Annotated in this window: 124 protein-coding genes and 1 pseudogene (2 of these 125 running past the window's edge); 89 read left to right on the top strand and 36 right to left on the bottom strand. The window is 42.2% G+C overall.

Going from position 1 to position 115,343, the window contains the following annotated elements; genetic code table 11:
- The 8 genes from C6344_RS13005 to C6344_RS12970 form a co-directional block, all read left to right on the top strand.
- Positions 1-725 carry the 3' portion of an N-acetylneuraminate synthase family protein gene (locus tag C6344_RS13005; protein ID WP_060597531.1) on the top strand. 400 nt of this gene lie to the left of the window's left edge, so the window shows 725 of its 1,125 coding nt (coding positions 401-1,125); its start codon lies beyond the left edge, outside the window; it ends in the stop codon at positions 723-725.
- Positions 715-1,455: a cytidylyltransferase domain-containing protein gene (locus C6344_RS13000; protein ID WP_034660381.1), complete on the top strand. Its 741-nt coding sequence runs from the start codon at positions 715-717 to the stop codon at positions 1,453-1,455. Before C6344_RS13005 ends, C6344_RS13000 begins: the two co-directional genes overlap by 11 nt.
- The gene (locus C6344_RS12995; protein ID WP_106061413.1) at positions 1,452-2,480 is read left to right on the top strand and encodes a PseG/SpsG family protein; all 1,029 of its coding nucleotides are present in this window, start codon (positions 1,452-1,454) and stop codon (positions 2,478-2,480) included. Before C6344_RS13000 ends, C6344_RS12995 begins: the two co-directional genes overlap by 4 nt.
- 2 nt (positions 2,481-2,482) lie before the next feature.
- Positions 2,483-3,223 carry a sugar phosphate nucleotidyltransferase gene (locus C6344_RS12990; RefSeq protein ID WP_106072987.1) on the top strand — a complete coding sequence of 247 codons (741 nt, stop codon included), beginning with the start codon at positions 2,483-2,485 and terminating at the stop codon, positions 3,221-3,223.
- Complete coding sequence (gene rfbB / locus C6344_RS12985) at positions 3,220-4,185, top strand: dTDP-glucose 4,6-dehydratase (protein ID WP_106061415.1); 966 nt, start codon at positions 3,220-3,222, stop codon at positions 4,183-4,185. The genes C6344_RS12990 and rfbB overlap by 4 nt, the downstream gene beginning before the upstream one ends.
- A gap of 3 nt (positions 4,186-4,188) precedes the next feature.
- The gene (rfbD, locus tag C6344_RS12980; RefSeq protein WP_060597528.1) at positions 4,189-5,043 is read left to right on the top strand and encodes a dTDP-4-dehydrorhamnose reductase; all 855 of its coding nucleotides are present in this window, start codon (positions 4,189-4,191) and stop codon (positions 5,041-5,043) included.
- Entirely contained in the window at positions 5,036-5,491 is a 456-nt protein-coding gene (locus C6344_RS12975) for a dTDP-4-dehydrorhamnose 3,5-epimerase family protein (RefSeq protein WP_106072986.1), read from the top strand. The genes rfbD and C6344_RS12975 overlap by 8 nt, the downstream gene beginning before the upstream one ends.
- A gap of 103 nt (positions 5,492-5,594) precedes the next feature.
- Positions 5,595-6,386, top strand: a complete 792-nt coding sequence (locus C6344_RS12970) for an SDR family oxidoreductase (RefSeq protein ID WP_275718509.1) — start codon at positions 5,595-5,597, stop codon at positions 6,384-6,386.
- 13 nt (positions 6,387-6,399) lie between these two features.
- Here the strand turns inward: C6344_RS12970 and C6344_RS12965 are convergent, their stop codons facing one another.
- The 6 genes from C6344_RS12965 to C6344_RS12940 form a co-directional block, all read right to left on the bottom strand.
- Positions 6,400-7,593 (bottom strand): aminotransferase class I/II-fold pyridoxal phosphate-dependent enzyme, encoded by a 1,194-nt coding sequence (locus tag C6344_RS12965; RefSeq protein ID WP_189313027.1) that lies wholly within the window; start codon positions 7,591-7,593, stop codon positions 6,400-6,402.
- 17 nt (positions 7,594-7,610) lie between these two features.
- Complete coding sequence (bacD, locus tag C6344_RS12960; RefSeq protein ID WP_106072984.1) at positions 7,611-9,032, bottom strand: alanine--anticapsin ligase; 1,422 nt, start codon at positions 9,030-9,032, stop codon at positions 7,611-7,613.
- Between the two features lie 15 nt (positions 9,033-9,047).
- Entirely contained in the window at positions 9,048-9,809 is a 762-nt protein-coding gene (locus tag C6344_RS12955) for an SDR family NAD(P)-dependent oxidoreductase (protein ID WP_106038957.1), read from the bottom strand.
- Complete coding sequence (gene bacB / locus C6344_RS12950; protein ID WP_106038958.1) at positions 9,806-10,513, bottom strand: 3-((4R)-4-hydroxycyclohexa-1,5-dien-1-yl)-2-oxopropanoate isomerase; 708 nt, start codon at positions 10,511-10,513, stop codon at positions 9,806-9,808. The genes C6344_RS12955 and bacB overlap by 4 nt, the downstream gene beginning before the upstream one ends.
- 1 nt (position 10,514) lies before the next feature.
- Positions 10,515-11,117 carry a type 2 periplasmic-binding domain-containing protein gene (locus C6344_RS12945; RefSeq protein WP_060597521.1) on the bottom strand — a complete coding sequence of 201 codons (603 nt, stop codon included), beginning with the start codon at positions 11,115-11,117 and terminating at the stop codon, positions 10,515-10,517.
- Between the two features lie 149 nt (positions 11,118-11,266).
- On the bottom strand, positions 11,267-12,499 hold the full coding sequence (locus C6344_RS12940) for an MFS transporter (RefSeq protein ID WP_106072983.1): 1,233 nt from the start codon (positions 12,497-12,499) through the stop codon (positions 11,267-11,269).
- 145 nt (positions 12,500-12,644) lie between these two features.
- On the opposite strand from C6344_RS12940, the gene C6344_RS12935 reads away from it, so the two are divergent.
- Positions 12,645-13,124 carry an Lrp/AsnC family transcriptional regulator gene (locus tag C6344_RS12935; protein WP_041816025.1) on the top strand — a complete coding sequence of 160 codons (480 nt, stop codon included), beginning with the start codon at positions 12,645-12,647 and terminating at the stop codon, positions 13,122-13,124.
- 13 nt (positions 13,125-13,137) lie between these two features.
- Here the strand turns inward: C6344_RS12935 and C6344_RS12930 are convergent, their stop codons facing one another.
- Positions 13,138-14,298 (bottom strand): MFS transporter, encoded by a 1,161-nt coding sequence (locus tag C6344_RS12930; RefSeq protein WP_106030629.1) that lies wholly within the window; start codon positions 14,296-14,298, stop codon positions 13,138-13,140.
- A 67-nt stretch (positions 14,299-14,365) separates the two neighbouring features.
- Positions 14,366-15,136, bottom strand: coding sequence for a hydrogen peroxide-dependent heme synthase (hemQ, locus tag C6344_RS12925; RefSeq protein WP_034660358.1), 771 nt, complete (start codon positions 15,134-15,136; stop codon positions 14,366-14,368).
- A gap of 240 nt (positions 15,137-15,376) precedes the next feature.
- Between hemQ and pta the strand changes: the two genes are divergently transcribed.
- From pta to C6344_RS12875, 9 genes are all read left to right on the top strand, one after another.
- A complete protein-coding gene (gene pta, locus C6344_RS12920; protein WP_034660357.1) occupies positions 15,377-16,348 on the top strand; it encodes a phosphate acetyltransferase in 972 nt (323 codons plus the stop codon).
- A 186-nt stretch (positions 16,349-16,534) separates the two neighbouring features.
- A complete protein-coding gene (locus tag C6344_RS12915) occupies positions 16,535-16,945 on the top strand; it encodes a YwqH-like family protein (protein WP_106030628.1) in 411 nt (136 codons plus the stop codon).
- Positions 16,938-17,216 carry a YwqI/YxiC family protein gene (locus tag C6344_RS12910; RefSeq protein WP_106030627.1) on the top strand — a complete coding sequence of 93 codons (279 nt, stop codon included), beginning with the start codon at positions 16,938-16,940 and terminating at the stop codon, positions 17,214-17,216. The genes C6344_RS12915 and C6344_RS12910 overlap by 8 nt, the downstream gene beginning before the upstream one ends.
- A gap of 11 nt (positions 17,217-17,227) precedes the next feature.
- Entirely contained in the window at positions 17,228-18,763 is a 1,536-nt protein-coding gene (locus C6344_RS12905; protein ID WP_106072982.1) for a T7SS effector LXG polymorphic toxin, read from the top strand.
- Between the two features lie 11 nt (positions 18,764-18,774).
- Entirely contained in the window at positions 18,775-19,170 is a 396-nt protein-coding gene (locus C6344_RS12900) for a CDI toxin immunity protein (protein ID WP_106072981.1), read from the top strand.
- Positions 19,171-19,513: 343 nt separating this feature from the next.
- Complete coding sequence (locus C6344_RS12895) at positions 19,514-19,876, top strand: hypothetical protein (RefSeq protein WP_106071476.1); 363 nt, start codon at positions 19,514-19,516, stop codon at positions 19,874-19,876.
- Positions 19,877-19,915: 39 nt separating this feature from the next.
- Positions 19,916-20,311 carry an SMI1/KNR4 family protein gene (locus C6344_RS12890; RefSeq protein WP_106071334.1) on the top strand — a complete coding sequence of 132 codons (396 nt, stop codon included), beginning with the start codon at positions 19,916-19,918 and terminating at the stop codon, positions 20,309-20,311.
- Positions 20,312-20,585: 274 nt separating this feature from the next.
- The gene (gene lipL / locus C6344_RS12880; RefSeq protein ID WP_106072980.1) at positions 20,586-21,431 is read left to right on the top strand and encodes an octanoyl-[GcvH]:protein N-octanoyltransferase; all 846 of its coding nucleotides are present in this window, start codon (positions 20,586-20,588) and stop codon (positions 21,429-21,431) included.
- A 19-nt stretch (positions 21,432-21,450) separates the two neighbouring features.
- On the top strand, positions 21,451-21,684 hold the full coding sequence (locus tag C6344_RS12875; RefSeq protein ID WP_034660341.1) for a DUF5970 family protein: 234 nt from the start codon (positions 21,451-21,453) through the stop codon (positions 21,682-21,684).
- A 33-nt stretch (positions 21,685-21,717) separates the two neighbouring features.
- Here the strand turns inward: C6344_RS12875 and C6344_RS12870 are convergent, their stop codons facing one another.
- Complete coding sequence (locus C6344_RS12870) at positions 21,718-22,518, bottom strand: RsfA family transcriptional regulator (protein ID WP_034660339.1); 801 nt, start codon at positions 22,516-22,518, stop codon at positions 21,718-21,720.
- A gap of 238 nt (positions 22,519-22,756) precedes the next feature.
- Between C6344_RS12870 and C6344_RS12865 the strand changes: the two genes are divergently transcribed.
- The 4 genes from C6344_RS12865 (at position 22,757) to C6344_RS12850 (ending at position 26,017) form a co-directional block, all read left to right on the top strand.
- Positions 22,757-22,978 (top strand): YuzB family protein, encoded by a 222-nt coding sequence (locus tag C6344_RS12865; protein ID WP_003215259.1) that lies wholly within the window; start codon positions 22,757-22,759, stop codon positions 22,976-22,978.
- A gap of 170 nt (positions 22,979-23,148) precedes the next feature.
- Positions 23,149-24,450, top strand: a complete 1,302-nt coding sequence (locus C6344_RS12860; RefSeq protein WP_007497716.1) for an HD domain-containing protein — start codon at positions 23,149-23,151, stop codon at positions 24,448-24,450.
- 30 nt (positions 24,451-24,480) lie between these two features.
- Complete coding sequence (locus C6344_RS12855; protein ID WP_012011603.1) at positions 24,481-24,981, top strand: YwgA family protein; 501 nt, start codon at positions 24,481-24,483, stop codon at positions 24,979-24,981.
- 223 nt (positions 24,982-25,204) lie between these two features.
- The gene (locus tag C6344_RS12850; RefSeq protein WP_106072979.1) at positions 25,205-26,017 is read left to right on the top strand and encodes a zinc-dependent metalloprotease; all 813 of its coding nucleotides are present in this window, start codon (positions 25,205-25,207) and stop codon (positions 26,015-26,017) included.
- Positions 26,018-26,067: 50 nt separating this feature from the next.
- Here C6344_RS12850 and C6344_RS12845 read toward each other — a convergent pair whose 3' ends face one another.
- Positions 26,068-26,253: a 2-hydroxymuconate tautomerase gene (locus C6344_RS12845; protein ID WP_012011601.1), complete on the bottom strand. Its 186-nt coding sequence runs from the start codon at positions 26,251-26,253 to the stop codon at positions 26,068-26,070.
- Between the two features lie 114 nt (positions 26,254-26,367).
- Here C6344_RS12845 and C6344_RS12840 point away from each other — a divergent pair, with 114 nt between their 5' ends.
- The gene (locus C6344_RS12840; protein WP_223250429.1) at positions 26,368-27,024 is read left to right on the top strand and encodes a site-2 protease family protein; all 657 of its coding nucleotides are present in this window, start codon (positions 26,368-26,370) and stop codon (positions 27,022-27,024) included.
- Positions 27,025-27,036: 12 nt separating this feature from the next.
- A complete protein-coding gene (locus C6344_RS12835) occupies positions 27,037-27,555 on the top strand; it encodes a YwhD family protein (protein WP_060597510.1) in 519 nt (172 codons plus the stop codon).
- A gap of 125 nt (positions 27,556-27,680) precedes the next feature.
- On the opposite strand, the gene C6344_RS12830 is transcribed toward C6344_RS12835, so the two are convergent.
- Positions 27,681-29,750 (bottom strand): transglycosylase domain-containing protein, encoded by a 2,070-nt coding sequence (locus C6344_RS12830; RefSeq protein WP_060597509.1) that lies wholly within the window; start codon positions 29,748-29,750, stop codon positions 27,681-27,683.
- Positions 29,751-29,974: 224 nt separating this feature from the next.
- On the opposite strand from C6344_RS12830, the gene speE reads away from it, so the two are divergent.
- Positions 29,975-30,805 carry a spermidine synthase gene (speE, locus tag C6344_RS12825; protein ID WP_012011597.1) on the top strand — a complete coding sequence of 277 codons (831 nt, stop codon included), beginning with the start codon at positions 29,975-29,977 and terminating at the stop codon, positions 30,803-30,805.
- Between the two features lie 69 nt (positions 30,806-30,874).
- On the top strand, positions 30,875-31,747 hold the full coding sequence (speB, locus tag C6344_RS12820; RefSeq protein WP_106071336.1) for an agmatinase: 873 nt from the start codon (positions 30,875-30,877) through the stop codon (positions 31,745-31,747).
- 47 nt (positions 31,748-31,794) lie between these two features.
- Here the strand turns inward: speB and C6344_RS12815 are convergent, their stop codons facing one another.
- Positions 31,795-32,709 (bottom strand): hypothetical protein, encoded by a 915-nt coding sequence (locus C6344_RS12815; protein ID WP_060597507.1) that lies wholly within the window; start codon positions 32,707-32,709, stop codon positions 31,795-31,797.
- Positions 32,710-32,790: 81 nt separating this feature from the next.
- Here C6344_RS12815 and C6344_RS12810 point away from each other — a divergent pair, with 81 nt between their 5' ends.
- From C6344_RS12810 to argS, 3 genes are all read left to right on the top strand, one after another.
- Positions 32,791-33,138 (top strand): hypothetical protein, encoded by a 348-nt coding sequence (locus C6344_RS12810; RefSeq protein ID WP_060597506.1) that lies wholly within the window; start codon positions 32,791-32,793, stop codon positions 33,136-33,138.
- A gap of 135 nt (positions 33,139-33,273) precedes the next feature.
- Complete coding sequence (locus C6344_RS12805; protein ID WP_003215400.1) at positions 33,274-33,696, top strand: YwiB family protein; 423 nt, start codon at positions 33,274-33,276, stop codon at positions 33,694-33,696.
- Positions 33,693-35,366 (top strand): arginine--tRNA ligase, encoded by a 1,674-nt coding sequence (gene argS, locus C6344_RS12800; RefSeq protein ID WP_060597505.1) that lies wholly within the window; start codon positions 33,693-33,695, stop codon positions 35,364-35,366. The genes C6344_RS12805 and argS overlap by 4 nt, the downstream gene beginning before the upstream one ends.
- Positions 35,367-35,658: 292 nt before the next feature.
- Here the strand turns inward: argS and C6344_RS12790 are convergent, their stop codons facing one another.
- Positions 35,659-36,630 carry a S66 family peptidase gene (locus C6344_RS12790; RefSeq protein WP_106072977.1) on the bottom strand — a complete coding sequence of 324 codons (972 nt, stop codon included), beginning with the start codon at positions 36,628-36,630 and terminating at the stop codon, positions 35,659-35,661.
- Between the two features lie 157 nt (positions 36,631-36,787).
- On the opposite strand from C6344_RS12790, the gene cls (C6344_RS12785) reads away from it, so the two are divergent.
- The 3 genes from cls (C6344_RS12785) (at position 36,788) to C6344_RS12775 (ending at position 41,386) form a co-directional block, all read left to right on the top strand.
- Positions 36,788-38,290 carry a cardiolipin synthase gene (cls, locus tag C6344_RS12785; protein WP_223254328.1) on the top strand — a complete coding sequence of 501 codons (1,503 nt, stop codon included), beginning with the start codon at positions 36,788-36,790 and terminating at the stop codon, positions 38,288-38,290.
- A gap of 105 nt (positions 38,291-38,395) precedes the next feature.
- The gene (locus tag C6344_RS12780; protein ID WP_060597738.1) at positions 38,396-40,111 is read left to right on the top strand and encodes an ABC transporter ATP-binding protein; all 1,716 of its coding nucleotides are present in this window, start codon (positions 38,396-38,398) and stop codon (positions 40,109-40,111) included.
- A 276-nt stretch (positions 40,112-40,387) separates the two neighbouring features.
- Positions 40,388-41,386, top strand: coding sequence for a S66 family peptidase (locus C6344_RS12775; protein WP_060597503.1), 999 nt, complete (start codon positions 40,388-40,390; stop codon positions 41,384-41,386).
- Positions 41,387-41,415: 29 nt separating this feature from the next.
- Here the strand turns inward: C6344_RS12775 and C6344_RS12770 are convergent, their stop codons facing one another.
- The 3 genes from C6344_RS12770 to cls (C6344_RS12760) form a co-directional block, all read right to left on the bottom strand.
- Positions 41,416-41,670, bottom strand: a complete 255-nt coding sequence (locus C6344_RS12770) for a general stress protein (protein WP_095285673.1) — start codon at positions 41,668-41,670, stop codon at positions 41,416-41,418.
- A gap of 73 nt (positions 41,671-41,743) precedes the next feature.
- Positions 41,744-42,706 (bottom strand): UV DNA damage repair endonuclease UvsE, encoded by a 963-nt coding sequence (gene uvsE, locus C6344_RS12765; protein ID WP_106048092.1) that lies wholly within the window; start codon positions 42,704-42,706, stop codon positions 41,744-41,746.
- 12 nt (positions 42,707-42,718) lie between these two features.
- Positions 42,719-43,915, bottom strand: coding sequence for a cardiolipin synthase (cls, locus tag C6344_RS12760; RefSeq protein ID WP_106072976.1), 1,197 nt, complete (start codon positions 43,913-43,915; stop codon positions 42,719-42,721).
- 143 nt (positions 43,916-44,058) lie between these two features.
- On the opposite strand from cls (C6344_RS12760), the gene C6344_RS12755 reads away from it, so the two are divergent.
- The 8 genes from C6344_RS12755 to pyrG all read left to right on the top strand — a co-directional run bounded on the left by C6344_RS12755 (position 44,059) and on the right by pyrG (position 53,583).
- Positions 44,059-46,170, top strand: a complete 2,112-nt coding sequence (locus tag C6344_RS12755) for a (Fe-S)-binding protein (protein WP_106072975.1) — start codon at positions 44,059-44,061, stop codon at positions 46,168-46,170.
- A 102-nt stretch (positions 46,171-46,272) separates the two neighbouring features.
- Positions 46,273-47,448, top strand: a complete 1,176-nt coding sequence (locus C6344_RS12750; protein ID WP_106072974.1) for an acetyl-CoA C-acetyltransferase — start codon at positions 46,273-46,275, stop codon at positions 47,446-47,448.
- A gap of 19 nt (positions 47,449-47,467) precedes the next feature.
- Positions 47,468-48,331: a 3-hydroxybutyryl-CoA dehydrogenase gene (locus C6344_RS12745; protein WP_106036441.1), complete on the top strand. Its 864-nt coding sequence runs from the start codon at positions 47,468-47,470 to the stop codon at positions 48,329-48,331.
- An 11-nt stretch (positions 48,332-48,342) separates the two neighbouring features.
- The gene (locus C6344_RS12740; RefSeq protein WP_060597496.1) at positions 48,343-49,455 is read left to right on the top strand and encodes an acyl-CoA dehydrogenase family protein; all 1,113 of its coding nucleotides are present in this window, start codon (positions 48,343-48,345) and stop codon (positions 49,453-49,455) included.
- A 16-nt stretch (positions 49,456-49,471) separates the two neighbouring features.
- Positions 49,472-50,614, top strand: coding sequence for an acyl-CoA dehydrogenase (locus C6344_RS12735; RefSeq protein WP_034660310.1), 1,143 nt, complete (start codon positions 49,472-49,474; stop codon positions 50,612-50,614).
- 145 nt (positions 50,615-50,759) lie between these two features.
- Positions 50,760-50,957, top strand: coding sequence for a hypothetical protein (locus C6344_RS12730; protein ID WP_034660309.1), 198 nt, complete (start codon positions 50,760-50,762; stop codon positions 50,955-50,957).
- A 237-nt stretch (positions 50,958-51,194) separates the two neighbouring features.
- Entirely contained in the window at positions 51,195-51,737 is a 543-nt protein-coding gene (gene rpoE / locus C6344_RS12725) for a DNA-directed RNA polymerase subunit delta (protein WP_034660308.1), read from the top strand.
- 238 nt (positions 51,738-51,975) lie between these two features.
- Positions 51,976-53,583, top strand: a complete 1,608-nt coding sequence (gene pyrG / locus C6344_RS12720; protein WP_003215143.1) for a glutamine hydrolyzing CTP synthase — start codon at positions 51,976-51,978, stop codon at positions 53,581-53,583.
- A gap of 40 nt (positions 53,584-53,623) precedes the next feature.
- Here the strand turns inward: pyrG and C6344_RS12715 are convergent, their stop codons facing one another.
- Positions 53,624-54,154: a DUF2529 domain-containing protein gene (locus C6344_RS12715; protein ID WP_106038971.1), complete on the bottom strand. Its 531-nt coding sequence runs from the start codon at positions 54,152-54,154 to the stop codon at positions 53,624-53,626.
- Between the two features lie 180 nt (positions 54,155-54,334).
- Here C6344_RS12715 and C6344_RS12710 point away from each other — a divergent pair, with 180 nt between their 5' ends.
- The 10 genes from C6344_RS12710 (at position 54,335) to C6344_RS12665 (ending at position 64,728) form a co-directional block, all read left to right on the top strand.
- The gene (locus C6344_RS12710) at positions 54,335-54,709 is read left to right on the top strand and encodes a response regulator (protein ID WP_003214681.1); all 375 of its coding nucleotides are present in this window, start codon (positions 54,335-54,337) and stop codon (positions 54,707-54,709) included.
- A gap of 178 nt (positions 54,710-54,887) precedes the next feature.
- The gene (locus tag C6344_RS12705; protein WP_034660304.1) at positions 54,888-55,745 is read left to right on the top strand and encodes a class II fructose-bisphosphate aldolase; all 858 of its coding nucleotides are present in this window, start codon (positions 54,888-54,890) and stop codon (positions 55,743-55,745) included.
- 112 nt (positions 55,746-55,857) lie between these two features.
- A complete protein-coding gene (fsa, locus tag C6344_RS12700; RefSeq protein WP_034660303.1) occupies positions 55,858-56,496 on the top strand; it encodes a fructose-6-phosphate aldolase in 639 nt (212 codons plus the stop codon).
- A 247-nt stretch (positions 56,497-56,743) separates the two neighbouring features.
- Positions 56,744-58,033: a UDP-N-acetylglucosamine 1-carboxyvinyltransferase gene (locus C6344_RS12695; RefSeq protein ID WP_034660302.1), complete on the top strand. Its 1,290-nt coding sequence runs from the start codon at positions 56,744-56,746 to the stop codon at positions 58,031-58,033.
- A gap of 32 nt (positions 58,034-58,065) precedes the next feature.
- Positions 58,066-59,031, top strand: a complete 966-nt coding sequence (gene glpX / locus C6344_RS12690) for a class II fructose-bisphosphatase (protein WP_012011567.1) — start codon at positions 58,066-58,068, stop codon at positions 59,029-59,031.
- A 364-nt stretch (positions 59,032-59,395) separates the two neighbouring features.
- The gene (rho, locus tag C6344_RS12685) at positions 59,396-60,679 is read left to right on the top strand and encodes a transcription termination factor Rho (RefSeq protein WP_003215202.1); all 1,284 of its coding nucleotides are present in this window, start codon (positions 59,396-59,398) and stop codon (positions 60,677-60,679) included.
- A 130-nt stretch (positions 60,680-60,809) separates the two neighbouring features.
- Positions 60,810-61,010, top strand: a complete 201-nt coding sequence (rpmE, locus tag C6344_RS12680) for a 50S ribosomal protein L31 (protein ID WP_003215407.1) — start codon at positions 60,810-60,812, stop codon at positions 61,008-61,010.
- Positions 61,011-61,097: 87 nt separating this feature from the next.
- Entirely contained in the window at positions 61,098-61,700 is a 603-nt protein-coding gene (locus tag C6344_RS12675; protein WP_003214626.1) for a thymidine kinase, read from the top strand.
- Positions 61,701-61,979: 279 nt separating this feature from the next.
- Positions 61,980-63,680, top strand: a complete 1,701-nt coding sequence (gene malS, locus C6344_RS12670) for an oxaloacetate-decarboxylating malate dehydrogenase (protein ID WP_066031615.1) — start codon at positions 61,980-61,982, stop codon at positions 63,678-63,680.
- Positions 63,681-63,771: 91 nt separating this feature from the next.
- Entirely contained in the window at positions 63,772-64,728 is a 957-nt protein-coding gene (locus C6344_RS12665; RefSeq protein ID WP_106072973.1) for an AEC family transporter, read from the top strand.
- A gap of 34 nt (positions 64,729-64,762) precedes the next feature.
- On the opposite strand, the gene racA is transcribed toward C6344_RS12665, so the two are convergent.
- Positions 64,763-65,311 carry a chromosome-anchoring protein RacA gene (racA, locus tag C6344_RS12660; RefSeq protein ID WP_106072972.1) on the bottom strand — a complete coding sequence of 183 codons (549 nt, stop codon included), beginning with the start codon at positions 65,309-65,311 and terminating at the stop codon, positions 64,763-64,765.
- A 210-nt stretch (positions 65,312-65,521) separates the two neighbouring features.
- Between racA and prfA the strand changes: the two genes are divergently transcribed.
- The 21 genes from prfA to C6344_RS12555 all read left to right on the top strand — a co-directional run bounded on the left by prfA (position 65,522) and on the right by C6344_RS12555 (position 82,475).
- Positions 65,522-66,589: a peptide chain release factor 1 gene (gene prfA / locus C6344_RS12655; protein WP_034660298.1), complete on the top strand. Its 1,068-nt coding sequence runs from the start codon at positions 65,522-65,524 to the stop codon at positions 66,587-66,589.
- Positions 66,579-67,463: a peptide chain release factor N(5)-glutamine methyltransferase gene (gene prmC, locus C6344_RS12650; protein ID WP_060597490.1), complete on the top strand. Its 885-nt coding sequence runs from the start codon at positions 66,579-66,581 to the stop codon at positions 67,461-67,463. Before prfA ends, prmC begins: the two co-directional genes overlap by 11 nt.
- 142 nt (positions 67,464-67,605) lie before the next feature.
- Positions 67,606-68,085 (top strand): hypothetical protein, encoded by a 480-nt coding sequence (locus C6344_RS12645; protein ID WP_106061450.1) that lies wholly within the window; start codon positions 67,606-67,608, stop codon positions 68,083-68,085.
- A 118-nt stretch (positions 68,086-68,203) separates the two neighbouring features.
- A complete protein-coding gene (gene spoIIR, locus C6344_RS12640; protein WP_034660295.1) occupies positions 68,204-68,860 on the top strand; it encodes a stage II sporulation protein R in 657 nt (218 codons plus the stop codon).
- A gap of 63 nt (positions 68,861-68,923) precedes the next feature.
- The gene (locus C6344_RS12635; protein WP_106061452.1) at positions 68,924-69,367 is read left to right on the top strand and encodes a GNAT family N-acetyltransferase; all 444 of its coding nucleotides are present in this window, start codon (positions 68,924-68,926) and stop codon (positions 69,365-69,367) included.
- Between the two features lie 161 nt (positions 69,368-69,528).
- Positions 69,529-70,581: an L-threonylcarbamoyladenylate synthase gene (locus tag C6344_RS12630; RefSeq protein ID WP_081311467.1), complete on the top strand. Its 1,053-nt coding sequence runs from the start codon at positions 69,529-69,531 to the stop codon at positions 70,579-70,581.
- Between the two features lie 60 nt (positions 70,582-70,641).
- The gene (locus C6344_RS12625) at positions 70,642-71,196 is read left to right on the top strand and encodes a manganese efflux pump MntP (protein ID WP_034660292.1); all 555 of its coding nucleotides are present in this window, start codon (positions 70,642-70,644) and stop codon (positions 71,194-71,196) included.
- 63 nt (positions 71,197-71,259) lie between these two features.
- On the top strand, positions 71,260-71,718 hold the full coding sequence (locus C6344_RS12620) for a low molecular weight protein arginine phosphatase (RefSeq protein ID WP_060597488.1): 459 nt from the start codon (positions 71,260-71,262) through the stop codon (positions 71,716-71,718).
- Positions 71,719-71,858: 140 nt separating this feature from the next.
- Complete coding sequence (rpiB, locus tag C6344_RS12615) at positions 71,859-72,308, top strand: ribose 5-phosphate isomerase B (protein WP_003214714.1); 450 nt, start codon at positions 71,859-71,861, stop codon at positions 72,306-72,308.
- 12 nt (positions 72,309-72,320) lie between these two features.
- Positions 72,321-72,860, top strand: a complete 540-nt coding sequence (locus tag C6344_RS12610; protein ID WP_058013477.1) for a TIGR01440 family protein — start codon at positions 72,321-72,323, stop codon at positions 72,858-72,860.
- 177 nt (positions 72,861-73,037) lie between these two features.
- Complete coding sequence (gene glyA / locus C6344_RS12605) at positions 73,038-74,285, top strand: serine hydroxymethyltransferase (RefSeq protein WP_034660289.1); 1,248 nt, start codon at positions 73,038-73,040, stop codon at positions 74,283-74,285.
- A gap of 147 nt (positions 74,286-74,432) precedes the next feature.
- Positions 74,433-75,062, top strand: a complete 630-nt coding sequence (gene upp, locus C6344_RS12600) for a uracil phosphoribosyltransferase (RefSeq protein WP_003214553.1) — start codon at positions 74,433-74,435, stop codon at positions 75,060-75,062.
- A gap of 496 nt (positions 75,063-75,558) precedes the next feature.
- Positions 75,559-75,942, top strand: a complete 384-nt coding sequence (locus C6344_RS12595) for an ATP synthase subunit I (RefSeq protein ID WP_024423731.1) — start codon at positions 75,559-75,561, stop codon at positions 75,940-75,942.
- A gap of 7 nt (positions 75,943-75,949) precedes the next feature.
- Entirely contained in the window at positions 75,950-76,684 is a 735-nt protein-coding gene (gene atpB, locus C6344_RS12590; protein ID WP_003215198.1) for a F0F1 ATP synthase subunit A, read from the top strand.
- A 48-nt stretch (positions 76,685-76,732) separates the two neighbouring features.
- Positions 76,733-76,945 carry a F0F1 ATP synthase subunit C gene (gene atpE, locus C6344_RS12585; RefSeq protein WP_003214968.1) on the top strand — a complete coding sequence of 71 codons (213 nt, stop codon included), beginning with the start codon at positions 76,733-76,735 and terminating at the stop codon, positions 76,943-76,945.
- Between the two features lie 120 nt (positions 76,946-77,065).
- The gene (gene atpF / locus C6344_RS12580) at positions 77,066-77,587 is read left to right on the top strand and encodes a F0F1 ATP synthase subunit B (protein ID WP_034660288.1); all 522 of its coding nucleotides are present in this window, start codon (positions 77,066-77,068) and stop codon (positions 77,585-77,587) included.
- On the top strand, positions 77,584-78,129 hold the full coding sequence (locus C6344_RS12575; protein WP_034660287.1) for a F0F1 ATP synthase subunit delta: 546 nt from the start codon (positions 77,584-77,586) through the stop codon (positions 78,127-78,129). The genes atpF and C6344_RS12575 overlap by 4 nt, the downstream gene beginning before the upstream one ends.
- 16 nt (positions 78,130-78,145) lie before the next feature.
- Complete coding sequence (atpA, locus tag C6344_RS12570; protein WP_034660286.1) at positions 78,146-79,654, top strand: F0F1 ATP synthase subunit alpha; 1,509 nt, start codon at positions 78,146-78,148, stop codon at positions 79,652-79,654.
- An 88-nt stretch (positions 79,655-79,742) separates the two neighbouring features.
- Positions 79,743-80,609 (top strand): F0F1 ATP synthase subunit gamma, encoded by an 867-nt coding sequence (locus C6344_RS12565; protein WP_034660284.1) that lies wholly within the window; start codon positions 79,743-79,745, stop codon positions 80,607-80,609.
- A gap of 24 nt (positions 80,610-80,633) precedes the next feature.
- Complete coding sequence (gene atpD / locus C6344_RS12560; protein ID WP_034660283.1) at positions 80,634-82,055, top strand: F0F1 ATP synthase subunit beta; 1,422 nt, start codon at positions 80,634-80,636, stop codon at positions 82,053-82,055.
- 24 nt (positions 82,056-82,079) lie between these two features.
- Positions 82,080-82,475, top strand: coding sequence for a F0F1 ATP synthase subunit epsilon (locus C6344_RS12555; protein WP_034660282.1), 396 nt, complete (start codon positions 82,080-82,082; stop codon positions 82,473-82,475).
- A gap of 41 nt (positions 82,476-82,516) precedes the next feature.
- Here the strand turns inward: C6344_RS12555 and C6344_RS12550 are convergent, their stop codons facing one another.
- Positions 82,517-83,023, bottom strand: coding sequence for a hypothetical protein (locus C6344_RS12550; RefSeq protein WP_374955720.1), 507 nt, complete (start codon positions 83,021-83,023; stop codon positions 82,517-82,519).
- Positions 83,024-83,160: 137 nt separating this feature from the next.
- Between C6344_RS12550 and C6344_RS12545 the strand changes: the two genes are divergently transcribed.
- The 6 genes from C6344_RS12545 to C6344_RS12520 all read left to right on the top strand — a co-directional run bounded on the left by C6344_RS12545 (position 83,161) and on the right by C6344_RS12520 (position 88,653).
- Positions 83,161-83,391, top strand: a complete 231-nt coding sequence (locus tag C6344_RS12545) for a DUF1146 family protein (RefSeq protein ID WP_034660280.1) — start codon at positions 83,161-83,163, stop codon at positions 83,389-83,391.
- Positions 83,392-83,519: 128 nt separating this feature from the next.
- Complete coding sequence (locus C6344_RS12540; RefSeq protein ID WP_066031618.1) at positions 83,520-84,254, top strand: YwmB family TATA-box binding protein; 735 nt, start codon at positions 83,520-83,522, stop codon at positions 84,252-84,254.
- A gap of 32 nt (positions 84,255-84,286) precedes the next feature.
- Complete coding sequence (gene murA, locus C6344_RS12535) at positions 84,287-85,594, top strand: UDP-N-acetylglucosamine 1-carboxyvinyltransferase (RefSeq protein WP_034660278.1); 1,308 nt, start codon at positions 84,287-84,289, stop codon at positions 85,592-85,594.
- Between the two features lie 254 nt (positions 85,595-85,848).
- Positions 85,849-86,874 carry a stage II sporulation protein D gene (gene spoIID / locus C6344_RS12530; protein ID WP_034660277.1) on the top strand — a complete coding sequence of 342 codons (1,026 nt, stop codon included), beginning with the start codon at positions 85,849-85,851 and terminating at the stop codon, positions 86,872-86,874.
- A 323-nt stretch (positions 86,875-87,197) separates the two neighbouring features.
- Positions 87,198-87,896: a VWA domain-containing protein gene (locus C6344_RS12525; RefSeq protein WP_080869567.1), complete on the top strand. Its 699-nt coding sequence runs from the start codon at positions 87,198-87,200 to the stop codon at positions 87,894-87,896.
- A gap of 82 nt (positions 87,897-87,978) precedes the next feature.
- Positions 87,979-88,653 (top strand): VWA domain-containing protein, encoded by a 675-nt coding sequence (locus tag C6344_RS12520; RefSeq protein ID WP_066031619.1) that lies wholly within the window; start codon positions 87,979-87,981, stop codon positions 88,651-88,653.
- A gap of 52 nt (positions 88,654-88,705) precedes the next feature.
- Here the strand turns inward: C6344_RS12520 and C6344_RS12515 are convergent, their stop codons facing one another.
- Both C6344_RS12515 and C6344_RS12510 read right to left on the bottom strand, forming a co-directional pair.
- On the bottom strand, positions 88,706-91,054 hold the full coding sequence (locus tag C6344_RS12515; protein WP_066031620.1) for an FdhF/YdeP family oxidoreductase: 2,349 nt from the start codon (positions 91,052-91,054) through the stop codon (positions 88,706-88,708).
- 82 nt (positions 91,055-91,136) lie between these two features.
- On the bottom strand, positions 91,137-92,402 hold the full coding sequence (locus tag C6344_RS12510) for an L-lactate MFS transporter (protein ID WP_060597484.1): 1,266 nt from the start codon (positions 92,400-92,402) through the stop codon (positions 91,137-91,139).
- 134 nt (positions 92,403-92,536) lie between these two features.
- On the opposite strand from C6344_RS12510, the gene fdhD reads away from it, so the two are divergent.
- Positions 92,537-93,325 carry a formate dehydrogenase accessory sulfurtransferase FdhD gene (gene fdhD, locus C6344_RS12505; protein WP_060597483.1) on the top strand — a complete coding sequence of 263 codons (789 nt, stop codon included), beginning with the start codon at positions 92,537-92,539 and terminating at the stop codon, positions 93,323-93,325.
- A 10-nt stretch (positions 93,326-93,335) separates the two neighbouring features.
- Positions 93,336-94,343: a GTP 3',8-cyclase MoaA gene (gene moaA / locus C6344_RS12500; RefSeq protein WP_066031621.1), complete on the top strand. Its 1,008-nt coding sequence runs from the start codon at positions 93,336-93,338 to the stop codon at positions 94,341-94,343.
- A 252-nt stretch (positions 94,344-94,595) separates the two neighbouring features.
- On the opposite strand, the gene rpsN is transcribed toward moaA, so the two are convergent.
- The 4 genes and pseudogenes from rpsN to C6344_RS12480 form a co-directional block, all read right to left on the bottom strand.
- Positions 94,596-94,865 carry a 30S ribosomal protein S14 gene (rpsN, locus tag C6344_RS12495; RefSeq protein WP_025093900.1) on the bottom strand — a complete coding sequence of 90 codons (270 nt, stop codon included), beginning with the start codon at positions 94,863-94,865 and terminating at the stop codon, positions 94,596-94,598.
- A gap of 16 nt (positions 94,866-94,881) precedes the next feature.
- Positions 94,882-96,078 (bottom strand): GTP-binding protein, encoded by a 1,197-nt coding sequence (locus tag C6344_RS12490; RefSeq protein ID WP_060597482.1) that lies wholly within the window; start codon positions 96,076-96,078, stop codon positions 94,882-94,884.
- A gap of 81 nt (positions 96,079-96,159) precedes the next feature.
- A pseudogene (rpmG, locus tag C6344_RS12485) lies at positions 96,160-96,304 on the bottom strand (50S ribosomal protein L33).
- Positions 96,305-96,447: 143 nt separating this feature from the next.
- A complete protein-coding gene (locus tag C6344_RS12480; RefSeq protein ID WP_034660265.1) occupies positions 96,448-96,870 on the bottom strand; it encodes a DUF5362 family protein in 423 nt (140 codons plus the stop codon).
- A gap of 527 nt (positions 96,871-97,397) precedes the next feature.
- On the opposite strand from C6344_RS12480, the gene C6344_RS12470 reads away from it, so the two are divergent.
- A complete protein-coding gene (locus C6344_RS12470; RefSeq protein WP_066031622.1) occupies positions 97,398-97,802 on the top strand; it encodes a hypothetical protein in 405 nt (134 codons plus the stop codon).
- Between the two features lie 45 nt (positions 97,803-97,847).
- On the opposite strand, the gene C6344_RS12465 is transcribed toward C6344_RS12470, so the two are convergent.
- Positions 97,848-98,357 carry a thioredoxin domain-containing protein gene (locus tag C6344_RS12465; RefSeq protein ID WP_066031623.1) on the bottom strand — a complete coding sequence of 170 codons (510 nt, stop codon included), beginning with the start codon at positions 98,355-98,357 and terminating at the stop codon, positions 97,848-97,850.
- Between the two features lie 97 nt (positions 98,358-98,454).
- Between C6344_RS12465 and C6344_RS12460 the strand changes: the two genes are divergently transcribed.
- Genes C6344_RS12460 through C6344_RS12450 form a run of 3 tightly spaced genes read left to right on the top strand, consistent with a single transcriptional unit; the run spans position 98,455 to position 101,337 of the window.
- Positions 98,455-100,254 (top strand): ABC transporter ATP-binding protein, encoded by a 1,800-nt coding sequence (locus tag C6344_RS12460; RefSeq protein WP_066031624.1) that lies wholly within the window; start codon positions 98,455-98,457, stop codon positions 100,252-100,254.
- Position 100,255: 1 nt separating this feature from the next.
- Positions 100,256-100,810 (top strand): MauE/DoxX family redox-associated membrane protein, encoded by a 555-nt coding sequence (locus tag C6344_RS12455; protein ID WP_060597478.1) that lies wholly within the window; start codon positions 100,256-100,258, stop codon positions 100,808-100,810.
- Positions 100,807-101,337, top strand: a complete 531-nt coding sequence (locus C6344_RS12450; protein ID WP_060597477.1) for a TlpA family protein disulfide reductase — start codon at positions 100,807-100,809, stop codon at positions 101,335-101,337. The genes C6344_RS12455 and C6344_RS12450 overlap by 4 nt, the downstream gene beginning before the upstream one ends.
- A gap of 32 nt (positions 101,338-101,369) precedes the next feature.
- On the opposite strand, the gene C6344_RS12445 is transcribed toward C6344_RS12450, so the two are convergent.
- Positions 101,370-101,879 (bottom strand): GNAT family N-acetyltransferase, encoded by a 510-nt coding sequence (locus C6344_RS12445; protein WP_060597476.1) that lies wholly within the window; start codon positions 101,877-101,879, stop codon positions 101,370-101,372.
- Between the two features lie 116 nt (positions 101,880-101,995).
- Between C6344_RS12445 and spoIIQ the strand changes: the two genes are divergently transcribed.
- Positions 101,996-102,892, top strand: a complete 897-nt coding sequence (gene spoIIQ / locus C6344_RS12440) for a stage II sporulation protein SpoIIQ (protein WP_060597475.1) — start codon at positions 101,996-101,998, stop codon at positions 102,890-102,892.
- Positions 102,893-102,973: 81 nt separating this feature from the next.
- On the opposite strand, the gene C6344_RS12435 is transcribed toward spoIIQ, so the two are convergent.
- From C6344_RS12435 to C6344_RS12410, 5 genes are all read right to left on the bottom strand, one after another.
- Positions 102,974-103,321 carry a P-II family nitrogen regulator gene (locus C6344_RS12435; protein ID WP_034660252.1) on the bottom strand — a complete coding sequence of 116 codons (348 nt, stop codon included), beginning with the start codon at positions 103,319-103,321 and terminating at the stop codon, positions 102,974-102,976.
- Positions 103,322-103,339: 18 nt separating this feature from the next.
- Positions 103,340-104,548 (bottom strand): ammonium transporter, encoded by a 1,209-nt coding sequence (locus tag C6344_RS12430; protein WP_066031626.1) that lies wholly within the window; start codon positions 104,546-104,548, stop codon positions 103,340-103,342.
- Between the two features lie 193 nt (positions 104,549-104,741).
- The gene (locus C6344_RS12420) at positions 104,742-105,482 is read right to left on the bottom strand and encodes an amino acid ABC transporter ATP-binding protein (protein WP_066031627.1); all 741 of its coding nucleotides are present in this window, start codon (positions 105,480-105,482) and stop codon (positions 104,742-104,744) included.
- Positions 105,483-105,492: 10 nt separating this feature from the next.
- On the bottom strand, positions 105,493-106,170 hold the full coding sequence (locus tag C6344_RS12415) for an amino acid ABC transporter permease (RefSeq protein ID WP_078061638.1): 678 nt from the start codon (positions 106,168-106,170) through the stop codon (positions 105,493-105,495).
- Positions 106,171-106,210: 40 nt separating this feature from the next.
- A complete protein-coding gene (locus tag C6344_RS12410; RefSeq protein WP_066031628.1) occupies positions 106,211-107,098 on the bottom strand; it encodes a transporter substrate-binding domain-containing protein in 888 nt (295 codons plus the stop codon).
- Positions 107,099-107,275: 177 nt separating this feature from the next.
- Between C6344_RS12410 and C6344_RS12405 the strand changes: the two genes are divergently transcribed.
- Entirely contained in the window at positions 107,276-108,664 is a 1,389-nt protein-coding gene (locus C6344_RS12405) for an MFS transporter (RefSeq protein WP_034660246.1), read from the top strand.
- Positions 108,665-108,701: 37 nt separating this feature from the next.
- Here C6344_RS12405 and C6344_RS12400 read toward each other — a convergent pair whose 3' ends face one another.
- The 3 genes from C6344_RS12400 to C6344_RS12390 all read right to left on the bottom strand — a co-directional run bounded on the left by C6344_RS12400 (position 108,702) and on the right by C6344_RS12390 (position 111,022).
- Positions 108,702-109,301, bottom strand: a complete 600-nt coding sequence (locus tag C6344_RS12400; RefSeq protein ID WP_034660243.1) for an undecaprenyl-diphosphatase — start codon at positions 109,299-109,301, stop codon at positions 108,702-108,704.
- A gap of 104 nt (positions 109,302-109,405) precedes the next feature.
- Positions 109,406-110,593: an MFS transporter gene (locus tag C6344_RS12395; protein WP_060597471.1), complete on the bottom strand. Its 1,188-nt coding sequence runs from the start codon at positions 110,591-110,593 to the stop codon at positions 109,406-109,408.
- Positions 110,594-110,608: 15 nt separating this feature from the next.
- Positions 110,609-111,022 (bottom strand): MarR family winged helix-turn-helix transcriptional regulator, encoded by a 414-nt coding sequence (locus tag C6344_RS12390; RefSeq protein WP_060597470.1) that lies wholly within the window; start codon positions 111,020-111,022, stop codon positions 110,609-110,611.
- 339 nt (positions 111,023-111,361) lie between these two features.
- On the opposite strand from C6344_RS12390, the gene spoIIID reads away from it, so the two are divergent.
- The 4 genes from spoIIID to C6344_RS12370 all read left to right on the top strand — a co-directional run bounded on the left by spoIIID (position 111,362) and on the right by C6344_RS12370 (position 114,639).
- Positions 111,362-111,640: a sporulation transcriptional regulator SpoIIID gene (gene spoIIID, locus C6344_RS12385; RefSeq protein WP_008343327.1), complete on the top strand. Its 279-nt coding sequence runs from the start codon at positions 111,362-111,364 to the stop codon at positions 111,638-111,640.
- A 184-nt stretch (positions 111,641-111,824) separates the two neighbouring features.
- Positions 111,825-112,826 (top strand): cell shape-determining protein Mbl, encoded by a 1,002-nt coding sequence (mbl, locus tag C6344_RS12380; protein WP_012011515.1) that lies wholly within the window; start codon positions 111,825-111,827, stop codon positions 112,824-112,826.
- A gap of 124 nt (positions 112,827-112,950) precedes the next feature.
- A complete protein-coding gene (locus C6344_RS12375) occupies positions 112,951-113,790 on the top strand; it encodes a flagellar hook-basal body protein (protein WP_003215293.1) in 840 nt (279 codons plus the stop codon).
- 30 nt (positions 113,791-113,820) lie between these two features.
- A complete protein-coding gene (locus C6344_RS12370) occupies positions 113,821-114,639 on the top strand; it encodes a flagellar hook-basal body protein (RefSeq protein ID WP_003215031.1) in 819 nt (272 codons plus the stop codon).
- A gap of 14 nt (positions 114,640-114,653) precedes the next feature.
- On the opposite strand, the gene C6344_RS12365 is transcribed toward C6344_RS12370, so the two are convergent.
- Positions 114,654-115,343, bottom strand: partial view of a tetratricopeptide repeat protein gene (locus C6344_RS12365; protein ID WP_060597469.1) — the 3' portion only. Its footprint extends 366 nt past the window's final position; the window shows 690 of its 1,056 coding nt (coding positions 367-1,056); the start codon falls outside the window, past its right edge; its stop codon occupies positions 114,654-114,656.

Genomic DNA, 115,343 nt, shown 5'->3' with positions numbered 1-115,343 from the left:
ATCATTTGCCTCTTTTGCGTCACACGGCTTCTTTTCAAAAGCCCATCATTTTTTCAACAGCCGGAGCCACTATTGCAGATGTTCATGAAGCATATGAGGCAATTACAAGCGAGCAAAACCATCAAGTCGCTATTATGCATTGCGTAGCAAAGTATCCAGCACCTAGAGCTTACACGAATCTACGTGTGCTTCAAACTTTAGCCTCGGCTTTTCCTGAGGCAGTCATTGGCTTTTCTGATCATAGTGAGCATCCAACTGAAGCCCCTGTTGCCGCTGTGAAGCTTGGGGCAGCCATGATTGAAAAACATTTCACGGTAGATAAGACGCTGCCTGGGGCCGATCATTCCTTTGCACTTGATCCAGAGGAATTAAAGGAAATGGTTCAGCATATTCGAGCGGCGGAAAAGGACCGAAATCAATCAGAAGAAGACGCTCATCCTCTGTCAGAGGAGATTCTTGGCAGTTCTTATAAAACGACAACAGCCATTGAAGGGCAGATTCGTAAATTTGCGTATCGAGGGATTTTTACAACAAAAGGTATTGCAAAGGGCGAGACTTTGACAGCACAAAACCTAGCCGTATTACGTCCAGGACAAAAAAGCCAAGGTCTGCATCCGCGGTACATGGAGATTTTACTTGGCGCCAAGGCTGTGAGAGACATCCCAGCCCATACAGGCGTTTCGTGGAAAGATGTGCTCATGCAGGAGTCCGAGCATGATCAATGATGTGCTCTTTGTCATACAAGCTAGAATGGGCTCAACAAGACTGCCAAAAAAGGTGATGAAACCGATCGGCGGTATGGCACTGATCGATTTCATTGTTGAACGGGTAAAGCAATCAGATCATTACAATCACAAAACCCAGAACCTCATGATTGCCACAACAGTCGAGGCAGAGGATGATCTGTTGGCTCAATATTGTTTATCAAAGGGCTATAAGGTATTTCGCGGTAGTGAGATAGATGTACTGCAGCGATTTGCGCAGATTGTCCGTCATTTTGAACCGCAAACCATTGTCCGTTTAACGGGAGATAATCCATTTATAGATCCAGCGCTTTTGTCGAAAATGGTTGAAGAACATAGACAGAAGAAGGCTGATTACACGTATACGACTGGAACGCCACTCGGTATTTCCGGGGAAATGATCGACGCATCAATTTTACGTGAAATCGACAATTTTCCCCTTACGCAGCCGGAGCGTGAGCATGTGACGCTGTATATCCGAAAGCATCCTGAGCGATTTCAACTGCAATTATTCACACCGCCCAAAGAACTCGCATATCCTGCTTATCGATTCACGATTGATACAGAAGAAGATTATGTATTTGCCACCCGTTTACTTGAGAAAGCTGGTGGATCTATTGCTGTGCCTACGGCTGAGCTTATCTCCATTTGTGAACAAGATCCTGATATTGTTCGGTTGAATCAATTTGTGAGACAGAAGGATGCTGAATGAATAAAAAAATCATGATTGTTGTGTACGGTGGTTTTTTAAGAGGGATGGGGCATGTCGCCAGAATGAGACGGCTGGCAAAAGAATTGTTTCAAGAAGGAAACGACTTATATTTCTATACAAATGAACAGATTTGTGTAGAAATGCTCTCGCATCCAGCTTGGCACGTTCATTTAGTGCAGGAACCAAACGTATTCCTTCAAATGGAGCAGGACATAAAAGAGCTGAATCCTGATCTTCTGCTGATTGATGTGCTTGATTGTGACCTCCAGTTTCTTCGATCGATCAAAGCGTCCTCCGCCTCTGCAAGGCTGGTCTTATTTGAAGAAGAAAGAGCAGAAGCCTGCCAGCTTGCTGATGCTGTCGTGAACGGCATTTATGGTGGTCTGGACGAAAAGCGTCTGCAAGTAAATGGAACGGACTATTTTTATGGAACACCTTATTTATTGTTAGATCACGAGATCAGCAGATTAAAAGACACATATGAGGTTCGAAAAGAATGCAAAAAGGTGGTTATCAGCCTTGGAGGCAGTGATCCAGGCGGATTGTTATCAAAGGCTGTATCAGCACTCTTCGAAGCTGGCCATTTACACATTCTAGCGGTTACAGGAAAAGCCTCTCGCATCGAAGAACAAATCGAGGCTGCGCATATTCAATTCATTCGCCATACGGATCAATTACCTGCCCGTCTTGCAGAAGCCGATCTGGCGATTGTTGCTGGCGGGATGACGTTATATGAGGCAGTTTGTATCGGGGTGCCCAGCATTGTCCTTTCGCAAGTAGACCACCAAGCAGTGACAGCCACTCGTTTTGCACAAAAGGGAGCCTGCCACCATCTTGGATTAGGTGACCTTGTGGATGAAAAGGATATATGGCGTGCTGCTCGAAGACTATCCGCCAGTTACTTTCTCCGCAGGAGCATTCATCTCAATGGACGGTCACTCATTGATGGAAAAGGAACCGAACGAGTGAAAGACATTCTTATACACCTCATGAATCATCACCAAAAAGAACATAAGGATGTGTAGATGTGAAGGGAGTTATTTTAGCAGGAGGAAAGGGATCACGACTGGCACCTTTAACGAAGATTTTCAATAAACATTTATTGCCGGTTGGTCCATATCCAATGATTTATTGGTCTTTGTTCAAACTGAAAGAAGCAGGGATTTTAGATGTGATGGTCATATCACAAGAAGAACAAATCCCGCTGTTTCAAAAGCTACTTGAAGGCGATCAGGAATTCGGGATGAACATTGTCTATCAGGTACAGCCTGAAGCTTCTGGAATTTCGGACGGTTTATCCTATGCAAAGCCCTTTGTAGAAGAGGAGAAATTTGTGCTGATGCTAGGTGATAATGTATTTGAGGATTCGCTAAGCCCTTTTGTTGAAGCCTTTCAGCAGCAAGAAAGCGGAGCGAAGGTTCTGTTGAAAGAAGTGGCAGATCCAAAGCGGTTTGGCATTGCAGAAATTGATGCCGCTCACCACCGGATATTATCAATTGAGGAAAAACCGGAGCATCCGCGTTCATCTTACTGCGTCACAGGCATCTATTTTTATGATCAAGAAGTCTTTCAATATATAGAGAAAATCTCGCCGTCAGATCGAGGCGAATTAGAGATTACAGATGTAAACAATCTCTATATCTCAAATAGCCAGCTGACCTATGATATGTTAAAAGGGTGGTGGATTGATGCAGGAACACATGAATCTCTCCACCAAGCATCTACGAAAATGTTTGAAACGATGAAGAAAAAAGAGGGATACGAATGACGAAGTCTTATTTAATTACAGGCGGAGCGGGATTTATTGGACTAAATTTTGTGAAGCTGCTGCTTCAGGAAACCGATGTCCGGCTCACTGTTTTTGACAAGTTAACATATGCCAGTCATCCAGAGGAGATGGATGAATTATTAAAGCTGTCTCATTTTCGTTTTATTCAAGGGGATATCACCCTTCAGCATGAGTTGGATCAAGCATTTGATGAAGTCTATGATGCCATCATTCATTTTGCAGCGGAATCCCATGTTGATCGCAGTATTGAATCGGCTGAGCCCTTTATTCAAACCAATGTGCTCGGCACCTATCGTATGCTGGAGGCAGTCTTAAAAGGAAAGGCGAAAAAACTCATTCATATTTCAACAGACGAAGTATATGGAGATTTGGAGCTGGATGATCCTGCTTTCACAGAACTAACACCACTTTCACCGAATAATCCTTATTCAGCAAGCAAGGCGAGTTCAGACCTGCTTGTGAAATCTTATATCCACACTCACCAATTACCCGCGATGATCACACGATGCAGCAACAACTACGGACCGTATCAGCATGAAGAAAAATTAATACCGACTATTATTAGGAAAGCGATCAATGGTGAAAACATCCCGATTTATGGAGACGGCCAGCAGATTCGCGATTGGCTGTATGTAGAGGATCATGCGAGAGCTGTAAAGCAGGTCCTTGAAAGCGGAACAGCTGGGCAGGTGTACAATATTGGCGGCGGCAACGAGAAAACGAATCTCGATTTGACCAAGACCATTCTGACGCAGCTCGGGATCAGTCATGACCGTATTGCGTTTGTTCAAGATCGAAAAGGGCATGACAGACGGTATGCCATTGATGCCAGTAAGCTAAAACGGGAGCTCGGCTGGACGCAGGAGACGTCATTTGAAGCAGGTATTGAAAAAACGATCAATTGGTATTGTGCCAAATTTGATCAGAGCGAAGAAGGGTGACGGATGAAAGTTTTAATCACCGGTGCAGGCGGGCAACTAGGGAAAGAATTGAGCAGACAGCTCAAGGAAAAAGATATCACCGTCATTGCCTTAACGAGGAGTATGCTCAATATCGCAGACCAGCAAGCAGTCAGACACGCAATGAGACACTTTCAGCCTGATATTGTTGTCAGTGCAGCAGCATATACATCTGTTGATCAATGTGAAACAGAAACGGAAAAGGCGTATCTTGTCAATGGCATTGGCGCCTATTATACAGCGCTGGAGGCAAAGAACGTGGGGGCTGATGTGTTACATGTCAGTACAGATTATGTATTTGACGGGCAAGCAGACAGCCCTTACCAAGTCGATGCACAAGCAGATCCTCAAACCATTTATGGAAAAAGTAAAAAGCTTGGTGAGGAATTGATTCATCTCGTGTCAGACGAAGTGAAAATCATCCGTACATCGTGGCTATACGGACATGAGGGACATAACTTTGTGAATACCATTCTTAGGCTCGCAGAAACAAAGGATCATTTGCGCATCGTGAACGATCAAGTAGGATCACCTACTTATACAAAGGATGTCGCAGAGGCAATCATTCATTTGTTTGATCAGAAGGCAGGGATTTACCATGTCAGTAACCGAGACAGCTGTTCCTGGTTTGACTTTGCGTCAGAAATTGTCGCAAAAAGCGGCCTGTCTACGACCATTGAGCCAATTTCCACGGAAGAGTACGGCTTCCAAACGCCTCGTCCAGCCTATTCTGTGTTAGACCTTCAAGCGATTGAAGCCACAGGCTGGCAACCAAGACATTGGAAGGATGCACTTCACGAATATTTGCAGAAAGAAGGGAGATGGCATCAGCATGATTGATGGTGTACAAACGAAAAGACTCATGAAACATTGTGATGATCGCGGCTTTTTTGCAGAGCTCATTCGAGATGATGAGCCGATGCTGAAACGCTTTGGGCAGGCATCGTGGTCGAAAAGCTTTCCAGGAGTGATTAAAGCCTTTCATTATCATGAAAAGCAAGACGACGTTTGGTTTTTCCCAGCAGGTCATGCCCAAGTCGTTTTATACGATTTACGTGAGGATTCTCCTACAAAGGGTCAAACCGACGTGTATTATATGGGGGAAGACAATCCAATGCTGCTCCTCATCCCAAAGGGTGTCGCACATGGATACCGAGTACTAGGCGAGACGCCGCTGCAAATTGTCTATTTCACGACAGAATCTTATGACCCGAAAAACCCAGATGAAAAGAGAATCGCTTGGAATGACGAGACGATCGGATTTGATTGGGAAACGACATTTAAATAAAGAACAGAGGCCTTTCGCAGGAGAAAGGTCTTTTTTTGTTGAAATACATTCTATATGTGTCATTTTATGTATTTTTACTAAGTTGAGTAGAAAAGGGATGTGGATGAGTTTGTCTAAAAGAATTGCATTTGTCACAGGGGCAAGTACAGGGATTGGAAAGGCAATCGCCATAAAGCTTGCCGCCCAGGACCATGTAAAGGTCATCATCAATTCTAGAAATCAATCCTCACTAGAAGATGCGCAGCAGCACATTGGGCGTATGGCAGAAACAAAAGAGCCGGTGTCTCTTTTCTGTGGCGATATGTCGCATGAAGGAGTGCGGGCTGAGGCCTTTGCGGCAATAGAAAAAGAGTTTGGCAGACTGGATGTGTTGATTAATAACATTCCAGGAGGGAAGCCAGATACTTTTGATTCATGTGAAAGCGAGCAGATGCTGGCAGCATTTTCTCAGAAAGCCATTGCGTACATTGATACGATGAAACGTGCGGCAGCGATGATGAAAAGACATGAATACGGCCGGATCATTCAAATTGTCGGGAACCTCTGGAAGGAACCTGGTGACCAAATGTTTACGAACAGTATGATGAATGCAGCGATTATCAATGCTAGTAAAAATGCAGCCACACAGCTTGCGCCTTCAGGGATCACAGTGAATTGTTTAAACCCAGGATTTATTGCTACAGATCGGTATGAACAATTTATCGGAAACATGATGCGTCAACAGGGATTATCACGGGAAGAAGCTGTACAGGCTGTTGCGTCAGGAATCCCGATGCAAAGAGTAGGTTCAGCGAGTGAAATGGCTTCATTGGCCGCTTTTATCGCATCAGAGGAAGCCTCCTATGTCACAGGACAGCAAATATCCGTCGATGGTGGTTCAATGAAAAGTATATAACATGAAAAACCCGCTATATGCGGGTTTTTTGATGAAAGCGAATCGGCAGTATATGGAGCCGATCGATAAAAAGGGCAAGCTGTTCAATTGGCGCCACCATTGAGATGCGGACATGACGTCTTCCATGTGCTCCAAATACACCCCCAGGCGTCACGACGACATCTGCATGCTCGAGTAAATAGTCGGCAAAAGCATGAGAATCCTCGAAATCATCAGGGATCGAAGCCCATAAATAAAAGGCGCCGGCTGGACGTTCAATGGTCCAGCCAAGCTGCTTCTCCGCTTGACGGATGAAGAAATTCATTCGTTCAAGGTAGACTTCTTTCAAGGATTGAATATGACAGTCATCACTTTGTAAGGCAATGGTGGCGGCTTGTTGAAATCCGCCATACATACTGACAAACACATGATCTTGGAAGGCGTTTATGGCATGAATGATGTCCTCATTCCCTACAGCAAAAGCGACTCTCCATCCTGCCATATTGAATGTTTTGGATAAAGAATATAATTCCACGCCTACTTTTTTTCCAAGAGGTGCTTTTAGAAAGCTTACTGGTTTTTGCTCATAATGAAATGAACCATAGGCAAAATCATGAATCACATGCAGACCGTGAGCTGAGGCAAATTCCGCAGCCTCTTCAAAAAATGCTTCACTTGCCACAGCACCTGTAGGGTTATTCGGATAATTTAAGAAAAGAACCTTTGCCTTTTTTAACACGTCTGGATCAATTGACGGGAAATTCGGCAAATAGCCATTTTCCTCTTCCAGTCGGATGCAGTATGGCTTTGCGTCCGCCATCAAGATGCCTGAATGATATTCTGGGTATCCAGGATCGGGGACGAGGGCAATGTCCCCTGGATCAAGCAGGCACTGACTTATCACATAAAGGCCTGTTTTCCCTCCATTGAAAAGGGCAATCTCCTTCTGCGGGTCAACCTCAATGCCGAATTCCTTTCTGTAGAAATCTGCAATGGCTTGCTTGAAAAAGTCAAAGCCTCTAAAAGGAGCATATTGCTGAAATTGCAAAGTGCCTGCTGCCTCTTGAAGGGCACTCACAATATGGGCAGGAGTAGGAAGATCGGGATTTCCCTGACCAAGGTTCACAATGTTCGCTCCGTTTTGTGTTTTATGTGCAATTTTCTCAAATACGGTTCCAAATTTTTGTTCTGGCAGCCGTTCAATCATGTTAGATGGTAAGATCTTCACCACGTTACCCTCTCTTTCTATCCCTTCACTAGTTCATCCATTAACTGAATGGTTGCCTGCTTCTGAATGTTACGGATGGATGCGGCAACATCCTGAGAAGACGACCCTTTTAATTCAAGAGACACGATGCCATTAAATGCTTCGAATAAAGATAGATCCACAAAGGTTCCTTTAGGTGGGACGGATTCACTGATGATGACAGTATCTCCAACTAAAGTGTCCTGCGGAATATGAACATGATCAATGGTGATATGTGTGACCTCAGGCGGAATGTGTCCGCTCTCTTTGAAATGCTGAGGGTATAAATGACAGTCTGCTAAATAATGCGTATGTCCAGAAAGCAGTTCTTTTGGCAAATCAGCCTTTTTTCCATCGACTAATACATCAATCAACAGCTTGGCCATATCTACCCCAAAGACCTTTTTGATATTCGGAATCATATTCCAGCCAGCAAATCTAGCTGCTGATTCGATTAATCCGGTTTCTCGATTTTTCATGAGCTTGATCTCTGTATGAGTGGCACAGTTTTCAAGACCTAGCCCTTCATTTGCCTTCTTTGCTGCCTCAATGATGAGTTGCTGGGCTTCATTGTCTAGGATCGACGGAGTAATATGAGCCGTTTCTGTAAAACCGATTTGAGGGGTCTTATCATGAATGACAAAAGGGATATATTCACCCTCAACGACTAACCCTTCAACACTGACATAATCAGCGTAGCCGTCCTCTTGATACCAATCCTCGTAAGCACCCTCTAAGTATGTTTCAGCGACAAACGGAGCTTCATACGTCACAGCGTTTGGAACGGGAATGGTTTGCAAATAGGATTGTACGTTTAAAAAGAGATCATCACTGCCGGCTCGGTCATGAAAAAGGGTCACGCCAATGGAGCTTGCTAAGTATGTAGGCTTTAAAATAAGCGGTGTCCCGATATGTTCAATGGCTTGCTGGAAATCAGCTAAAGTAGTGACAGGCTGAGTTTTTACTGCTTTGACCCCAGCCGCGTTGAATGCAGCCCTCATTTGACTTTTATCACGCGCTAATTCAGCTGCCTTTACCCCAGCGCCGCGCAGTCCAAGACGCTCAGCTGCTTTTGCCATTGGTGCAATGAATAATTCATTATTGGTGGTGATCGCATCCGCTTTGAAAAAGGAAGCCACACGAACTAGGTCGTCCACCACCTCTTCCTCGGATTTCAGATAATCGTCATGTGCCCAGTAAATAGAATTTGGGTGTTCAAAAGAAGGGTTTGTGTCAAAATAATCTCGATCTTTGATGACGGCAATGGAGTATTTTTCGATTAGCTCAGCGTGTCCCTTTGTAATAGCAAAGGGTCTCGGGATATAAGAAACGATATGATACGATGCAGCCACGCTTTCGTAAAACATATGGGGCGGGCATCCTCCCAGATCAGCAATGACAAGTACGGTTTTTTTACTCAATGAAAGCACTCCTTTTTATCTAGCGGTGTAACCGCCATCTGCTGTGACAACACTTCCAGTCATATAACTGGATAGATCAGAGGCGAGAAACAGCATGACGCCCGCAATTTCTTCGGGTTTTCCGAGACGAAGTAATGGGTTCACCTTTGCTTTTTCTTTTTTGACAACCTCAAGACTTTCTGAATGATTGTCTAAAAAGGATTTTTCATTTAATGGCGTATCAATAATGCCCGGGGCGATACAGTTCACCCTGATTTGATGGGCGGCATAGTCGACCGCCATGGATTTGGTTAGCTGGATGACACCGCCCTTTGTTGCGTTATATGCAGGGATGTCAGGCCAGCCGACAAGACCCCCGACAGATCCTGTATTGATAATACTTCCGCTTTTCTTTTCAAGCATATGCGGCAATGCATGCTTACTCATAAGAAATACACCCGTCAGGTTGACCTGTAAAATGTGGTTCCAATCCTCCAGCGTCATCTCGTGAACGGGGGAGACAATTTCGATGCCTGCATTGTTAATCAAAACATCAATTGTTCCAAAACGGTTCAGCACGAACTGAACGGTTTTTTGACAGTCAGACTCATTCGTAATATCTGTTTTGAAAAACGCAAGATGCTCGTGCGGCAATGATTCGACGAGTTGTTTGCCGCTCTGTTCATTGATGTCAGCCACTGCTACTTTTGCTCCATGCTTAAGGAAAAGCTTGACTGCGGCAAGCCCAATCCCTGATGCACCTCCTGTAATCAGGACGACTTTTCCGTCGAGGTTCATTTCTTCACCTTAGACGCTTTTGGCTTCAACCGATTATAGCGGGGAGGGAAGAAGAGATTAATAGACTTTGATGCTTCCGGCTTTGGATTTATCGCACCATGATCTTCCTTTGGATCACAGAAATAAGTGGTGCCAAATGCCATTTTCTCTGTAAAGCCTTCAATGGTCATATCATAACCTCCGCTGATGCAAATGCCGATTTGTTCATTGCGGTGTTTATGAAAAGGCATTTCACCGCCATTTCCAGGAATGTTGGCAATCATGAGCTCCATCCAATCCTCAACAAAAAAGGTGACTTCCATGCCAGGGAGTAAATCCCGTGTTTTGAAAATATCTAAGAAATAAGTAGGAGGAGCCGTATATTCCTCGCCATCTTTTAATCTCTTAATATCAATGGCGATCGCTTCCTCATCTGTCAGGTTAGATGCGCCGTGAGGGACAAAAGGTGGTGCGATATAGGCTGATTCTAAAGGGGTGAGCAATTGGGTCGATGGGCCGACCGTCATTTGAAGCTCGCCTTTTAATACGATGCCGATTTGTGCTTCGGGATGCTCGTGAGGTTCTATGATCGTGTGAGGAGGGACGTATGAAATTAACACTTCCGTATCACCTCTGACCGTGGAATATTGTGTGACACCATTCTCCCATTCTACTTTTTTGGCTTGAGGAAAATATCGTTCTTGCGTCTTTTGTTCAGTTTGCATATTATATCTCTCCTTTTCCGAATATGGACCAGCTCATTGGGATGCTTTTAAACGTTCGAATGAAGGTGAGGCCGTATGTGGCTCTGGCTACCTCATTAGTTAAAGCGAAATCAAATTCGCCGTCTCTTACTTTTTTTGCGGCAGTACTTGTCGAATTGACTAGCTCAAATTCAGCATTTTGGTGAATGAAATATTGAATCAAATTGACAGGTGCAGGGTGAGAGACAATTTTTAAATGGTGGAGCATTTGTTCTTGAAATGGGAAATCTGGTCTGACAGCCAAACCATACATGGGTGTGTCACATCTGAAAATTTGTAAAAGCTGCAGGTCAGGTCTCATGTAGAAGTGTTTGATTCCTTCGTATGCGTGTGGAACGAGAGTGTATTGGAGTGCGTTAGAGAGAGTATGTTCAATGCAAGTTTCGAACGTGTCGTAAAGGGATAGTTTCGTATGAGTGCCGAGTGTAGTGGTGGAATGAGAGATGAAATGTTTTGCTGCATATTCACTGCTTGTCCCCTCAGGGCCTAGTGTATTGACTGTAAACATCTTAGGTGAAACGATGGGCTCTTCTTTGAAATGAAAAACATCATTCTTTAAGATCATGTTTACCATCCAATCTTTTTCAAATTTTTACTAGATTATAAAAAATAAAATTGGCAATTGTCAACAAAATTTATAAAAAATGTATTTTATGATGATATTAAAAATTGATCTAAAAAACTGCACATACCGAGATGTGCAGTGAAATGAGCTTACGTTTCAAATGTGTTTTTATGTTTCTGCTGTAAGGTTCGTTCACGTTTATAGCTGGCGAAGCTAATAAGAAAACCAACAAGCGTAACGAGTGCACATACAAGCCCTACCGTATGATAGCCGAAATGGACATAGACAGGTCCCATAAGTGCGGAACCAAGCATAACGGCAAGGTTGGACGCAAGACTGTAAAAAGCCATCACTTTGCCTCGGTGGGTTTGGGAGCAGTCACTTAGAACAGTGCTCAAAAGCGTGACGGATAAACTTTGCATGGCACCCCAAATAAATAGGGCAAAAATCAGCAATGTCCATGAGAAAGGAGCATAAGGAAGTAAGGCGAGAACGAGCGTAATGCCGCCCAGCACAAAGAAAAGAGAACGAGTTTTGCCAAACCAGTCTGCTAATTTCCCTGTAAATACACTCATGGAAAAACCGACGCCGTAAGCCATGATCAGAAGTCCTGCCGTCGATTGCCCTCCAGAAAACAAACTTTGCAAATACGCTCCTAAAAACGAGTACATGCCATAAAATCCAAGCATATTACAAAATGTCACGGTCAAATAGGCGGGGACACGATCAATTTTCAAAGCGCCCCATATAGAGCCAGCTTTCTCCCTAGCTTGAGGTGCTCCTGTATTCGCTGTGGCGGTTTGTTTACGAGATTCAAGGATGACGAGCAGCAGGACAATGAGACTCATGATGGCGAAAATCCAAAAGGTCCATCGCCAGTTTAAACTCTGCCCGATGAAGGCGCCAATTGGTACACCAAGGACAAGAGAAAGAGACCAGCTCGACACAATGAGCCCCATCACTTTGCCTCGATATTCGTAAGGAACCCGGTCGCCTACAAGAGCATAGGCTGTTGGCACAAATACACCGGTCGCCAGCCCAGAAATGGCACGGCCGGCAAAAAACACTGCCAAATTCGGGGCAGCCGCACACATCACGGTTCCAATCAAAAAGAAAGAAAGCCCGATGATCAAACACAGTTCCCTTGAATACCGGTCCCCTAAAGGAACCAGCAGCGGGGCTCCAACCAGCACAGCTAACCCATAAATGCTGATGGAAAGGGCGAGAATATCAAGAGAGTGCTGAAAGGAGTTTGATAAATCAGGCAGCAGTGGTGAAATCACCAGTTCTTCCGATCCCGCCGCAAAGACACCAAGTGTGAGCGCGATGGCAAGTGTGATGGGAAACGTTTTAGAAGCCTTGCTGTCTAAAGATTCTTTCATCAGGTGATCCCTCCATACTTGCTTTTTCATTCAATTCCGTTAAAATAAATTCTACCATTATTTAGTTTTATTTTACATTTCGAATCATAAGTATTATCATAAAATACTTTTCAAATGGAACGACTTTCGGATAGGAGAGGTACGAATGAAAATCACCGATGTTGATGTGCATATTTTAAATGAATTGAAAGAAGATGCCCGCTTGTCTATGAGGGAATTGTCCAAACGAGTCAATTTATCCGCACCTGCGGTAGCAGAAAGAGTACGTAAATTAGAGGATGCAGGAATTATTGAAGGGTATTCGGTTCAGGTTAACTATAAAAAATTAGGGCTTATGATTGACTGCCTGCTGGAAGTCACAGTGCTAAACGGGGAGTATCAACGTTTTGTGGCTTTTATGAATCAGCACCCACGCGCTTTTTTTGCTTATCGAGTGGCAGGACAGTCATGCTTTTTCATTAAGCTGTCAGTCGCTTCTCTTGAAGAAATTGAAGCCTTTATTCAGGCAGTGTCTGGGTTTACAAAAACCGTATCTCATATCGTCTTATCCGAGCACTCCTTTTCCCATCCAGTTCAGGAACGTGTGAAACAAATAGAAGAGCCAGAAATGACCGTGATGAAATAAAAAAGGACCTGACTCAGGTCCTTTTTGTTCGTCTATCTGACTGATAGCTCATAATCGTAATGATGAGCCCAATGAAGGTTACAGCTGCAGCAAATAACGGAACAAGCTGTAAATGTGTCAGTTCGATGGCGAGACCGCCAAGCGCTGCACCGCCAGCATTCCCAATATTAAAGGCAGAATGACTAAGCGTCGATGCGAGTGTCGGTGCTTCATGTGCCATGTTCATCGTGCGGTATTGCAAGGTAGGAACAAGAATAAATGAAATGATTCCCCAAACAAAAATGGTCAGCACAGCAGGTACTTTGAATTCGGAAGTGATTGTAAACAATAACAGGACAGCCATCAGCAGGATCAGTGTCACCATAATACTCGGCATCAGCTTCCAATCGGCAAGCTTTCCGCCAACTAAATTCCCGATGGTCACCCCAAGCCCGAAGAGAACAAGGATGAGCGTCACCCCATTTTCCTGAAAACCAGTCACTTGCAGCAGGATCGGGCTGATATACGTAAAGGCGGTAAACACACCTGCAAAACCAAAGATCGTCATTGCAAAAGAAACGAGTACCTGTGGCTTTTTCAAAACAGACACTTCATTTCGAATATCCAGTACTTCTTCCTTCGATTGATTGGGTACTAAGCTGATGATACCGATTAAGGAAATGAGCCCAATGACGGCAATAACAAGAAACGACATACGCCAGCCGAATTGATTTCCGATGAAGGTACCAAACGGCACACCCAGTACATTGGCGACCGTCAGTCCTGTAAACATGAAGCTGATCGCACTTGCACTTTTCTCCTTAGGCACAAGCCGCGCAGCCATTATGGCTCCGACGCCAAAGAAGGTTCCATGAGCAAATGACGTCAAAATACGTGCGGCCATTAATAGACCGTAAGTGGTCGATACAGCGGCAACAGCATTTCCCGCCACGAACAGGATCATTAATAGAATGAGAAGACGTTTCCTCGACATTTTCCCAGTTGATAATGTTAAAATAGGTCCGCCAACTGCGACACCAAGTGCATATCCAGTAATCAGCTGCCCTGAAGCAGAAATAGATACATGGAGATCATTTGCGACGTTTGGCAAAAGTCCCATAATGACAAATTCAGTCATGCCAATCGAAAACGCACCGAGCGTTAAAGCAAAAATAGCGATGGGGAAGTTTTTCATGATGTGATCACCTTTCTAAAAAAATACATAAAAAGGCTTCGGAAAGATCCGAAGCCTTAAGAGTTTATCATACATGAAAATAAGACGCCAGCTGCTCGTTTGCTAATCGGTTTCCGACAAAGAAGGAACCAAATTCGCCGTAGCGTGCACTGACTTCATCAAAGCGCATTTCATAAACCAATTTTTTAAATTGAAGCACATCGTCAGCGAAAAGAGTGACGCCCCACTCATAATCATCAAAACCGACGGAGCCTGTAATGATCTGTTTTACTTTCCCAGCATAACTGCGGCCAATTAAGCCGTGGCTTCTCATGAGTGATTTACGCTCATCCATAGAGAGCATGTACCAGTTGTCATTGCCAGAACGTCTTTTATCCATTGGATAGAAGCACACGTATTGAGAAGAAGGGAGCTCAGGGTATAGACGCGCACGTACATGCGGGTTCTCATAAGGATCTCCGCCATCTCCGCCTCCAGCTAAGTAGTTGCTGAGTTCCACAACTGAAACGTACGAATAAGCTGGGATCGTAAACTCTGCTAGTCGTGTCTTGTTGAATTCAAGTTCAATTTCACCCAGTTCTTCCATGGTTGGACGCAAAATCATGAGCATAATATCTGCTTTTTGGCCGACAATACTATAGATTGTTTGGCTTCCCGCCTTATCGTGCTCAGCTGTTTTCCATTTTTCTAATAGACCTGTGAATTCATGAAGAATCGCTTGGCGCTCATCACTTGTCAGCAGCTTCCAAGCTGTCCAGTCAAAGGTTCTAAAATCATGCAGTGCATACCAGCCGTCCAGTGTTTGAGCTGCTTCATTGGTTGTATGTTGTTCGCTCATTTATTTCACTCCTATTTACAGTTTTCCATCTGTTCCAACTATAACATAGTTTGTCCAAATGAAGATGTGATCAAAACTTGAACGACGAAAACAACTTTTATGGAAATTGGTTAAATTAGTTTGAAAAATAAGAATTTAATTTGTAAGCGCTATAATGTAAGTTGGTAGTTTGAATTTATGTAGAAGAAGAGTATGCTTAAAAGAGAACGCTTTTTTTGTAAAATCAAGGAGGGTATATAAGTGGCAGATATTTTTTCAACAGTTCAGGAAAAGGTTGCAGGTAAAGGAGTAAAGATCGTTTTTCCTGAGGGAATGGACGAACGCATTCTAACAGCCGTTCAAAAACTAGCAGATGGCAAAGTATTGCAGCCAATTGTTGTAGGTAAAAAACAAGAAGTTGAAGCAAAAGCAAAAGAATTAGGTCTTACACTTGATGGTGTTGATGTGTATGATCCTCATACATATGAAGGTTTTGAAGAGCTTGTACAAGCTTTCGTAGAAAGACGTAAAGGCAAAGCAACAGAAGAGCAGGCAAGAAAAGCATTACTAGATGAAAACTACTTCGGTACAATGCTTGTATATAAAGGTCTTGCAGACGGACTTGTGAGCGGTGCAGCACACTCAACTGCTGACACAGTGCGCCCAGCACTTCAAATCATTAAAACAAAAGAAGGCGTAAAGAAAACATCTGGCGTCTTCATCATGGCTCGCGGCGAAGAGCAATATGTGTTTGCTGATTGTGCAATCAACATTGCACCAGACAGCCAAGATCTAGCTGAAATTGCGATCGAAAGTGCAAACACAGCCAAAATGTTCGACATCGAACCACGTGTGGCAATGCTTAGCTTCTCTACAAAAGGCTCAGCAAAATCAGACGAAACAGAAAAAGTATCTGAAGCAGTTCGCATTGCAAAAGAAAAGGCACCTGAGCTTGTACTTGATGGAGAATTCCAATTCGATGCAGCTTTCGTTCCTTCAGTAGCAGCGAAAAAAGCGCCAGATTCCGTCATCAAAGGCGATGCGAGCGTATTTGTTTTCCCTAGCCTAGAAGCTGGAAACATCGGCTACAAAATTGCACAGCGCTTAGGTAACTTTGAAGCTGTAGGTCCAATCTTACAAGGCTTAAACCAGCCAGTAAACGATCTTTCAAGAGGCTGTAATGCCGAAGACGTTTACAACCTTGCGCTCATCACAGCAGCTCAAGCACGATAATAGTAACGATCAAAAAAGCTAGTTTCGTTTTCACACGAAGCTAGCTTTTTTTGCGCGTGTGAAATAGGTATAAAAACCCAATACCTACGATTCATTTTTCGTTGAATTCGTTTTCAATCATATGCCTCTTGTGCTAGGAAATGGTAACATAACGGAGGACTATTTGAGGAATAGAGGTGTTTGACGATGTCTGGAGCTATCATCGGTTATACAACAGCCTTGTATTCGTTAAAGGCAGACATATCCATAAAAAAAGAACAAATCATAGAACTCAACATGTGTCGAAAAGAAATAAAAGAAGCAAAATCGGCTCTGGCAGATGCTAACAAGAAAATCACTCATCCTGATCTGACATCACATACATGGTTTGGCCGTCTTGCAGATACGTTTGATGACATTCGAGACGAGATGGCATCTGCCAGTCAAGAGATAAAAGGTGTACAGCTGACCAATTTAGTGAATCGAATTGATGAGAAAATCAGTGACCTAAAATCGGAGATCCATTCGTTAGAACATGAGATCCATTCCGTTGAAAGAAAAATAGAGAAAGAAAAGCAGAAACAATTGGAAGAAAAAAGAGGGAAGTCACATGAGTAGAGAAATCAAAATAGATGCCAGTGAAATCAATCGAGTTTTACAACAGGCCAAACAATCAGGCGCTCAAATGAATGCAAAACTTCCAACAACCATCAAAGGGAGAAACCAGCTCCTGGCAGCAGACACATTAGAAAAAATCAACCAACAGTTGAACGAATTAAGTACATCCTACATAGGCATTCTTCAGAAACAGCTTGTACAAACAGAACAAGCGGTGAACACCATGATTGAAACGGACAAGGCGCTTGCCTCCAGCAGTAAAAGAAAATAAAGGAGAACGCAATGAAAACCCTTGACGCCTTTGCGCTAATAAACGGAATTGACCAAACGCTGAATATATTAAAGCAGCAATCACAACAAATCAGCTCTTTAGAAAAACAAATTCATCATATCATTTCACTCGATGGTGCACTAAAGGGAGAGGCGGGACAAGCCATCCGCACCTTTTATACAGAATGTCATATTCCCTTCCTGCAATTCTTTCAGATCGTCATTGAGGAATACAGCACTGCGCTGAAAAACACAAAACAGGCGCTTCATGCTCTTGAATCAAATCAGCACGGCTTGATCTCACAATCATTTATTGAACACGAACTAGATCAAGGACTAAAAAAAGCAGAGCGCACGATATCCGAGATTGTAACAGATGTAAACCATGCCATCGGTAGCATTAGTCATATTGTTCATTTGCCAAATGTAGACGAATCAGCTTTTCAGCAAAACTATCAAAAGGCATGGCTCGAGACCTCAAGAACCATTGGTCTGCTTCATGCATTTGACAGAGAGCAGACAAGCGCTTTACAAGAAACAAAAAGCGCCCTTCAAACAATGAAGCAATACATCAACACGTTAAGCACCATGTTCACCGGCCCAAAAATCGACATCACCACCTATCAAAAAGGGTCTATTTTCAAAAATGGAAAAGAAGAAAAAATAAGCAGCACCATCAGTGGATTGAATGACAAAATAGATAACCCGAAAGACAATCCAATGACGCTCATGCTGAAGAAACTGAGTGAGAAAGAACGGGCGAATGTGGAGACGGTTGTCCACGAAAAGCCGTCTAGTAAAATCAATCAAACGACCGTGACCTTAAATGGAAAAGTATATCATATAAATGAGTACAAAAAGATCAACTTCGAAAATGCCAAAACGGTTGAGGTCATGCGAGACGGAATGCTGTATCGGTTACGAATATCTGAAAAGAACAAAGTAACAATTGAGAGCGTTAAACCGATGTCAGATGTAAAAACAGGCGATCAACCCCAAAACATCTTAAATACAGCGGTTGAATTTACAGGAATAAACGACGCCATTCGAGCGATTACAGGAAGAGATCCTGTAACAGGTGATAAAGTCGCGGATATGGATCGTTTGGTATCAGGGGTGTACATGGTTCCAAGCACCAACATTGTTAAAGTGGGGAAATATGTTTTTAAGATTATTAAAGGGGAGAAAGTAGCTAAGAGGGTTGAGAAGACAGCAAAGGGTATTGGAAAAGGAGAACAATTATTAGATAAAGTTAAAACATATGAACAAGCTAGAAATAAAACAGTAGACATAGTTGGAGACCTAGGACCCAATTCACAACCATATACAGGTACGCTTAAGTCGAGTGCTGGATATGGTAAAGTTGTTGGGAGACAGTCCGCTGACGGAAAAGTAAGATGGAGATTAGATTATGACCCTAAAAAGGGACCACATATAAATATTGAAGATTTTCGTAATGGTAAAGGGGCGAATGCCCGAAAGATTGCTATTCCATTTGAGGGTAATGAAAACACTTTTAAATCTTTATTAAAACATTTGAATAGATAAGGAGATTTTAGATGAGTTTATTAGATGAGTGTATTGAGGCACTAGGTGAGGATGTACATATTTTATATGAAGATAATAGAGAGCAAATATTAAATGATTTTGAAAATTCTTTTCCATTTACTGATTGGGGGCAAATTGAATGGAAGAAAATATCTTCTTATGAGCAAGTGAATACATTCGATGAAATACGATCCTTTTTAAATCAAAAACTGAATGAGTACAGTGATATTGTTTATGTAATTTGGGATGAAGGGACATTGCCAATTATTCAATCTGCTTTAGATAAAGTATTTGAAGCTATAGATGATGTTACAGCTGTCAGTTTTGATACGTGGATTTTTTCCCCATCTTCTGGATATGTTATTGAAATCTTTCATGATGGTGAAGTAAAAGTAGGATTAAAATAGCATTGATGAACCCTCAAAAAGAATTAATTTGATTCTCTTTGAGGGTTTTTAAATGTTTATTATTGTTAGTAAAAAAGATATTCTTTCTTTTTCTACTTTATTTGATGCAATGTTAAATAATCTTTGATGTAAGCTTGTGCTTTTTTGAAATGTTTCTGTGACAGTCATTCTAAGTTTGAATACTAAATCTGGTTTTGCTTTTTTCTTTGCTAATCAATCCGACCCACAGCCAATCATCACTATTTGACTTACTAAAAGCATTTTAACTTACTCTGTGCTGAAAAACTTTCTGAAAAGCACCAAGTTTAGGGATAAAAACAAAGAAGTAAAAAAGGGTGATTGTATTGAAAATAAAAAAATAAACTGGATTTCACAAGAAGCCTCAGAAGCTGAAGTGATCGTAATAGATGGCGAACTGGAAATAATGTGTTTTGCTCAACCATTAAATTACCTTGAAGAAAATGAACTATTAGAGCCTATTTATTGTTTAGATGTGTCAGACCTAGTGAAAGCTGAATTGTCAGAGTTTAGAATTGAAAAATTAGATGATAATTTTAGCTATAGTTTCTTAGGACAATTAATTGATAAGCGTGATGAAAAAGTGAGAGTAGGCGGACTTTTATTAGAATTGGATTACAATATACCAGGAGATATAAATGAAGGCGATTTTATAAGTTTTAATTGCCAACGATTAGATATTTATTAGTAGAAGGTGAAGTCTTAAAAGTATAGGAGGCTCTCAAACATGATCAATTTCTCTCAAAACCCAAATAGTCACATAAACGAACCAGCAACTGACAAACACATCAAAGAGGCAGAATTCCAACTCAACATGATTTTGCCTCATGCCTATAAAGCCTTACTGAAACATACCAATGGGTTATCCATTGGTGGTGAGCTGCTTCTATACGGGACTGAGGACATTGTCGAACGCAATGCAACGTGGGAAGTCCATCATTATGCATACGGCTTTGTGGCGATTGGCGACGATGGCGGCGGGCAAGTATTTCTCATGCAGCAGGCTGAAGAAGAGAAAAAAGTATGGATCGTCGATGCTGGTATAATGGACCCTCAGCATGCGGAGATGATGACCGAAAACTTGATGAAATGGGTAAGTGATGGCTGTATCATAGAAACATGATCCATAAAGGAGATGATCGATTTGCCTTGGAACACATTGATCGCTGCCGGCCTCATGGTTGGGGTACCTTTCATTTTGTTCGCCACTGTTTATTTCATCATGAAAACCAAGAACAAGAAATCCAAATCATCCAACTGAAACGCTCTGTGACGCCCAATGTCATAGAGCTTTTTTGAAATGAACAAATGCCATGTCCCTCATTTTCCCTCCATTCATCCCATGTTCCTTCCATGTTATAATAAACACAGTTTATGAACGAGAGGATATGCAGGACATGAAAAATGAACCTATTGAGTTACTGACACAGCCGAAATGGCGAATCATAGATCAATCGAGCCTCGGTCTTTATGTGGACCCGAAGCAATCCTTTGCGATGGATGATACGCTTTGTGCGTCGGTTGGGAAGGGTCTCTCACCAGCGACAGCGCGTTCTTGGGTACATCACAATACGATTGTGCTTGGGATTCAGGATACAAGACTTCCATTTCTGCAAGATGGCGTGAAACTGCTTGAGGAAGAGGGCTATCGCGTCATTGTACGCAATTCAGGCGGCCTTGCTGTGGTGCTGGATGAAGGTGTCTTGAATGTGTCATTAATCTTTGCAGAACAAAAGAAGGGCATTGATATTGACCGCGGGTATGATGCGATGGTGGAATTGGTCCGCCGGATGCTGTCGATGTATGAAGTGGACATTGAAGCCTATGAAATTGTCGGCTCTTATTGTCCGGGCAGTTATGATCTAAGCATCAATGGAAAGAAATTTGCAGGCATTTCTCAGCGTAGATTACGCGGTGGAGTCGCTGTGCAAATTTATTTGTGTGCAGATGGAAGCGGGCGGGAACGTGCCGACTTGATCCGCCGTTTTTATGACGCCGCCTTAAAAGACAAACGAGAAGAAGTGAAGGCCGTGTTTCCTGATATACAGCCTGATACGATGGCGTCTTTATCAGAATTAATCGGTGAACCTATCGATTGTACGCTTCTTATGCGTCTTTTGCTAGAAGAGCTTCAAAAGCTCAGTGATCAGCTGACAGCGTCAGGACTGAACGCAGAAGAACAGCTGGAATTTGAGAAAAACATGACGCGGATGATTGAGCGGAATGAAAAGGTGTTTTCGTAAAAAGAAAGGAAGGGTTCTGGTGAAATCCAAAAACGGCGGTTACCTCTATTTACTATGGCTTCCTGTCATCATGGGAGCCGGCTACGGCATTTCGCTTTTGGTGCCGTTTCTTCAGCCTGTACTGACACTTGGCATCGCAGGTCTTTATCTTTTTATATTTGGTGATTTTCAGGTGAGACAAGTCAGGTATATTTTTATGTTCGTCTTTTTAATTAATGTCCTTTTTAGTGTGATGTTATTTTTGGGTATTTAAAAAGTGCTTCCCGCAGATGGGGAGCACTTTTGGTTATTCTGCCATTTTTTCGAGGTTGCCGTTCCGGTCCATTTTAAAGGTTGGAGCGGCAGTGTCGTCCTCTTCAAACAAAACTAGTTTTCTTGCACGGTTCATGATTTTGACAAGTGTTTCATAATCTTCTTGAATGGTGAGCTGATCCTTTTCAAGCTTTTTCACTTCCGCTTCTAGCTGTGTGACTTTATGTGAAAGTTCGTTGTTTTCTCGTTTTAACCGGCTGTTTTCCATGCGTAAGGCAGATGATTGCTGGCCATCGCCTTCATAGCGGCGCAAGAAATCAATGACATCTTCGATGGTTAAATCCTGTTGCTGCCTAAAAGGATTGGCTTCTGGCTTTTTCTCTACGACATGAGAAGCTTGTGACAATAAATGTGATAAACTAGCTAACTCTTCATTGTAGCTTTGATCCACAAACTGAAGCTGCTCGGCTGTTTCAGATGCTGGTGCAAACGTTTCTTCCTGCGCTGGTTCCAGCTCCTGTGAGAATTCCTCTTGCGTGACTGTTTCTTCTACTTGCGGCTGATAAAGTAATCGTTTCTTTGCAGGCTGGCCATTGCCAAGTGCACGCATCCGTTGTTTTCGCTGTTTTTTGGCAAGAGCTAACGCTTTTTCATATTGATGCCTCACAACAGCATTCCATCTAAAACCGCATGCCGCTGAGGTACGGTTCAGCTTGTCTCCTACTTCTTCAAACGCATTCAGCTGTGTACTGCCCTCTCTGACGTGACGTAAGACGGTTTCTGCCAAGAGGAGATCATCTTCCTCTGACCAAGCATCTTGTCTTTGTTTTGACATGTTTAAACCCCCATATGATTTGATGGTATTAGATTAGCCAAGTTCAAGAAAGTTTATACAAGTTTGCTAAAAGGATAGTGGAAAATACTAGCTTTTATGTAAGCACGTATCGGCGGTTACAATGCGTCTTGCAAGTCCAGCCGCTTCGATGTACAATGTTGGGTGGTATATTATGACTCTTGGTTTTCCAACTGTTTCATATAGAATGAAGTTCATCATTGAAAGGAAGCGTAAGACCATGGCTAATGAGTTTCGCGTATGTGACGATTGTGATGCGACGAACCTAAAGACGTTGCTGCCTCGACTCAAATCGGTTGACCCTGATGCAAAAATTGAGATTGGCTGTCAATCCTATTGTGGTCCAGGACGAAAAAAGGCTTTTGCGTTTGTAAACAATCGCCCATTATCCGCACCAACAGAAGATGAGTTACTCGAAAAGGTTCAAAAAAAAGTTAAATAAATGTCACTGAATGTGTTCAGTCGACCTAAAAAGAGGTCCGTCCCTGTCAGGTCGGGCTTTTTACGTCCGTGCAATCTTTGAGAACACATTCACCAGCAAATTCAAGGATGTTTTCGGGGAAAGTTACCCGATATAATAGAAACACGTCTTAAAAAAAGAGGGACGAAACGATGGCGTATCCAAAAGGGAAATTATCTGAGGAAAAGGTATTTAAAGATCCTGTGCACCGTTATGTTCACGTACGGGACGCATTAATATGGGATTTAATAGGAACAAGAGAATTTCAGCGCCTGCGACGAATTAAACAGCTAGGAACCACTTACTTGACGTTTCATGGTGCAGAACACAGCCGTTTCAATCATTCACTCGGTGTATACGAGATTGTGAGACGGATTGTGGATGATGTATTCAAAGGTCGGCCGGAATGGGATGAGGGAGAACGCGAGCTTGTACTGAGTGCAGCCTTGCTTCATGACCTCGGACATGGTCCATTTTCTCATTCCTTTGAAAAGGTCTTCCACTTAGACCATGAATCGTTTACAAGAGATATTATTTTAGGGCAAACCGAAGTCAATGAAGTGCTTCGCCGGGTTAGTGATGATTTCCCGAAGCATGTGGCAGAAGTGATTGCCAAAACGTATCAAAACAAACAGGTGGTCAGTTTGATCTCAAGTCAAATTGATGCCGACCGTATGGACTATTTGCAGCGTGATGCCTACTATACAGGCGTCAGCTACGGCCATTTTGATATGGAACGTATTTTGCGCGTGATGCGTCCGAGAGAAGATCAGATTGTGATGAAGCAGAGCGGGATGCATGCGGTCGAGGATTATATTATGAGCCGCTATCAAATGTACTGGCAAGTTTATTTCCACCCAGTGACACGCAGTGCGGAAGTCATTTTAACGAAAATTCTCCATCGTGCAAAAGAGCTGCATGAAACGGGCTATATTTTCACACATGCCCCTGTTCATTTTTATTCGATCTTTGAGGGGAATGTCACCACAGAGGACTATATTAAGCTGGATGAATCCATTGTCTTATTTTATTTTCAGGCGTGGGAAGACGAAGAAGATCACGTGCTGGCTGATTTGTGCCGCCGTTTTATGAACCGCCGATTGTTCCAATATACAGAGTTTAATCCGAATGAAGAAATGACGAAATATTTCAAGCTGACCGCCTTGTTCAAGGAGGCAGGCATTGATCCTGACTATTATTTAGTCGTCGACTCTTCCTCTGACTTGCCCTACGACTTCTACAGACCAGGGGAGGAAGAAGAGAGACTGCCGATCCACCTTTTGACGCAAAGTGGTCATATTAAAGAGCTGTCGAGACAGTCAGATATTGTTGACGCCATTTCCGGTAAACGAAGAACCGATCATAAACTTTATTTCCCGATGGACTTAATTGTAGATATGTCGGAAAAAGCTGAAGAAAAGAAGGCGATCATGAAGCTGCTTGGATTGGGATAAGGAAGTACTGAAAAAGGAGATGTCGGGAATTTGTTGAAAGAGCATGCAAAGTTGATGAAGGTATTCTCTGAATCAGGGGAAATCGTTGGACGGAAGAAGCTGCAAAAGATGATTTACATAGCAAAAAAGCTAGATTTGCCTTTTTACGAGAAATACGATTTTCATTTTTATGGCCCCTATTCAGAGGAGTTGACGCTCAGAATTGAAGAGCTGTGCAACCTTGGATTCTTGGACGAAATGAAGGAAAAAAAGGGCGGATACTATCAATATCGCTATTCGCTGACGGACAATGGGAAAGAGTTTCTCGATCAGTGTGAAGTGGACATGCCTGACCTCAAAGTACTGACGCAGCAGATGAACGAGCAGTCGTCTCGTTTCCTAGAGCTCGTCTCCACAATTTTATACTTTGATGACCTGCCAGAAGATGAGGTAAAGGAAAAGGTCTTCACCATTAAAAGCAAGCAGCGCTATACGGACGAAGAATTTGAGGATGCGCTTGCTTATATTGATCAATTGAAGGAATTGAACTAGTTTCGCAAAAGCCCAGCATTTAGGGCTTTTTTTGTTTTGTAAGACCCAGACCAAAAGCGCTATTTTTCGATGAAATGTGTGCTGAAATATCCGAAAAATTAGTGAATATGACGTATTTCGACTTTTTTCTGTGTATCTAATTCCCTGTTTTTGACTGAATAGAAGGAAAATGGTGAATTTTCAGTGAATATATAACCTTGTAAAAATCAAAGGAGGGATAGGAATGAAAAGGCGTTCAGTCTTTTTGTCATTTTTATTGGTAGGTAGTTTGTTACCGGGAGTAAGTTCAGCTTCGGCACCAGTCGCGAGTGCTGGTCATGGGCATGATCATGGTCATGCGCCGTTCGAAACACATATTAGTGAGGGGTTGCCAAAGGCAAACGATTTTAAAGATTTGACGAAAGCACCTCCAATTGAACGAGATGTGAAAACAAAGGTATTAGATGAGTCTGGTAAGCAGGTAGGCTCTAGAACCTTTAAGGCGAATACAGGAGATTCTATTTCAACAAAGGCAAGTACAGGCAGTCAGAAAGTAACGGTCTATGCTGTAGCAGATGCGCAGTATCGTGCGAAATATAGTGACTGGCAGACGCGGATTGTCAGCATTATTGAGCAAGCGGACGTCACCTTTAACCGTGACCATGATGTAGACTTTGTCGTACAAGCAGTAGGATCTTGGACATCTTCTGGATCAAATGCAGAGCAAATCTTGTCAAACCTTCAGCGCAGCTTTGATGGCAGAGGATACGATTTTGTCACAGGATTTACAGCAAATCCAAACTTTGATGCGGGCGGAATCGCATATGTATACAATAGTGCACCGAGCGGAAGTGCATTTGCCGTCAACCTTGATCAAGGAACAGCGAATACAGCAAAAGCGGCTACGCATGAATACGGTCATAACTTTGGCTTACCGCATGACCCTCAAGGCAGCGGCATTGTCTGCTTAATGAATTATGATTATTCCTACACAGTCGATTTCTTTGATGCGGCTCATAAAAATCAAGTGAACCGTAACAAAGCGTGGTACAGATAAAATAAGAGACAAAAGGACAAACACCCTATGTGCTTGTCCTTTTTTTATGCTTACAGGTCGCTGATTCGTTTTCCTGCTACGGCATAGTGTTCTTTTTTCATTTCTTCAATAATGACAGAGACTTTTTCTGCACCTGCGCCTGTTGTTTCAACAACAGCATCAGTGACTTTCTCTACAAGAGCTCTTTTCTGCTCGTCTGTTCTTCCTTCTAGCATTTGAACGGTGACAATCGGCAATGCGAAAACCTCCTTTTTCCTTTTCGTGCTACGCTTCCCTTTAGTTTAAGGGACTTCTTATAGTATACTGAATGAAGTAAATCATTGTATAGAAAGAAAGAGGGATTCATGCCTTTGGACCAATTTCTTGTGTATCCATTAGAACTTATTCCATATGTCGCCATTACGCTTGTTGTTGCATTTACGATGCACGAGCTGGCGCATGCATATGTTGCGTATCGTTTCGGAGACCCGACAGCTAAGAACCAAGGGAGACTCACATTAAATCCACTGAAGCATCTTGATGTATTTGGGACGATTTTGATCTTTGTGGCCGGGTTTGGCTGGGCGAGACCTGTGCCGGTGAATCGTTATCATTTTAAAAACCCGCGCTTAGCAGGAATCTGCGTCTCGATTGCTGGCCCTTTAAGTAACTTGGTGTTGGCGTTTCTAGGCTTTTTCGTGTACGTGCTTCTTCAGAAATTTGGCGGGGAGTCGCTCATGCGCTTTGAGCCGGGAGTCGATAATTTCTTCTTAATCTTTATTAACTTGAACGTCATTTTGTTCCTATTTAACTTATTGCCACTTCCGCCGCTGGATGGGTATCGTATTATTGAGGACGTCGTCAGCCCTGGTATCCGGGCGAAAATGACGCAATTTGAACAATATGGGATCATCATTTTTCTCATATTCGTGATCACGCCGCTAGGACAGTTTGTTTTTGGTCCATTGATCGGAATGCGGGATCAAATCATATACTGGTTTAATCTTATTTTGAAGCCGCTGCTTTAGGAGGTCTAATGAATGGAAGGTAAAAAAAAGAAACCAATTGGTTTTAACATCATTAAAAAAACAGATGCAACCGACGGACACGGAGGCTTTGGAGCGGGCGCGCTCAGCCTTGATAACATTTCGCCAGTGATCATTGACGTAGAGGAAAAGGAAGCGGTCATTGATATTGGTGCAATGCATGCGAGAAGTGCCGTGGAAAAAGGGATTAAATTCTTGAAAAGCAAAGAAGAGGTACCGAACGGAAAGCCGTATTGGCTCGTATGGGTAACCATTGACCGCAGAGAAGAAGGCCCTTATTATGCGGGTGTCACGGCTTGCGAAATGACCGTCGACCGTTCAATCCGCCGCGGGTATAAGTCGCTTCCAGAGCATGTGAATTTAATGGATAAATCAATGAAGCGAAAAATCGTCGTCAGTCATATGGATGATGTCTCGAAAAAGGTGCTGGCTGATTTCTTGAAGAGTCATAATGAAGCACTATGGGAAGCATCCACAGATGAATTAAAAGAAGGATTGTCTGTCTCTGAATAATTGTGAAATTTTTGTGAAGAATGGTGAATTGCTACCAATTCCAGCTGGTTTTTGAGTAAACTGGTGTTAAAGCTAGGACATGGAGAATCCCGAGATGCAAATCTCGGGGTTTTTCATGTCTTTTTTTAACGTTTCAGCCACTTTTCCCACCATTTCTTTGGCCTTTGATCTTGAACCGGATCTTCCTCAAAAGATTTATCCTCCGCACCGTAGCAAACACCTGTCGGCTCCGTTCCTTCTATAAAATAGGTGAATACCTTTGATTCACACCCTGGACCCGCAAGATCGCCGGTTTTTGGATTGATATACACACCTTTTACACCGTCTGGCGGCATGAAGGAGGACGCTGGCTGCTTCGAGAGGGCTGATTCCATAAAGGATGCCCATATCTTTTTTGCATAGGCTGTTTCTTCGACCGAGTCAATGGTACGCCCTTTATCATAGCCCGTCCACACACCTGTGACGAGCTGGGGAGAGAAGCCGATCATCCAGCTGTCCGCTCCTGTCGTTCCTGATTTCCCTCCGTATGTTCGTGTGAGATCCTTCATAATGGTGCGGCCAGTGACACTCGTATAGCCGTTTAACTGATCATTGAACATTCCTGACATCATATCGGTGGTAACAAATGCTGCCTTTTCATCTAGGACTTGCTCTCGTTTTTGTTTTTCTTCAAAAAGCACGTTGCCTTTTGCATCCGTTACTTTTGTAATAAAGGTGGGTTTGACTCGTTTTCCGCCATTGACAAGCATTGCGTAAGCATTGGTCATTTCAATTGGTTTGACAGGGGACGTGCCTAGGGCAAGTGATGGCACTTGATCTAGTTTTTCGTTGATGCCAAATGTTTTGCCAGCACGTACAAGCTGCTCCATTCCTAAAAATAGATGGGTTTTCACGGCATAAATATTATCAGACAGCGCCAAGGCCTGAAGCATGGTAATGCCATCATTGGCGTAATAGCCATGATAATTGCTTGGTGAATAAGCAGCACCGCTTCCTTGATCATCGAGCTCAAAAACCGTTTCTTCACTGCGCATGACGGTTGCTGGTGTAAACCCATTTTGCAAGGCAATGTAATAGAGAAGAGGTTTCATTGTTGAACCGGGCTGTCTTTTCGCTTGTGTCACTCGGTTGAATGGACTTTTCTCATAATCTCTTCCCCCTATGAGGGCGAGTACATGACCTGTTTGGGGATGGATAGCAGTAAAACCGATTTGGATATCTGATTTCGAATAGATTGTGCTTTTTAACGTCTTCTCTGCAATTTTCTGTAACTCTGGATTTAAAGTCGTTTGGATATGAAGGCCATAGGTTTCGATCTGCTCCTCAGTTAACCCCAAGCTTTGTTTCAACTCACGAATTACATCATCATAAAAATACGGGGCTTGCTTTGCTTGCAGCTGCTTATGCTGCAAAGGGCGATAGGACAGTTTTTCTTTCGCGGCTTCAGCGGCTGCCTTTTTCGTAATCATGCCGTCCTCTTGCATGTGCCTCAAAATCATATTCTTTCTTGCACCGGCTTTCTCTTCATTCACATAAGGCGAATAGAGAGAAGGGCCCTTTGGGATACCGGCAAGTAAGGCAGATTCGGCGAGGGTCAAATTCTTCGCTTTTTTCCCGAAATACAGACGGGACGCCGCTTCCACGCCATACGCTCCGTGACCATAATAAATGGTGTTCAAGTATCCTTCTAAAATCTCATCTTTTGTATAGTTTTGCTCTAAGCGGATCGTGTAAAAGGCTTCATTCCACTTCCGCTTCCACGTTTTATCATGATCTAAATACAGGTTTCGTGCATATTGCTGGGTGATCGTGCTGGCTCCTTGTACCTTAGCCATGGCACGAATATCAGCCACCGCAGCACCTGCCATCCGTTTCACATCAAAGCCATGATGCTCATAAAAAGTTTTATCCTCAACAGCTACAGCTGCCTGCCTGATATGAGGGGACATGTCCTTTAATGGCACCCAATATCTCTTTTCTCCAAAGCTGGATTCTCCAAGCTTTGAACCATCGGCTGCATAAATGGTCGTGGATTGGGGAACTTGAACAGAAGGGGCACCTTGCCATTTGGCAAGTAAAAGAATCGTCAAAAAGACAGTGCCTGCAAATAGAAAAGCGAGCAAGCCGATAAAAAAACAGGCTCGAATCGTTTTCACGGTCATGCGGATTTTTTTATTACTCATGATTGTGTCCATGCAAAGCCCCCATTTTGACGGTTTTTTATCAGTATGGAACAAAGAAAACCGTTTTAAACAAATGATTGCAAGAGCGTGCATTAAAATTGAAGAGAACTCATGCGGTTCTTTACAATTTGATATGAATCCACTATACTTTTTTCTTGGACAATCGATATAGTCATAGCCGATAAAGGCGCTAACAATAGATGTTTGTTTATTATTGGATGAGAGGAAGATGGACAATGAGCGAACTTTGGTATACAGAGAAGCAAACGAAGAATTTTGGTATTACATTGAAGGTGAACAAAACCCTTCACACAGAACAAACAGATTTTCAGCATTTAGAAATGGTGGAAACAGAAGAGTTTGGCAATATGCTGTTTTTAGACGGTATGGTGATGACATCTGAGAAAGATGAGTTTGTATACCATGAAATGGTGGCACATGTTCCTCTTTTCACTCATCCAAACCCGGAAAATGTTCTTGTCGTAGGCGGAGGAGACGGCGGTGTCATTCGTGAAATCCTGAAGCATCCAAGTGTGAAAAAAGCGACACTTGTTGATATTGATGGCAAAGTCATCGAATACTCGAAGAAATTCCTTCCTTCGATTGCTGGGAAACTAGACGATCCTCGTGTAGATGTTAAAGTCGGAGACGGCTTTATGCACATTGCTGAAGCTGACAATGAGTATGATGTCATCATGGTGGACTCAACTGAACCAGTTGGACCAGCTGTGAACCTGTTCTCTAAAGGATTTTACGCAGGAATTTCAAAAGCACTCAAAGAAGACGGTATTTTCGTGGCACAAACGGACAACCCTTGGTTCACACCTGAGCTAATTACAAATGTACAGCGCGATGTGAAAGAGATTTTCCCAATCACGAAGCTTTACACAGCGAATATTCCAACGTATCCAAGTGGTCTTTGGACATTTACCATCGGTTCAAAAAAATATGATCCACTTGCTGTAGAAGACAGCCGTTTCTTTGATATTGAGACTAAATATTACACAAAAGAATTGCACAAAGCGGCATTCGTTCTGCCGAAATTTGTGAGTGACTTAATCAAATAAATCAAGCGAAGTGGAAATGCGCAAATGACAGTTTGCGCATTTTTTGAAGCGTAAAAGGAGGAATCTTGCATGAGATTCGACGAGGCTTATTCAGGAAAAGTGTTTATTGGAAGTCATCCGACATGGGAAGATGCAAAAGTCATTTTATACGGTATGCCGATGGATTGGACCGTCAGTTATAGACCGGGCTCACGTTTTGGCCCAAACCGTATTCGTGAAGTTTCGATTGGATTAGAGGAATACAGCCCTTATTTAGATCGTGAACTGCACGAGGTACCATTCTTTGATGCCGGTGACATTCCGCTTCCTTTTGGAAATGCACAGAAAAGCTTAGACTTAATTGAAGAGTATGTCGACAGCATTTTAGAAAAAGGGAAGTTTCCATTAGGAATGGGCGGTGAGCATCTTGTGTCTTGGCCGGTTTTCCGTGCGATGCATAAGAAATACCCTGATTTGGCGATTATTCATATGGATGCACATACGGATCTTCGTGAGGAATATGAGGGTGAGCCTCTGTCTCATTCAACACCGATTCGTAAAGTAGCAGGACTTATTGGACCTGAGAATGTGTTCTCTTTCGGGATTCGTTCTGGGATGAAGGAAGAATTTGAATGGGCAAAAGAAGCGGGCATGCACATTTCTAAATTTGAAGTGCTGGAGCCATTGATGCAAGTATTGCCAAAGCTGAAGGGGCGTCCAGTTTATGTGACGATCGACATTGATGTATTAGACCCGGCTCATGCACCTGGTACAGGCACGGTGGATGCTGGCGGTATTACATCGAAAGAGCTGCTAGCATCTATTCATGCCATTGCAGGATCTGAGGTTCAAGTAGTCGGTGCAGATCTTGTAGAGGTAGCACCTGTATATGATCATTCCGACCAAACAGCGAATACAGCGAGCAAGCTTTTACGCGAAATGCTGCTTGGATTTGTGAAATAAAAAAACCTGTCCAATTTCTAATTGGACAGGTTTTTCAAAAGTAATATCTACCAATTTATACAAACGGCTAGGCCGCCAACACCTGTAATTTCGGCAGCAAGTCCTTTAAAAGCTTCGCCGCCAATTTTCAACTTTTCCTCCCATGATGTAGCACCAGCTAATAGTTTTGCAGTCTCTTTTATTCCACCTAATTCTTTTACGTATTTTTTTACTTTTATAATTTTAGCTGCAGCAAACAAGTTAGAACCTATAAACCAAGCTATTGCTGCTGAACACGCAGCGATCTTAGACCAATCTGGATCAGCAATAATTGGGAAAGCAGTTTTGCTATTAAAATCTACAACTTGTATTAGTGTATTTCCATCAGTTTTATAATAAGTAGGGACATCTTGATTATTGGCATCCTTTGCCCAAGCTGGACTAAATATAGAAGTGATCATATTTTCTTTGTTAACTACATAAACTTCTCCTGTGTCGAATTCACTACCCAAATACTCCGCTGCAGTTACCAATTTACTACCCCTAGGCAAATTCATTTTAAATCGATATTCTTTAGGAGCTTTTTGATCATTAATCTGTATTAAACTCTTTAGACCGTCATTTGTCGGTTGAACAGCGTAAATTACATTTTCCTTATCATTATTATTATAAACTACAGTTCCATTTGGAGAAATTACACCTTTTTTGATATTTTCGGAAGGCAAAGATATATTAGTTGAGACATCAAGTTGAATAGGTGAATTAGGATCTTTTGGCACTTCATATCCTTTTGTAGTATTTCCATACTTGTAAGTATTATTACTTTTGATTGATTTCAATATCCCGTTTATTCCTGTAATATTTTCTATATCACTAGCGGGGTTCATTTCTTCCTTTGCATGCGTTATTTTAGGGTTAATAATCGTTCCAATTAGAGCTAACGTGATTAGAATAGGGATTGATGAGTACAATTTTCTTTTCATAAAAACTCCTCTTTCTTAAATTAGTATATTCCATATATAATATTTAACATAAATTCTATTATAAGTAAATGGAGGAATAAAATGTTATCTTCTATATTCATGGTGTTACTCGCTTTATGTGTTTTAGCGGCAGGTTTTATTACACTGAAAAAAGAGTTGGCAACTGATCCACCAGTTTTTGCTTCTAAAAAGGAAGGAAAGGAGGAGTTAGTTGGTTTGTTTCAGGATCGAGGTTTTTTCTATCTTACGGCCATTGCGTTATTTATGCAGGTGGTATTTAAAAAGGGACAAATCGTTCCATTTGATTTTTTTCAAGTGTTTTTGGCGAGTTCGGGAATACAAGCTCTTTTTTATTTAATTAAAAGAAAAGATTTGGGGTTAAAGGCAGTACTTGTTGTGTTAGTCAGTTTTATCTTCCTATTTTTCTAAAGAGCAGTTTATCTGCTCTTTTTTTATGTTAGAAAAAGTTTAATCGCAGTGAAGAAGAGAAATGATGGTATGATAGGCGATCATGAATATGGTATACTATTTTAGTTAAACGGGTCTTAGCAAAGGAAGTGCAAAATGACACAAAACCAAATTTCAATTCATGTCAAGTCAGTGATGAAACCAGAGACGGAGCCGGCTGAAACGATCGAATTCCGCACGACTGGAACGTATCAAGAGAAGAATGACAAAACGTATCTCACTTACCATGAAGAACATGAAATGGGTCAAGTAAAAACCGTTGTGAAAATGAGTGAAAAAGAAATTTTTGTCATGAGATCAGGTGCCATTCAAATGAAGCAGCGCTTTCTCATCGGAGAAACGACCGTCACACATTACACGATGCCCTTCGGTACACTACAGCTTGATGTACACACACATGGCATTGATCTAGATGTGGACAAGGGACTGCTGCACATTACGTACGATATGCTGACAGGGGAAGATCAAAAGCATTTACATACATTATCGATTTCGTATAAGGAGGATTTACGTTCATGAATATCGCAGAACAGGTCAAAGATGCGTTAAAAGAAGAAATCATTGCGGCAGTCGTCAAAGCAGGACTTGCTGATGAAAGCCAGGTACCAGATGTCCTTTTAGAAGTGCCGAAAGACAAAACTCACGGTGATTACTCCACCAACATGGCGATGCAGCTTGCCCGCATTGCGAAAAAAGCACCTCGCCAAATCGCAGAGGACATTGTCAATGCGTTTGATAAAGGGAAAGCTTCTATTGAAAAACTGGATATCGCAGGTCCAGGGTTCATTAACTTTTATATGAACAATCAGTATTTAACAAAGCTCATCCCAGCTGTCCTTGAAGCAAAAGAGGCATATGGTGAAACGAATACAGGCGGCGGCCAAAAGGTGCAAGTCGAATTCGTCTCAGCCAACCCAACAGGTGACCTTCACCTTGGACATGCCCGCGGAGCAGCTGTAGGTGATTCCCTTTGCAACATCCTTGATAAAGCAGGGTTCGATGTGAGCCGTGAATACTATATCAACGATGCAGGGAATCAGATCAATAATCTCGCTTTATCTGTAGAAGTACGTTACTTTGAGGCACTCGGTCTTGAAAAAGAGATGCCTGAAGACGGCTACAGAGGAGAAGACATCAAAGGCATCGGACAAAAGCTGGCGGATGAATTTGGTGACCGTTTCGTGCATGAGCCAGAAGAAGAGCGGATGAAGTTCTTCCGTGAATACGGATTAAAATACGAATTAGAGAAATTGCGTGTAGACCTTGAGAATTTCCGTGTCCCATTTGATGTATGGTATTCAGAAACCTCTTTATATGAAAACGGAAAAATCGAACCAGCGCTGGAAACCCTTCGCGCTAAAGGCTATGTCTTTGAAGAAGACGGTGCAACGTGGCTGCGTTCAACTGATTTTGGCGATGACAAGGACCGCGTGCTTATTAAAAAGGACGGCAGCTTCACTTACTTGCTTCCAGATATCGCATATCATAAAGACAAATTAGACAGAGGCTTTGATCAGCTCATTAACATTTGGGGAGCGGACCATCACGGCTATATCCCTCGAATGAAAGCGGCGATTCAAGCTCTTGGATATCCCGCTGGCAAGCTTGAAGTAGAAATCATTCAGCTCGTTCACCTATACAAAAACGGTGAAAAGATGAAGATGAGTAAGCGTACAGGAAAAGCCGTCACCATGCGTGACCTGATTGAAGAAGTAGGCTTAGATGCCACTCGTTATTTCTTTGCGATGAGAAGTGCGGCGACACACATGGACTTTGACCTAGACTTAGCCATCTCTACGTCTAACGAAAACCCTGTGTACTACGCACAATATGCACATGCGAGAATTTGCAGCATGCTGCGTCAAGGTGAAGAAAAAGGCTACGAGCCGAACCTTGAAAAAGCAGATTTCTCTCACATTCAATCGGAAAAAGAATACGATCTTCTCAAAATCATTGGCAGCTTCCCAGAAGTTGTAGCAGAAGCAGCTGAAAAGCGCATTCCGCACCGCGTGACGAACTATATTTATGACCTTGCATCAGCCCTTCACAGCTTCTACAATGCCGAGAAGGTTATTGATGTAGAAAACGAAACAAAAACAACAGCACGTCTTTCACTTATGAAAGCTACACAAATTACGCTTGCTAATGCATTAAAACTAATTGGTGTATCGGCACCGGAAAAGATGTAATACAAAAAAGCCCCGCTCTACTATAGGAGTGGGGCTTTTTGATGTTCAACACCCGCTATCTTCTAAGGACAGCAGGTGTTGAACATTACCCAAGCGTATTAATAATGTTAGAAATAGAATCAAATAATTGGCTAAGTACATCAGAAAACATGTTGTTGCCTCCTCTCTTTTCTTTTTACATCTACTTAACGAAGGGGGAAAAGGGTTGGATCACTTTTTTCTAAAAAAATTTTATAAAAGATCGTGGCATAGAAAAAAGCACCGTTTATTTGGGTGCTTTTTTGGCTCTGTTTTATGATAGAATGCGCAGCTGCACGGCTCCATCTTTACACGCTAGCTTCACGTCTCCACCAATCGGTAAGGTGAAAACCGGCTGCGTATGTCCAATATCGACATCGTAAATCACTGGAATGTGTTTGAGCATTGGGTGCTTATCTAGAATGAATCTTAAATGTTCCTCTGTCATCTCGGATTTCTTCTGAAAGCGTCCGATGATCAGTCCTTTGATTGATTCTGCATGCTGCAAGAGGGATGTGAGGTCTCTGGCGAACATTTCAGGGAAAACCAACTCATCATCCTCCACAAATAAGATGGCATCCTTGATATGAGGTATAAACGACGTCCCTTGCAGTAAGTTCAGTGTACAAAGGTTTCCGCCAAACAAGGTGCCTTCAGCTGTTCCTTCCTGATACATTTTCCATTTCGTCGGATGAAACTGCCTGTTCGCTTGATCGAGATACAACGCGTCATCACTCCATTTTGTCGAAGGGATCACATCAAATGGCTCACCGCCGTTCATCAAGCAGGCCTGAAACATAGCGGACTGCTCCTCTTGCCCCTGCTCCATTTGGAAGCTGGAGAAATGAGGGCCAGAGTATGTCACCATATCACATTTGGCAGTAATAGCGCTTGCGAGTGCGGTAATATCACTGTAGCCGCAAAGGACTTTAGGGTGCTGACGAATCAAGTCGTAATCAATATAAGGCAAGAGTTCATTGCAATTGAAGCCTCCAACGGCTGTCAAAATACCGTCGACTTCATCATCTGTGAACGCCTCATGGAGATCAGACAAGCGGTGTTCAATAGATGAAGAGGAATGAAGATCACATTCAAACGCGTGTTGTCCAAAAGAGACGGTGAAGCCTAACATCTCTAAACGCTTTTTTGCTTGAGCGATTCCTTCTTCTGATAAAATGCTGGCACTTCGGCTTGGGGCAATGACACGAAGATGACTACCTTTTTTTAAAGGAGAGGGTGTATGCATAAACAAATCTTCCTTTCCATCACATATTTCTCCATTATATCGGATCAAATGGTCCAAGTCTGTAAAAGCTAGGAGAAAGGCATAGGCCGTGCGTTTCATACAAGCTGTGCAAAGGGTATGGAAGAGAAAAAGACAGAAACGAATGAGGGCGGAGAATGTGAAAAAGAGGAGACTGGAATTTTTATTTTTATATTTTATGATATTCGGGGCATATGTGGTGTATTGGTGGCCGGTGCCAGCGTGGAGCATTCAGCTGTACGCGGCAGTTTATATCGCCATTATTTTATTTAGTATCATCTCACTCATGCTAGAGAACCGTACATCACAGCACACGTTGTTATGGATGTATGTGCTGATCTTTTTCCCGATCATTGGCTATATGTTTTATTTGTTCTCAGGACAGCTCTATGTGAAAGGTCATTTATTCAAATCAAAGAGAATGTACAACCGTGAAAAGTTACGCAGAATATCTGAGCTTGAGAGCAAGCCGGATGAATCGCGTCTAACCGAAAATCAGCGAACTTTTTTTCATTACACAGAAAAAGCAACAGGCATGCATGTGAACACAAATAGTGATATGGACATTTTAAAGAATGGGGAGGAGACTTTTCCCCGTATTTTTGAAGAATTAAAAAAGGCAAAATCGTTCATCCATATAGAATACTACATGTTCAAATCAGATTTCCTCGGGCACCGGATGATGGAGATTCTGATAGAAAAAGTGAAAGAAGGGGTAGAGGTTCGCTTCATCTATGATGCGGCTGGCAGCATTCGCTTCTCCCGAAAAGATATTAAACGCTTGAAGCAGGAAGGAGTAAAAGTCGCTCCTTTTCTGCCTTTAAAATATGGTTTTTTTAATCAAAAATTCAATTTCCGAAATCACCGCAAAATCGTGATAATTGATGGGAAGACAGGGTTTGTCGGTGGGTTAAATGTCGGAAAAGAATATGTCGGACGTGATGAAAATATCGGTTTTTGGCGTGATACGCATACCATGTTAAAGGGTGAGGCTGTTCAAACCCTTCACTCTGTTTTTATGCTCGACTGGGAGTATGTATCAGATGAAGTATTAATTGAGGATCCGAAGTATCATACGCCGCACTCTGTGACGGGAGAGGATGTCATTCAGGTTGTACCGACTGGACCCGATATGAAAGAAAGTATGAGTGATTTATATGATGCACTCATCTCAAATGCGAAACAATTTGTCTGGATTGCAACACCTTATTTTGTCCCAAATGAATCCCTTCGTACAGCATTAAAAATTGCTGCTACAAGAGGGGTGGATGTCCGGGTGATGGTTCCGGAGATCAATGACGGCTTTCTCACACAATACGCCACACGATCCTATTTTTCTGAGCTTCTAAAAGAAGGTATCAAGGTGTATCACTATCAAAAGGGCTTCATGCATCAAAAAGTGATGATCGCAGATGGAGAACTTGCCTCTGTCGGCACCGCAAATGTGGATATGAGAAGCTTTCAGCTCAATTTTGAGGTCAATGTCTTTACAGCCGCGAAAAAGCCAATTGAGCAACTGATGGCCCACTATGAGGAAGATATGAAAGAATGTGAGCAAATGGGACCTGTTCATTTTTATAAAAGAGGGTTAAAAGAGCGATTGAAGGAATCATTTGCCCGGTTGTTTTCTGGCGTGTTATGAGGATTTCAAGTCAAAGAAATCATTTCCTGATCTAGTATTTTAAAGAGGATTCCTCTATAATTGAAAATGATTATCAATTATAGAGGAAATGAGGTTCTTTTACATATGCTAAAACGCTTTTTCGCCTATTACAGGCCCTATCGAGGTCTGTTCTTTTTAGATTTCTTTTGCGCTGTCGCCGTTGGATTGATGGAACTGGGTTTCCCGCTTATCGTGAACTACTTCATTGATACATTATTGCCAACAGGGAACTGGGCGGTCATTGGCTGGACCGCACTTGCGCTGTTTGTCATTTATGCACTCAGCTCGGTTATGCAATTTATTGTGTCGTACTGGGGGCATATGCTTGGAATTAATATTGAAACAGATATGAGGAAGAAGCTGTTTGATCACTTTCAGCGCCTATCCTTTAAATTCTTTGATAACAACAAAACGGGTAAGCTCATGTCACGGATGACAAACGACCTCATGTACATTGGAGAAGTGGCGCATCACGGTCCTGAAGATTTGTTTATAGCGATTATGACAATTCTTGGTGCCTTTGCTGTCATGCTGATGATTAACTGGCAGCTGGCTATTTTAACCTTCCTGATCATGCCTGTCATCATCTGGCTTGCCCTTCATTTTAATAAGAAAATGACGCATGCGATTACACAGCTGAACAATGACATTGGAGACTTTCATGCAAGGGTTGAAAACAATATCGGCGGCATTCGTCTTGTTCAAGCCTTTGCCAATGAACATTTTGAGAAAAAACGTTTTGCTGAAAACAACAACCGGTTTCGGAAGGCGAAGCTTCTTTCTTATAAAATTATGTCGGTCAATGGATCGATCAGTTACATTCTCACACGTCTTGTGACACTGTTTGTCCTTCTCGCAGGTACATGGTTTGTCCTGCAAGGTCAATTAACGGCAGGTGGCTTTATCGCGTTTGTTCTGATCACAAATGTTTTATTTAGACCGATTGATAAAATCAACACGGTCATTGAAATGTATCCGAAAGGCATTGCGGGCTTTAAAAGCTATGTCGATTTGCTAGAAACAGAGCCGGATGTGAAGGATACAGAGGGAGCACGTGATGTATACGGACTGAAAGGTGAAATTGAATATCGAAACGTGACATTTGGCTACGATGAGCACAGCCATGTGCTAAAGGATATCGATTTAAAGATCAAACAAGGAGAAACGGTTGCGTTTGTCGGGCCTTCAGGAGCGGGGAAATCAACCATTTGCAGTCTGCTGCCTCGTTTTTATGATGTGGATGAAGGGGACATCACGATTGATGGTGTAAGCACAAAGTCGATGACATTGTCTTCTTTAAGGCAGCAGATCGGTATTGTGCAGCAGGATGTCTTTTTATTCTCGGGCACCATTCGTGAAAACATTGCGTACGGCAACCTAGAAGCCAGTGATGCAGAGATTTGGGAGGCTGTAAGAAGTGCGCATTTAGAGGAACTCGTTCAGCGTTTCCCAGAAGGGTTAAATACCGTGATAGGTGAGCGCGGCGTCAAACTGTCAGGCGGTCAAAAGCAGCGTCTGTCGATTGCGCGGATGTTCCTGAAAAACCCGTCCATTCTCATTCTAGATGAAGCCACATCAGCACTTGATACAGAAACAGAAAAAGCCATACAGGATGCACTGAGCGAACTAGCTGTCGGACGGACAACACTCGTCATAGCCCACCGCCTTGCGACAATTAAACACGCCGACCGTATCATCGTCGTGACAGAGGAAGGCATTCAAGAACAAGGCCGCCACCAAGACTTAATCCAAATGGGCGGCGTATACAGCAGACTGCACGAAGCGCAGTTTGGTCATTAAGAAGAAAGAGAAAGCCCTTTTGATAAAGGGCTTTCAGCGTGTAGATAAACCCTCGCATTCGTTGTCAGTCCTGCGCTCTGGTGCTCACGAATGTTCAATTCGCTCCGCTCCAGTGCTCGTCCTTCCTAGACTGCAAAGGTTTTCTATCACGCTGAAAAAAGATAAAGGACTAAAATAAAGATCATTATAGCCCTTTGTCAAAAATCTGAAAGCCCTTTTGATAAGGGGCTTTTTTTGTTAGGATAGAAAAAACTCGTGTAGGAAGGATCTGATGGAATGAAGGGGCTTCGGCGATTACAAAAGGGAGATAAGATCGGTATTTTTTCACCTTCAAGTCCTGCATCAGCGACCTCGCCTCTTAGGTATCAGCGGGCGAAGAAGTGGCTTGAGCAAAAAGGATTCATTGTGGTACCAGGATCATTAACAGGGAAAGAGGATCACTACCGTTCAGGTACAATTCAAGAACGAGCCGATGAGCTGAATGAGCTAATGGCTAGAGAGGACTTGGCGTGCGTTATGTCAATGATTGGCGGGACAAATTCAAATAGTTTGCTGCCTTATCTTGATTTTGAGCTGCTGAATCAACATCCGAAAATCATGATCGGTTATTCAGATGCGACAGCGATTCTTTTAGCAGCCTACGAAAAAACGGGACTGCCTGTATTCTACGGACCGGCGCTTGTCCCATCTTTTGGAGAGTTTGAACCGTTCGTCGCTTATACATATCAGTCGTTCGAAGACATCCTGATGCAGCCTCAAACCATTCCTTATCAGGTCAAAAAACCACCTTTTTGGACGGATGAACGAATCAATTGGGAAGAAAAGACGCGTGATAAAAAGCAGCGTCCAAACGATTGGCTGTGCGTCATAGAGGGACAGGCAGAAGGTAGATTGATTGGCGGGAATCTGAATGCCATGTACGGTATATGGGGAAGTGAGTTCATGCCAGCCATTCAAAACGGAGACGTCCTCCTTATTGAAGATTGCATGAAAACCGCTTCGGTTGTAGAAAAAAACTTCTCTTTATTGAAAGTAAATGGAGTGTTTGAGCGGGTATCAGGTATTCTTTTGGGAAAACATGAGCTGTTTGATGATGAGGGAACGGGAAAAGAACCTTACGAGATTTTACTTGAGGTGCTTGGAGAGACAAAGAGACCGCTCATCGCAGATTTTGACTGTGCCCATACACACCCGATGCTTACGATGCCAATCGGGGCACAAGTGAAAATGGATGCAGCTTCAAAACAAGTTTGGTTGGCAAAAGAGTGGATATAACAAAAGAGCGGCCTGAGGGCTGCTCTTTTTTATGAAACCTGCTCTTTTTCAAATGGCTGCAAGAGATCTTGCGCTTTTTTTCCCTCTACGACAATTAAGTAATCAGACTCTAAATGAGTGAGCCTGAAGGTTTCAAGCTCTACGATGTTCTTGATGTTGCACATTGTTTTTTTAGAATACACATATAGACGATGTTGAGCCTGGTGGCATTTTTGATAAAGAGAAATAAGCTTATGTAAATTCAATGCTTTCGCAGCGATTTGGATTGAATAGATTTGAGACATCTTCATATCCTCCTGTTAATTACTTTCTCACAATAGCTTTGTTACCCCTGTTTGCACAGGGATAAACCGTTCTCTATGATTTCCACTCAAAGGTTCCTCCGCCCGTTCGCTTATTGCCTCTTATCGCAGACAGCTCTTCGACAAGTCGGAGCAGTGCCTGATCCTTTAACTTCGCCTCAATCATAAAATCTACATCACGCCCATACGGTTTTAATGCATGAAAAAGCGGTAAGACAAAGGACATATCTACACCATCTGCATGACTGCGTATGGCTTTTTCTGATTTAGGTGAGGATAAATGGATTTTAGGCGGAATGCCAGTGCTCGTCCAAGTGTCGAACATTCTTGGCAGAATGTCTTCAAGCGCGGCATCGTCATCTTTATTGGCCACGTGATGATGGTAATCAAAAACAAATGGAATACCTTGCTTTTCACATACACCAAGGGTTTCTAACGACGTATACGTTTTGTCATCATTCTCAAGCGTCATTCTCGCCTTGATATGCGCCGGAAGCTTTTTGATATTGTCATCAAAACGTTGAAGCGCCGATTCTTTATCACCGTACGCACCGCCCACATGAATGTTCATATAGCCTTCCTTTTCGAGCTTCATCGCCTCAAGCATTTGATAATGGTACGTCATATCGATCACGGCATTTTCTGTGATTGAAGGCTTTGGGCTAGTAAACAAGGTAAATTGATTAGGGTGAAAGCTCACACGTAATCCGTGCCGTTTCACCAACTCGCCAATTTCATGAAACTCCTTTTGAAAAGGTGTCACAAAGTCCCAGCGCACATCGGGATGGGTCGCGAGCGGGACGATCGAACTTGAAAAACGGTAAAGCGGGATATCATGGGCAATGGCGAAATAGAGCGTTCTTAATGTATTCACGAGATTGGCTTTCGTTGTTCGCAATAAAGCCTCTTCTCTCTCTTCCTTTGAGAGCTTACTGTATCTTGCAAAGGTCAGCGACTTGGCAGGAGAAGCTTCCCACAAGGTGACGGCATTGGATACATAACCAAATCGATAACGCATAGGTCATCTCCTTTATAAAAAGTACGAGAACATGGCGCCAACCCATTCCAGCGGACGTGACAAAAGCGGACGCTGGGTCATTTTCTCCTCTGTCATAAGCTCAGACACTTCCATGTGCTCCCGAATTTTTTCCTCTACGTGTGCAGTAAAGTCGGCATCATCAATGGCGACGTCTACTTCCTCATTTAGAAACAAGCTGCGTTTATCAAAATTTGCCGTGCTAATCATACAGCGTCTCTGGTCAATTAGAATGGCTTTCGCATGATAAAATCCTTTATAAAAACGATACACAAGGCAGCCAGAGGCAATGAGGTCTTTCAAATAATGAAATCCAACCTCTTTGACAAGTGGATGATCCGCTTTCATTGGGATGATGATTTCAACCGTGACACCTCGCTCTCGTGCATCAAGCAGTGCACTCAGAAGAGGGGCAGATGGAATAAAGTAAGGCGTACAGATGATGATCTGCTTTCTCGCCTGCTGAATATCTTTGAGAAACAAAGCTTCTAAAGAAAAACCAGCAGTCGCGCGTGTTGTGCATTGTAGTGTTCCCGGTTCCAAAGCAGGAAAAACCTCATATTGCAGCTGATGAATGCCAGATGACCGGTATAAATCATTCAAAAACACATGCTGGAGATCTGCGACAACTTGCCCTGTCATGCGCAAATGATAATCTTTCCAAATGCCAAACTGGCCATTTTTTCCAACATATTCATCGCCAATATTAAACCCGCCAATATAGCCAATCTTTCCATCAATCACCGTAATTTTACGATGATTTCTCATGTTTAACCGATAAATCAAAAAAGGGAAACGAGGCTTATTTAAAAAGTAAAATTGGATGCCGCTTTTTTCTAGCATATCAATGGACTTTTGATCAAACGGATAGGACCCTAGTCGATCGGTCAGCAAAAAGACTGAAACCCCTTGTTCCGCTTTGGCTTTCAGTGCTTGTAAGACCCTTTGGCCAATCTTGTCGTTCTTTACAATAAAGAACATCATATGAATAGAAGAAGAGGCCTGTTGAATATCCGCGAGCAGCTGATCAAAAAATGGTTCGCCATCATGATAAAAAGCTGCATCACCGCTTGTTTTGTCAAAAGACCGTTCAAAAGCGCGGGTAGAAAAATATTTCTTTCCCATATAAAGGTCTACCATCACGAGAAAAACGATGGCAATGAGTACGAGTAGGATGATCAATGCGATCATGAAGCTTCCTCCTTTTTTGCATATTTCAATAGTGTACCCAAACGTGTAAAAAATATTGACTGAATGCTCATTCATTATTTATGATAGAGGTACAACATAGAAACGGAACAAAGTGGTTTTTGGGGAATGAAAGGGGGAGCAAGATGAATAGCCTTTTAATAATGAACTTGATCGCATTTGCGGCGGTGACCGCTTACGCTGTGTATTTGTTTATTTATCTCATTCGAACACGAGCGGCGTATATTCGTCTTGGTAAAAAAGAAGAATTTCAACAAGACATGAAGAAACGCTTAGAGCGTGTTTGGGTCAATGTGTTTGGGCAAAAGAAGCTGTTAAAGGACAAGAAGAGCGGCATCATTCATGTGCTGTTTTTCTACGGATTTATCCTTGTACAGTTCGGAGCCCTTGATTTTATTATGAAGGGACTCGTTCCGGGCAGCGGACTCCCTTTAGGTCCGCTTTACGGTGTCTTTACCTTTTTCCAAGAGGTGGTCACACTTCTCATTTTAGTAGCCGTTGTTTGGGCATTCCATAGAAGGTATGTGGAGAAGCTTGTCCGTTTAAAACGAGGCTTTAAATCAGGTCTAGTGCTTTTATTTATTGGCGGCTTGATGCTGACAGTCTTACTGGGGAACGGGATGAACATCATTTGGCATGGACACTCTCTATCACCAACTGAGCCAATCGCCTCCAGTATTGCTTTCTTGCTGGGCGGAATTTCACCTCTTGCAGCAACGGTCGTTTTTTATGTCGCATGGTGGGTGCATCTCCTTATTTTGCTGACATTCTTAGTATATGTCCCGCAGTCAAAGCACGCTCACCTCATTGCAGGACCGGTGAATGTATTTGCCAGCAGATTAGACCCGCCAGGCAAGCTGCAAAAAATTGATTTTGAAGATGAGACACAAGAGACCTTCGGTGTGGGAAAAATTGAAGACTTCCGTCAGTCACAGCTGATCGACCTTTACGCCTGTGTGGAATGCGGGCGCTGCACAAATATGTGCCCAGCAACAGGAACAGGGAAGATGCTGTCTCCAATGGATTTGATTTTAAGGTTAAGAGATCATTTAACAAATAAAGGGGCCGCCATTACATCGAAGACACCATGGGTCCCGCAGCTTGCCTTCAGGCAGACAACAGGAAATCAGCTGGCGCTGCAGGCGAGAGGAGCAGGTGCAGAGGAATCGGCGGCCAGCTCAATGTATCATCCTTCTCTCATTGGTGAGGTCATTACAGAAGAAGAAATTTGGGCATGTACGACGTGCCGAAACTGTGAAGACCAATGCCCTGTCATGAATGAACACGTCGACAAGATTATTGATATGCGCAGATATCTTGTGCTGACCGAAGGGAAAATGGATGCAGATGCACAGCGTGCCATGACAAGCATTGAGCGCCAAGGGAACCCGTGGGGATTGAACCGGAAAGAAAGAGAAAATTGGCGTGAACTGAGAGAAGATGTGCATGTGCCGACAGTAAAAGAGCTGAAAAAAGCAGATCAAACCTTCGATTATTTATTCTGGGTTGGTTCAATGGGGGCATATGACAATCGAAGCCAAAAAATTGCGCTTGCCTTTGCAAAGCTCCTCAACGAAGCAGGGGTCTCCTTTGCCATCCTAGGCAATAAAGAGAAAAACTCAGGCGATACACCAAGAAGACTTGGAAACGAATTTTTATTCCAAGAGCTTGCTGCAAAAAATATTGAAGAATTCCAGAAAAACGGGGTCATAAAGATTGTGACAATTGATCCGCACGCCTACAATTTATTTAAAAATGAGTATCCAGACTTCGGACTTGAGGCAGAAGTGTACCATCATACAGAATTACTGGCAGAGCTAGTGAAAGAAGGGAAAATAACGCCTGTACATGAAGTGAACGAAGTGATTACCTTCCACGACTCTTGCTACCTAGGCAGATATAACGAGGTGTATGATCCGCCGAGAGACATTTTAAAAGCCATCCCTGGTGTGACGCTGAGAGAAATGGAGCGTCATCGTGAAACCGGTATGTGCTGCGGTGCAGGCGGGGGCTTAATGTGGATGGAAGAAGAGACAGGTACCCGGATTAACACTGCCCGAACGGAGCAGGCGTTACAGGTGCAGCCGTCCATCATCAGCTCAGGATGCCCTTATTGCCTCACCATGCTGGGAGATGGCACGAAGGCGAAGGAAGTGGAGGAGCAGGTAGGCACATTTGATGTCGCAGAACTTCTTGAAAAATCAGTGTTTGGTGAGGCTGGAAAGCAGGTTTCGTAAACAAAACAGGCCGATGAATAGGATATTCATCGGCTTATACATGGCGCTGTACATCAGCTGCTTAGATAATATGTAAGCGGTAACAAACGGGAGGGGACATACATGAGAACGACGGTCATTGTATCTGGAGCAAGAACACCATTTGGAAAACTAGGCGGTGCTTTCAGTGGGTTGACTGCCGCAGAACTAGGCGGAATAGCGATCAAAGCTGCGCTGGAAAGAGTACGGGATTCACATTTTGTGGATGAGGTCATCATGGGAAGTGTTTTGCAGGGAGGACAAGGACAGATTCCTTCAAGGCAAGCAGCAAGAAATGCTGATCTTCCATGGTCCGTTCCGACGCAAACTATCAATAAAGTCTGTGCATCAGGAATGCGCAGTGTGAGCACAGCAGATCAAATCATTCGAGCTGGAGATGCTGAGGTCATCGTAGCAGGCGGTATGGAGTCCATGTCACACGCCCCTTATTTGCTAAAAAAAGCGCGATGGGGCTACAAAATGGGAGATGGTACGGTACAAGATGCGATGATTTTAGATGGATTAACCTGTTCATTTACAGGCGTTCATATGGGTGAGTATGGGAGCATGGCTGCAAAGGAGCTTGGTATCACGCGGGAAGAGCAAGACCTTTGGGCACTAAGAAGTCATGAACGGGCCATCGAAGCGCAGAAAAACGGCTTTTTTCAACAGGAAATCACCCCAGTCACCGTCAAGACGAAAACGGGAGAGCGGCTGATCACAGAAGATGAATCCCCGCGGCGTGATACGTCATATGAACGGCTGTCAAAGCTCATGCCTGTTTTTGATCAAACGGGTACCATTACCGCTGGAAATGCACCAGGTGTCAATGATGGAGCAAGTGCGCTTCTTTTAATGAAAGACACATATGCGGAGCAGCATGACGTAAAGCCAATGGCAGTCGTGCTTGGGCATACGCAGGTAGCCGTAGAGGCAAAGGATTTTCCGAAAACACCAGCCTTTGCCATCGAGAAGATTTTACAGAAAACAGGCAAGCGTCTAGAGGATATCGATCTCTTTGAAATCAATGAAGCCTTCTCAGCTGTGGCGCTGGCATGTGAAAAAATAACCGGGCTGGACCGGCGGAAAATGAATATCAATGGTGGTGCAGTAGCGCTTGGTCATCCCATTGGTGCAAGCGGAACACGTATCATATTGACCTTGATTCATGCATTGAGACAAAGAGGCGGAGGCATTGGCATCGCGGCGATTTGCAGTGGAGGCGGTCAAGGAGATGCCATCATGATAAAGGTAGATTAAAAGGGAGGCGTTCATCGTCATGAGTACAGAAGAGACCGTCATGGTCGTTGGAGCAGGTCAAATGGGATCAGGCATTGCCCAAGTTTTTGCTCAGTCAGGCTACACAGTCCTGCTGCATGATGCATCTGAAAAGCAGATTCATCGAGCCATTTCCTCCATGACCAAACAACTGACGAAACGAGCAGAAAAAGGAAAGCTGGCCCATCAGGCAGTCCGAGATATTACGCAGCGGCTTGCCGTTTCCACAGATTTAAAGGACGTGCAGCAGACTCATTTAGTGATTGAAGCTGCATCTGAACAAATGAGTGTGAAAAAACAAATCTTTGAAACACTTGATCAATTTGCAGAGGCGAAGACGATATTTGCAACAAACACATCTTCCTTGTCAATCACAGAATTAGCAGCTGTTACGGGGAGACCGGAGCAAGTGATTGGCATGCATTTTATGAACCCGGTGCCTGTCATGAAACTGGTTGAGGTCATTCGAGCGCTGCAAACAAGTGACGACACGTATCAAATCGTTTATGAAACAGCAAAGACATTAAACAAAACCCCAATTGAAGTGGAAGACTTCCCAGGGTTTGTATCAAATCGCATATTGATGCCAATGATCAATGAAGCCATTTACACCCTTTATGAAGGCGTGGCAGATGCAGAAAGCATTGACGGGGTCATGACGCTTGGAATGAATCACCCAATGGGGCCGCTTCGTCTCGCTGATTTCATCGGACTAGATACATGTTTATTTATTATGAATACCCTTCATGAAGGACTTGGGGATAGCAAATACCGACCTTGTCCTCTTTTGAAAAAATACGTAAATGCAGGCTGGCTGGGTAAAAAGACAATGAGAGGTTTTTACACATACCACGACCACTCATAGGGGGAGTCAAGATGGATGTTTTGCTTACGGATCAACAGCGTCTCTGGAGAGAACAGGCAGCAGAATTTGCAAGACAGCGTGTATTCCCTGAAGTGGAAGCCATGGAACAAGGTCAGTTCCCAAGAACACTTTTAGCTGAAATGGGACGCCAAGGCTTTCTAGGAATTCCAATACCAGCTTCGTATCAAGGCTTAGGAGCAGATTTTACAACTTATATCATTGCGATTCATGAATTATCCAAAGTGAGTGCGACTATCGGTGTCATTGTGTCCGTTCATACATCTGTTGTGACGATGCCTATTTTGGCTTTTGGAACGAATGAGCAAAAAAAATCCTATGTTCCGCTGCTTGCATCCGGGCAGAAACTGGGGGCATTTTGCCTGACTGAACCCAAGGCTGGCTCAGATGCCTCCAGTATTCAGTTAAGAGCGGAGCGGGCAGGCGACCACTATGTGTTAAATGGTACGAAAATGTTTATTACAAGCGGCGGGGAAGCAGAACTGTATCTTGTCTTTGCAGTGACAGACCCTGCCTCTGCGAAAAAAAATATATCGGCGTTCATTGTCGAAAAAGATACACAAGGATTTACGATCGGAAAAGATGAGAAAAAGATGGGACTGCACGGGTCAAAAACTGTCACGCTTCATTTTGATGGTGTGCGGATTCCAAAGCAGCAGCTGCTCGGTGCAGAAGGAGAGGGCTTTCACATAGCCATGTCTAGTTTAAATGCGGGGAGAATCGGTATCTCGGCTCAAAGCCTTGGTATAGCAGAAGCCGCATTAGCGGAGGCAGTGACGTATTTAAAGCAGCACCCAGCAGGTCTAGAAACGACCATTCGGCTGGGTGATTTGGCGGCGAAGCTTGAAGCAGCCAAGCTGCTGGTCTATCAAGCGGCTTCTTATAAAGAGGCGAATCGTCCGGTCACAAAGGAAGCATCAATGGCAAAGCTATTTGCGTCAAAAACGGCAGTTGAGATCAGTACAGAAGTGATCCATTTGCTCGGCATGGATGGTTATACGAATCGCTATCAAACAGAACGTTACTTTCGTGATGCGAAAGTTTGTGAAATCTACGAAGGAACAAGTGAAATTCAAAGGCTGGTCATTTGTAAACAGCTAATATGAAACGAGGTGGCTCATGATGCAGTTTCAATTAAGTGATGAACATGAAATGATCCGAAAAATGGTGAGAGATTTTGCGAAAAATGAAGTAGAGCCAACAGCAGCAGAGCGGGACGAGACAGAAACGTATGATCCAGCTATTTTTCGCCAAATGGCGGAGCTCGGTTTAACGGGTATCCCTTGGCCGGAAGAGGTAGGCGGGATCGGCAGTGACTATTTAGCCTACGTCATCGCAGTTGAGGAGCTTTCAAGAGTGTGCGCCTCTACAGGCGTCACCCTCTCCGCTCACACCTCTCTCGCCTCGTGGCCCATCTATACTTTCGGAACAGATGAACAAAAGGAGACATATTTAAAGCCGCTTGCAGAAGGACAGAAGGTAGGGGCATATGCACTCACTGAGAGCGGTTCAGGTTCAGATGCCGGTGGAATGAAGACAACGGCAGTAAAGGCAGGCAGTGAATACGTCCTGAACGGTGCGAAAATCTTTATTACAAATGGCGGCATTGCGGATTATTATATTGTGTTTGCCGTGACTGACCAAGAAGCTGCATCTCGAAATACAACCGCCTTTATTGTAGAAAAAGAGACCCCCGGGTTCTCGGTTGGCAAAAAGGAAAGCAAACTGGGCATCCGCTCATCGCCAACGACTGAAATTCGATTTGAAGATTGCCGGATTCATGAAAGGAACCGGCTCGGACAAGAAGGAGAAGGATTCAAAATAGCCATGATGACGCTCGATGGAGGTAGAAACGGTATTGCTGCTCAGGCTGTTGGGATTGCACAAGGCGCTCTTGATGCGGCGGTCCATTATGCGAAGGAGCGCAAGCAATTTGGCAAACCAATCATACAGCAGCAAGGGATCGCTTTTAAGCTGGCAGATATGGCAACTGCAATTGAAGCCTCCAGGCTGCTTACTTATCAGGCAGCATGGCTTGAAACGAAAGGGTTTCCGTATGGAAAGGAATCAGCTATGTCAAAGCTCTTTGCTGGAGATACAGCCATGAAAGTAACAACAGAAGCCGTTCAAATCTTCGGCGGCTACGGTTATACAAAGGATTACCCAGTCGAACGATACATGCGAGATGCGAAAATCACTCAAATTTATGAAGGCACACAAGAAATCCAGCGCCTAGTCATCTCGCGCAAACTGCTAGATATGTAGAAACCAAGCAAAGACCACCTGACGTGAGGTGGTCTGTTTTGGTGCGATAATCAGTTCTTAAATGTGAAATCATTTCCAATATTGTCCCATGCCACCTTATCAATATGATAAAATGTGCAAAAGTATCAATATGGAGGTTATCATGATGAACACAACATTTATGGGTATTTTAGGATTAGTCACGATGATCATATGGATTATGGTCTCCACAGAGCTTTCAAAGTCTCCAAAAAAGAAGGAAGAAAAAGAAAACAGCCGCAGAAAACTATTTGTCCTCATGCCTGCGGGAATGGTATGTACGATTGCTATCGTTATCTTATTCATTCAGAGAATCCAGTTTTAAAATAGAGATGAACAAACTAAAAGACAAAAAGCATACCGTACACAAAAGCCAGACCAATTTCACGCAGATGGTGCGCCCCATGAGAAAAAATCAAAAATTAACATGATTAAAGGTGGCATAAACTCCTCTAATTTGTTTATAATGAGAGGTATGGTTTGTCGTAAAAATAAGGTATAAACACTTATTATTTCACTGATAAATGGATACATACATGTAATAGAAAGGGAGTGTCTGACCTTGAGTTTGAAAGAATACTCACAGGAGCAGCTCAAGCACATGTCTTTAGTTGAACTTGCATATGAAATTTTCAGAGACAGCAAAACACCGATTACGTTTTCCGAGTTAATAGATGAAATGGTCCGTTTACAAGGGATACAAAAATCTGATCTTGATGATCGACTTGCTCAATTTTATACAGACTTAAATATAGATGGCCGCTTTATTTCGTTAGGTGATCAGAGATGGGGACTTCGCAGCTGGTATCCAGTTGATCAAATCGAAGAAGAAGTTCAGCCAGCTGTGAAAACAAAAGCGAAAAAGAAAAAAACAAAAGCAGCTGTCGTTGAAGAAGACTTCGATGAAATTGAAGAGGAAGAAGAAATCGAAGAGCTTGAAGAAGATCTTGATCTTGTTGAAGACGACGATGATCTCGACCTAGACGATGATGAGGAAATTGACGAAGATATAGAAGACTTCGACGAAGACGATGACGACGAAGATGATGACGGCTTAACAGAAATTGACGAAGACGATTTAGACGATAATAAGGAAGAAAAATAACCCTCACAAACCGGTCCTCAAAACAGGACAAAACCGTCTTGACTTTCGAGAGCGAACTATGTAGTATGTATTTTGGGCTCTCTAAAAAGAGTACGTAAAGATACGTTCATTTACGCTCCCTTTCATTTATTTGAAAGGGAGCTTTCTTATTTTTCAAGAGATTTAGGGATACACTCTAATAAGGATGAAGCTGTGCATGTCTAGTCATGCAAGGGTAAAAAAGAGAGGAGCATACGAAATGACAAAGTATATTTTTGTAACAGGAGGAGTTGTTTCCTCACTTGGAAAAGGGATCACGGCTGCATCGTTAGGCCGCCTTCTGAAAAATAGAGGGATGGATGTCACCATTCAAAAATTCGATCCATATATCAACGTAGACCCAGGGACGATGAGTCCATATCAGCACGGTGAGGTCTTCGTCACAGATGACGGTGCTGAAACAGACCTTGACTTAGGTCACTACGAGCGCTTCATTGATATTAACTTAAATAAGTACAGCAACGTCACAACTGGTAAAATCTACTCTACTGTTCTGAAGAAAGAGCGCCGAGGCGACTATTTAGGCGGAACCGTACAGGTTATTCCCCATATTACAAATGAAATCAAAGACCGCGTGTACCGTGCCGGAAAAGAAACAGGTGCAGATGTGGTTATTACAGAAATCGGTGGAACAGTAGGAGACATCGAATCCCTTCCTTTCCTTGAAGCGATTCGTCAAATGAAGAGTGACATTGGCCGTGAAAACGTGATGTACATTCATTGTACCCTTGTTCCTTACATCCGAGCAGCTGGTGAACTGAAAACAAAACCAACACAGCATAGTGTAAAAGAACTTCGCAGCCTTGGTATCCAGCCAAACGTTATTGTGGTCAGAACTGAAATGCCAATGACCCAAGACATGAAGGACAAAATTGCGTTATTCTGTGATATCGATACAAAAGCTGTTATTGAATGTCAGGATGCAGACACGCTGTACTCTATTCCGCTTGATTTACAAAAACAAGGACTAGACAAGCTTGTTTGTGAACATATGAAACTTGACTGCCAAGATGCAGACATGACGGAGTGGACAGCGCTAGTCGATAAAGTACAAAATCTCTCAAAACAAGTCACAATTGGTCTAGTAGGAAAATATGTTGAACTGCAAGATGCATACATTTCTGTCGTTGAATCACTTCGACATGCTGGTTATGCATTTGATGCAGACGTTCAAATCAAATGGATCAATGCAGAAGAAGTGACAGCAGAAAATATGGCTGATTTCGCGCAAGATGTAGACGGCATCATCGTTCCTGGAGGCTTCGGAGACCGCGGAGTGGAAGGGAAAATCATTGCTACACAATATGCCCGTGAAAACAAAGTGCCATTCTTCGGAATCTGCTTAGGAATGCAAGTTGCGTCGATCGAATATGCGAGAAACGTACTAGGCCTTGAGGGAGCTCATTCAGCGGAAATTGATCCTGAAACAGCATTCCCAATCATTGACCTTCTTCCAGAACAGAAGGATGTAGATGATCTAGGCGGAACACTTCGTCTTGGTCTGTATCCATGTAAATTAAATGAAGACTCAAAAGCATTTGCTGCATACAATGACGAAGTGGTCTACGAACGCCACCGTCATCGCTATGAGTTTAATAATGAATTCAGACAGCAAATGGAAGCCGCAGGCTTTGTCTTCTCTGGTACAAGCCCAGACGGACGTCTTGTTGAAATTATCGAGCTGAAGGATCATCCTTGGTTCCTTGCTTCTCAGTTCCACCCAGAATTCGTCTCAAGACCGACAAGACCACAGCCATTATTTAGAGATTTCGTTGGTGCTTCACTGCAAGCATCTGAATCAAAATAAATCAAAAACTGCCGAGAATATGATCTTCTCGGCAGTTTTTTTATTCATATTCCTCAACGATTTCTTTCACAGTAAACGATAGAGCGTGGTAGACGTATAAGCATGTCATTAAAGCAGGATAACCGAACCTTGTTCCGTCATCAGCGGGCACAAGCGGTTTCTTGAGCTGAAAATCAATGTGGACATCACAATGCTCTTCAATCATGGACGGCTCCTTTTGTGCTGGACCGACACCAACAATGGGCGTACCTTGAGCGTGCAGCTCTTTTACAAGAGATTGAATATCCTCGTCTTCTGGGTCTGAATAAAATAGCAGCACCCTGTCACTTGGATGAAGCAAGCTGAGCTCCGTTTGATCAAGCGGCAGTACTTTCGCACCTGGAAAGGGCTCCTTGCTTTCAGTTGCCTCTAGGGCTACAGCAGCCAGTTCATTCTTTCCGTGAAAATAAACAGCATGTCCACTGACAACGGCTTGTGCAAGAAGGCGTGCACCATCCTCGATCGCTTCAGCCTGCTTTTCTCCAATACGTGAAAAAATACCTGATAACTGGGTCGTGAAAATTTTTAACAAGACTGATTTCCTCCTTCGGTCAGATCATTTTATAATAGAATATAAAGAGAATATTAGGAAAAATGCTCAGAAAATGTCGTAAAGTAAACTATTATAAATAAAGGAAATGTGAAAATCAAACAGAATTATTTAACAACAGCTCTTTTTATGGCGAAAAATGAAAGCAATGGGGTGTAACAGATGAATGAGAAAATTTTAATTGTCGATGATCAATACGGTATTAGAATATTATTAAATGAAGTGTTTCATAAAGAAGGCTATCAAACCTTCCAAGCAGCCAATGGACTTCAGGCGTTAGATATTGTGAAAAATCATAGACCAAACCTTGTCCTGCTTGATATGAAGATTCCCGGAATGGATGGTATTGAAATTTTAAAACGCATGAAATTAATTGATGAAGACATCCGTGTCATCATTATGACAGCCTATGGCGAATTAGACATGATCCAAGAATCAAAAGAACTCGGTGCATTGACGCACTTTGCGAAACCATTTGATATTGATGAAATCCGAGATGCTGTTAAAGAATACTTGCCGCTCGAAACAAATGGTTAGATGGAAATGATTGAATCGAGTCATTCTGTTGCCGATTTGTCGAATAATTGGTATCCTAGATAAGAAGAAGAAAGCGATCTGACTTTGAAAGTTTACATATGGCGAGAAATTCTGGTCATGCTAGGGTGGAGAGCTTTTTTTAGTAAGCAAATTAGCTACATAGGGAGGATTTTTCATCATGCCTTTAGTTTCAATGACAGAAATGTTGAAAGACGCAAAGGAAAAAGGTTACGCTGTTGGACAGTTTAACTTAAATAATTTAGAATTCACGCAAGCGATTTTACAAGCTGCTGAAGAAGAGAAATCTCCAGTTATCTTAGGAGTATCTGAAGGGGCAGGACGCTACATGGGCGGCTTCAAAACAGTTGTCGCAATGGTAAAAGCGTTAATCGAAGAATATAATGTAACAGTTCCTGTTGCGATTCATTTAGATCACGGTTCAAGCTTTGAATCTTGTGCAAAAGCAATCCATGCAGGATTTACTTCTGTCATGATCGACGCTTCTCACCACCCATTCGATGAGAACGTAGCAACAACTGCGAAAGTAGTTGAGCTTGCACATTTCCACGGTGTATCTGTAGAAGCTGAGCTTGGAACTGTTGGCGGACAAGAAGACGACGTCATCGCTGAGGGCGTTATTTATGCTGATCCAAAAGAATGCCAAGAGCTTGTAGAACGCACTGGCATTGACTGCCTTGCACCTGCACTAGGTTCAGTTCATGGTCCATACAAAGGTGAACCAAACCTTGGTTTCGCTGAAATGGAAGAAATCGGTAAAATGACAGGCCTTCCACTTGTTCTTCACGGCGGAACAGGTATCCCAACTGCTGACATCAAGCGTTCAATTTCACTTGGTACAGCAAAAATCAATGTAAACACTGAAAACCAAATTGCTTCTGCGAAAGCAGTACGCGAAACACTTGCTGCAAAAACAGAAGAGTATGATCCACGTAAATATCTTGGACCAGCTCGTGACGCAATTAAAGCGACTGTTATCGGCAAAATGCGCGAATTTGGTTCTTCTAACCAAGCATAATTTGATGAGAACCGAAAGCCGCCTGAGTCACAGGCGGTTTTCTCCATATCTTGAGAAAGCGCAATCAAAATTTACATTTCAGACAATTTATTGATAGGAGAGTGGCACGGTTATGTTATTTTTCGTAGATACAGCGAATATCGCAGACATCAAAGAGGCGCACGAGCTTGGCATTTTAGCAGGCGTCACAACAAACCCTAGTTTAGTAGCGAAAGAAAAGGACGTATCATTCCACGACCGTCTTCGCGAAATCACTGACGTCGTATCAGGTTCTGTCAGTGCAGAAGTGATTTCCCTCAAAGCAGAGGAAATGATTGAAGAAGGAAAAGAGCTTGCTGCCATCGCACCTAATATCACGGTCAAAGTACCGATGACAACAGATGGCCTTAAAGCTGTCAAAGCGTTAACAGACCTTGGTATTAAAACAAACGTCACTTTGATTTTTAGTGCAAACCAGGCATTGCTTGCAGCTAGAGCTGGTGCAACGTATGTCTCTCCATTCCTCGGCCGCTTAGATGACATTGGCCAAAATGGTCTCGATCTCATCAGCGAAGTGAAAACTATTTTTGATGTTCACGGATTAGATACACAAATCATTGCTGCATCCATTCGTCACCCGCAGCACGTGACAGAAGCTGCGCTTAGAGGTGCTCATATCGGCACAATGCCGCTGAAAGTCATCAAGCAGCTGACAAAACACCCGTTAACGGATGCAGGCATTGAGCAATTTTTAGCAGACTGGAATAAATAAGTGATTGTGGCAGGCGGGATTGTCTCCCGTTTGCCGCAGTTTTCCTTAAAAACGCTAAGAAATGTTTTGTGCAAAGAAGAGAACATCACAGCCTCGCAAAGCTTCGATTATTTTTCTTCCGACAAATTTCGTTTAACCTGTATTCTTTCTCTTGATATTGGCTAAATTTTGGACAAGACCTTTTAAAGCGCGACATCCACAAACAGTATAACTCCAACAGTGATCTTCTTTAAGAAGGGAGACAAATATGGAAAAGTTAAACATTGCCGGCGGTGACCCTTTGCGCGGGACCGTACATATTAGTGGTGCGAAAAATAGTGCAGTGGCACTGATTCCTGCCACGATTCTCGCTGATTCTCCAGTAACCATTGAGGGCCTTCCGCATATTTCAGATATTGACACATTACGAGATCTGTTAGAAGAGATTGGCGGAAAGGTTACGTTTGAAAAAGGTGAAATGATCGTCAATCCTTCTTCCATGATCAGTATGCCGCTTCCTAATGGAAAGGTGAAGAAACTGCGTGCATCCTATTATTTAATGGGAGCCATGCTTGGCAGGTTCAAGCAGGCTGTCATCGGACTGCCAGGAGGATGTCACTTAGGGCCTAGGCCGATCGATCAGCATATCAAAGGCTTTGAAGCACTTGGAGCCGAGGTGACAAACGAGCAGGGTGCGATTTATTTGCGCGCTGAAAAATTAGTCGGAGCTCGTATTTACCTTGATGTTGTCAGTGTAGGTGCGACCATCAATATCATGCTGGCAGCCGTACTGGCTGAAGGAAAAACGGTGATTGAAAATGCCGCAAAAGAACCCGAAATTATTGATGTAGCGACACTGCTTGCAAGCATGGGAGCCAAAATCAAAGGTGCGGGTACTGATGTGATTCGAATCGAAGGTGTAGAATCTCTTCATGGCTGTAAGCATTCCATCATCCCTGACCGCATAGAAGCAGGCACATTTTTAATTGCTGGTGCTGCGATGGGAGATGAAGTTGTTCTTGATAATGTGATCCCAACTCATTTAGAATCAATTACGGCGAAACTTAGAGAAATGGGGTTCACCATTGAAACGAGCAACGATCAGATGCTGATCGTTGGCAGAAACGAAGGACTCAAGCCTGTCGATATCAAAACCCTTGTGTATCCGGGCTTTCCGACTGACCTTCAGCAGCCGATGACGGCGCTCTTAACAAAGGCGAAAGGCACGAGTGTGGTCACAGATACGATCTACTCAGCCCGCTTTAAGCACATTGACGAATTGCGTCGAATGGGTGCAAACATGAAGGTCGAAGGTAGATCTGCCATTATAACTGGGCAAACGCAGCTTCAAGGAGCAAAGGTCAAAGCAAGTGACCTGCGTGCAGGTGCTTGTCTCGTCGTTGCAGGGTTAATGGCAGACGGTGTGACCGAAATCACAGGGCTTGAACATATAGACAGAGGATATAGTTTGCTTGAGAAGAAGCTTGAAGGCTTGGGTGCAACCATCTGGCGTGAAAAGCTGAATGACCAAGAAATAGAAGAACTTCAAAATTCGTAAGGCTTTGACTGTGAGAGGAGATTTGGACAAAAATGGAAAGAAGTTTATCGATGGAACTAGTACGGGTGACAGAAGCAGCCGCATTAAAATCTGCCCGTTGGATGGGAAGAGGATTAAAAGACGAAGCGGATGATGCTGCAACAAGTGCAATGCGTGATGTATTTGATACCATTCCGATGAAAGGAACAGTGGTCATTGGCGAGGGAGAAATGGACGAAGCACCAATGCTTTATATTGGGGAAAAGCTTGGGAACGGATACGGACCCCGCGTGGATGTTGCTGTTGATCCATTAGAAGGAACAAATATTGTGGCAAGCGGCGGCTGGAATGCCTTAGCTGTTATTGCGGTTGCAGATCATGGCAACCTGCTGAATGCACCTGATATGTACATGGATAAGATCGCAGTAGGTCCAGAAGCGGTAGGCTGCATCGACATCGAAGCGCCTGTCATTGATAATCTTCGCGCTGTGGCAAAAGCAAAAAACAAAGATATTGAAGATGTCGTTGCAACGATTTTAAACAGAGATCGACATGAGAAAATTATTGCTGAACTGAGAGAAGCAGGAGCAAGAATTAAACTGATCGATGATGGTGACGTTGCAGGAGCCATTAATACAGCATTTGATCACACAGGTGTTGATATTCTATTTGGTTCAGGCGGAGCGCCAGAAGGTGTCCTTTCTGCTGTTGCGTTAAAGGCACTTGGTGGTGAAATCCACGGAAAGCTTCTTCCTCAAAGTGAAGAAGAACTGAGACGCTGTGAGAAAATGGGGCTGGATGTTGGCAAAGTCCTAAGAATGGAAGACCTCGTGAAAGGCGACGACGCCATTTTTGCAGCGACTGGTGTAACAGACGGCGAGCTATTAAAAGGTGTTCAATTCAAAGGCTCTGTTGGAACAACACATAGTGTTGTTATGCGTGCGAAATCGGGTACAGTTCGTTTCGTAGACGGCAGACACAGCTTAAAGAAAAAACCGAATCTTGTCATTCGTCCGTAATCTGAAAGCGGGTATTCATTACCCGCTTTTCATATAGGTGTCAAATGTATATCATTTTCTTTTTAAAGTTGAATATTCTCTGCAAATGAGGTAAAACTAAAGAGTGCTGCGAAATTTTCTGCGAATTTACTTCTTTTAAGCTTCAACAAGTTTAAATACTGCCGCATCATGACGATATACTCATTATCCTTCTCTATGTTGACAAAGCTCAATTTCACATTGTTCCTATCTTTTACGATAAAACGAGTGGGAGCGTTACCATGAGAGCGAGGTCATTCCAACAAAACGGAATTAAAAGCTAATCAAATACAATGGTCATGCATTTGTAATGAAATACATTGACTAGAAAAGTGTGGTGTCCATATTGAAAGATGTTTCGATTTCATCTTTGGAAAATATGAAATTAAAAGAGCTGTATGAGTTAGCAAAAAAATACAAAATCTCTTATTACAGCAAACTAACAAAAAAAGAATTAATTTTTGCCATCTTAAAGGCGAACGCTGAGCAAGAGGATCTCTTATTTATGGAAGGGGTTCTTGAAATTATTCAGTCTGAGGGATTTGGTTTCTTAAGACCAATTAACTATTCTCCAAGTTCTGAAGACATTTATATTTCAGCTTCACAAATCAGACGCTTTGATTTACGAAACGGAGATAAGGTGTCTGGAAAGGTACGACCTCCAAAAGAGAATGAACGCTACTATGGCCTCCTTCATGTAGAAGCGGTAAATGGGGACGACCCAGAATCAGCTAAGGAACGTGTTCACTTTCCTGCACTCACGCCACTATTCCCTGATCGTCAAATGATTCTTGAAACACAGCCTAATCACCTGTCTACTAGAATTATGGATATGATGGCGCCAGTTGGGTTTGGGCAGCGTGGTTTAATTGTTGCACCGCCTAAGGCTGGGAAAACCATTTTGCTCAAAGAAATTGCCAACAGCATTTCTGAAAATCACCCAGAGTCAGAGCTGATTGTCCTTTTGATAGACGAACGCCCGGAGGAAGTAACAGATATCGAACGTTCTGTTGCAGGGGATGTTGTTAGTTCAACCTTTGACGAAGTACCGGAAAACCACATTAAAGTAGCAGAGCTTGTATTAGAGCGTGCCATGCGTCTTGTTGAACATAAGAAAGATGTCATCATCTTAATGGACAGCATCACAAGGCTTGCTCGTGCATACAACCTTGTCATCCCGCCAAGCGGCCGAACGCTTTCCGGCGGTATTGATCCAGCGGCCTTCCACCGTCCAAAACGCTTCTTTGGTGCTGCGCGTAACATTGAAGAAGGCGGAAGCTTGACGATTTTAGCCACTGCGCTTGTGGATACGGGATCACGTATGGATGATGTGATTTATGAGGAGTTTAAGGGAACGGGGAACATGGAGCTTCATTTGGACCGATCTCTTGCAGAAAGAAGAATTTTCCCAGCGATCGACATTCGTCGTTCTGGTACGAGAAAAGAAGAACTGCTTGTACCAAAAGAGCATCTTGACCGTCTATGGGCGATGAGAAAATCGATGTCAGATACACCTGACTTTGCTGAGAAGTTCATGCGCAAAATGAGAAAAACAAAGACAAACCAAGAATTTTTCGATATTTTAACGCAAGAATGGAAACAAGCGAACATGTCTGCATCAAGAAGATAGCTTGTTGAAAAAATACATTTGCAATCATAGACTCACACTGTTATAATTTCATCATGTGCGTTTCAGAATTTATTCTGAGATATTAACTCTGTTTCCGAATTGGATTCAGGGCGGAAGGAGATGACAGTAGATGAAAACAGGAATTCATCCTAACTACAAAAAAGCTACAGTCAAATGCGCTTGTGGAAATGAGTTTGAAACTGGATCAGTAAAAGAAGAGGTACGCATCGAGATTTGCTCTGAGTGCCATCCTTTCTATACAGGCCGTCAAAAATTCGCTTCTGCTGATGGACGTGTTGACCGCTTTAACAAAAAATACGGTCTTAAGTAATAATAGATACAATAAACAGGCAGGAATCCGTTCTTGCCTGTTTTTTTACGTGGATTGATGGAACTTTAAAACGGGGGAGAAGACCTTATGTATGTGATGAAACAAAGCGGTTGGCTTGAAGTCATCTGCGGAAGTATGTTTTCTGGAAAGTCGGAAGAATTGATTCGGAGAGCCAAAAGAGCCACCTTTGCCAAACAAGAAGTAAAAATATTCAAACCAGCGATTGATAACCGATATAGTACAAGCTCAGTTGTCTCACATAACGGTTCATCAGTCGATGGGATTGCAGTAGCCTCACCAAAAGACATAATAACGCACATATCAGAAAGAACCGATGTCATTGGCATTGATGAGGTGCAATTTTTTGATGAGACAATCATTGACATTGTCACTCAATTGGCTGATAAAGGTTACCGAGTCATTGTTGCAGGCCTTGATCAAGATTTCAGAGGAGAGCCATTTGGTGTTGTTCCGCATTTAATGGCATGTGCAGAGCTTGTAACAAAACTTCAAGCAGTTTGTTCGGTATGCGGCTCCCCAGCGAGTAGAACACAACGCTTGATCGACGGTAAACCCGCATCCTATGATGATCCCATTATTTTAGTAGGTGCGCAGGAATCATACGAAGCACGATGCAGACATCACCATGAAGTACCAAGACTTGACGTTGGTACAACACTTGACAATTAAAAAAATAGCAAATGCCGCTGTGTTTCGTTTTTCGAGATTTTGGCTGAACACCCATCATTTGTACTTAAATAAATTAAATAACGCTACGAAAAAATTATCTAATTTTCAACGCTTGCGTTTTAGCATAAGCAGGCATAAAATGACTAACTGTAGTGTAAAGCATTTTAACGAAAAGTTCGATTTCTTGTCATAATTTTTTTGATTAAGGATTTTCCTCCTTAATCGTTCTTTAAATTAATAGTTCACTTTATTTATATTTTAGAAAGAGGGTAGTTTTTGATGAACAACGTGAAGAAAACAAAAGAAGGGTACCTCGAAACCACTTTGACAGGTAAAGATGTATTATCGATTCCAACGTTGAACAAAGGCGTTGCTTTCTCTGAAGAAGAAAGACAAGAGCTTGGACTAGAAGGCTTACTTCCTCCAACTGTTCTCACTCTAGAACAACAAGCGGAGAGAGCGTACAAGCAATTTCTGGCACAGCCAGATCGTCTTCGTCAAAACGTATACTTAAGTGATTTGCAAAACCGTAACGAAGTATTGTTCTATAAGCTTCTAACAGACAAGCTTCGTGAAATGCTTCCTGTTGTGTACACACCAACTGTTGGTGAAGCGATTCAAGAATACAGCCATGAATACAGAAGACCTCATGGTGTCTATCTTTCAATCGACAACATTGACGGCATTGAGAAAGCATTTGAAAACTTACATGCAACAGCAGGAGATATTGACCTTATCGTTGCAACTGACTCTGAGAGCATTCTTGGAATTGGTGACTGGGGTGTTGGTGGTATCAACATCGCAATCGGTAAATTAGCTGTTTACACGGCTGCAGCAGGTATTGATCCAAGCCGCGTAATTCCAGTCGTATTAGATGTTGGTACAAACAATGAAAAATTATTGAATGATCCATTATACATCGGAAACCATCACAAACGTGTACAAGGTGAAAAATACGAAGAATTCATTGATGCTTATGTAAAAGCAGCGCTTAAATTCTTCCCGAAAGCCTTACTTCACTGGGAAGACCTTGGAAACAAAAATGCGCGTAACATCATGAAAAAATACAATGATAACATCTTAACGTTCAATGATGATATTCAAGGTACTGGTGCCATTACTTTAGCGGGTGTTCTTGCAGCTGTCAAGAAAACTGGTACTCAATTGAAAGATCACCGTGTTGTCATTTTCGGAGCTGGATCAGCTGGTATCGGAATCGCAGATCAAGTGCGTGACGCAATGGTCCTTGAAGGTCTAACGGAAGAAGAAGCCAACAATGCATTCTGGACATTAGACTACAGAGGTTTGCTAACAGATCAATTTGAAGATGAAGTGCTTGATTTCCAAAAACCATACCTTCGTTCTTCTGCTGAAGTAGAAGGCTGGGCACGCGATGAAAAAGGACAAATCTCATTTGCTGAAACTGTTCGCCAAGCGAAGCCAACAATCCTTATCGGTACATCAGGTCAAGGCGGTGCATTCACTGAAGAAATCATTAAAGAAATGGCAGCTCATACAGAGCGTCCAGTGATCATGCCAATGTCTAATCCAACACCACTTGCTGAAGCAGTGCCAGAGGATCTATTCAAATGGACAGACGGCCGTGCACTGATTGCGACAGGAAGCCCGTTCGAAAACGTTGAGTATAACGGAATCGAATATGAAATCGGACAATCAAACAATGCGTTCGTTTTCCCTGGACTTGGTCTTGGTTCGATCGTAACAGAATCAAAAATCATCACAAAAGCCATGTTCGTCGCTTCTGCGAATGCAATTGCTGAAATGGTTGATCATGAGAAACCAGGTGCTGGTCTACTGCCAAGCATTGATAAATTGCAAGAAGTGTCAATCCATGTGGCTGTTGAAGTAGCGAAAGCAGCTATTGAAGATGGTGTCGCAAGAAAAACGCCTGACAACATCGAACAAGCTGTGAAAGATGCAATGTGGATTCCTGAATATAAAAAAATTGTAAGAGCATAATAAAAAGTGTAACGCGGCATTGTTTCGGGTAATCTAAGCAATGCCGCAATAAAATAAGAGACATGTAAAGGATTCAAGGAGGAATAGTAAGATGGACTTTTTAAATATTTTGATCCTCCTAGCACCGATTTTTTTCGTTATCGCGCTGGGTTGGTTCGCAGGGAACTTCGGCAGCTATGACGCTAAATCTGCAAAAGGTGTAAGTACACTTGTTACAAAGTATGCTTTGCCAGCGCACTTTATCGCCAGCATTCTGTCAACACCAAAAGATAAATTCTATAGTCAAATTCCATTTTTCGTTGCATTGATTTTCGGAATCGTTGGTTTTTATATCATTATCCTTTTAGTTACGAAATTTGCTTTTAAATATGATTTAACAGATTCATCTGTTTTCTCGTTAAACTCAGCACAACCGACCTTTGCATTTATGGGGATTCCGGTCTTGGGTAGTTTATTTGGGGCTCAAGAAGTTGCAATTCCGATTGCTATTACCGGAATAGTTGTAAATGCATTGCTTGATCCAATTGCCATTATTGTGTCAACTGTCGGTGAAAAAACAAAAGGAAAAGCCAAAGACGGCGAAAGTTTCCTAAAAATGACGACAAAAGCGATTTTGCACGGTTTATCAGAGCCGCTTGCACTTGCACCGCTAGCAAGTATCATTCTTGTACTTTTAGGATTTAAACTTCCTGAAATCGGACATGAAATGTTAGAGGAAATCGGAAGTGTGACATCAGGGGTTGCGCTATTCGCAGTCGGTGTCACTGTAGGTATTCGAAAAATTAAACTGAGCTTACCAGCATTCAGTATTGCACTATTAAAAGTAGCTGTACAACCGCTGCTTATGTATCTTATTGCCGTTCTTATGGGTCTTTCGGCTGATGAAATTACAAAAGCTGTATTACTTGTTGCCTTCCCAGGTTCAGCTGTTGCAGCGATGATCGCAACACGATTTGAGAAACAAGAGGCAGAAACTGCATCCGCATTTGTGATCAGTGCCATTATGTCACTCATTACATTACCGATCATTATTGCACTTACCGTATAATATAGTAGAAGGCTGCCTCATGAGGCAGCCTTTCTTAGCGAAATGAATGAAACAGAGGGAAGAGCACACGCTTTTTTTTGATGTCAGGGTGTGTGATTTCCTTTTTTTCTTCTATTTGAGAGGGTTGTTTCAAGCTCGCGGCAAGACGCTCAAGTTTAGTGGTGAGATCTTCAATTTCTCTGCGGTGCTGAAGCAGCTGGTATGATACACCTTCATCTGCTTTTTTAGCCAGTTTCCGTTCGAGTTCTTGCAGTCGATTTTCTACATCAGTGACATGCAATTGCTGCTGAATGAGCTGTTTCACTTGCTTTTCTAATGCTTCAATCCGCCTTGTGGAGGCATCAGTTTCTGCAGCAGGTGATAACTGTTGAACGGTTTCCTCGTGGATTGGCAGTCGAATGTCTTGGAGGATCACACCTTCACTCATTTGGTGTTTGACTTCTTTGAGCAGCTGTACAATATCTTCATGAAATTCATAATGTCCAAGTTCATTCCGGGCGACAGGGATGTTGAGCTGTTTAACCCAACGCTGAATCGTTTTTGAAGAAACACCAATTTCTTTTGCAACCTCATTTGTATTCAAACCAAATGCCCTCCCTTTTTTCAATTATAAGTACCATTCTCTTCAAGGAGGACCTGTTCCTTCACGTTAGACAAAACAAGTAACCAATCGCCAAAGATCGTGTTTTCTAGCGGAAAATTGCAGAAAATCAATTGTTTTGGAAATTTTTTTGACTGTCATACCCCGCTATACTATAATTAGACTGTTACGCACAAAACAGAGGTGAAGACCATGTTAGACCGTTTAAAATCAATTGAAGAACGCTATGAAAAGCTAAATGAATATTTAAGTGATCCTGAAGTGGTGAACGACCCTAAGAAGCTTCGTGAATATTCGAAGGAACAATCTGATATTCAAGAAACTGTTGAGGTATATAGACAATATCGTGCGGCATACGACCAGTTAAGTGAAGCGAAAGCAATGCTGGAAGAGAAGCTGGATGCCGAGATGCGCGACATGGTCAAAGAAGAAATTTCAGAGCTCACAGAGGAAACGGAACGTTTAGAAGACGAGCTGAAAATCTTGCTGATCCCGAAAGATCCAAATGACAACAAAAACGTTATTGTGGAGGTTCGTGGTGCAGCGGGAGGAGAAGAGGCCGCGCTTTTTGCTGGAAATCTTTACCGTATGTACAGCCGTTATGCTGAAATGCAAGGCTGGAAAACGGAAGTGATGGAAGCGAGCGTGACTGGAACTGGCGGTTATAAAGAGATTATCTTTATGATCAGCGGGAAAGGCGCATACTCCAAACTAAAGTTTGAAAACGGCGCACACCGCGTGCAGCGTGTTCCGGAAACAGAATCAGGCGGACGGATTCATACATCAACAGCGACAGTTGCTGTCTTGCCTGAGGCTGAAGAAGTTGAAATTGATATCCATGAAAAAGACATCCGTGTAGATACTTTCACATCAAGCGGACCTGGCGGACAAAGTGTCAATACGACCATGTCTGCTGTTCGATTAACTCACCTTCCAACAGGTGTGGTTGTATCCTGTCAGGATGAGAAGTCGCAAATCAAAAACAAAGAAAAAGCCATGAAAGTGTTACGTGCGAGAATTTATGATAAATTCCAGCGTGAAGCACAGGCTGAATATGATCAAACGCGTAAATCTGCTGTTGGAACAGGGGATCGTTCAGAGCGTATCCGTACGTACAATTTCCCGCAAAACCGTGTAACGGACCACCGCATCGGATTGACGATTCAAAAGCTTGATCAAATTTTAGAGGGAAAACTTGACGAGGTCATAGATGCATTAATTATGGAAGACCAAGCAAGAAAGCTTCAAAATGCAAAATAATCAGCGAACCATCTTTGAAGCCCTTAAATGGGCTTCTTCTTTGTTAACGGAAGCCGGTAGAGACCAAAACGCAGCAGAGCTCCTTTTGATGCATGTACTGGGCCTAAGCAGAAGTGAACTTCTTGCACGTTTTCATGATCTGCTGCCAGAGGAGCAAGATCGGTTGTTCAGCGAGTTTGTCACGCAGCATAAGAAAGGCGTGCCTGTTCAGCATCTAACGGGTATTGAATTCTTTTACGGCCGTCCCTTCGAGGTGAACAAACATGTTCTCATTCCTCGTCCTGAAACGGAAGAGGTCGTTTTGGCGGCGCTGAATCTGGTGAGTGACGTCTTCCCGCACGATCAGCCGCTCAAAGCTGTGGACGTTGGCACAGGAAGCGGGGCAATTGCGATTACGCTGGCTCTTGAAAAAGAAACATTATCTGTCACAGCAACGGATATTTCACATGAAGCACTTGCGGTAGCAAAGCGGAATCAACAAGCGCTTGGTGCAGACGTCCATTTTTTACAAGGTGACTTACTCGAACCTATCATGGATCAAGGCATCAAAGTGGATCTGTTTATTTCCAATCCACCTTATATTGCAGCAGAAGAAATGGACAGTTTGTCAGAGGTGGTTACAAAGCATGAGCCAGAGAATGCGCTGACAGATGGACGTGATGGTCTGTGGTTTTACAAGCGTCTCATTCGTGATCTTCACTGGGTACTTCATGAGCAGGCGGTCGTTGTCTTTGAAATTGGACATACGCAAGGGCAAGATGTAAAAGCACATCTCTTGCAGTCATTTCCCGCGGCAGATGTCCGCATCGTCAAGGACATAAACGGGAAAGACCGAGCTGTTTGCGCACACATTCAAAACGGAAAGTCCGGCTGAAAAAAGTCGGACTATTTTATTATGTAAAGATGAAACTTATGGTAAAAGAGAAACGTATATATAGAAGAATGAACATTCTGATCATGATTTTTTTACATAAATTTGTTTTGAAGGAGCGAATGGTGTGAACAGAAGGTATGCGATGGTGTTGGTCATCGTCAGTGTACTATTGATTGTGAGTGCTTGTGGTAAACCGAGCTTTAAAAAAGAAGCAGCAGCATTTGGAGAAAGCTATAAAAAAGCACAATACACAGTGAATCGAACAGATGACCTAACTGACATGAAGGAGAAGCTGAAGTTTTATTTAACTGAGCATGAATATCAAGAATATACACAAGACAGCATGTTCCCGAGCGTGTTAGAAGCAGCAAAGGATCAAGATTGTCAAATTAAGCTGAAGAAAATTACGTTTGCGCCTTCAGATGAAAGCGATGACAGAATTGAATTTGACTATGAAATGATGATTCAATTTATTGATCAAAAAGGAAAGGTTAAAAAAGAAATCAAGAAAAAAGGAGCAATGACTGTCATCAAAACAGAATCAGGGTTAAAAATCAGCCGAGATTGGGATGGGAGACTGTACCCTTCCGATTACCAATCCTCACTCCAAAGCCGTTCTTAATGGGACGGCTTTTTTGATTTGACTTATAATCTATTAAAAAAATCATTTTGTCTGTTTATGAGATGGGTTTCCTGGACACAATGTTTGTAGCGAAGAGAAAAAGTGGGGGGAACACATCATGTTTAAAAGTAAAATGATGATTTGTCTTTATATGTTTCTATTATTATGCGGAGCTTTTGCAAACCTTGGAAGGGAGGAGACAGCGGCTGCTTCTGCAAATCAGCCTGTTGTAATACCAGACGAAGCGATCCGCTTACGCATTTTAGCAAATAGCGATCGTTCAGCGGATCAGGATGTGAAAAGAAGCATTCGTGACGAGGTCAATGCCAATATGACAGAGTGGGTTAAAGACCTCACGTCCATTGAAGAAGCAAGACGTGTAATTCGGACCAAGCTGCCAGAAATCAATCGTATTGCCAAAGCGAAATTGAAGGAACAGCACATTGATCAATCCGTCTCAGTCAGCTTTCAAAAAGCCTCATTTCCAACAAAGCTATATGGGAATTTCGTCTATCCTGCAGGGGAATATGAAGCCATTTTAATTACACTTGGAGAAGGGGATGGAGCCAATTGGTGGTGTGTGTTATTCCCGCCGCTCTGCTTTATCGATTTTTCAAATGGAGAAGCCATCGCATCGCCAGAGGGGGATGAGGATAACCAAGTGACAGCGCAGCAAACAGATGAGTCTGTTAATGAAGTGGTGAAAGAAGAGAAAGAAGAGACCGGTGAAGTGAAATTCTTTTTATTCGAATGGGTCTCTAGTCTTTTCTCCTAAAAAAGGTATAAATCTGTTTTTGCCTCATAGAGTTGAAGTAAGAGATCAAAAAGAGGTGAAAGCATGTATTATCAATTAAGAATAGCCACAGAAGAAGATGCCCCAGCGATCAATGCTTTTCTTGAAAAGGGACAAGCGAAAGGCGGCGTCACGCTTGCAGAGCGTACGACATTTGTTGTCATGGAAGATGCGGACGGTCAGCTGGCGGGGTGTTTAGGTCTTGAACAGCTTAGTGAACAAGAGGGCTTGCTGCGGTCCCTTGTCATATCAGATAAACTAGGTCAGGGACACATCGTGTCTTTGTTCCAAAGTGTTCAAACGATCGGAGGAAAAATAGGCGTGGATACTTTTTATGTCGTCGCAAACCACTCCTCCTCACATGACTTTTTGGCATTGATGGGCTTCACGCCATTAGAGGACATTCCAGAAAGCATGTGGGTATCTGCACATGCAAAAGAGATATTGGCGAAAGAACAAGCTGTGGTTCTTCATAAAAAAGGAAGTTAATCACAACATACTGGACTTATACACATACTTATCCACTGTTAAACAAGCGTTATCCACAAATTGTGGACAACGCTTGTTTTATTGATCATCATCTTTTATACTTTCAAAAGGATAATTGAGATATATCAACAGTTTTATCTTTTTTAAAAGGAGTTTGTATGATGTTAAATACAAAAAGGTGGTCTGTGGATTTAGAAAAGAGTTTATCCACATACTATCCACAAATTGAACAGGCAGCTGTGTTATTGCAGCAAAACGAAGTGGTCGCTTTTCCGACAGAGACTGTTTACGGACTAGGGGCAAATGCGAAAGAGACAGAAGCTGTCATGAAAATATATGAAGCGAAAGGGCGTCCAAGTGATAATCCATTGATTGTCCACATTGCGGAGGTTCAGCAGCTTCACGAATTTGCGCAAATAGAAAGTGAAAAAGCAAAGGCGCTGATGGAAGCCTTTTGGCCGGGCGCTTTAACCATTGTTCTTCCATGTAAGCCGGGTGCTTTATCAAAGCAGGTCACAGCAGGTTTATCCACGGTCGGTGTGAGAATGCCTGACCATCCGATTGCGCTTGAGCTCATCCGAGCAGCTGGTCTGCCGATTGCCGCACCAAGTGCCAACCGTTCAGGAAAACCTTCACCGACACAAGCTGACCATGTAGCGAGTGATCTCGATGGAAGAATCGCTGGAATTGTCGATGGCGGTTCAACTGGAATTGGCGTTGAGTCAACGGTTGTATCCTGTGTCGACGAGTTTCCAGTGATCTTAAGGCCTGGCGGAATTACAAAAGAAGCTTTAGAAGAGGTAGTTGGAGCGGTCAGTGTCGACCCGGGGCTGACAAAAAAGGACGAAGCGCCTGTATCGCCAGGAATGAAATACACACACTATGCACCTGAAGCTCAAATGTATCTTTTTTCTGGAAGTGATGAAGAGATGCAGCATCACATTCAAACATACCAGGCAGAAGGTCTAAAAGTGGGCGTGCTGACAACAGAAGAAAAGAAATCGTTGTTTGCGGCAGATGTTGTTTTCAGCTGTGGATGGAGAGGGAAACCTGAAACGATTGCGGCAAACTTATATCGTGTACTGAGACAATTTGATGAGACAGATGTAGATGTCATTATTTCAGAAGCCTTTTCAGAGCAGGGAGTGGGTTCAGCGATCATGAACCGTCTGCAAAAAGCGGCAGGAGGGCGTACCCTCTCTTCGTTCAAATAGTTCTAACCCTTCTTGGACAAACATAGGTTAAAGGAGAATGCGTGTCCAAGGGGGATTTACATGTACGAACTAGCTGGCGAATTGCTGACGCTCAGCATCATGGCTTTTGCACTGGGAATGGATGCTTTTTCGGTTGGACTTGGCATGGGGATGGTTCAGCTGAGGTTCCGCCAGATCATTTATATTGGACTTGTCATTGGGATATTTCATATGTTTATGCCGCTTTTTGGTATGCTGACAGGTCAGCTCCTATCAGGCTGGCTCGGTCTCCTTGCCACCTATATCGGCGGGGCGCTGCTTTTGGTGCTCGGGCTGCAAATGATCGTTGCGTCTATTCGCAAAGAGGATAAACCATTTATCGCACCTGTTGGGGCTGGTCTCGTTCTTTTTGCAACAAGTGTCAGCTTAGACAGTTTTTCCGTTGGTTTAAGTCTCGGAATTTACGGTTCTCACGTGTGGATGACCATTTTATTGTTTGGTTTTTTTAGTATGATCCTCACATGGCTTGGATTATTACTCGGTAAACAGGTTCGATCATGGGTTGGATCATATAGCGGGGCGCTTGGCGGAATCATTTTACTAGCCTTTGGTATCAAATTATTATTTCCGCTCTAGTCAATCTCCTTACATAACATGTAGAATGAAATGCTATATAATAGAAGAAAAGGAGGGCGAAAGATGAAAATCTTATTTGTTTGTACGGGAAATACATGTAGAAGTCCTATGGCTCAAGCCCTTTTTGCTTCAATTGCACATGATAAAGGTTTAGAGGTCACTGTTAAATCAGCGGGCATTTTTGCCTTAGATGCTGGGAAGGCTTCTCCTCAAGCGGTCGAAGCATTATTTGAGAAAAGCATTCCACTGAACCATTCTTCATCAAAACTGACAGAGGATCTTCTGCGAGAAGCAGATTACGTCTTCACCATGACCATGCAGCATAAACAGTTGATTGTGGAGCAATATGCGCATGCAAAAGACAAGATCTTCACTCTAAAGGAATTTGCGACAGGAACAGAAGGCGATGTATCCGATCCGTTTGGAGGAAGTCTGTCTGTTTATCAGGAAACACGTGATGAACTTGAAGCATTGCTCTTTCAACTGGCTGAGAGATTGAAAAAAGATCAGACATCCTCATAATGGACAACCTGTAAAACCGTTGCGTCAACGGTTTTTCTGCTTTTGTTTGCAAATGACTAGGCAGAGGTTAAAATATAACTATAAATAAAGAATAAATGTAAGGCATGACAGATCAACTCACCCTTAGGAGGAATTGCCCGATGAAAGTAGCCATTGCATCCGATCACGGCGGAACGAATATTCGTGAAGAAATCAAACAACTGATGGATGAATTGAAGATTGAATACATTGATATGGGTTGTGAATGTGGATCAGGTTCTGTAGACTACCCAGATTATGCTTTTCCTGTAGCTAATATGGTGGCAAACGGAGAAGTCGACCGCGGCATTTTAATTTGCGGGACAGGCATCGGTATGAGCATCTCAGCAAACAAAGTGAAAGGAATTCGCTGTGCGCTGGCGCATGATACATTTAGTGCGAAAGCGACTAGAGAACATAATGATACAAACGTCCTTGCGATGGGAGAGCGAGTTATTGGACCTGGATTAGCACGTGAGATTGCGCACATTTGGCTGACAACAGAATTTACGGCAGGACGACATGCTGTGCGGATTGGTAAAATCGCTGATTACGAAGAAAAGCACCTATAAGGAGCGCTTAACATGAACATTGGTCAAGATTGGCTTGAAATGTTAAAAGAGTTTCATCAAATGGTCGAACTGCGTGCTGGACAAATTTTAGTCATCGGCTGCAGTACATCGGAAGTGGCTGGCGAGCATATTGGTACAGCAGGAAGTGAGCAAATTGCTGCGTCTATCTATCAAGAATTGGATCAGCTAAGACGAGAGACTGGCATTGAGCTCGCTTTCCAGTGCTGTGAGCATCTGAATCGTGCTCTTGTTGTGGAAGAAGAAGTGGCTTTCCGGCTTAACCTAGAGATTGTAGCGGCAGTACCTGTCCGAAAGGCGGGTGGTTCGATGGCGGCTCATGCGTATCAGCACATGGAACATCCTGTGTTAGTTGAATCCATCGAGGCGCATGCTGGAATCGATATCGGTGATACATTGATTGGGATGCATCTAAAGAGAGTCGCTGTACCTGTTCGCCTCAGTCGTCATCAATTAGGACATGCACATGTGACGTTTGCGAAAACGCGTCCGAAGCTGATTGGCGGAGAACGAGCGGTTTATACAAGATCATAGCTTAGATATATTTCTAATATAATGTTGAATGATGAAGACGCTTCACCGCTTGAATATTCGGTTTTTCGCAAAAAAAGAAGTCGATTTCCCAAAAAAACTTTTACATTTCACTCAAAAACCGTGTACAATGAGATGGTGAAAACATCGAATGGAAATAGATTGGAGAGGATTTCGCTGATGAAACATTTACCTGAGCAAGACGCACAAGTATTCAAGGCAATTCAACTAGAGCGGAAACGCCAGCAGGACAAAATTGAATTAATTGCATCAGAAAACTTTGTAAGCGAAGCAGTCATGGAAGCGCAGGGCTCTGTATTAACAAACAAATATGCAGAGGGCTACCCTGGTAAACGCTACTATGGCGGCTGTGAACATGTAGACGTTGTAGAAGATATCGCACGTGACCGCGCAAAAGAAATTTTTGGTGCTGAGTATGTGAACGTACAGCCTCACTCAGGTGCTCAAGCGAATATGGCCGTATACTTTACCATTCTTGAGCATGGCGATACAGTGCTAGGTATGAACTTATCACATGGCGGGCATTTAACGCACGGAAGCCCTGTCAACTTTAGTGGTGTACAGTACAACTTTGTAGAATATGGTGTCGATAAAGAAACGCAGCATATCGACTACCAAGATGTACTTGAAAAAGCACGTGAACATAAGCCAAAGCTAATTGTAGCGGGTGCAAGTGCATACCCACGTCAAATTGATTTCAAAAAGTTCCGTGAGATTGCGGATGAAGTCGGTGCTTACTTTATGGTCGACATGGCTCACATTGCGGGTCTTGTTGCAGTAGGTCTTCATCCAAATCCAGTTCCATATGCAGATTTTGTGACAACGACAACTCACAAAACATTGCGTGGACCTCGCGGCGGAATGATCCTATGCCGTGAAGAGTTTGGTAAAAAGATCGACAAATCGATCTTCCCTGGTATTCAAGGTGGACCACTGATGCATGTCATCTCTGCAAAAGCTGTTTCTTTCGGTGAAGTATTGAACGGAGATTTCAAAACATATGCACAAAACGTCATTGATAATGCAAAGCAGCTAGCTGAAACCCTGTTATCTGAAAATATTCAGCTTGTATCTGGTGGAACGGATAACCATCTTGTTCTCATCGACTTGCGTTCTCTTGGCATCACAGGAAAAATTGCAGAAAATGTTCTTGATGAAATCGGTATTACAGTGAACAAAAATGCGATTCCTTATGATCCAGAAAAACCTTTTGTCACAAGTGGTGTACGTGTTGGTACAGCAGCAGTGACAAGCCGTGGTTTCGATCAAGAGGCGATGAAAGAAGTCGGTTCCATTATTGCGCTTGCTCTAAAACATCATGAAGATGAAGCGAAATTAGAAGAAGCGAAAAAGCGTGTATCTGATCTAACTGCCCGCTTCCCTCTATATAACGAATTAGATTATTAAAAAGCAGACCCATTTGCCTATTATTGGCATGTGGGTTTTTTTTGTAGGATTTGCGAATCATATTGAAAGATGACGTCTTTTTATGTAGAATTGTAGGAAGTGTGCAAAGTTCACCGGAAGATGACAGAAAAGGAGTTGTAGCAAGCAATGGCAAAGGTTTATGTATTTGATCACCCGCTTATTCAGCACAAACTTACATATATTCGTGACGTTCATACAGGAACAAAAGAATTTAGAGAGCTAGTGGATGAAGTCGCAACATTAATGGCATTTGAAATCACAAGAGACTTACCGCTTGAAGAGGTAGATGTAGAAACACCTGTACAAGTAGCCAAATCAAACGTGATCTCAGGGAAGAAACTCGGTGTTGTGCCAATTTTAAGAGCAGGTCTTGGAATGGTGGACGGGATTTTGAAACTCATTCCAGCTGCTAAAGTGGGACATGTCGGTTTATACCGTGATCCGAAAACATTAAAGCCTGTTGAATATTATGTGAAGCTTCCATCTGATGTGGAAGAGCGTGAATTTATCGTAGTAGATCCAATGCTTGCAACTGGCGGTTCAGCAGTCGAAGCATTGAACAGCTTGAAAAAACGCGGGGCGAAAAACATTCGCTTCATGTGTCTGATTGCTGCCCCTGAAGGTGTAGAAGAAATGCAAAAGCATCATCCTGATGTTGATATCTACATTGCAGCATTAGATGAGAAATTGAACGAAAAAGGCTACATTATCCCAGGTCTTGGTGATGCTGGTGACCGTATGTATGGAACGAAATAACATGTTTTAATAAAAGCCCACATGCAAACGTGCATGTGGGCTTTTTGAAATATATGACAAACGGTTGATATCGTTCTTAGAAAAATCAATGTATACTGAACATTAGCTGTTTTTTTCAATGAATGTCACGTGTCTCCTAAAGTTTGATGAAATTGTGAACATTTTGTGTGCTCTATCACTATAGAAAAGTTTTTTAACTTTCAACGGATTGACACATCATAGACGCTATTGTATGCTAAACGAGGGTATTATGGTAAGGTTTTCATAGCCTATAGCACTCTACTAATCCTCATTGTGAACCCTTTAATTATCAGGGTTTGTATCAGCGAATGAAGCAACATCCCATAGATCTTTAGATTTCAAGTCTGATTGTGCAATTAGACCGATGGGTGATTGATTTTTTTCGAACAGGACTGCTTATCATAAGCGTCTTCTACGCAGTTTTCATCACCAATTATCACCTTTTTTACAATATTTTTCATCGGGAGTCAGATGAATGAACGATCCAAACGCGATTTTCCGCAGACAGAGTAAATATATGTTCTATCTATTGGCAATTTTTGTGTTTGGCTATGCCATGCCTGGTTTTAAACCACTGTTTCTTGGTTTCATTATCGGCACAATTTTTGCTTTCTTTAATTTATTCCTACTTATACGGAGAATGCACGCTTTTGATCGAGCGGTTAAAAAAGGAAAATCCATTCGTTCAATGGGAAGTACAGCCAGGTGGGCCAACGCAATTCTCGCAGTAGCGATTGCTTGGCGTTACCCTAATGAAGTTCATCTGGCAGGTGTTGTTATAGGATTAATGACAATATATCCTGTCATTATGATAGATTCCTTCATTCAACTTAAACGTTCTACTATGGAAGAGAGGTGAATACTCTTTGGGTCACAGTTCAAAAACGACAGAATTTTTAGGGTTAACGTTCAACTTATCCAATGTTCTCATGATTACGATTGCTAGTATCATCGTTCTTCTCATAGCGGTGCTGACTACTCGTGTTCTGTCTATTCGTCCGACAAAGGCGCAGAACTTCATGGAATGGATTGTTGATTTTGTTCGAAATATCATAGGTAGTTCGATGGACATGAAAACAGGAGCCCCATTTCTAGCGCTTGGCGTTACATTACTCATGTACATATTTGTTTCAAACATGCTTGGACTGCCATTCTCGATTACGGTCGATCACAACTTGTGGTGGAAATCACCAACAGCAGACCCTGCAATCACAATGACACTAGCGATTATGGTCATGGGATTGACACATTACTACGGTGTCAAGGCAAAAGGAGTCAAGGAATATACGAAAGACTACTTCAGACCAATTCCGCTTTTAGTACCATTGAAACTTATTGAAGAATTTGCAAACACGCTAACACTTGGTTTGCGTCTTTATGGAAACATTTTTGCTGGAGAGATTCTTCTTGGTTTGCTTGCAGGACTTGCGACCAATTTCTACACGCAAAACATTGCACTTGGTATCGTTGGTACATTAGGTGCCATCGTGCCGATGATTGTATGGCAGGCATTCAGTTTGTTTGTCGGAACAATCCAAGCATTTATCTTCACCATGCTGACAATGGTGTACATTTCCCATAAAGTCAGCGATGAACACTAAAAAATTGAGAGTCCAAAAAGGACGTTATTTTAAAGGAGGAGCTTTTTAATGAATTTAATAGCAGCAGCAATTGCAATCGGTTTGGGAGCACTAGGAGCAGGTATTGGTAACGGTCTAATCGTATCTAAAACAGTTGAAGGAATCGCTCGTCAGCCAGAAGCTGGTAGAGAACTAAGAACACTTATGTTCATCGGGGTCGCTTTAGTTGAGGCACTTCCAATTATCGCTGTCGTTATCGCATTCTTGGCATTCTTTGGTTAATATGTGAGAAGCGTTCTAATATGAATTTTAATGGCGAAGATCAGATTAGTTCGAAACTTCGCCATTCCTTTATGTTTTGTTTCTTAACATATTATTTAAAGAAGGGAGTTGCCGTACTAAATGTCTCAGTTACCAGTGGTTTTAGGAGCAGGTGGCTTAAGTTTCAACGCCGGGGATATGTTATTCCAGCTTATCGCTATGCTCATCCTGCTTGCACTTTTAAAGAAATTTGCGCTTAAACCTTTATTAGGTATTATGAAGCAGCGTGAAGATTATATAGGAAATGAAATTTCAAGTGCTGAACAAAAGCACGTTCAAGCTGAAAAGCTTCTTGAAGAACAACGTGTCTTATTGAAAGAAGCACGCGAAGAATCACATACACTCATCGAAAATGCGAAAAAGATTGGTGAGAAACAAAAAGAAGAGATCATTCAAGCAGCACGTCAAGAGTCAGAGCGCTTGAAAGAGTCTGCTAGAACTGAAATCGTGAAAGAAAAAGAACAAGCTGTGGCTGCACTGCGTGAGCAGGTTGCATCACTATCTGTACTCATTGCATCTAAAGTGATTGAAAGAGAACTTGATGAGCAAGCACAAGAGAAATTGATTCAAGAGTATCTTAAAGAGGCAGGCGAAAGCCGATGAGCGTGACTATTGTCTCTAAGCGTTACGCTTCTGCTCTTTTTGACATCGTTCTTGCTTCTTCGGCAGTAGACGAAACTGAAAAAGAGCTGAATGAGATCAAAAAAGTTCTAAAGGCTGACCAAGAATTGAATGACTTTCTTGTTCATCCAAAGATTACGGCAGACAAAAAGAAACATTTGATTGCAGAAGCTTTCAAAGGTGTTTCGACACATGTATTGCACACCATGTATTTATTGATTGACCGCGGACGCACGAATATTTTCTCTGAAATGACGTCTGAGTTTGTGAAACTTGCAAACCGCACGAAACAAATAGACGATGCGGTCGTGTATTCAGTGAAACCGCTGAGCGGCGCTGAAATTCAATCTTTATCTGAAGTATTTGCCAAAAAAGCCGGAGTCACATCACTGCGTGTTGAAAATGTGATTGACAAGGATCTAATAGGCGGAGTGAAAATCCGTATCGGAAACCGCATTTATGACGGCAGTGTCAGCGGAAAGCTTTCCCGCATTGAACGTCAGCTTGCAGGCGAAAATCGTTAGAAGGGGTGAAACCTTAGTGAGTATCAAAGCTGAAGAGATTAGCGCGCTGATAAAGCAGCAAATCCAAAACTATCAATCTGAAATTGAAGTAAAAGATGTCGGTACAGTCATTCAAGTAGGGGACGGTATCGCGCGTGTACATGGCCTTGACAACATTATGGCAGGAGAGCTGGTTGAGTTCTCTAACGGTGTAATGGGTATGGCTCAAAACCTTGAGGAGTCTAACGTAGGTATCGTGATTTTAGGACCTTACAAAGATATCCGTGAAGGTGACGATGTAAAACGTACAGGTCGTATCATGGAGGTTCCAGTAGGTGAAGAATTAATCGGACGTATTGTGAACCCACTTGGTCAGCCTGTTGATGGACTAGGTCCAATCTTAACGAGCAAAACTCGTCCAATCGAAAGTGAAGCACCAGGCGTTATGGACCGTAAATCTGTACATGAGCCGCTTCAAACAGGGATTAAAGCAATTGATGCCTTGATTCCAATCGGACGCGGACAGCGTGAATTGATCATTGGTGACCGTCAAACAGGTAAAACATCTGTTGCAATTGATACGATCCTAAACCAAAAAGATCAAGACATGATCTGTATTTATGTAGCGATCGGACAAAAGGAATCAACGGTTCGTGGTGTTGTTGAAACACTTCGTAAGCATGGTGCGCTTGATTACACAATCGTAGTCACAGCTTCTGCATCACAGCCAGCCCCGCTTCTTTACCTTGCTCCTTATGCAGGTGTAACGATGGGTGAGGAATTCATGTATAACGGCAAGCACGTACTTGTTGTATATGATGACCTTTCTAAACAAGCGGCAGCTTACCGTGAGCTTTCATTATTGCTTCGTCGTCCTCCAGGTCGTGAGGCATTCCCTGGTGATGTTTTCTATCTTCACTCTCGTTTATTAGAGCGTGCAGCGAAGCTTAGTGACGAAAAGGGTGGCGGTTCTATCACAGCATTGCCTTTCGTAGAAACGCAAGCTGGCGATATCTCTGCATATATCCCAACAAACGTTATTTCAATCACAGATGGACAGATTTTCTTACAATCTGATCTCTTCTTCTCAGGCGTACGTCCAGCAGTAAACGCAGGATTGTCTGTATCTCGTGTAGGTGGTTCTGCACAAATCAAAGCGATGAAAAAGGTAGCAGGTACACTTCGTCTGGATCTTGCTTCTTATCGTGAGCTTGAAGCATTCGCTCAGTTTGGATCTGATCTAGACCAAGCGACTCAAGCAAAATTAAACCGTGGTGCTAGAACAGTTGAAGTCTTAAAACAAGACTTGAACAAACCGCTTAAAGTTGAAAAACAAGTAGCGATTCTTTATGCACTTACAAGAGGATACTTAGACGATGTCGCGATTGCTGATGTCAAACGTTTTGAAGCTGAGTTATTCATGTACATTGAAGAAAACCATAAAGACTTGTTTGACACCATCTCTCAAACAGGAAACATGCCTGCTGATGAAGAGTGGAATACAGCAATCGAAGGCTTTAAACGTACGTTTGCACCAAGCAACTAATTAGTAATCTTTCCGAGAGAAAAAGATTCTCTTTTTCTCTCTTTTCACGTAAATGAACACGGATTCCTGAAAAAAGGTGGTGAAATCTTTGGCCTCATTACGCGATATAAAGTCAAGGATCACGTCAACGAAAAAATCGAGTCAGATCACAAAAGCGATGCAAATGGTATCAGCTGCGAAACTGAATCGTGCTGAAAACAATGCGAAGTCTTTTGTTCCTTACATGGAGAAAATCCAGGAAGTGGTTGCTGCAATCGCAACTGGAACAAGTGCTAAGCACCCAATGCTTCTTTCAAGACCTGTCAAGAAAACAGGGTATCTCGTCATTACATCTGATCGGGGGCTTGCAGGACCTTTTAACAGCTCGATTTTGCGTGCCGCTTACCAAACCATTCAATCTCGTCATCAATCCGCTGATGAATATGCGGTGATTGTGATTGGTAAAATCGGACGCGACTTCTTCAAAAAGCGCGGTATTCCAGTTATTTCTGAAGTAACAGGGCTTGGAGACGAAGTAGCGTTTGCTGATATTAAAGAATTAGCAAGCAGTACAGTTCAAATGTTCTCTGATGAAGCGTTTGACGAACTTTACATGTTCTACAACCACTTTGTCAGTGCCATTTCACAAGAAGTAACAGAGAAGAAATTATTGCCGCTAACGGACCTTTCGGCCGCAGCGACACCAAATAAACGTTCCGCATCTTATGAGTTTGAGCCTTCTGAAGAAGAAATTCTTGAAGTTCTCCTTCCTCAATATGCAGAGAGTTTGATTTTCGGTGCGCTTCTTGACAGCAAAGCAAGTGAACATGCTGCAAGGATGACAGCAATGAAGAGTGCAACAGACAACGCAAAAGAATTGATCGACAACCTGACACTCTCTTATAACCGTGCTCGTCAAGCAGCGATTACACAAGAGATTACAGAAATTGTCGGCGGAGCAGCTGCCTTAGAATAGAAATAATTGTCAGGAGGGAATGCAATGAAAACAGGACGCATCAGTCAGATCATGGGACCAGTCGTAGACGTTCATTTTGAAGACGGTCACTTGCCTGAGATTTATAATGCGATCAGAGTTTCGCATAAAGCGGAAAGCGAAAGTGAAGTTACTATCGACTTAACTTTAGAAGTAGCACTACATTTAGGTGATAATACAGTCAGAACCATCGCAATGGCATCAACAGACGGTGTGAAGCGCGGTATGGAAGCTGTAGACCTTGGAAAACCAATTTCAGTACCAGTTGGTAACGTAACACTTGGACGTGTATTCAACGTACTGGGAGATAACATTGACTTAGATGAGCCACTTGGTGTGGAAGCTCAAAGAGATCCAATCCACAGACAAGCGCCTTCTTTTGATCAACTTTCTACAGAAGTTGAAATTCTTGAAACAGGTATCAAAGTTGTTGACCTTCTTGCTCCTTACATCAAGGGTGGAAAGATCGGTCTATTCGGTGGAGCCGGTGTAGGTAAAACCGTTCTGATTCAAGAATTGATCAACAACATCGCACAAGAACACGGCGGTATTTCTGTATTCGCTGGTGTTGGAGAGCGTACACGTGAAGGAAACGACCTTTACTACGAAATGAAAGATTCTGGCGTTATCGAAAAAACAGCCATGGTCTTCGGTCAAATGAACGAGCCGCCAGGTGCACGTATGCGTGTTGCCCTAACTGGTTTGACAATGGCAGAGCATTTCCGTGATGAACTAGGTCAAGACGTATTGTTCTTCATCGATAATATCTATCGTTTTACACAAGCAGGCTCTGAAGTATCAGCTCTACTTGGACGTATGCCTTCAGCGGTAGGTTATCAGCCGACACTTGCAACAGAAATGGGTCAGCTGCAAGAGCGTATCACGTCTACAAACGTAGGATCGGTTACATCGATTCAAGCGATCTATGTACCTGCGGATGACTATACGGATCCAGCTCCAGCAACAACGTTCGCTCACCTTGATGCAACGACAAACCTTGAGCGTAAGCTGACTGAAATGGGTATTTACCCAGCGGTTGATCCTCTTGCTTCAACATCTCGTGCACTTGCACCTGAGATCGTTGGTGAAGAGCATTATGCCATTGCGCGTGAAGTGCAGCAAACATTGCAGCGTTATAAAGAACTACAAGATATCATTGCCATTTTAGGTATGGATGAATTATCTGAGGACGATAAGCTTGTGGTACACAGAGCACGTCGTGTTCAATTCTTCCTATCTCAAAACTTCCACGTAGCAGAGCAGTTCACTGGCCAAAAAGGTTCTTATGTGCCATTGAAAGAAACTGTTAAAGGCTTCAAGGAAATCTTATCTGGTAAATACGATCACCTTCCAGAAGATGCATTCCGCTTAGTTGGACGCATTGAAGAAGTGGTTGAAAAAGCCAAAGAGATGGGTGTAGAGGCCTAATCTGGTCCTTAGGAGGGTAAAAGCATGAAGACCGTTCAAGTCAATATCGTTACTCCCGACGGCCCAGTGTATGAAGCGGATGTGGAAATGGTCAGTGTCAGAGCAGAAAGCGGTGAGCTTGGTATTTTAGCTGGCCACGTTCCAATGGTTGCTCCGCTAAAAATCGGTGCAGTTCGCTTAAAACATAGTGGATCAACTGAATTGGTTGCAGTAAGTGGCGGATTTGTTGAAGTTCGCCCTGAACAAGTAACCATTCTTGCTCAGGCCGCTGAAACATCAGATAAAGTTGATGTCGATCGTGCTAAATCAGCCAAACAGCGTGCTGAAGAGCATTTGAACCACCCGAATGAAAGTGATGTACGCCGGGCGGAACTCGCATTAAAACGGGCGTTAAACCGTTTAAATGTAGCAGGGAAATAAAACAGAAAATCCTTCTTATCACAATGATAAGAAGGATTTTTTTAGAATGACATGAGAGATTGGTACATCGACACATACGGGTGAGAATCCTGTTTTTCAAGATATAAGTGCTCGCAAAACTGCGTACTATGCCACGTTTTATTGTGCCGGCGCAAACCAAGCGTATATTGATGCGGAGAGTCCATATAAGGCCGCACGACCCAGTCAGCATCTGAATGATGACGGAGGACAACCTCTCCCATATACACACTCATCATCGCTTCTAATGCATCTATTGGCATTTTCCACTCAGCAAACAGCTGCTTGGTAAATGCATCAAAGTATAGTGATTCTAACTGATACAGGCTTTCCTCAGAATAATCCAAAGAAATGTTATGAAAATGACACAATTGCGCTAATTCTTCTAGCTGTGTCTGTCTATAATCAAAGTAGAAAGCAATGGCCTCCCATTCATGATCAAATGAGGGAACCAGTTCTCCGTACAAATCAACAAAGTCAGGAAAAGAATCTTTCAATGTGTTCAGCTCCTTCCACACGCAGTATATCATCTCCCTGGCACCAGGATAAGAGGGGATTTACTCTAAATATAGCTCTTTTTTCCAAATGATTCATCTTTCCGATTTTCGAGGATATAATGAAAGGGAGTTTTCCTTTACAGAAATAAATAAAAGGAGGATTCAACTGTATGGAAGACGTAGGACAACAAGCCATCGTGAGTATTGTGATCCACCTGTTTTTTATTGCGGTTACATGGTGGGCATTGCTTGCCGTAAATATTGATCCACTGATTAAAAAAGGGAAAATCGTTCAGGCAAGATTGCTGATGATGCTCATTACCATTGCCATCGCATCTGCAGTCAGCAATTTCTTCCTTGATTACTTAAATTTCTCTAGACAAATTCCTTATATGTTCTAACATAAAAGGTTTGGTCACTGCCTTATGCGGGAACGTAAAAAGAAGCGTCAAAAGTATGGCCTTTGATGACTTTTCCACGTATGCATAGACCTCCTTGCGGCAACACTTGTAGCAAGGGGGAATGACAAGTGAGAAAGTATGTAAAAGGTTGGCCATTATTTGCGTTTATTCTTTTTTTTGTTCTGATGATTCAAGGTGTTCGTGCGGAAGAATCTTCTCCGCTCGCCCAAATAGCAGAAGGTCTGAAAAACCAGCAAATTGAAGTAGATGGATGGACCCTTCACGCCAAAACAAATGTAGACATTTCATCCGAACAATTTTCAAAAAAAGTGCAACGTTTGAAAGACGAACTACGACAGTATGAGTGGATCGAAAAAGAAGAGAAACATGTCACCAAAGTCACAGGAATTTACAAAGATGAAAAAAATGATACTTTATCGAAAATTTTACTCGTGAAGACCGACACAAAATCCAATCAAAAGTCGTATTTATTATATGAGCAAAAAGGTGCTCGCCCACTGAATACCTGGGAGCATACATATGATCAGTTCGTACGTCATGCAAAAAGCATATTACAAGAGAAATTTGTAATTTTTACTTGTCTCGATGGTCATGTAAATGGTATGATGGATGTTGTTTTGCAAAAAAAAGCTGAAACGTTAGCAAATGAATTTCAAGCAAAACCAGTTGAGTATCTCGTTGAGTCTAATTTTGTGTCGCTTTCCGCTTACACAGATAAGTGGGAACAGTTCATTATGACTTCAAATGATAAAATGAATGTTCAAATTGCCATCAGAAGTTCGGAAATGAACGAAAATCATACGATTACGGTTGGCACACCAATCGTAACGACTGAATATTAATATAGAGAATTTGGGACGCGGAGGGGAAGACCTTGGAAAAAATCATCGTCCGCGGCGGTCAAAAGTTAAACGGCACAGTTAAAGTAGAAGGCGCAAAAAATGCCGTTTTACCAGTTATCGCTGCATCTTTGTTAGCAAGTACAGAAAAAAGCGTAATTTGTGATGTACCTACGCTCTCCGATGTATATACAATCAATGAAGTGTTACGTCATTTAGGAGCAGAAGTACATTTTGAAAATAACGAAGTATCAGTGGATGCATCTCATGCACTAGAAACTGAGGCTCCGTTTGAGTATGTCCGTAAAATGCGAGCGTCTGTGCTCGTCATGGGACCACTTTTAGCAAGAACAGGTCATGCAAGAGTTGCATTACCTGGAGGCTGTGCGATTGGTTCAAGACCAATTGACCAGCATTTAAAAGGCTTTGAAGCAATGGGAGCTAAAATTCAAGTAGGAAATGGTTTCATCGAGGCTGAAGTAAAAGGCCGTTTAAAAGGTGCGAAAATCTATTTGGATTTCCCAAGTGTCGGTGCAACTGAAAACATCATCATGGCAGCAGCATTAGCTGAAGGAACAACGATTTTAGAAAACGTAGCAAAAGAACCTGAAATTGTTGATTTGGCAAACTACATCAATGCCATGGGCGGTAAGGTTCGCGGAGCTGGTACTGGTACAATCAAAATCGAAGGTGTGGAAACACTTCACGGTGCAAAACACAACATCATCCCTGACAGAATTGAAGCAGGTACTTTCATGGTGGCAGCAGCTATTACAGAAGGAAATGTTCTTGTAAAGGGCGCAGTGCCAGAGCACATGACATCACTTGTAGCAAAAATGGAAGAAATGGGTATTCAGATCATTGAAGAAGAAGAAGGTTTAAGAGTCATTGGACCATCTGAGCTCAAGCCAATCGATCTAAAAACAATGCCACATCCTGGTTTCCCAACGGATATGCAATCTCAGATGATGGCGCTATTGCTTCGTGCGAACGGAACAAGCATGATTACAGAAACGGTGTTTGAAAACCGCTTTATGCATGCTGAAGAATTCCGCCGCATGAATGGCGATATTAAAATTGAGGGTCGCTCTGTGATTATCAACGGGCCGGTTCAACTTCAAGGTGCTGAAGTATCAGCGACTGATTTAAGAGCAGGAGCAGCACTTGTACTTGCTGGATTAGTAGCAGAAGGTCATACACGTGTCACTGAGTTGAAGCATATCGATCGTGGTTATGTGAACTTCCACCAGAAGCTTGCAGCAATCGGTGCAGATATTGAAAGAGTAAACGATGAAACAGCAGATGTGACACAAGAACAAGTTGTATCAGATCTGAACGCGTAATCATAAAGAAATCAGTGTGTCCATGGGGCATGCTGATTTTTTTTAGAATCATAGAATGCTTTATTTTTAAAGCTTATCATTAGTGTATCCAACCATCTTAAATTTTATTCATAAAGACGAACAGTAAAATCAGTTGATAAACAGCCTCATATCTTCATCATAAGACTTGTCCACTGAATGAAAGAAGCTGTCATATTAGCTTGTCCCCGCCCATAGGATAAAAGAGATTCAATGACAAATGGGGGCAGCCAAATATGAAACCAATGATATGGACAATCGCAGGAATATGCATCATTATTTTAATGATTCCAACTTTACTTGTGTTGCCGACGTTTCAAGGGAAACCGGAGGTAAGCCAGCATGTATCAGCGGAGCCATCAGTTAAAAAAGAAGTGAAGGGTACAGTCAAATTAAAGCAATCACCCGTCGCTATCCCCGTCTATCGTTCAGCTCATCAGCAGGTAGAAAACATCCCCTTAGAAGAGTATGTGATCGGTGTCGTAGCGTCTGAAATGCCAGCTGATTTTGAAATGGAAGCACTCAAGGCACAGGCACTCGCTGCAAGAACGTATATCGTCAGACAAATGATCATCGATAAGACTGTCAAATCACCAAAGGGCTCTCTTGTAGATGACACCCAAATGTTCCAAGTTTATAAAAACAAGCAGGAACTCAAGAAAATTTGGGGGAAAGCGTACAATTGGAAGTTAAAAAAAGTCACAGAAGCTGTCGCCAGCACACAAGGAAAAGTGCTGACTTATGATGAGAAGCCAATTGATGCCTCATTCTTTTCAACAAGTAACGGAAAAACGGAAAATGCCGAAGCTTATTGGAAAAACGAAATCCCATATTTGAAAAGTGTCTCAAGTAAATGGGACGAAAAATCGCCAAAATTTCAAAATAAGAAAACCATCACAGTTAGTGAATTTCAGCAAAAATTAGGTGTGACGCTCACTCAGCAGGCTCAGGTAGGACAGATAGTAGAACGGACGCCAGGAAATCAAGTAGCGAAAGCCGTAATAAACGGTAAAACACTGACAGGCAGAGACATTCGAGAGTCACTAGGACTTCATTCAGCGGACTTTACATGGGAACGACAGGGCCAGCAAATTATCATTACGACAAAAGGGTATGGCCATGGGGTTGGAATGAGTCAGTATGGTGCGCACTATATGGCACAGTCAGGCAAAAAAGTAGAGGCTATCGTGAAACATTATTATAAAGGGATTCAAATTGAATCAGCTGAACGTTTTCTCAACACGTATATGGCTAAAAAATAAAGCAAAGTTGCCTCAGAAATGGGGCATCTTTTTTTGTGTTCCAAGAGGTTTGAACAGAATGTGTCAATTTGCGACTTAAGACGCACCTCAGGAAATCTTAAACATTTACGTCCCGACAAGAACCGATGGCCGATACAAAGCCCCTCGAAAGAAGGAGAAAACAAAAGAAAAAATGATGTGTTAGGTGAATATATCTAGACAACTGACAGATTTTTAGTGATTTTGATGAAAGAGAAAAAGGGACCGAGTCCTATACCATTCCAAGACAGAATATTTTACGATTAAGATGTTTCAATTAAATACATAAGGAGGAAGGAAAAATGATGTTGAAAAAAGTATTTACACTCGTAACCTTAGCTGTATTGACATTATCTATGTCAATCTCTTCACCAGTATTTGCAAAAGCATCTACAGTCAAAAAACATAACAAAGATGTAAGAGTTACTATCTTACTTGATGCAAGTGGAAGCATGGCAAGAAAAGTAGAGGGAGAACGCAAATTTGACCTCGCAAAACAAGAGGTATTTAAATTTGCTCAGTCACTTCCAAAAGACGCTAAAATTCGTATGAGCTTGTTTGGCTCTGAAGGTAACAACAAAAATTCAGGTAAAGCTCAATCATGTGAAGTCATTAGAGGCGTTTATGGCGTACAGCCTTACGAAAAAGAAAGCTTTGAAAACTCTTTAAACGGACTTGGACCAAATGGCTGGACACCGATTGCTCGTGCTCTTGAAAATGCAAAGCAAACGGATGAACAGCTTAATGGTGGAACAAAACATATTGTGTACCTAATCACTGATGGTGAAGAAACTTGTGGCGGAGATCCAGTAAAAGTAGCAAAAGAATTGCATAACTCAAAAGGATCGACTGTTGTTAATGTGATCGGATTAGACTTTAACGATGGCTATGAAGGTCAATTGAAGCAAGTAGCCAAAGCGGGTAAAGGCCAATACTACCAAGCAAGCACTGGTAAAGAAATGGGTTCTATCTTGTCGGCAGAATCATTAAAACTACACGAATAACTTGCTGAACAAAAGGGAAACGATTGATGTATGCTATCGTTTCTCTTTTTCTGTACAAATGTAAAAAGGGAGGTTTTTATGAATGAAACGAAATATTGTATTAACCATTTTGGCTAGTCTTGTCCTGCTTCTTTCTTCACCAGCTTATGCTGTGACAAAACAGGAGCCTGCTCATGTGGTGATATTACTTGATTTAAGCGGCAGCATGGCACAATCAGTTGAAGGCGAAAAGAAAATCGATATCGCCAAACGTTCTATTCAAAGCTTCGCAAGTATTTTATCAGAAGATACACAAGTCCTGCTACGTGTGTTTGGTCATGAAGGAACCAATAAAAATGCAGGAAAAGCAGTTTCTTGTGGAAGCTCTGAAGCCGTTTACGGATTTGGATCATATGAGCCATCAACATTTCAGCAAGCACTGAATGTGTATAAGCCGACCGGCTGGACACCACTTGCAAAAGCATTAACAGATACGAAACAAGATTTTGAAGATCACCAGGCTGAAGGAAAAAATATTGTCTATGTCGTCAGTGATGGTAAAGAAACTTGTGGAGGAAGCCCTTCACAAGCAGCAAAGGAATTACATGAAGACGGAATTGACACCATTGTCAATATCATCGGCTTTGACGTGAATGAAAAAGAAGCAAAAAGTCTAAAGTCTGTTGCAAAAGCGGGTGGTGGACAATATCAACCGGCTGCGAATGCCGAAGAATTGAATCACATTCTACAAAATGAAGCGAGCGCTTTTGGTCAGTAGGATATGAATGGGAGCTGGGGATTGTTTTCCCCAGCTGTTTTTTAGTTGAAGATCAATTCAAAGTAGTTTCTAATTCATCAATTCGTTTCTCCACGTAGTGCTGATCTTTTCTTGCATGAAAAGTTTCGGCTTTTTCTAATATGGCCGCCGTATTATACTCGGGAATCTGTGAGTAGCTCTCATACACACCCTTTGGAATTAAAACGTTCCCTTCAGGCCAATAAACAGCGATATTGCCACGTTTCAAATCCCCGAATTGAGCCACTCCTTGATAGGACCCATATTGATTAAACAAGACAACTGGATCACCTTCTTGGACATAAAGTTCTTTTGCATCTTCGTTATTCATCAAGATAGAATGACGCTTCCCACCATTAAAGGCATCCTTTTCACTATAGATCATGGAGTTGAATTGCTTTCCTCTTCTTGTCGTGATATTAAAATGTCCTTCCGTTTTTCGGTATTGAGGCAGCTGGGCAGGAAGAAGATGTCCTTTGCCGTCCGGTGTTGGACACTCCCCGTCTTCACATAGCCATGCGCCACCCCATTGAAAAACGTCTCCTTTATGACGCAAATGCTGGATGCCGTCATAGTTTCGATTTGCGACCGCAATCTCACGGCGAATGTCTTCAGCCGTTTCGAAATGAATCAGCTCAGCATCTTCTGGCCGGACTCTTTTTGCAAGATCAATATAAATGTCCCATTCTGCTCTGGCTTCCTCAATACGAGGTCCTTCAATTTCTGGACTGAAATATACCATGCGTTCCGTACTAGTTGATGTACCGCCGCCTGGCTGTTCATATCTTGTCATAGCAGGCAGAACAATTACCGTCTCTTCTGCCTCTACAAGTGTAGAGGTATTCAAAATGATATCTTGATGGACACGGAGTTCAAGCTCAGATAAAGCTTTTTCGATCGCATCTGGATTTGGCATCGTTTCTAAAAAGTTTCCGCCGCTCGTAAATAGCATTTTGAGTTTTTGCGGATGTTCTTTTGGGAGAGCCATTTTCTCAAAGGATTGCCCAATGGTGTCACCATGCCATTTCGGAATGTCAAACCCCCAAATTTTTTCGATTCTTTCAATATTCTCTTCATCAAAATCACTGCCCGGCAAAACGAATGGATCAGCACCCATTTCACCAGAACCTTGAACGCCGCTATGCCCTCGAATTGGCATGACACCACAATGTTTCCTGCCAATAAATCCACGTAACATAGCAAGGTTGGCGACCTGTGATATATTATCAGTTGCAAAGCGGTGCTGGGTAAGACCCATACTCCAAATAAAAACGCCTGAATTGGCATTGGCAAGGAGGATCGCAAATTCCTTCATTCTTTCTTTTGATAAGCCTGATGATGCTTCTAGGTCCTCCCACTTCAACTGTGCGGCATGCTGCTTTAAATCCTGTATGCCGGTAGTATGGGCTTGAATAAATTCATGATCAAGAGCGGAATGGGGAGCATGCTGCTCCATGTCAAACCAATGTTTGATGACGCCGTTCATAAACGCAATATCGCCGCCTATATTGACTTGATAGAAATCATCCGCGATTTTTGTGCCGAATAGAGCACTTTCTGGAATAGAGGGAACCCAGTACTTTTCCATGGCAGGCTCTTTGTACGGATTGATGACAATAATTTTGGTTCCTTTCTTTTTCGCCGCATACATATATTTAGTGGAAACGGGCTGATTGTTTGCTGCGACAGATCCCCAAAAAATTAAGACATCCGTTCCGATCCAATCGTTGTAATTACAGCTGGAGGCTCCTATACCAAGGGATCGTTTAAGAGCGGTTTTGCTCGGTGAATGACAAATGCGAGACGCATTATCAATATGATTTGTCCCGATAAAGCGAGCTGCCTTCGCAGCGGTATAATAGACTTCATTTGTAATTCCTCTAGCCGTTAAATAGAAAGCGAGCTGCCGTTTATCAATTGATTTGATTTTAGCTGCGATTTGATCTAATGCATCATCCCAGGAAATACGCGTAAAGGCATTGTCACCTTTTTTTCGAATCAGTGGATAAGGAATACGGCCAAGTTTGCGAAGAGAGGTGCTGTCCATTTGTTTGAGCTGTTGAATATCTTCGAACCATTTTGGATCAATAGCTGGCATTGTATTAAGACGAAGTACATTTAGTCTTGTGGTGCATATATGAGGTCCTGCGAGCGTTTGGTCATATAACCCTGAAACACCCAGGGCACAGCCATCACACACGCCCTGCGTTAAAATACGATATGCATAGGGGAGATTATCCTTGTTTTCCCATGCCACTTTCATCGTATCTCGAATGTGTTTCGGTTTTACTTTCCCAAGCCCCATAGGCGCAAAAGAGGCCCATAGCTTTGGTGAGGGTTTTTTATTAAGCTTAATAGGCCCCTTATGTTTTGTTTTCCCCATGATATCATCACCCTCCTATTACTTTATGAAGCGTTTTCATATCTAAAAATTACCTTTAGATTGTGATTCTGTCAAATTCAAATTAAGGTCGGGCTGAGACAGAAGAAGTAGCAGTAAGGTTTGTTTCTCTAAGCTGTTGAATATCTTTCCTTATGAGAAGAGATATGATAAAAGCGATGAAAAATAAGCCAGAGAACACCATCAGACTTTGCGTGTAGTTACCTGTTATATCTCGAATAAAGGATGAAAATAAAGGTCCAGCTAAACCAGCAGCGGCCCAGGCAGTCAGAATATAACCGTGTATGGCACCAAGTTGTTTCGTGCCAAATAAATCCCCAATATAGGCTGGAATTGAAGCAAACCCTCCTCCATAGCACGTATAAATGATCGCCATCACGATTGAAAAGACGAGCGGTTCTTTTAAATAGGGGAGTAAAGGAAAGGCAATGAGCTGGATACTAAAGAAGATTGTATACGTATTCGGCCTTCCGATATAATCTGAGAAGGATGCCCAGCCAATCCGCCCTAAACCATTAAAAGCACCTAAAATACCAACAAGGGCAGCTGCAGCACCTGCAGTGAATCCAACACTTTCTTGTGCAAGAGGCGATGCAACTGAAATAATGGCAATTCCGCATGTGATATTAATAAAGAGCATGAGCCACAAATAATAAAAACGTCGTGTTTTGATCGCTTCATTTGCTGTAAGCTGTGATAAATCCTGAGGGATTTTTCTTTGATTTGTTTTTAACACGTCAAACTGTTTGACGTCTTCAGATGTTGGTGGTGATAAATAAAGAGATGAGATCACCATGATCATAAAATAGGAAATTCCAAGAATGTAAAAGGTATTTGCGATGTTCACTTTTTCAATGAGATATTGGATAATTGGGCTGCAAATAAGAGAAGCAAATCCAAAACCCATAATAGCTAAGCCGGTTGCAAGTCCTCTTCGGTCCGGAAACCATTTCACTAAAGTTGATACAGGTGCAATGTAACCTACTCCTAATCCTATCCCAGCGAGTACACCATAAAATAAATAGAGGAGAGGGAGTGAGGACATGTGGACAGCGAACCCTGATCCTGTCATTCCGATACCGAAGAAAATGGCTGAGAAAAGCCCCGATGCTCTTGGACCATACCTTTCAACGAAATGCCCCATGAAAGCAGCAGATAATCCTAAAAATAAAATAGCAATACTGAAGGTCAAGCTTATTTCTGTCAATGACCACTGAAAAGCTTGATGTAAAGGATTCGTAAAAACACTCCAAGCATAAACAGACCCAATAGATAAATGAATTCCTACAGCACTTGTTGCAATGAGCCAGCGATTTTTCGATTTGTTCATTTTGTTCCCCCCATATAAAGCAATCAAAAAGTTTGATAAGATAGGAATATGTTACAATTTTATGACTTTTTAAAATAATATCATAATTTGATTGGATCATATAACTAAATTTGTGCTGAAAGGAAGATCATACAATGAATCCTTCTGTTAAAAAGAAACGAGTCATACACCAATACAGTGAAGGCCAATTTACTTGCAAAACAGATGAAGTTGTAGAAGAATTCCCTTTAACTGTGATCGTGAATGGAGAGGAATTTGTGACACTTGTTTGTTCACCAGATCATTTGAATGAATTGGTTATCGGTTTTTTAGCTTCAGAAGGAGTCATTCGATTTGAAAATGAGATTAAAAGGTTTACAATAGATGAAAGTATGGGCTTTGCATATGTTGATTTAGTTCACCCAAGCGGATTTCAGTCATCAGATTTTACAAAGCGAGTGATTGGTTCTTGTTGTGGGAAAGGGAGACACTTTTATTTTCTCCAAGATGTGAAAACGGCAAAAACAGCCATTGATCGAATCAACATTTCTGCTGAAACCTGTATGCATCTAATGAAGTGTTTACAAGAAGAAAGCCAATTATTTCAACATACTGGTGGTGTGCATAATGCTGGACTGTGTGACACAGAGAAGCTATTCATCACTAGAACTGATATAGGAAGACATAATGCTTTAGATAAAATCTATGGATACTGTTTACTTCATCGAATTCCACTTAGAGATAAAATCCTTGTGTTTAGCGGCCGGATATCGTCAGAAGTTTTATTGAAGGCAGCAAAACTAGGAGTGTCGATCGTCATCTCAAAATCAGCACCTACTGAGCTGGCGCTTAATATGGCAGAAGAATTAAATATCACGACAGTTGGATTCGTCAGAGGAAAATCTTTTAATATCTACACTCACCATCAGCGTATTACAGAATAGGAGGCAAAGTATGGACAGTATATTGGATAAGAGACATCGACCATTGCGCGATTTAAGAATATCAGTAACAGATCGCTGTAACTTTAGATGTACGTACTGTATGCCTGCTGAAATTTTTGGACCAGATTATCCTTTTTTGAATAAAGAAGAACTGCTTAGTTTCGAAGAAATTGAACAGCTTGCTACCCTTTTTGCAAAGGACTTAGGTGTGGTGAAAATACGCATCACGGGTGGTGAACCTTTAATGCGAAAAGATTTGCCTATCTTAATAGAAAAGCTCTCAAAAATTCCAGGAATCGAAGACATTGCTATGACAACCAATGGAACGCTTTTACCTTTATATGCTGATAATTTAAAGAAAGCAGGTCTTCAGAGAGTCACCATTAGTTTGGATTCATTAAATCCTGACCGTTTTATGCAAATGAACGGAAGGAATATTTCTATCCAAAAAGTGTTTGATGGGATTGAGGCTGCAAAAAAAGCTGGACTTGCTATTAAGATCAATATGGTTGTTCAAAAAGGTGTGAATGATCAGGATGTTTTACCAATGGCAGCTTACTTTAAAAAAGAAGGACATGTTCTCAGATTTATCGAGTTTATGGATGTTGGAAATACGAACAAATGGAATCTAGAGCATGTCATGACAAAGAAAGAGATCATTGGTCTAATTGATTCAACATTTCCTATCAAACCAGAACCTCCTCAATATCCAGGTGAAGTAGCCAACCGATTCTTTTATAAAGATGGTTCAGGAGAGATAGGCATTATTTCTTCTGTTTCAGATGCTTTTTGTGGAACATGTAACAGAGCGAGGCTTTCTGCTCGCGGTGAATTGTTTACATGTCTTTTTGCATCGTCGGGTTTTGATCTGAAACGGGTGATTCGCTCGGCTAAAGATAATGAAGATATAAAGAATATATTGAAGGAACTATGGTCGAATAGACATGATCAATATTCAGCCGAGAGAGAACAGAAGAAAGATCAGAAAAAAGTTGAAATGTCATACATCGGTGGGTAGTGACAACAAAGTATCATGATCATGTATTTTTGAAAAGAAGAGAAAAAGTCATAATCATTGTTGACAATTTTTTTTGAAATAGGTCTATTCATCTTATGAATCCAGTCATTATAAAAAACCAGCAGAAACTCTGCTGGTTTTTAAAATGTTATTTTGTAGCTCAAAAAGGTTTAGAAATGCCTAGAAAATAGAATTTTAAACATTTTTTGCTACTTTACTTTTATGAGAGCTGTGATAAGATCAACTCAATCTTTACCAGCTCGATTTTTTTACTCCTGGGATGTGGCCCTTATAGGCAAGCTCACGAAAAGCAATTCTAGACATTTTAAATTTTCGTAAGTAACCTCTAGGGCGGCCGGTTAATTCACAGCGGTTTTTTAAACGGGTAGGGGAAGAGTCTCTAGGTAATTTCCGTAAAGCTTCATAGTCACCTTTTTCTTTTAACTCTTTTCTTAATTCTGCATATTTCAATACAAGCTGCTGCCGCTTTTTTTCTTTAGCAATCTTAGATTTCTTTGCCACTTAAAACCCTCCTTTTTTAATGTTGGATTTTCCATTGAAAGGGGTCTTCAAATGTAGTCCAATCTTGATCAAATTCTTCAGGTGTGAGTAAGCATTGATCTAGTGTGCGAATGATATCTGCTTTAGGCAAATCTACGCCGATAAACACAAGTTTTGTATGCCGATCACCAAATTCTGCGTCCCACTCGTCAAGAAGCTCTGGTTCTTGCTTTAATATCCGTGCCTTATCTTGCTCAGGCAAGGCAGCAATCCAGTATGCAATTGGTTCAATCGCAACAGATTTTCCGGCCTGTGAAATTAAAATGGTTAAATCATGATGTGTGGCAAGCCATGTAAATCCTTTAGCGCGAACTATTTGCTCTGGCATCTGATCTAACCAATTATTTAACCTGCCAGTATGGAAGGGGAGTCTTCTTTCATAAACAAAAGATGAGATTTGGTATTCTTCTGTTTCCGGCGTATGCTGAGAATGCCCGGCGTTGATTTCTTTGATCCAGCCAGCAGAAGCACTGGATTTTTCAAAGTCAAATAAACCAGTATTCAAAATGTCACTTGGCTGTACTTTACCTTTTGAGGTTCTGATGATAGATGCTTCTGGTTGAAGTGTGGTCAGCACGCGCTCAAGTCGATCTAATTCTGAGTTTGATACTAGATCACATTTATTTATAATCAGTACGTCACAAAATTCAATTTGATCAATAAGTAAATCGGAAATTTCTCGTTCGTCATCATCGGAAACGGCTTGTTTACGGTCTAATAAACTTTCTCCTGACTGGAAGTCGGTCCAGAAACGATTCGCATCTACAACAGTGACCATCGTGTCTAACCGGCAAAAGCGTGTCAAATCTATTCCCATTTCTTCATCAATATAAGAGAAAGTTTGCGCGACTGGAATTGGTTCACTAATACCTGTTGACTCAATGACAATATAATCAATATGACCAGTTTTACACAGGCGTTCTACTTCGATTAACAAATCTTCTCTCAATGTGCAGCAAATACAACCATTAGACAATTCAACTAGCTTCTCATCTGATCGAGAGAGCTCACCGCCTTGTTTGACTAGTTCTGCATCAATATTAATTTCGCTCATGTCATTGACAATCACAGCTACTTTTAACCCTTTACGATTTTGTAGGACATGATTTAATATTGTTGTTTTTCCTGCACCTAAAAAACCGCTTAATACTGTAACAGGTATTCGCTTATTCATTTCTTTCTGTCCTTTTAACCATACTCATTTTGATTTCCGCCTCACTTAAAAAGTAATGATTACGATTTAAAATCTAAAAAATTATTTTGTTTCTCTATGAAGGGTTCTTTAGCCGAGGAGAATATTTTTTTAACTCCAGTCGGTCCGGGTTCGTTCTTTTATTCTTTGTTGTGATATAGTTTCTGTCACCCGTTTCAGTACAGGCTAAGGTAATTTTTACGCGCATCAGTAATAGGATCCTCCTTTAATTCGTAATGGTTACGATTTGTATTTTAAAATGATCAAGGCGGGATGTCAAGCTTAGTAGGATGAATAATGCCAAATGATCAAACAAAAGGGGTATCGAATGTTCATTGATACCCCTCTCCATTAATAAAAGTCACCAAGCTCTTGTTCGTATTCACCTTCGTATTGCTGGACGTCACTAGGAATTTCTTGAAGAAAGGCTAGGCCACCTAATATCAGCATCAAGATAATGGCGATGAATGAGAGAATGACTGTGACAATACTTGATATGGCAAATAGCGTCTGCATTTTCATCATCTTAGCATATTGTTCTAATAACTCTTCATAAGAAGTATCAGGAGCTTGAATTAATTGTTCAGCTGCGTTTACAGATTTTTGTACATGGATTCCCATCATAATGAGGAAGACGCCAAGGGCAGCAGGAAGAACAAGCCAAAAACCAATAAGAATAGCTAGGCCGCCTGAAATATAGAGAAATATACTACCAACTTTTCCCCACTTTGTGATCGAATGAAGAGATTGAATGATTTTCTCAGTTTGTTGCAATGGTGTTCACTCCTTTATGTATTCACTCTTTATCATACTTGAGCAAGTAGTACTTTAGGAAGAGTGAATGTAGAGCAATTAAAAAATATTTCTATCTTCACTTTACTATTTATGGATAAATAAATTATCTTCAAATAAGAAAAAAGTAACATTTACTATAAATTTTAACGACAGTTTATGTCATAAATAAGATTAGTAGTTAAAAATAATTAGTAAATTTATCAAAATATGTTGTTAGTTGTCTTGTAATTGGTTATTATTGTGTTGTATTACCATAAAAATTGGAAGGTGGAATTCATATGTTAGATCGTTTCTTAAACAAAATGACCAATGTTCAACCTGCAGCTTCAAGATGTATTTTACAAAAATTAGTCACTTCATGTAAATCAGCGCCAACTTGTTTCCTTCAAGGTGTTGGAACTTTCCGTTACTACGTGGATCGTGATACAGGTGAGATATGTACTAGCCAAGAACGCGTTAGATGTGGCTGCTAAATTCAAGGATTTTATTTAATAGGATGTGAACGCATGAGCATATCTTCAATTTCATTTTTAACAAATGCTGTGCAGACGTCAAACAGTCGTCAAGCGGGTCAAACATCAAATTCTTTTTTAAACCAAGCTGCGAAAATTGTTCAAGGCGACCATTCTCCAGAAGAGAGAAAGGCATTATTTCAACAACTGACTCTAGTTCAGCAAGGAAAAGATTTAGAGCTTCATGTGTCTAAATTAAAGGAACTAGAGAAAGAGGTTCAAAAAGAATCGTCTTCTTCGTCTGTTACTGTGAATCAGCATGGTGACCAAGTAGACATTTCAAATGAGGCTCGCAGTGAGTTTGAACAAGCTGAGGAACAAGCGACAGCTTCAAGTGAAGCGAGTGAAATCGCAGCAAGGGAAAAGGATCAGGATGTTCAGGCAGATCCACACCAATAAAAAAACGAGGCGTGTGTTTGTTGTCTTCACATGCCTCATTTATGTTTATTTTGCAGAAATCCTTGAATAAAGACCATCCGGAAAAGGGGCTGCATATGAGATTGTTTCATCTTCTTCTACCAAGATGTAATATGGAAACTCTTCAATATGAAAGGCGCCTATCATTTGTTCGTCCACTGAGATAATTTGCATGTTGGTTTGGTTATCACGATATAATTCTTGATCCTTTTCTTGCCCATTCTTTAGCAAAACACTAAAAGAAATGTCTAATTGACGCTGCCTTTTCGTTTCTAGGAATTGTTCCAGTGATGGGATGCAGTGCGGACATGCTGTGTCAGTGAATATAAGCAGCTGTTGCTTGTGATTGGTTTGCAGCAAATCATTCATTTGAATAGGTGATGGTTTTTCAATTAGCGGATGAACAAGTTTTTGTCCGACATGCTGGATCGGTAAGATGATTAATTCCATCTGGTGTTTTAAATAGATGATGATTCCGATCGTCAATAAAAGACTGCAAAGAATAAGAGTGAGCTGTAAAAGTAAGATTGAATTCATCGTTATCGTCCTCTCAGAATGAAGTTACGCAGAACTATCATAATATAAATATCAAAAATATGTCAATTATACTAAATGGTGTAAGGTGGAGCGTTTGATGAGTACAGTGAACCATTGTTTATATGCAATCTCCTATACTTGGAAAAGAAGTCGATCATATCTTCTGTTAACTCTATTGATCCAAGTGATCGTTGGTTTTATGCCTTTGGCTAGTGTCTGGATTATTCAAACATTGATTAATGAAATTATTTTATTCATGACTTCTTCAGGAGACATTCAAAAGGTCTTAAGGTTATTTGGGTTGCAAATGGTCATTGTGGTTTTAGGATATGGGCTTCAATTCATTCTTCAACTTAGTCAGCAAAAAGCGACAAATTTGATTGGTTTGCATTTGAAGGGTGAATTGCTTCAAAAGGCAATCAGGCTGCCATATATTACATTTGAACATCCGTCTTTTTATAATGAAAGTCAACGTGTGATGAACAGTCATCAGCATGTTCTGAGTATGGTTAGAAGTATTTTTACAATCATGAGCGCATTGATTACTGTTGTATCACTTCTCATTTATATGATCGGTATCCATTGGGGTTTGGCGGCCATTCTGATCTTATTTACCCTGCCTGTCTTGTGGATTGAGCTCTTCTTTGGAGGCGCACGGTATCAACTAAACCGCATGTTAACTGCTAACGATCGAAGAGAAATGTATGTGTCCGACCTTGTTGCACAGCGAGATTCATTGAAGGAAATCCGTTTATATGGAATAGGACATTATCTTCTTCAAAAATGGAAAGGTCATTATGTAAAAAGTGCAGATGAAAAATATAAATTACTAAAACGGCAGGTTCGCTGGGAGATGGCGGGCGGATTGCTTATGACATTTGCCTATGTGTGCTGCGGTCTTTTTATTGTCTTTCTTATCTTTCAAAAAAAATTAGCAGCGGGTACGTTTGTCGCTGTGCTCCAAGCTGTGCAAAATATTCAAAGTGGTTTTCAAGACTTAACGAGGGAATGTTCTAGTTTATATGAAACGAGTCTCTATATTGATGAAATGAGAACTTTTCAAAAGAGAGAAGAAGAAATTGATGAGCAGACAGAGGAAGGGGCATCGCTTCGGAGGATTGAATGTATTCAGTCCATTACGCTAGAAAACCTCTCTTTTACCTATCCGAATATGAAAACGCCTGCTATTGAGCATATACATTTTCATATCAATAAAGGTGAACGCATTGCATTGGTGGGGGATAACGGATCAGGTAAGACGACCTTGATTAAATGTTTGACCGGTTTATATGATCCAGACAAGCCGAATATGCAAAAGGTCAATGGTGAGTCTATTTCGACCATTTATAAAAAATCATATCATGCGAGAATGGCTGTCCTTTTTCAAGATTTTATGAAGTACGAATTCACTGTGAAAGAAAACATTGGATTTGGCCGTATCGACGAAATAGATGAGGAAGAGCGCATGGTGTCAGCTGCGCGGCAAGCAGGCATAGAGAAAAGAATTCATCAAATGGAAGAAACATACGATGCGCAGCTTGGCCGGTTTTTTGAAGAAGGTCATGAACTGTCTGGCGGACAATGGCAAAAGCTTGCGATGGCGAGAACCTTCTTTAGAGAAAGTGATTTTATCATTTTAGATGAACCGACTTCTGCTCTTGATCCGCTATCGGAGATTTCACTCATTCGAAAGCTATTCGATCATACGCAGGATCAAGGGGTCTTGTTTATCACACACCGTATGGGAGCGGCCCGCTTAGCAGACCGCATTATCGTGATGAAAGATGGTGCTTTCGTTGAAGAAGGGAACCATGAAGAGCTGATGGCGCTAGGTGGAGAGTACAAAAGGCTTTATGAGGCACAATCTCAACTATTTCAACAAAAGGAGATGGCGTAAGGTGAGTGTCTTTTATTTTATAGGTGTCTATTTCTTAGGAATCATCTTTGCAGGTGCATGGCTTGATAAAGTGAGAAAACAAACGGCGCATATGCAACAGATGAATGCTTATCGGCTGCTGCCTTCTGCGCTCACGGCGCCAATGTTTTATTTGTTTTTGACTATTGAATTGGCTTGTACTGGTCTATTGTTCGTATGGAACATGTCTCTTGTACCTGCGATTGGTCTTACAGCACTTTTATGTACCTATACTGGAGCGGTCACTTTCAATTTATTGAGAGGACATCGTAACATTTCATGCGGCTGTGGAGGTTTACTTGAAAATGACCGTCTTCACTGGGGAATTGTGATTCGTAATGTGTCGATGCTGGCTCTTGTGATTGGCTTGTTTTATGTGCATCCCTATGTAGAAACAATTCCATGGCAATTTCACATTATTTGTTTTCTGATTGCAGTGGCTGTCTGTTTCATTATAGCGGTGGGAAAAGACATCATGATGTTCAAAAGAAAGTGGAATCAATTTGAATCATTTATAGAAGGAGACCAAGTGAAATGACAGATATTCTACTGATTATTGTGTTATTCATTGTCATTGCTCAGCTGGCTGTGGTGTTTTTGCTTGCCCGCTTTATCGGAAAATTTATGAATAAAATCAAAACTCTTGATGGGATTGAATTAAAGGAAGCGGATGTTGGTGATGCGGCGCCGTTATTTCGAAGCTATACACATTTAGGGGATAAGGTCATTTTAAAGGAATATTTGCAGAGCGGAAGAGCCGTGATGCTGTTATTTGTGAACTCTACTTGTATGACATGCAAAAGCATTTTGTCTGATATGAAGCAGCACATCTCTAGCGACGATACTCAATTCATTTTGATCAATGGAGATGAACAAGGAGATGATGCATCGCTTCTTCAATTGCTGCCTGATCAAGCTGTGTATGTGCGCTCTTCGCAAATCATGGAGCTGTATGGGGTAACTGTTGTTCCGCAAGCGATTCTGATGGATGAACATGGCATCATCCTGCAAAGAAAATCTCTTCAAAATGCGAAACAGTTTGAACAGCTGTTACATGCTTCATAAAAAAGCGTCTCTTTGTTGGAGAGACGCTCGTTTTATAATTCTTTTCCTAGAATATCTAAATCGTACCTGCTGCCGTCCATTTCTGCGATACGTGGCAGGTGACCCCATGTCTCAAAGCCGTGCTTTTTAAATAATTGAATGCTGGCTTCGTTGTGCCCGAAAATAAAGGCAAGTAACGTTCGAATGCCTAATGAAGGTGCCAACTCAATGGCCTCTTGTAAGAAAAGTGACCCTAAGCCTTTCCCTCGATCGTCTTGGTTTAAGTAAATACTCATTTCAACGGTCCCGTTGTATGCAGGTCTTCCGTAAAACGTTTCAAAGCTGAGCCAGCCGTAGATATGTCCATCCTCATCTGTTTTCACATAGAGAGGTCTTTTCTCTGAATGATTCAAAAACCATTGCCGGCGGTCTTCAACTGAAACTGGTTCTGTGTCGGCGGTTACTTCTCTTGAAGCAATGGTTGAATTGTAAATATCAACGATCGCTTTGAGATCATCTTCTGTTGCTATGCGGTTGAAAGTTTTCACAATAAAGTCCCCCATCTTTTTTTCATTCATCATACATATTATTGGTGCGATTGCGCAAAATAAAAAGAAAAATGATTTCGTGTGTATATATTTTTTGAAAAGTGTTCAGAATGTTGCTGAGGTGATGAAAAATGAGAGAGGAAGAAAAGAAACGTACTTCCAAAATCACAAAAGTTCAGCAATTTTTCCGTAAGCGCTGGGTATTCCCTGCTATTTACTTGGTCAGCGCAGCGGTCGTGTTAACAGCCGTTCTTTGGTACCAAGCTGTATCAAAAGATGTGAAAGACCAACTATCTGATGGAAATCAAACAGGGCAAGAACAGCGTGATGATGCCGTTGAAGTTGGAAAGCCAATTGAAAATGTTGCAATGCCGGTCCAGAATTCTGATAATGTTTCTGTCGTGAAAAAGTTCTATGAAGCAGATGCTGATCAAAAAGAAAAAGAAGCAGCACTTGTAAACTATAATAACACCTATACCTTGAGCAAAGGTATTGATCTTGCAGATAAAGATGGCAAAGTGTTTGATGTCACAGCTGCTCTTAGTGGAACAGTGGTTCAAGCGAAAAAAGATCCAGTTCTCGGTCACGTCGTTGAAATTGAACATGAAGATGGATTATCGACTGTTTATCAATCGTTGTCACAAGTGAGTGTCAAAGAAGGCGATGAAGTTAAGCAGAATGATGTCATCGGTGCTTCTGGTAAAAATCTTTATGGTGCTGAAAGCGGCAACCATGTGCATTTTGAAATTCGTATGGAAGGTTTAGCGCTTAATCCACTTAGCTTCATTGACAAGCCTGTTTCGACTATTGAAAAGGCCGCGCAAGAAGTGACGGAAGAAGCAAAAGAACCTGCTCAGCCAAAAGCTGATGAAAAAACGAAGGAACCTGCTGGTGAAGATAAGGCCAAAGAGCCTGCTGGAGAAAAATCTGAAGAAAAGTCTGATGAGAAGGGGAAATCCTCTGATCAAGAAAAGTCTTCTGATTCCTCTAAAGACAGCAGTCAATCTGAAGAAACAAAACAATCTTAAAGCCTTGCAACCTCTGTGTATGAATTATGCAGAGGTTTTTTTCTGTCTTAAAAAAATCCCCCGCACTTGGCGGAGGATGGTTTATAGGGCGGCAGGTCCTTCTTCACCTGTCCGAATGTTGATTGTATTTTCTATCTCATATATAAAAATTTTCCCATCCCCTGGTTCGCCTGTACGAAGTACCTTTTGAGCTGTTTCTACGACCAGTTCGACAGGTACTTTGCTTAGGACGATTTCAATCTTTAATCGTTCGTACACATTGCTTTCCTTTTTGACGCCGCGGTATAGCTCTGTATGTCCCTTTTGTAGGCCGCAGCCGTGCACATTCGAAAAGGTAATTGAGGTGACACCAATCTTTCCAAGCTCCACCTTTAATGTTTCAAAATTGGCTGGACGTGTGACAATCTCCACTTTATACATTTTGCTCATCGAGACACCCCTTTTTCTTTAATCTTGATAGGCTTTTTCACCGTGCATGGTTAAATCAAGGCCCACTGATTCTTCTTCTTCGGTTGCACGAAGCTTGAAGAAGAGATTGACCACTTTGATGATCACGTATGTCACAACGGCTACAAAGGCGTAGGTGGCAACAATAGCGACTACTTGCTTCCAAAGTAAGCTGGCATCTCCGTAAAATAAGCCATTGGCTCCGCCGTCATTGACAGAGGTTGTTGCGAAAAGTCCAGTTGCAATACCTCCCCAAGTCCCGCCAATTCCGTGAAGCCCGAATGCATCCAGTGCATCATCATAGCCAAATTTGGCTTTGAGTGAGAAGACTCCCCAGAAACACACGATCCCGCCGATGATTCCGATGATAATAGAAGCAAATGGGGTGACAAAACCTGCGGCAGGTGTAATCGCGACAAGACCTGCGATGGCTCCAGAAATCGCGCCGAGCATGGTCGGCTTTTTGTTGATCATCCACTCGACTAACAGCCAGCCGATGATTCCTGCAGCAGCAGCTGTATTAGTGTTAATAAAGGCATACATCGCGACACTGTCTAATGTAAGGGCACTTCCAACGTTAAAGCCAAACCATCCAAACCAAATGACAGCTCCGCCAAGAAGGGTGTAGATCAAATTATGAGGAGAAGAGTTTGCTGCTTCTTTACGCTTCCCGAGCACAATCGCCACGACTAGACCCGCAACACCAGATGAAATGTGAACCACGTTTCCTCCAGCGAAGTCAAGTGCACCCATTTCGCCAATCCAACCGCCGCCCCATACCCAGTGTGCGACTGGCGCGTATACAAATGTGACCCAAAGGAGTGTAAACACGACGACCGCTGAGTAGCGAATTCGTTCAGCAAAGGCACCTGAGATGATGGCTGTTGTTAAGACGGCAAAGGTCATTTGGAACATCATGAACAATGAATGTGGAATGGTCTCACTGTAGGAACCAGGTTCAAAGCCAACGCCTTTTAGTCCAATCCAGTCTAAGCCTCCGATCCATGCATTGCCTGGCGCAAAAGCCAAGGAATAGCCAAACATGATCCATACGATGGAGACGATTGCTAGTGAAGTTAAGCTGTGCATGGTTGTGCTTAAGACGTTTTTACTTCTCACGAGTCCTCCGTAGAATAAGGCTAAACCCGGTGTCATTAACCACACGAGTAGTGCGCAGAAGAACATAAATACTGTATCACCCATTTGCATGCTGCATTCCCCCTGAATCATTCAGAATTAATTGATTTCTTAATTCTTCATTATAGAGAGAAAAGTCATATATAACATAACCGTGTAAGTTAATCTTACATAGTTTTTGGTTATATTCAATATAAATGGATGAAAAGTTCGTAAAAAAAGAGAAAAAACGTGCATTGAGCACCAAAGATAAAGGGCGTTTGACCTATAAAATGGAGCTGAGAAACAGCTTGGTTCGTTCCTCTTGAGGAGAATCGAACAATTCTGATGGGATGCCTTCTTCGACGATGCGGCCTTCGTGCATATAGACGACACGATCGGCGACTTCTTTCGCAAAGCCCATTTCATGTGTGACAATGACCATCGTCATGCCTTCTTTTGCGAGACTTTTCATTGTTTGCAGTACCTCGCCTACAAGCTCTGGATCGAGGGCCGACGTAGGTTCGTCAAATAACATGACATCTGGCTTCATGGCGAGAGCTCTTGCAATGGCCACACGCTGCTTTTGACCACCTGATAATTTAGAAGGATATACGTTGGCCTTATCCGCAAGTCCGACCTTTTCCAACAGGACGTTGGCTTCTGATACAGCTTGAGCCTTTTTTGTTTTTCTCACCATGACAGGCGCTTCGATGATGTTTTCAAGCACAGTTTTATGCGGGAAGAGATTAAAATGCTGAAACACCATGCCTATTTTTTGCCTCATCTCGTTTAATTGATCTCGTTTTGGATGTACTGGATTCCCATCAATGATGATCTGGCCATCATTTTTTATTTCTAAAAAGTTCATACAGCGGAGCAGGGTGCTTTTTCCAGAGCCACTGGCACCAATTAAGACGACCACATCATTTTCAAAAACGGTGAGATCGATATCCTTTAAAACATGCAGCTCTCCGAAGTATTTATTGAGTTTTTCAACACGAATGAGTTCCTTTGATTCTGTCATGCTTCTCCTCCTAATGGTCACTGACCGATAGTTTCTTCTCAAAGGTTTGGACAGCGAATGTTAACAGCAGGACAAGAACTAAGTAATAGACGGCTACAACAAGTAAATAGGTCATATTGTCAAAGCTGTTGGAGCCTTGGGTCGTGGCGACGTTAAATAGTTCATTGACGCTGATAAAGGCGGCGAGTGATGAATCTTTTAAGCCGATAATGAACTGGTTGCCAAGAGGGGGGAGTGCGCGCCGCATTGCTTGCGGGAGAATGATGCGTCTCATTGTTAGGAAACGTCCCATGCCAAGAGAGCGTCCTGCCTCTTTTTGCCCCTGATCGATCGATTGGATGGCGCCTCTGAATATTTCTGCTATATATGCTCCATTATGAAAGGCGAGCGCAATGGAAGCAGCCCAGAAGTCGGGGATATTTAATTCGGTCAGTCCAAAATATAGGATGAAAATTTGAACAATCAGTGGTGTTCCGCGTACAAGGAAGATATAGGCGTTGGCGATATAACCGAAGACAGCCACGCGTGATATTTTCAATAAAGCAAAGAAGAGTCCGATGAACATGCCGATGAAGATGCTGATCACAGTGAGCTGTAAGGTGAGCAGCATTCCTTCTAAAAAAATACCTCTAGAATCAATCAGCGTCTGAAAAAAATGTGATAGAGTAGGCAAAACAATCATCTCCATTTGAAGAAAGTGCGCCTAAGAAAGGCGCACAATCGTGGTTTTAATTTTGTTTGACCGTGATGTCTTCGTCAAAGTATTTCTCGCTAATTTGTCTTAATGTTCCGTCTTTTTTTAGTGCGTCAATCGCATCGTTGATCTCTTCTATGAGCTGTTTATTTTCTTTTGATACAGCGATTGCCTGCTCGCTTTGTCCGAGTCTTTCCTGCGCTTCGATTTTTAATTTTTTCTTCATGGCTTCTGCACCTGTGGCGAAATCCGTCACGACTGCATCGTGTTTTCCGTTGGCCAGTGCTTCTAAAGCGACTACATCACTGTCGTAATATTTTGGTTCCTGCCCGCTATGTTCCTTTGCAATATCAGCGTAGGACGAGCCTTTTGATACAGCGATTTCTTTGTCTTTTAAGTCATCAGCATGTTGAATGTCTGCTCCAGGTCTTGTGAAAATTTGCGGACCAGAGTAGTAATAGGGCTTAGATAAAAGGACGTGTTTTTTTCGTTCCTCATTGATGGTATGACTTGCAACTGCCGCATCAAATTTTCCTGCTTTCACACCTTCGACGATGCCTGCGAATTTATATTTTTTCTGTATAGGCTCGAGGCCTAGTTTGTCACTAATCGCATTGCCTACATCGATATCAAAGCCTGACATCTGATTTCCATCCATGTAACTAAACGGGTGAAATTCACCTGATGCTGCAAATATAAATTTTCCATCCTCCAAAATTGGCGACCCTTTCGCTGTAGAATTACGTTTATCTCCGTTCCCATTTGTTTCATTTGAACCACACGAAGACAGAAGTAATACTGCAACCGAGAAAAGGGCTGGGACCCAAAACCGTCTTTTTTTAATAATAAGCTTCTCCTCCTTTTCAGCCGTTCTCCATATAAGGAGAAAGTAGGCTTTTAAATATGTGTAGCATCTTACCATTTGTTCCTCATATTCTCAATTTTATATGTGTTTTTCCAACACTCGCCCTTTTTAAAATGTATGTCTTGCTTTTCCGAGAGAGAACTTGAATTGATTAGGGTAAAAAAGGGAAATGAATCTCATAATAACGGAAGGATTGGCAAAAAACATGCCAGATCACAAAAAGGGGGTCGGTGTATGAACAAGTGGAGAGACAGCCGAAAGGTTTTTTTAACTGCTATTGCCTTTGGAACGATGTTAAATCCACTGAATTCCTCGATGATTTCTTTGGCCTTGCATCAAATTCAGCATGAATTCGGTTTGTCATTTACGACTGTATCTTGGCTTATTTCGTCTTTTTATTTAGCAAGTGCGGTGACGCAGCCGGTGAGCGGCCGGATTGGGGATCATGTGATGAGCCGGAGAACATTATTTTTATTCGGGCTAGGTCTTGTGGCGGTGTCAGCCATCTGTGCGCCGTTTGCCCCAACGTTTGCAGTGCTGATTGTGATCCGGCTGCTGCAGGCGATTGGGAGCAGTGCCATTTATCCTTCTGGTGTCGGACTCATTCGGGATCATATTCAGGAAAAGCAGGCTTCGGCGTTAGCGGTATTGTCCATTTTTGCTTCGGCGATGACGGCACTTGGACCGACGCTTGGCGGCTTTTTGATGACAATCGGCGGCTGGCCGGCTATCTTTTTAGTGAACCTGCCTTTTATTTTGATCAGCTTCTTTCTTGGACTAACTTTGTTTCCAAAGGAGCAGAAAAAGAGAAAGCTTCGTATAGGTGAAACGGTACGGAAGCTCGATTTGCCAGGGATGCTTCTTTTTACAGTTTGTATTGTCCTTCTGCTTTCGTTTTTATTATCACTAGGTGATGGGATTCAATATGTACAGGGGATTCTTTGTCTCGTGAGTGCAGGCGCTTTTATCTGGTGGGAGTATCAGGTGGATGAACCGTTTATTCAAATTCGAATGTTCAGACAGGAGCAGCGGCTGTCACTTGTGTATGTGCAATTTATCATTTTAAATATATTTTTCTATTGTCTTTTCTTTGGTTTGCCGAGCTATTTCCAGGATGAATTAGGCTGGCGTGTGGAAATGACGGGTCTTTTTATGCTGTGCATGTCTGGGGTGAGCATCATTGTGTCGCCGCTAACAGGAAAGTGGGTGGATCGCGGGGATGAACGTCATCCAGTATTAGCCAGTGCGGTATTGATGCTGGCTGGAGCGTCTGCGATGACCTTCTTTTTTATTCCGGCACCATTATGGGGAAAAGGGGTGGTTCTAGCGCTGCTTGGACTGAGTTACGGGATTGGGAATGTTGCGCTGCAAGCTGCGATGCTCAAGGCAAGTCCTCAGCATATGATTGGCACGTCCTCTGGGCTTTTTCAAACATGCCGTTACCTTGGTTCCATTCTGTCGTCTGCTGTCCTCGGTATGCTGTTTGGGGATGAAATTGCTGGTCCTCATTTTGAGCAGTTAGGCTGGACGTTGATCATGATTTCCCTTACCGGCATCGGTGTCAGTCTTTATTTTTCGAACAAGGTCAGAGGAGGACAGCCAATAAAAAAAGCGGCGCGATAAGTGGAAGAAGATTCTTCATCACATTATCGCAAGCCGCTTAAGAGTTAGACAGGTCAGAGCCCTGATCCTTTTGCTTCCTTCTGAATATTTTCCCTACAATTGTCTCATAGAAAGTGACAATGCGGTCAATTGGAGAGTCAAAGAACTTCCATAATTTATTCATGATAAAGACAACCACGATCGATACGACTAAGCTGCCTAAGACATCTAATGGATAATGGTGACCGACCCAGATGCGGGAGAATCCTGTGAGTAATCCAAAGACGAGCAAGATGTTGCCAAGCTTTTTATTACGAGATCGAATGGCAAGTGAAAGAGCCAGTGCACCTGTTGTATGGTCACTTGGGAAGGAAGCGTCTGCTGAGTGCGGAATGAGTGTGTCGACTTTATGCGCCACAAACGGCCGCTCCTCATAATGAAACAGTGTAATCGCAAAATTGACGATAAGTGCCGCGATACCCGTTACACCCGAAAAGAAGACATGCTTCTTAAATTTGTGATTACCTAAAAACCAGCAAATCAATAAGACAAGGGCATACACAAGAATGGCCTTTTTCGTAATGAAAATCATGGCCTGATCTAAAAACTCAGAATGATGAGCCATCCCGTGTATGACTTTAAACAATTCGTAATTCAAAACATCACCTATACCTTCGCTTAATGCCAACTATTTTTCAAATAATCGTCTATTTGAAATATCCTATATTTTAGCATGTTTCCGATGAAGTTTAAAATAGTATCCTATTCTGATAGGGAGACCTTCTGTGCTTTTGCTTCTTGGGGCTTTCGTTCGCTCCAATAAAAAACAATCATACTGAGCAAGACAACAATACCTGCAATGAGATATACATTTGAAAAGTCGGTGAAGCTGACAAGAAGACCAAATACAAATGAGCCAGCAGCAATCCCCGTATCATATAAAGTGAAGAAAGTAGCCGTCGCATAGCCTGTACGGTGAGCTGGTGAGTGCTGAATGGCAAGTGTTTGTAAACATGGTACTAGCGATCCATAGCCAAGTCCAATGACACCACCTGATAAAAGAAGCATTGTAGCTGAATGTGTAGCTGTCAGCATCCATAAACCAATCGCAAAAAGAGCGATCGAAGGATAGATCACAATGTGAGGTCCTACTCGGTCAAAAAGTCTGCCTGTAAAAGGACGTGATCCAAGCATGGCTGCCGCAAACACAATAAAGAAATAACTGCTTGCCCCCATCAAGTGAAGGGAATTGGCATAGACTGAAATAAATGAAATGATCGGCGAATAACAGAAGGAAATAATGATGCCGACTGCCGCTGTTTTTAATGCACCTTTTTCAAACAGGTGGGAAAAAGTAAATCGAAAGACGACACTACCCCCATCTTCAAGCTCTGGCTGCCTGATCAGCATCGTAAAAGCGGCACCGATGGTAACGATAATGGAAAAGAGAAGGAATAAGGAATGGAATCCTACTTTTCCTACTTGATTCAATGCAATAAATGGACCGATAACCACAGCAAGGTTCATGGACATGACAAAGTAGCCGAGTCCTTCCCCGCGTTTATGTTTCGGGATCATATCTGCCGCAATGGCACTGGCTACTGTCGTCAAAATGCTAAAAAAGATGCCCTGCACGAAACGCAGCATGAGAAGCGTATGGAATTGATCAATCGGAATGTATAAATAAGTGAGTAAGGCAAATGCCGTTGACGAGAAAATCGCCATCCGTTTTTTGCCGAATTTCTCAATAATGGCTCCAGAAAACGGTCTTGTCACAATAGCAGACAATAAGAAAACCGTCACAAGAAGGCCACCCTGTGATTCTGTTCCATTTAGTTCATCCATTGTGTAAATAGGCAGCAAGGTCAAAAGGGCATAAAAAGAGGTGAACGTAAATAAATTCACCAGGACAATCATGATAAAGTCTCTTGTCCAAATGCGTTCGTTCATGATGTATGTCACTTCCTATTCAGTTGATAATTTGTGTAAAAGTGTATGGAGGAGTTGTTTTTCTTCGTGGGTGAAATCTGAAAGACATTCTTCTTCAAATTGTTCCATCGTACGTTTGATTTCTTCAAATCGGGCCTTAGCATCATCTGTCATCACGATCAGATTTTCACGTTTGTCTTTTCCTTGTACACGTTTCACCCAGCCATTAGCTTCTAGACGGGTTACGGTTCGGGTAATGGTTGGGGCTTCGACGTTCAAATATGTCCAAATGTCTTTTTGGGTTTTCGGGCCGAATGTATCCAAACAAAAAAGTACAGTCCATTGGGACATGTACAAGTCATAAGCAACAAGCGCTTCGTTCGCCTTTTTAGACAGCAACCTGGCGCTTTGGTGTATTTGATGTAAACACTCTCTATTTAACGTATCCATATGCTCACCTTTTTTTAAATATTTAGCTAGGTAAATAAAATCACCTTTCCTATTTTACGTGCTCGACCCATTCTTGTAAAGTGAAAATTTTCGCCACTCGAAATGATTGCATTTTCTGATAAATCCCTTGTCCCATCTTCATTTTTAGCATATTCCCTATGCAATGCTAATACACTGTTACAAACCTGACAAAGAGAGTGTTTGAGGTGAGGGATCGTGTTTGGCATTTACTACCTAATGGATGAGAAATTAAGACGAACAAGCGCCCCTGAAAATGGATAATATTGATACGGATCTCATTTCACACTTCTCACATCCATTTTAGGGAGGTCGAGTGGTGTGCACGATTACATCAAAGAGCGAACAATCAAGATAGGAAAGTATATCGTGGAGACAAAGAAAACCGTTCGTGTAATTGCGAAAGAATTTGGAGTCTCTAAAAGTACTGTACACAAGGATCTAACAGAAAGACTGCCAGAAATTAATCCAGATCTGGCTAATGAAGTGAAGGAGATACTGGATTATCATAAATCAATCCGCCACTTGCGAGGAGGAGAAGCCACTAAATTAAAGTATAAAAAAGAAGAAATTTTAGAAGGCGAGCCTGTGAAACAGTAAGCTTAGTTCTTTGTTCATAAACATGACATATATATCTTCCTCATATCGGTAGTTTCTAACCACAAATTTTGTAAAGACTTTTGTAAAGAAATATCTTTTTTTCTGCAAATTATGATAGAATATATAATTAGGGCAGAATGTGGTATTTGCTATGGAAACAGATTTTCAAGGAGGATATATATAGATGTTTGCTAGGGATATTGGAATTGATCTTGGTACTGCCAATGTACTGATTCATGTCAAAGGAAAAGGAATTGTGTTAAATGAACCATCTGTTGTAGCTCTTGACAAAAACAGCGGGAAAGTTTTGGCTGTTGGAGAAGAGGCTAGACGTATGGTTGGACGTACGCCTGGGAATATTGTTGCGATTCGTCCATTAAAAGATGGCGTAATCGCTGATTTTGAAGTAACTGAAGCGATGCTCAAGCATTTTATTAATTCATTAAATGTGAAAGGGCTGTTCTCTAAGCCGCGTATGCTCATCTGCTGCCCGACAAACATTACATCTGTTGAGCAGAAGGCGATCAAAGAAGCTGCTGAAAAAAGCGGCGGTAAGCATGTATTTCTTGAAGAAGAGCCAAAAGTAGCAGCTATTGGTGCTGGTATGGATATTTTTCAGCCAAGTGGAAACATGGTCGTAGATATTGGAGGCGGAACGACAGATATCGCTGTCATCTCAATGGGTGACATTGTAACCGCCTCTTCTATTAAAATGGCTGGAGACAAATTTGATCTGGAAATTCTCAACTACATTAAAAAAGAGTACAAGCTGTTGATCGGTGAACGCACGGCTGAGGATATTAAGATCCAAGTTGCAACGGTATTCCCAGACGCACGTCACGAAGAGATTTCAATTCGTGGACGAGACATGGTGACAGGATTACCAAGAACGATTACCGTCACAAGCAAAGAAGTAGAAGAAGCATTGCGTGAATCTGTATCTGCGATTGTTCAGGCTGCGAAGCAAGTTCTTGAGAGAACACCGCCTGAATTATCAGCTGATATTATTGATCGCGGCGTCATCATTACAGGTGGCGGAGCTCTTCTAAACGGGCTTGATCAATTGCTTGCAGAAGAGCTGAAAGTACCAGTTTTCGTTGCCGAGAATCCGATGGATTGTGTAGCTGTTGGTACTGGCGTCATGCTTGATAATATGGACAAGCTGCCAAAGCGTAAACTCAGCTAATGATGTCCCTCATTCTTTTTCGAAAGAATGGGGGATTTTTATTAAAGAACCCTGCAAATATGCCGATATATTTCATAGAAGATTGTGTTTAGGTCATGTGAAAGAATTTTAATGAGGTGAGCACGTGTTAAAAGGACTATACACCGCAACATCTGCCATGATCGCTCAAGAGCGGCGGACAGAAATGCTTTCAAATAATATCGCAAATGCGAATACGCCAGGATATAAAGCGGATGAGGGGACCATGCGGGCATTTCCAGAAATGCTGCTAAGCCGAATGGAGTCAGGACGTTTTCAAACTTCCTCAGGAAAAGGTTTTAGTGTTCCGCAGCAAACGCCGATTGGCGGCATTAATACGGGAACATATATGCAGGAACTAATCCCTCAATTTACACAAGGAACTTTAAAAACAACAGATCAAACAACGGATGTAGCACTAGTCGAAAATAATGTGCCGATCAATCCGGAGACCAATCAGAAATCAGCGCTCTTTTATGCGGTCAATACCCCAGAAGGCGTTCGTTATACGAAAAGCAGCTCAATTACAATGAACGCACAAAATCAGTTGACTATCAATGGGCGTGCCCTTCTTTCTGTGACAGGTCAGCCAATCACGGTTCAGAGTGAGAATTTCAAAGTGAACGCAGATGGAACTGTGAGTGAAAATGGACAAAATCTCGGGCAAATTGATGTACGTGTTGCGATGGATACAAGGAACTTAGCGAGAGAAGGAAATGATTTATACCGTACAGCTGATAACCAGCCCCTGCCAAGCGCAGTCAATAACGGTCAAATGTCCTATACGTTAAGTCAAGGTGTATCGGAGCTGTCGAACGTGGATGTGACAAAATCATATACAGAAATGACAACCGCCTATCGAGCATTTGAAACAAACCAAAAAGTGGTTCAGGCGTATGATAAAAGCTTAGAAAAAGCAGTAAATGAAATTGGCAGAGTGTACTAATCAAGAAATGACAAAGAAAGGAGGATTCTCATGCTTAGAACGATGATCAATGCAGCTGTATCAATGAACGAAGTGCAAAAGCAGCTTGATATTATCAGTAATAACATCGCGAACAGTGAAACAACAGGGTACCGTGCGAAAAATACCCGTTTCTCAGAGCTGATCAGACAACAGTTCAACCAGGTGGATGAAAAAAATGCGCAGGTGGCAAACAGTCGTCTGACACCTGATGGACTAAGGCTTGGTACGGGTACGATGGTCAATGCGTCCATTAACTCGCTGCAAGGCTCGATTAAAGAAACAGGCCGTGATCTTGATGTTGCATTTGGAGCGCCATCTCAGTATATGCAGGTCAATGTCGGCGGTAATATCCGTTATACAAGAGATGGTTCTCTTTACTTACAGCCAGGCAATAATCGTAATCAAGTGCAGCTTGTCACTAGCGAAGGCCATCCGATTCTTGATGAAAACGGAAATGAAATCGTCTTAAATGCGAATTTCCGTGATATTTCAATTGATAAAAATGGACGTCTGACAGCCATTTCAAGAGATAATCAACCGAATCAGCAAGTGAATCTAGGTGTTGTACAAGTCAATAACTCTTCAGCACTTGTCTCTGAAGGAGATAATTTGTTCTCAGTTGACGGTACTTATCAAGGTGCATTAACGGCACTAAATGGAGCAAACCGCCAAGCGATTCAACTTCAGCAAGGTGCACTTGAAACGTCGAATGTGGACATGTCTAAAGAATTAACAGATCTCATGACAACACAGCGCTCCTATCAGATGAACTCAAGAACGATTACGATGGGTGATCAGATGCTTGGATTAGTGAATACAATTCGATAATGAGCAGGTTGACATCAGCCTCTCATGATAAAAAAGGCGGCTCGCTCAAAGTCGCCCTTTTTTTTATAAAAATCTGAGACATCGGCAAGCAGATCCTCAAGATCAATCCAAGCTTCTTTTCGTTCAAGACATGTGACGAGCCTTGCGATCTGCTCATCTGCCTTTGGCGTTTGGCTGTAGAGAAGAAATAAGATTTGGAACTTGATTCTTAAAATATCAAACTGAGAAACAACGGCTTCTTTTAATCCTTTTTGAATATACTTCATTCCTTCATCGGTTAAATTTTCTTTATAACAAGAACGCACCGTTTCGTAGAGGCACGATATATAGGAGTGTGCGGACTTCCGGTATGCTGGGAGACGAAGTGCTTTTTTAAAGTATTCCAGCGCTTTCTTGTGACGATTTTGTCTCGACTGAATAAAGCCAGCGTCATAATAAACGATACCGAGCAATTCTTGATCATCAATGATTTTCACGTATTCGATGATCTCAATAAAAATAGCTTCTGCTTCCTCATATTTTTTTTGATCGCTATAATTAAGGCCGAGCACAATTTTACAACGATAGAGGCTATGATCATCCCCATGCTTTGCAAAGATATCCATGGCTTTTTGAACATGACGAATTGATAACAACGAATAGCGGTTGTTATAATAAACACCACTTGTTCGGAAATGGAACTCTGCTTCCTCCAGCTCATCGTT

It is taken from the genome of Bacillus sp. GBSW19 (assembly GCF_002998655.1).
Taxonomy (GTDB): Bacteria; Bacillota; Bacilli; order Bacillales; family Bacillaceae; genus Bacillus.
This window is presented reverse-complemented; position numbering and strand designations above follow the sequence as displayed.

Bases quoted from the DNA above. Each gene is read 5' to 3' on its own strand.
- C6344_RS12740 (WP_060597496.1), top strand. From the start codon at position 48,343: ATGGATGTTTTGCTTACGGATCAACAGCGTCTCTGGAGAGAACAGGCA.
- fdhD (WP_060597483.1), top strand. From the start codon at position 92,537: ATGAATCCTTCTGTTAAAAAGAAACGAGTCATACACCAATACAGTGAA.
- spoIIR (WP_034660295.1), top strand. From the start codon at position 68,204: ATGTTTAAAAGTAAAATGATGATTTGTCTTTATATGTTTCTATTATTA.
- glyA (WP_034660289.1), top strand. From the start codon at position 73,038: ATGAAACATTTACCTGAGCAAGACGCACAAGTATTCAAGGCAATTCAA.
- lipL (WP_106072980.1), top strand. From the start codon at position 20,586: ATGAAAAATGAACCTATTGAGTTACTGACACAGCCGAAATGGCGAATC.
- C6344_RS12635 (WP_106061452.1), top strand. From the start codon at position 68,924: ATGTATTATCAATTAAGAATAGCCACAGAAGAAGATGCCCCAGCGATC.
- C6344_RS12430 (WP_066031626.1), bottom strand. From the start codon at position 104,548: ATGCAAATGGGTGATACAGTATTTATGTTCTTCTGCGCACTACTCGTG.
- glpX (WP_012011567.1), top strand. From the start codon at position 58,066: ATGGAAAGAAGTTTATCGATGGAACTAGTACGGGTGACAGAAGCAGCC.
- C6344_RS12910 (WP_106030627.1), top strand. From the start codon at position 16,938: ATGAGTAGAGAAATCAAAATAGATGCCAGTGAAATCAATCGAGTTTTA.
- C6344_RS12415 (WP_078061638.1), bottom strand. From the start codon at position 106,170: ATGGAGATGATTGTTTTGCCTACTCTATCACATTTTTTTCAGACGCTG.
- C6344_RS12780 (WP_060597738.1), top strand. From the start codon at position 38,396: ATGCTAAAACGCTTTTTCGCCTATTACAGGCCCTATCGAGGTCTGTTC.
- C6344_RS12735 (WP_034660310.1), top strand. From the start codon at position 49,472: ATGCAGTTTCAATTAAGTGATGAACATGAAATGATCCGAAAAATGGTG.
- C6344_RS12370 (WP_003215031.1), top strand. From the start codon at position 113,821: ATGCTTAGAACGATGATCAATGCAGCTGTATCAATGAACGAAGTGCAA.
- C6344_RS12515 (WP_066031620.1), bottom strand. From the start codon at position 91,054: ATGGGGAAAACAAAACATAAGGGGCCTATTAAGCTTAATAAAAAACCC.
- C6344_RS12970 (WP_275718509.1), top strand. From the start codon at position 5,595: ATGAGTTTGTCTAAAAGAATTGCATTTGTCACAGGGGCAAGTACAGGG.
- prfA (WP_034660298.1), top strand. From the start codon at position 65,522: ATGTTAGACCGTTTAAAATCAATTGAAGAACGCTATGAAAAGCTAAAT.
- C6344_RS12625 (WP_034660292.1), top strand. From the start codon at position 70,642: ATGTACGAACTAGCTGGCGAATTGCTGACGCTCAGCATCATGGCTTTT.
- C6344_RS12900 (WP_106072981.1), top strand. From the start codon at position 18,775: ATGAGTTTATTAGATGAGTGTATTGAGGCACTAGGTGAGGATGTACAT.
- C6344_RS12930 (WP_106030629.1), bottom strand. From the start codon at position 14,298: ATGAAAAACTTCCCCATCGCTATTTTTGCTTTAACGCTCGGTGCGTTT.
- C6344_RS12870 (WP_034660339.1), bottom strand. From the start codon at position 22,518: ATGTCAAAACAAAGACAAGATGCTTGGTCAGAGGAAGATGATCTCCTC.
- C6344_RS12935 (WP_041816025.1), top strand. From the start codon at position 12,645: ATGAAAATCACCGATGTTGATGTGCATATTTTAAATGAATTGAAAGAA.
- argS (WP_060597505.1), top strand. From the start codon at position 33,693: ATGAATATCGCAGAACAGGTCAAAGATGCGTTAAAAGAAGAAATCATT.
- mbl (WP_012011515.1), top strand. From the start codon at position 111,825: ATGTTTGCTAGGGATATTGGAATTGATCTTGGTACTGCCAATGTACTG.
- rfbB (WP_106061415.1), top strand. From the start codon at position 3,220: ATGACGAAGTCTTATTTAATTACAGGCGGAGCGGGATTTATTGGACTA.
- C6344_RS12470 (WP_066031622.1), top strand. From the start codon at position 97,398: ATGAGCATATCTTCAATTTCATTTTTAACAAATGCTGTGCAGACGTCA.
- C6344_RS12730 (WP_034660309.1), top strand. From the start codon at position 50,760: ATGAACACAACATTTATGGGTATTTTAGGATTAGTCACGATGATCATA.
- rfbD (WP_060597528.1), top strand. From the start codon at position 4,189: ATGAAAGTTTTAATCACCGGTGCAGGCGGGCAACTAGGGAAAGAATTG.
- spoIID (WP_034660277.1), top strand. From the start codon at position 85,849: ATGAAACCAATGATATGGACAATCGCAGGAATATGCATCATTATTTTA.
- C6344_RS12550 (WP_374955720.1), bottom strand. From the start codon at position 83,023: ATGATATACTGCGTGTGGAAGGAGCTGAACACATTGAAAGATTCTTTT.
- C6344_RS12610 (WP_058013477.1), top strand. From the start codon at position 72,321: ATGAACATTGGTCAAGATTGGCTTGAAATGTTAAAAGAGTTTCATCAA.
- C6344_RS12995 (WP_106061413.1), top strand. From the start codon at position 1,452: ATGAATAAAAAAATCATGATTGTTGTGTACGGTGGTTTTTTAAGAGGG.
- C6344_RS12405 (WP_034660246.1), top strand. From the start codon at position 107,276: ATGAACAAGTGGAGAGACAGCCGAAAGGTTTTTTTAACTGCTATTGCC.
- C6344_RS13000 (WP_034660381.1), top strand. From the start codon at position 715: ATGATCAATGATGTGCTCTTTGTCATACAAGCTAGAATGGGCTCAACA.
- C6344_RS12630 (WP_081311467.1), top strand. From the start codon at position 69,529: ATGTTAAATACAAAAAGGTGGTCTGTGGATTTAGAAAAGAGTTTATCC.
- pyrG (WP_003215143.1), top strand. From the start codon at position 51,976: ATGACAAAGTATATTTTTGTAACAGGAGGAGTTGTTTCCTCACTTGGA.
- C6344_RS12435 (WP_034660252.1), bottom strand. From the start codon at position 103,321: ATGAGCAAAATGTATAAAGTGGAGATTGTCACACGTCCAGCCAATTTT.
- C6344_RS12410 (WP_066031628.1), bottom strand. From the start codon at position 107,098: ATGGTAAGATGCTACACATATTTAAAAGCCTACTTTCTCCTTATATGG.
- C6344_RS12810 (WP_060597506.1), top strand. From the start codon at position 32,791: ATGTTATCTTCTATATTCATGGTGTTACTCGCTTTATGTGTTTTAGCG.
- C6344_RS12445 (WP_060597476.1), bottom strand. From the start codon at position 101,879: ATGGGGGACTTTATTGTGAAAACTTTCAACCGCATAGCAACAGAAGAT.
- C6344_RS12420 (WP_066031627.1), bottom strand. From the start codon at position 105,482: ATGACAGAATCAAAGGAACTCATTCGTGTTGAAAAACTCAATAAATAC.
- upp (WP_003214553.1), top strand. From the start codon at position 74,433: ATGGCAAAGGTTTATGTATTTGATCACCCGCTTATTCAGCACAAACTT.
- C6344_RS12390 (WP_060597470.1), bottom strand. From the start codon at position 111,022: ATGGATACGTTAAATAGAGAGTGTTTACATCAAATACACCAAAGCGCC.
- C6344_RS12595 (WP_024423731.1), top strand. From the start codon at position 75,559: ATGAACGATCCAAACGCGATTTTCCGCAGACAGAGTAAATATATGTTC.
- C6344_RS12490 (WP_060597482.1), bottom strand. From the start codon at position 96,078: ATGAATAAGCGAATACCTGTTACAGTATTAAGCGGTTTTTTAGGTGCA.
- C6344_RS12465 (WP_066031623.1), bottom strand. From the start codon at position 98,357: ATGAATTCAATCTTACTTTTACAGCTCACTCTTATTCTTTGCAGTCTT.
- C6344_RS12860 (WP_007497716.1), top strand. From the start codon at position 23,149: ATGGCGTATCCAAAAGGGAAATTATCTGAGGAAAAGGTATTTAAAGAT.
- C6344_RS12915 (WP_106030628.1), top strand. From the start codon at position 16,535: ATGTCTGGAGCTATCATCGGTTATACAACAGCCTTGTATTCGTTAAAG.
- rpmE (WP_003215407.1), top strand. From the start codon at position 60,810: ATGAAAACAGGAATTCATCCTAACTACAAAAAAGCTACAGTCAAATGC.
- malS (WP_066031615.1), top strand. From the start codon at position 61,980: ATGAACAACGTGAAGAAAACAAAAGAAGGGTACCTCGAAACCACTTTG.
- C6344_RS12525 (WP_080869567.1), top strand. From the start codon at position 87,198: ATGTTGAAAAAAGTATTTACACTCGTAACCTTAGCTGTATTGACATTA.
- C6344_RS12850 (WP_106072979.1), top strand. From the start codon at position 25,205: ATGAAAAGGCGTTCAGTCTTTTTGTCATTTTTATTGGTAGGTAGTTTG.
- C6344_RS12790 (WP_106072977.1), bottom strand. From the start codon at position 36,630: ATGCATACACCCTCTCCTTTAAAAAAAGGTAGTCATCTTCGTGTCATT.
- C6344_RS12905 (WP_106072982.1), top strand. From the start codon at position 17,228: ATGAAAACCCTTGACGCCTTTGCGCTAATAAACGGAATTGACCAAACG.
- speB (WP_106071336.1), top strand. From the start codon at position 30,875: ATGAGATTCGACGAGGCTTATTCAGGAAAAGTGTTTATTGGAAGTCAT.
- hemQ (WP_034660358.1), bottom strand. From the start codon at position 15,136: ATGAGCGAACAACATACAACCAATGAAGCAGCTCAAACACTGGACGGC.
- C6344_RS12775 (WP_060597503.1), top strand. From the start codon at position 40,388: ATGAAGGGGCTTCGGCGATTACAAAAGGGAGATAAGATCGGTATTTTT.
- C6344_RS12745 (WP_106036441.1), top strand. From the start codon at position 47,468: ATGAGTACAGAAGAGACCGTCATGGTCGTTGGAGCAGGTCAAATGGGA.
- C6344_RS12555 (WP_034660282.1), top strand. From the start codon at position 82,080: ATGAAGACCGTTCAAGTCAATATCGTTACTCCCGACGGCCCAGTGTAT.
- C6344_RS12890 (WP_106071334.1), top strand. From the start codon at position 19,916: ATGATCAATTTCTCTCAAAACCCAAATAGTCACATAAACGAACCAGCA.
- C6344_RS12830 (WP_060597509.1), bottom strand. From the start codon at position 29,750: ATGGACACAATCATGAGTAATAAAAAAATCCGCATGACCGTGAAAACG.
- C6344_RS12755 (WP_106072975.1), top strand. From the start codon at position 44,059: ATGAATAGCCTTTTAATAATGAACTTGATCGCATTTGCGGCGGTGACC.
- C6344_RS12545 (WP_034660280.1), top strand. From the start codon at position 83,161: ATGGAAGACGTAGGACAACAAGCCATCGTGAGTATTGTGATCCACCTG.
- C6344_RS12710 (WP_003214681.1), top strand. From the start codon at position 54,335: ATGAATGAGAAAATTTTAATTGTCGATGATCAATACGGTATTAGAATA.
- C6344_RS12675 (WP_003214626.1), top strand. From the start codon at position 61,098: ATGTATGTGATGAAACAAAGCGGTTGGCTTGAAGTCATCTGCGGAAGT.
- prmC (WP_060597490.1), top strand. From the start codon at position 66,579: ATGCAAAATAATCAGCGAACCATCTTTGAAGCCCTTAAATGGGCTTCT.
- atpE (WP_003214968.1), top strand. From the start codon at position 76,733: ATGAATTTAATAGCAGCAGCAATTGCAATCGGTTTGGGAGCACTAGGA.
- moaA (WP_066031621.1), top strand. From the start codon at position 93,336: ATGGACAGTATATTGGATAAGAGACATCGACCATTGCGCGATTTAAGA.
- C6344_RS12395 (WP_060597471.1), bottom strand. From the start codon at position 110,593: ATGAACGAACGCATTTGGACAAGAGACTTTATCATGATTGTCCTGGTG.
- C6344_RS12865 (WP_003215259.1), top strand. From the start codon at position 22,757: ATGGCTAATGAGTTTCGCGTATGTGACGATTGTGATGCGACGAACCTA.
- atpF (WP_034660288.1), top strand. From the start codon at position 77,066: ATGTCTCAGTTACCAGTGGTTTTAGGAGCAGGTGGCTTAAGTTTCAAC.
- C6344_RS12815 (WP_060597507.1), bottom strand. From the start codon at position 32,709: ATGAAAAGAAAATTGTACTCATCAATCCCTATTCTAATCACGTTAGCT.
- C6344_RS12460 (WP_066031624.1), top strand. From the start codon at position 98,455: ATGAGTACAGTGAACCATTGTTTATATGCAATCTCCTATACTTGGAAA.
- C6344_RS12450 (WP_060597477.1), top strand. From the start codon at position 100,807: ATGACAGATATTCTACTGATTATTGTGTTATTCATTGTCATTGCTCAG.
- atpD (WP_034660283.1), top strand. From the start codon at position 80,634: ATGAAAACAGGACGCATCAGTCAGATCATGGGACCAGTCGTAGACGTT.
- uvsE (WP_106048092.1), bottom strand. From the start codon at position 42,706: ATGCGTTATCGATTTGGTTATGTATCCAATGCCGTCACCTTGTGGGAA.
- C6344_RS12620 (WP_060597488.1), top strand. From the start codon at position 71,260: ATGAAAATCTTATTTGTTTGTACGGGAAATACATGTAGAAGTCCTATG.
- C6344_RS12975 (WP_106072986.1), top strand. From the start codon at position 5,036: ATGATTGATGGTGTACAAACGAAAAGACTCATGAAACATTGTGATGAT.
- C6344_RS12940 (WP_106072983.1), bottom strand. From the start codon at position 12,499: ATGAAAGAATCTTTAGACAGCAAGGCTTCTAAAACGTTTCCCATCACA.
- bacB (WP_106038958.1), bottom strand. From the start codon at position 10,513: ATGCAAACTGAACAAAAGACGCAAGAACGATATTTTCCTCAAGCCAAA.
- fsa (WP_034660303.1), top strand. From the start codon at position 55,858: ATGTTATTTTTCGTAGATACAGCGAATATCGCAGACATCAAAGAGGCG.
- cls (WP_106072976.1), bottom strand. From the start codon at position 43,915: ATGATCGCATTGATCATCCTACTCGTACTCATTGCCATCGTTTTTCTC.
- spoIIQ (WP_060597475.1), top strand. From the start codon at position 101,996: ATGAGAGAGGAAGAAAAGAAACGTACTTCCAAAATCACAAAAGTTCAG.
- C6344_RS12520 (WP_066031619.1), top strand. From the start codon at position 87,979: ATGAAACGAAATATTGTATTAACCATTTTGGCTAGTCTTGTCCTGCTT.
- C6344_RS12705 (WP_034660304.1), top strand. From the start codon at position 54,888: ATGCCTTTAGTTTCAATGACAGAAATGTTGAAAGACGCAAAGGAAAAA.
- C6344_RS12695 (WP_034660302.1), top strand. From the start codon at position 56,744: ATGGAAAAGTTAAACATTGCCGGCGGTGACCCTTTGCGCGGGACCGTA.
- speE (WP_012011597.1), top strand. From the start codon at position 29,975: ATGAGCGAACTTTGGTATACAGAGAAGCAAACGAAGAATTTTGGTATT.
- C6344_RS12945 (WP_060597521.1), bottom strand. From the start codon at position 11,117: ATGATCTTAAAGAATGATGTTTTTCATTTCAAAGAAGAGCCCATCGTT.
- C6344_RS12750 (WP_106072974.1), top strand. From the start codon at position 46,273: ATGAGAACGACGGTCATTGTATCTGGAGCAAGAACACCATTTGGAAAA.
- C6344_RS12805 (WP_003215400.1), top strand. From the start codon at position 33,274: ATGACACAAAACCAAATTTCAATTCATGTCAAGTCAGTGATGAAACCA.
- C6344_RS12955 (WP_106038957.1), bottom strand. From the start codon at position 9,809: ATGAACCTCGACGGAAAAGTCGTCCTGATTACAGGAGGTGCATCAGGG.
- C6344_RS12665 (WP_106072973.1), top strand. From the start codon at position 63,772: ATGGACTTTTTAAATATTTTGATCCTCCTAGCACCGATTTTTTTCGTT.
- C6344_RS12770 (WP_095285673.1), bottom strand. From the start codon at position 41,670: ATGTCTCAAATCTATTCAATCCAAATCGCTGCGAAAGCATTGAATTTA.
- rpiB (WP_003214714.1), top strand. From the start codon at position 71,859: ATGAAAGTAGCCATTGCATCCGATCACGGCGGAACGAATATTCGTGAA.
- C6344_RS12510 (WP_060597484.1), bottom strand. From the start codon at position 92,402: ATGAACAAATCGAAAAATCGCTGGCTCATTGCAACAAGTGCTGTAGGA.
- C6344_RS12575 (WP_034660287.1), top strand. From the start codon at position 77,584: ATGAGCGTGACTATTGTCTCTAAGCGTTACGCTTCTGCTCTTTTTGAC.
- C6344_RS12835 (WP_060597510.1), top strand. From the start codon at position 27,037: ATGGAAGGTAAAAAAAAGAAACCAATTGGTTTTAACATCATTAAAAAA.
- C6344_RS12645 (WP_106061450.1), top strand. From the start codon at position 67,606: ATGGTGTTGGTCATCGTCAGTGTACTATTGATTGTGAGTGCTTGTGGT.